This is a genomic window from Actinacidiphila guanduensis, from assembly GCF_900103985.1.
In the GTDB taxonomy this organism is placed as follows: Bacteria; Actinomycetota; Actinomycetes; order Streptomycetales; family Streptomycetaceae; genus Actinacidiphila; species Actinacidiphila guanduensis.
Genome location: NZ_FNIE01000008.1, coordinates 173,015 through 288,357 on the forward strand (window position 1 = coordinate 173,015; position 115,343 = coordinate 288,357).

The 115,343-nt window shown below is 73.6% G+C and carries 92 protein-coding genes and 1 riboswitch (1 of these 93 cut by a window edge); of the genes, 44 read left to right on the plus strand and 48 right to left on the minus strand.

Going from position 1 to position 115,343, the window contains the following annotated elements:
- Window positions 1-406: 406 nt before the first annotated feature.
- Window positions 407-1,396 (minus strand): aldo/keto reductase, encoded by a 990-nt coding sequence (locus BLR33_RS18820; RefSeq protein ID WP_245771503.1) that lies wholly within the window; start codon window positions 1,394-1,396, stop codon window positions 407-409.
- Window positions 1,397-1,797: 401 nt separating this feature from the next.
- Window positions 1,798-2,787, minus strand: coding sequence for a L,D-transpeptidase (locus BLR33_RS18825; protein WP_093785678.1), 990 nt, complete (start codon window positions 2,785-2,787; stop codon window positions 1,798-1,800).
- Window positions 2,788-3,205: 418 nt separating this feature from the next.
- On the opposite strand from BLR33_RS18825, the gene BLR33_RS18830 reads away from it, so the two are divergent.
- Window positions 3,206-4,750, plus strand: coding sequence for a carotenoid oxygenase family protein (locus BLR33_RS18830; protein ID WP_093785679.1), 1,545 nt, complete (start codon window positions 3,206-3,208; stop codon window positions 4,748-4,750).
- A gap of 100 nt (window positions 4,751-4,850) precedes the next feature.
- On the opposite strand, the gene BLR33_RS18835 is transcribed toward BLR33_RS18830, so the two are convergent.
- The 3 genes from BLR33_RS18835 to BLR33_RS18845 form a co-directional block, all read right to left on the minus strand.
- Window positions 4,851-6,179 (minus strand): glycosyl hydrolase family 8, encoded by a 1,329-nt coding sequence (locus BLR33_RS18835; RefSeq protein ID WP_107408898.1) that lies wholly within the window; start codon window positions 6,177-6,179, stop codon window positions 4,851-4,853.
- Between the two features lie 275 nt (window positions 6,180-6,454).
- A complete protein-coding gene (gene pntB / locus BLR33_RS18840) occupies window positions 6,455-7,861 on the minus strand; it encodes a Re/Si-specific NAD(P)(+) transhydrogenase subunit beta (RefSeq protein WP_093785681.1) in 1,407 nt (468 codons plus the stop codon).
- Between the two features lie 7 nt (window positions 7,862-7,868).
- Window positions 7,869-9,422, minus strand: coding sequence for a Re/Si-specific NAD(P)(+) transhydrogenase subunit alpha (locus tag BLR33_RS18845; RefSeq protein ID WP_093785682.1), 1,554 nt, complete (start codon window positions 9,420-9,422; stop codon window positions 7,869-7,871).
- A 288-nt stretch (window positions 9,423-9,710) separates the two neighbouring features.
- On the opposite strand from BLR33_RS18845, the gene BLR33_RS18850 reads away from it, so the two are divergent.
- The 5 genes from BLR33_RS18850 (at window position 9,711) to BLR33_RS18865 (ending at window position 13,675) form a co-directional block, all read left to right on the plus strand.
- Window positions 9,711-10,130, plus strand: a complete 420-nt coding sequence (locus tag BLR33_RS18850; protein ID WP_093785683.1) for a cold-shock protein — start codon at window positions 9,711-9,713, stop codon at window positions 10,128-10,130.
- 149 nt (window positions 10,131-10,279) lie between these two features.
- Window positions 10,280-10,432, plus strand: coding sequence for a putative leader peptide (locus BLR33_RS35255; RefSeq protein WP_176930318.1), 153 nt, complete (start codon window positions 10,280-10,282; stop codon window positions 10,430-10,432).
- 220 nt (window positions 10,433-10,652) lie between these two features.
- Complete coding sequence (locus tag BLR33_RS18855) at window positions 10,653-11,708, plus strand: amino acid ABC transporter permease (RefSeq protein ID WP_176930319.1); 1,056 nt, start codon at window positions 10,653-10,655, stop codon at window positions 11,706-11,708.
- On the plus strand, window positions 11,705-12,484 hold the full coding sequence (locus BLR33_RS18860) for an amino acid ABC transporter ATP-binding protein (protein WP_093785684.1): 780 nt from the start codon (window positions 11,705-11,707) through the stop codon (window positions 12,482-12,484). Before BLR33_RS18855 ends, BLR33_RS18860 begins: the two co-directional genes overlap by 4 nt.
- 201 nt (window positions 12,485-12,685) lie before the next feature.
- A complete protein-coding gene (locus tag BLR33_RS18865; protein WP_093785685.1) occupies window positions 12,686-13,675 on the plus strand; it encodes an ABC transporter substrate-binding protein in 990 nt (329 codons plus the stop codon).
- 46 nt (window positions 13,676-13,721) lie between these two features.
- Here BLR33_RS18865 and BLR33_RS18870 read toward each other — a convergent pair whose 3' ends face one another.
- Window positions 13,722-14,561 carry a M55 family metallopeptidase gene (locus BLR33_RS18870; RefSeq protein ID WP_093785686.1) on the minus strand — a complete coding sequence of 280 codons (840 nt, stop codon included), beginning with the start codon at window positions 14,559-14,561 and terminating at the stop codon, window positions 13,722-13,724.
- Window positions 14,558-15,505, minus strand: a complete 948-nt coding sequence (locus tag BLR33_RS18875) for a N(4)-(beta-N-acetylglucosaminyl)-L-asparaginase (RefSeq protein ID WP_093785687.1) — start codon at window positions 15,503-15,505, stop codon at window positions 14,558-14,560. The genes BLR33_RS18870 and BLR33_RS18875 overlap by 4 nt, the downstream gene beginning before the upstream one ends.
- A gap of 330 nt (window positions 15,506-15,835) precedes the next feature.
- Between BLR33_RS18875 and BLR33_RS18880 the strand changes: the two genes are divergently transcribed.
- Window positions 15,836-17,527, plus strand: coding sequence for a discoidin domain-containing protein (locus BLR33_RS18880; RefSeq protein ID WP_093785688.1), 1,692 nt, complete (start codon window positions 15,836-15,838; stop codon window positions 17,525-17,527).
- A gap of 30 nt (window positions 17,528-17,557) precedes the next feature.
- Here the strand turns inward: BLR33_RS18880 and BLR33_RS18885 are convergent, their stop codons facing one another.
- Window positions 17,558-19,900 carry a GH92 family glycosyl hydrolase gene (locus BLR33_RS18885; RefSeq protein WP_176930320.1) on the minus strand — a complete coding sequence of 781 codons (2,343 nt, stop codon included), beginning with the start codon at window positions 19,898-19,900 and terminating at the stop codon, window positions 17,558-17,560.
- Between the two features lie 147 nt (window positions 19,901-20,047).
- Between BLR33_RS18885 and BLR33_RS18890 the strand changes: the two genes are divergently transcribed.
- Window positions 20,048-22,462 carry a glycosyl hydrolase family 95 catalytic domain-containing protein gene (locus BLR33_RS18890; RefSeq protein ID WP_093785690.1) on the plus strand — a complete coding sequence of 805 codons (2,415 nt, stop codon included), beginning with the start codon at window positions 20,048-20,050 and terminating at the stop codon, window positions 22,460-22,462.
- Window positions 22,463-22,535: 73 nt separating this feature from the next.
- On the opposite strand, the gene BLR33_RS35260 is transcribed toward BLR33_RS18890, so the two are convergent.
- From BLR33_RS35260 to BLR33_RS18915, 6 genes are all read right to left on the minus strand, one after another.
- Window positions 22,536-22,706: a DUF6126 family protein gene (locus BLR33_RS35260; protein WP_176930321.1), complete on the minus strand. Its 171-nt coding sequence runs from the start codon at window positions 22,704-22,706 to the stop codon at window positions 22,536-22,538.
- Window positions 22,703-23,335: a helix-turn-helix domain-containing protein gene (locus BLR33_RS18895; protein WP_093785691.1), complete on the minus strand. Its 633-nt coding sequence runs from the start codon at window positions 23,333-23,335 to the stop codon at window positions 22,703-22,705. The genes BLR33_RS35260 and BLR33_RS18895 overlap by 4 nt, the downstream gene beginning before the upstream one ends.
- Window positions 23,336-23,432: 97 nt before the next feature.
- Window positions 23,433-24,737 carry a cation:proton antiporter gene (locus BLR33_RS18900; protein ID WP_093785692.1) on the minus strand — a complete coding sequence of 435 codons (1,305 nt, stop codon included), beginning with the start codon at window positions 24,735-24,737 and terminating at the stop codon, window positions 23,433-23,435.
- A gap of 126 nt (window positions 24,738-24,863) precedes the next feature.
- The gene (locus BLR33_RS18905) at window positions 24,864-26,324 is read right to left on the minus strand and encodes a cytochrome P450 (RefSeq protein WP_093785693.1); all 1,461 of its coding nucleotides are present in this window, start codon (window positions 26,322-26,324) and stop codon (window positions 24,864-24,866) included.
- Window positions 26,321-27,442 carry an alpha-hydroxy acid oxidase gene (locus BLR33_RS18910; RefSeq protein WP_245771504.1) on the minus strand — a complete coding sequence of 374 codons (1,122 nt, stop codon included), beginning with the start codon at window positions 27,440-27,442 and terminating at the stop codon, window positions 26,321-26,323. Before BLR33_RS18910 ends, BLR33_RS18905 begins: the two co-directional genes overlap by 4 nt.
- A complete protein-coding gene (locus BLR33_RS18915) occupies window positions 27,439-29,124 on the minus strand; it encodes an NAD(P)-binding domain-containing protein (RefSeq protein ID WP_093785694.1) in 1,686 nt (561 codons plus the stop codon). The genes BLR33_RS18910 and BLR33_RS18915 overlap by 4 nt, the downstream gene beginning before the upstream one ends.
- A gap of 232 nt (window positions 29,125-29,356) precedes the next feature.
- Here BLR33_RS18915 and BLR33_RS18920 point away from each other — a divergent pair, with 232 nt between their 5' ends.
- Window positions 29,357-30,943 carry a class I adenylate-forming enzyme family protein gene (locus BLR33_RS18920; protein ID WP_245771506.1) on the plus strand — a complete coding sequence of 529 codons (1,587 nt, stop codon included), beginning with the start codon at window positions 29,357-29,359 and terminating at the stop codon, window positions 30,941-30,943.
- A gap of 106 nt (window positions 30,944-31,049) precedes the next feature.
- On the opposite strand, the gene BLR33_RS18925 is transcribed toward BLR33_RS18920, so the two are convergent.
- Together BLR33_RS18925 and BLR33_RS18930 are read right to left on the minus strand one after the other, a co-directional pair.
- A complete protein-coding gene (locus BLR33_RS18925) occupies window positions 31,050-31,262 on the minus strand; it encodes a ferredoxin (RefSeq protein ID WP_093785696.1) in 213 nt (70 codons plus the stop codon).
- Window positions 31,263-31,294: 32 nt separating this feature from the next.
- Complete coding sequence (locus BLR33_RS18930; RefSeq protein WP_093785697.1) at window positions 31,295-32,503, minus strand: cytochrome P450; 1,209 nt, start codon at window positions 32,501-32,503, stop codon at window positions 31,295-31,297.
- A 665-nt stretch (window positions 32,504-33,168) separates the two neighbouring features.
- Here BLR33_RS18930 and BLR33_RS18935 point away from each other — a divergent pair.
- Window positions 33,169-37,479 carry a carboxypeptidase regulatory-like domain-containing protein gene (locus tag BLR33_RS18935; protein WP_093785698.1) on the plus strand — a complete coding sequence of 1,437 codons (4,311 nt, stop codon included), beginning with the start codon at window positions 33,169-33,171 and terminating at the stop codon, window positions 37,477-37,479.
- Between the two features lie 62 nt (window positions 37,480-37,541).
- On the opposite strand, the gene BLR33_RS18940 is transcribed toward BLR33_RS18935, so the two are convergent.
- A complete protein-coding gene (locus BLR33_RS18940; protein WP_093785699.1) occupies window positions 37,542-38,564 on the minus strand; it encodes a helix-turn-helix transcriptional regulator in 1,023 nt (340 codons plus the stop codon).
- 223 nt (window positions 38,565-38,787) lie between these two features.
- Between BLR33_RS18940 and BLR33_RS18945 the strand changes: the two genes are divergently transcribed.
- The gene (locus BLR33_RS18945; protein WP_093785700.1) at window positions 38,788-41,394 is read left to right on the plus strand and encodes a bifunctional FO biosynthesis protein CofGH; all 2,607 of its coding nucleotides are present in this window, start codon (window positions 38,788-38,790) and stop codon (window positions 41,392-41,394) included.
- 67 nt (window positions 41,395-41,461) lie between these two features.
- On the opposite strand, the gene BLR33_RS18950 is transcribed toward BLR33_RS18945, so the two are convergent.
- From BLR33_RS18950 to BLR33_RS18960, 3 genes are read right to left on the minus strand one after another with little or no spacing between them, the layout of a single operon-like run.
- Complete coding sequence (locus tag BLR33_RS18950; protein ID WP_093785701.1) at window positions 41,462-41,818, minus strand: UBP-type zinc finger domain-containing protein; 357 nt, start codon at window positions 41,816-41,818, stop codon at window positions 41,462-41,464.
- The gene (locus BLR33_RS18955; RefSeq protein ID WP_093785702.1) at window positions 41,815-43,326 is read right to left on the minus strand and encodes an ATP-binding protein; all 1,512 of its coding nucleotides are present in this window, start codon (window positions 43,324-43,326) and stop codon (window positions 41,815-41,817) included. Before BLR33_RS18955 ends, BLR33_RS18950 begins: the two co-directional genes overlap by 4 nt.
- Entirely contained in the window at window positions 43,323-44,999 is a 1,677-nt protein-coding gene (locus BLR33_RS18960) for an FAD-dependent oxidoreductase (RefSeq protein WP_093785703.1), read from the minus strand. Before BLR33_RS18960 ends, BLR33_RS18955 begins: the two co-directional genes overlap by 4 nt.
- Window positions 45,000-45,125: 126 nt before the next feature.
- Here BLR33_RS18960 and BLR33_RS18965 point away from each other — a divergent pair, with 126 nt between their 5' ends.
- Window positions 45,126-45,521, plus strand: coding sequence for a TOBE domain-containing protein (locus tag BLR33_RS18965; protein ID WP_093785704.1), 396 nt, complete (start codon window positions 45,126-45,128; stop codon window positions 45,519-45,521).
- A 185-nt stretch (window positions 45,522-45,706) separates the two neighbouring features.
- Here BLR33_RS18965 and BLR33_RS18970 read toward each other — a convergent pair whose 3' ends face one another.
- From BLR33_RS18970 to BLR33_RS19000, 7 genes are all read right to left on the minus strand, one after another.
- Window positions 45,707-48,757, minus strand: coding sequence for a helix-turn-helix transcriptional regulator (locus BLR33_RS18970; RefSeq protein WP_176930322.1), 3,051 nt, complete (start codon window positions 48,755-48,757; stop codon window positions 45,707-45,709).
- A gap of 383 nt (window positions 48,758-49,140) precedes the next feature.
- Window positions 49,141-50,220, minus strand: coding sequence for a serine hydrolase domain-containing protein (locus tag BLR33_RS18975; protein WP_093785706.1), 1,080 nt, complete (start codon window positions 50,218-50,220; stop codon window positions 49,141-49,143).
- Window positions 50,217-51,140 carry a DUF6895 family protein gene (locus BLR33_RS18980; RefSeq protein WP_093785707.1) on the minus strand — a complete coding sequence of 308 codons (924 nt, stop codon included), beginning with the start codon at window positions 51,138-51,140 and terminating at the stop codon, window positions 50,217-50,219. The genes BLR33_RS18975 and BLR33_RS18980 overlap by 4 nt, the downstream gene beginning before the upstream one ends.
- Window positions 51,137-52,264 (minus strand): DUF6895 family protein, encoded by a 1,128-nt coding sequence (locus tag BLR33_RS18985; protein ID WP_176930323.1) that lies wholly within the window; start codon window positions 52,262-52,264, stop codon window positions 51,137-51,139. Before BLR33_RS18985 ends, BLR33_RS18980 begins: the two co-directional genes overlap by 4 nt.
- Complete coding sequence (locus tag BLR33_RS18990; RefSeq protein WP_245771507.1) at window positions 52,261-52,956, minus strand: hypothetical protein; 696 nt, start codon at window positions 52,954-52,956, stop codon at window positions 52,261-52,263. The genes BLR33_RS18985 and BLR33_RS18990 overlap by 4 nt, the downstream gene beginning before the upstream one ends.
- 18 nt (window positions 52,957-52,974) lie before the next feature.
- On the minus strand, window positions 52,975-53,163 hold the full coding sequence (locus tag BLR33_RS18995; RefSeq protein ID WP_093785708.1) for a hypothetical protein: 189 nt from the start codon (window positions 53,161-53,163) through the stop codon (window positions 52,975-52,977).
- Between the two features lie 224 nt (window positions 53,164-53,387).
- Window positions 53,388-54,227, minus strand: a complete 840-nt coding sequence (locus tag BLR33_RS19000) for an aldo/keto reductase (RefSeq protein WP_093785709.1) — start codon at window positions 54,225-54,227, stop codon at window positions 53,388-53,390.
- Window positions 54,228-54,486: 259 nt separating this feature from the next.
- On the opposite strand from BLR33_RS19000, the gene BLR33_RS19005 reads away from it, so the two are divergent.
- A complete protein-coding gene (locus BLR33_RS19005) occupies window positions 54,487-55,815 on the plus strand; it encodes a cellulose binding domain-containing protein (RefSeq protein ID WP_093785710.1) in 1,329 nt (442 codons plus the stop codon).
- Between the two features lie 120 nt (window positions 55,816-55,935).
- Here BLR33_RS19005 and BLR33_RS19010 read toward each other — a convergent pair whose 3' ends face one another.
- The 4 genes from BLR33_RS19010 to BLR33_RS19025 all read right to left on the minus strand — a co-directional run bounded on the left by BLR33_RS19010 (window position 55,936) and on the right by BLR33_RS19025 (window position 60,574).
- Entirely contained in the window at window positions 55,936-57,105 is a 1,170-nt protein-coding gene (locus BLR33_RS19010) for a cellulose-binding domain-containing protein (RefSeq protein ID WP_093785711.1), read from the minus strand.
- Window positions 57,106-57,333: 228 nt separating this feature from the next.
- Window positions 57,334-58,257: a carbohydrate ABC transporter permease gene (locus tag BLR33_RS19015; RefSeq protein ID WP_407639699.1), complete on the minus strand. Its 924-nt coding sequence runs from the start codon at window positions 58,255-58,257 to the stop codon at window positions 57,334-57,336.
- Window positions 58,254-59,273 (minus strand): carbohydrate ABC transporter permease, encoded by a 1,020-nt coding sequence (locus BLR33_RS19020; RefSeq protein WP_093785712.1) that lies wholly within the window; start codon window positions 59,271-59,273, stop codon window positions 58,254-58,256. Before BLR33_RS19020 ends, BLR33_RS19015 begins: the two co-directional genes overlap by 4 nt.
- Complete coding sequence (locus BLR33_RS19025) at window positions 59,273-60,574, minus strand: ABC transporter substrate-binding protein (RefSeq protein ID WP_245771533.1); 1,302 nt, start codon at window positions 60,572-60,574, stop codon at window positions 59,273-59,275. Before BLR33_RS19025 ends, BLR33_RS19020 begins: the two co-directional genes overlap by 1 nt.
- Window positions 60,575-61,103: 529 nt before the next feature.
- On the opposite strand from BLR33_RS19025, the gene BLR33_RS19030 reads away from it, so the two are divergent.
- Window positions 61,104-62,105 carry a beta-ketoacyl-ACP synthase III gene (locus BLR33_RS19030; RefSeq protein ID WP_093785714.1) on the plus strand — a complete coding sequence of 334 codons (1,002 nt, stop codon included), beginning with the start codon at window positions 61,104-61,106 and terminating at the stop codon, window positions 62,103-62,105.
- Between the two features lie 251 nt (window positions 62,106-62,356).
- Here the strand turns inward: BLR33_RS19030 and BLR33_RS19035 are convergent, their stop codons facing one another.
- Window positions 62,357-63,409, minus strand: coding sequence for a phosphotransferase family protein (locus BLR33_RS19035; protein ID WP_093785715.1), 1,053 nt, complete (start codon window positions 63,407-63,409; stop codon window positions 62,357-62,359).
- A 149-nt stretch (window positions 63,410-63,558) separates the two neighbouring features.
- On the opposite strand from BLR33_RS19035, the gene BLR33_RS19040 reads away from it, so the two are divergent.
- From BLR33_RS19040 to BLR33_RS19050, 3 genes are all read left to right on the plus strand, one after another.
- On the plus strand, window positions 63,559-64,809 hold the full coding sequence (locus tag BLR33_RS19040; RefSeq protein ID WP_093785716.1) for a phosphodiester glycosidase family protein: 1,251 nt from the start codon (window positions 63,559-63,561) through the stop codon (window positions 64,807-64,809).
- A gap of 113 nt (window positions 64,810-64,922) precedes the next feature.
- Window positions 64,923-65,357, plus strand: coding sequence for an RNA-binding S4 domain-containing protein (locus BLR33_RS19045; RefSeq protein WP_093785717.1), 435 nt, complete (start codon window positions 64,923-64,925; stop codon window positions 65,355-65,357).
- Window positions 65,358-65,367: 10 nt separating this feature from the next.
- On the plus strand, window positions 65,368-65,910 hold the full coding sequence (locus tag BLR33_RS19050; RefSeq protein ID WP_093785718.1) for a GNAT family N-acetyltransferase: 543 nt from the start codon (window positions 65,368-65,370) through the stop codon (window positions 65,908-65,910).
- 256 nt (window positions 65,911-66,166) lie between these two features.
- Here BLR33_RS19050 and BLR33_RS19055 read toward each other — a convergent pair whose 3' ends face one another.
- The gene (locus BLR33_RS19055) at window positions 66,167-66,568 is read right to left on the minus strand and encodes a VOC family protein (RefSeq protein ID WP_093785719.1); all 402 of its coding nucleotides are present in this window, start codon (window positions 66,566-66,568) and stop codon (window positions 66,167-66,169) included.
- 119 nt (window positions 66,569-66,687) lie between these two features.
- Between BLR33_RS19055 and BLR33_RS19060 the strand changes: the two genes are divergently transcribed.
- The 5 genes from BLR33_RS19060 (at window position 66,688) to BLR33_RS19080 (ending at window position 71,022) form a co-directional block, all read left to right on the plus strand.
- Window positions 66,688-67,131: a MarR family winged helix-turn-helix transcriptional regulator gene (locus tag BLR33_RS19060; protein ID WP_093785720.1), complete on the plus strand. Its 444-nt coding sequence runs from the start codon at window positions 66,688-66,690 to the stop codon at window positions 67,129-67,131.
- Between the two features lie 37 nt (window positions 67,132-67,168).
- On the plus strand, window positions 67,169-68,356 hold the full coding sequence (locus BLR33_RS19065) for a thiolase family protein (protein WP_093785721.1): 1,188 nt from the start codon (window positions 67,169-67,171) through the stop codon (window positions 68,354-68,356).
- 121 nt (window positions 68,357-68,477) lie between these two features.
- Window positions 68,478-69,383, plus strand: coding sequence for a haloalkane dehalogenase (locus BLR33_RS19070; protein WP_265737042.1), 906 nt, complete (start codon window positions 68,478-68,480; stop codon window positions 69,381-69,383).
- An 86-nt stretch (window positions 69,384-69,469) separates the two neighbouring features.
- Window positions 69,470-70,339 (plus strand): metallophosphoesterase family protein, encoded by an 870-nt coding sequence (locus BLR33_RS19075; protein WP_093785723.1) that lies wholly within the window; start codon window positions 69,470-69,472, stop codon window positions 70,337-70,339.
- On the plus strand, window positions 70,336-71,022 hold the full coding sequence (locus BLR33_RS19080; RefSeq protein WP_093785724.1) for a 4'-phosphopantetheinyl transferase family protein: 687 nt from the start codon (window positions 70,336-70,338) through the stop codon (window positions 71,020-71,022). Before BLR33_RS19075 ends, BLR33_RS19080 begins: the two co-directional genes overlap by 4 nt.
- Before the next feature lie 107 nt (window positions 71,023-71,129).
- Here the strand turns inward: BLR33_RS19080 and BLR33_RS19085 are convergent, their stop codons facing one another.
- From BLR33_RS19085 to BLR33_RS19100, 4 genes are all read right to left on the minus strand, one after another.
- Window positions 71,130-72,179, minus strand: coding sequence for a LacI family DNA-binding transcriptional regulator (locus tag BLR33_RS19085; protein ID WP_093785725.1), 1,050 nt, complete (start codon window positions 72,177-72,179; stop codon window positions 71,130-71,132).
- 255 nt (window positions 72,180-72,434) lie between these two features.
- On the minus strand, window positions 72,435-75,455 hold the full coding sequence (locus tag BLR33_RS37280; RefSeq protein ID WP_093785726.1) for a galactose-binding domain-containing protein: 3,021 nt from the start codon (window positions 75,453-75,455) through the stop codon (window positions 72,435-72,437).
- 395 nt (window positions 75,456-75,850) lie between these two features.
- A complete protein-coding gene (locus BLR33_RS19095; protein ID WP_245771508.1) occupies window positions 75,851-76,384 on the minus strand; it encodes a GNAT family N-acetyltransferase in 534 nt (177 codons plus the stop codon).
- Window positions 76,381-77,640 (minus strand): helix-turn-helix domain-containing protein, encoded by a 1,260-nt coding sequence (locus BLR33_RS19100; protein ID WP_093785727.1) that lies wholly within the window; start codon window positions 77,638-77,640, stop codon window positions 76,381-76,383. Before BLR33_RS19100 ends, BLR33_RS19095 begins: the two co-directional genes overlap by 4 nt.
- Before the next feature lie 227 nt (window positions 77,641-77,867).
- Between BLR33_RS19100 and BLR33_RS36955 the strand changes: the two genes are divergently transcribed.
- On the plus strand, window positions 77,868-78,893 hold the full coding sequence (locus BLR33_RS36955; protein ID WP_093785728.1) for an ATP-binding protein: 1,026 nt from the start codon (window positions 77,868-77,870) through the stop codon (window positions 78,891-78,893).
- Complete coding sequence (locus BLR33_RS19110; RefSeq protein WP_245771509.1) at window positions 78,893-79,573, plus strand: hypothetical protein; 681 nt, start codon at window positions 78,893-78,895, stop codon at window positions 79,571-79,573. The genes BLR33_RS36955 and BLR33_RS19110 overlap by 1 nt, the downstream gene beginning before the upstream one ends.
- A 241-nt stretch (window positions 79,574-79,814) precedes the next feature.
- Here the strand turns inward: BLR33_RS19110 and BLR33_RS19115 are convergent, their stop codons facing one another.
- On the minus strand, window positions 79,815-80,333 hold the full coding sequence (locus tag BLR33_RS19115) for a YceI family protein (RefSeq protein ID WP_093785729.1): 519 nt from the start codon (window positions 80,331-80,333) through the stop codon (window positions 79,815-79,817).
- Between the two features lie 129 nt (window positions 80,334-80,462).
- Here BLR33_RS19115 and BLR33_RS19120 point away from each other — a divergent pair, with 129 nt between their 5' ends.
- The gene (locus tag BLR33_RS19120) at window positions 80,463-80,984 is read left to right on the plus strand and encodes a MarR family winged helix-turn-helix transcriptional regulator (protein ID WP_093785730.1); all 522 of its coding nucleotides are present in this window, start codon (window positions 80,463-80,465) and stop codon (window positions 80,982-80,984) included.
- A gap of 64 nt (window positions 80,985-81,048) precedes the next feature.
- On the opposite strand, the gene BLR33_RS19125 is transcribed toward BLR33_RS19120, so the two are convergent.
- The 4 genes from BLR33_RS19125 to BLR33_RS19140 form a co-directional block, all read right to left on the minus strand.
- Window positions 81,049-81,840 carry a DUF6227 family protein gene (locus BLR33_RS19125; protein ID WP_093785731.1) on the minus strand — a complete coding sequence of 264 codons (792 nt, stop codon included), beginning with the start codon at window positions 81,838-81,840 and terminating at the stop codon, window positions 81,049-81,051.
- Between the two features lie 220 nt (window positions 81,841-82,060).
- On the minus strand, window positions 82,061-82,732 hold the full coding sequence (locus tag BLR33_RS19130; RefSeq protein WP_093785732.1) for a ThuA domain-containing protein: 672 nt from the start codon (window positions 82,730-82,732) through the stop codon (window positions 82,061-82,063).
- Window positions 82,729-84,312 carry an AraC family transcriptional regulator ligand-binding domain-containing protein gene (locus BLR33_RS19135; protein WP_093785733.1) on the minus strand — a complete coding sequence of 528 codons (1,584 nt, stop codon included), beginning with the start codon at window positions 84,310-84,312 and terminating at the stop codon, window positions 82,729-82,731. The genes BLR33_RS19130 and BLR33_RS19135 overlap by 4 nt, the downstream gene beginning before the upstream one ends.
- A 297-nt stretch (window positions 84,313-84,609) precedes the next feature.
- Window positions 84,610-85,263 (minus strand): TetR family transcriptional regulator, encoded by a 654-nt coding sequence (locus BLR33_RS19140; protein WP_093785734.1) that lies wholly within the window; start codon window positions 85,261-85,263, stop codon window positions 84,610-84,612.
- A gap of 103 nt (window positions 85,264-85,366) precedes the next feature.
- On the opposite strand from BLR33_RS19140, the gene BLR33_RS35265 reads away from it, so the two are divergent.
- Both BLR33_RS35265 and BLR33_RS19145 read left to right on the plus strand, forming a co-directional pair.
- The gene (locus BLR33_RS35265; RefSeq protein WP_176930324.1) at window positions 85,367-85,519 is read left to right on the plus strand and encodes a hypothetical protein; all 153 of its coding nucleotides are present in this window, start codon (window positions 85,367-85,369) and stop codon (window positions 85,517-85,519) included.
- Between the two features lie 49 nt (window positions 85,520-85,568).
- On the plus strand, window positions 85,569-85,850 hold the full coding sequence (locus tag BLR33_RS19145; RefSeq protein ID WP_407639700.1) for a DUF4190 domain-containing protein: 282 nt from the start codon (window positions 85,569-85,571) through the stop codon (window positions 85,848-85,850).
- Window positions 85,851-86,019: 169 nt separating this feature from the next.
- Here BLR33_RS19145 and BLR33_RS19150 read toward each other — a convergent pair whose 3' ends face one another.
- The gene (locus tag BLR33_RS19150) at window positions 86,020-87,468 is read right to left on the minus strand and encodes a glycine hydroxymethyltransferase (RefSeq protein WP_093785735.1); all 1,449 of its coding nucleotides are present in this window, start codon (window positions 87,466-87,468) and stop codon (window positions 86,020-86,022) included.
- A 34-nt stretch (window positions 87,469-87,502) separates the two neighbouring features.
- A riboswitch (ZMP/ZTP riboswitch) is annotated at window positions 87,503-87,592 on the minus strand.
- Between the two features lie 153 nt (window positions 87,593-87,745).
- Between BLR33_RS19150 and BLR33_RS19155 the strand changes: the two genes are divergently transcribed.
- The 9 genes from BLR33_RS19155 to BLR33_RS19195 all read left to right on the plus strand — a co-directional run bounded on the left by BLR33_RS19155 (window position 87,746) and on the right by BLR33_RS19195 (window position 99,025).
- Window positions 87,746-88,756, plus strand: a complete 1,011-nt coding sequence (locus tag BLR33_RS19155) for an enoyl-CoA hydratase/isomerase family protein (RefSeq protein ID WP_093785736.1) — start codon at window positions 87,746-87,748, stop codon at window positions 88,754-88,756.
- A 131-nt stretch (window positions 88,757-88,887) separates the two neighbouring features.
- Window positions 88,888-89,628, plus strand: coding sequence for a class I SAM-dependent methyltransferase (locus BLR33_RS19160; RefSeq protein ID WP_093785737.1), 741 nt, complete (start codon window positions 88,888-88,890; stop codon window positions 89,626-89,628).
- A gap of 307 nt (window positions 89,629-89,935) precedes the next feature.
- Entirely contained in the window at window positions 89,936-91,840 is a 1,905-nt protein-coding gene (locus BLR33_RS19165) for a ricin-type beta-trefoil lectin domain protein (protein ID WP_093785738.1), read from the plus strand.
- A 321-nt stretch (window positions 91,841-92,161) separates the two neighbouring features.
- Window positions 92,162-93,139: a lysylphosphatidylglycerol synthase transmembrane domain-containing protein gene (locus BLR33_RS19170; RefSeq protein ID WP_245771510.1), complete on the plus strand. Its 978-nt coding sequence runs from the start codon at window positions 92,162-92,164 to the stop codon at window positions 93,137-93,139.
- 153 nt (window positions 93,140-93,292) lie between these two features.
- Complete coding sequence (locus BLR33_RS19175; protein ID WP_093785739.1) at window positions 93,293-94,564, plus strand: hypothetical protein; 1,272 nt, start codon at window positions 93,293-93,295, stop codon at window positions 94,562-94,564.
- A gap of 592 nt (window positions 94,565-95,156) precedes the next feature.
- A complete protein-coding gene (locus BLR33_RS19180) occupies window positions 95,157-95,963 on the plus strand; it encodes an ABC transporter permease (RefSeq protein WP_143031716.1) in 807 nt (268 codons plus the stop codon).
- Complete coding sequence (locus BLR33_RS19185) at window positions 95,963-96,859, plus strand: ABC transporter ATP-binding protein (RefSeq protein ID WP_093785741.1); 897 nt, start codon at window positions 95,963-95,965, stop codon at window positions 96,857-96,859. The genes BLR33_RS19180 and BLR33_RS19185 overlap by 1 nt, the downstream gene beginning before the upstream one ends.
- Window positions 96,856-97,956: an ABC transporter substrate-binding protein gene (locus BLR33_RS19190; protein ID WP_093785742.1), complete on the plus strand. Its 1,101-nt coding sequence runs from the start codon at window positions 96,856-96,858 to the stop codon at window positions 97,954-97,956. The genes BLR33_RS19185 and BLR33_RS19190 overlap by 4 nt, the downstream gene beginning before the upstream one ends.
- A 166-nt stretch (window positions 97,957-98,122) precedes the next feature.
- Complete coding sequence (locus BLR33_RS19195; RefSeq protein ID WP_093785743.1) at window positions 98,123-99,025, plus strand: ABC transporter substrate-binding protein; 903 nt, start codon at window positions 98,123-98,125, stop codon at window positions 99,023-99,025.
- A gap of 428 nt (window positions 99,026-99,453) precedes the next feature.
- On the opposite strand, the gene BLR33_RS19200 is transcribed toward BLR33_RS19195, so the two are convergent.
- From BLR33_RS19200 to BLR33_RS19210, 3 genes are all read right to left on the minus strand, one after another.
- A complete protein-coding gene (locus BLR33_RS19200) occupies window positions 99,454-101,130 on the minus strand; it encodes a bifunctional 3'-5' exonuclease/DNA polymerase (protein WP_093785744.1) in 1,677 nt (558 codons plus the stop codon).
- Window positions 101,131-101,443: 313 nt separating this feature from the next.
- Complete coding sequence (gene trxA, locus BLR33_RS19205) at window positions 101,444-101,821, minus strand: thioredoxin (RefSeq protein WP_093785745.1); 378 nt, start codon at window positions 101,819-101,821, stop codon at window positions 101,444-101,446.
- 646 nt (window positions 101,822-102,467) lie between these two features.
- A complete protein-coding gene (locus BLR33_RS19210) occupies window positions 102,468-103,874 on the minus strand; it encodes a citrate/2-methylcitrate synthase (protein WP_093785746.1) in 1,407 nt (468 codons plus the stop codon).
- 107 nt (window positions 103,875-103,981) lie between these two features.
- Here BLR33_RS19210 and BLR33_RS19215 point away from each other — a divergent pair, with 107 nt between their 5' ends.
- The 5 genes from BLR33_RS19215 (at window position 103,982) to BLR33_RS19235 (ending at window position 109,630) form a co-directional block, all read left to right on the plus strand.
- Window positions 103,982-105,151 (plus strand): citrate synthase/methylcitrate synthase, encoded by a 1,170-nt coding sequence (locus BLR33_RS19215; RefSeq protein WP_093785747.1) that lies wholly within the window; start codon window positions 103,982-103,984, stop codon window positions 105,149-105,151.
- Window positions 105,152-105,217: 66 nt separating this feature from the next.
- The gene (locus BLR33_RS19220) at window positions 105,218-106,171 is read left to right on the plus strand and encodes a quinone oxidoreductase family protein (protein ID WP_093785748.1); all 954 of its coding nucleotides are present in this window, start codon (window positions 105,218-105,220) and stop codon (window positions 106,169-106,171) included.
- Window positions 106,172-106,397: 226 nt separating this feature from the next.
- Window positions 106,398-107,300: a zinc metalloprotease HtpX gene (gene htpX / locus BLR33_RS19225; protein ID WP_093785749.1), complete on the plus strand. Its 903-nt coding sequence runs from the start codon at window positions 106,398-106,400 to the stop codon at window positions 107,298-107,300.
- Window positions 107,300-107,857 (plus strand): PspA-associated protein PspAB, encoded by a 558-nt coding sequence (gene pspAB, locus BLR33_RS19230; RefSeq protein WP_093785750.1) that lies wholly within the window; start codon window positions 107,300-107,302, stop codon window positions 107,855-107,857. Before htpX ends, pspAB begins: the two co-directional genes overlap by 1 nt.
- A 282-nt stretch (window positions 107,858-108,139) precedes the next feature.
- Window positions 108,140-109,630: a hypothetical protein gene (locus BLR33_RS19235; RefSeq protein ID WP_093785751.1), complete on the plus strand. Its 1,491-nt coding sequence runs from the start codon at window positions 108,140-108,142 to the stop codon at window positions 109,628-109,630.
- A 136-nt stretch (window positions 109,631-109,766) separates the two neighbouring features.
- Here the strand turns inward: BLR33_RS19235 and BLR33_RS19240 are convergent, their stop codons facing one another.
- The gene (locus BLR33_RS19240; RefSeq protein ID WP_093785752.1) at window positions 109,767-110,207 is read right to left on the minus strand and encodes a nitroreductase family deazaflavin-dependent oxidoreductase; all 441 of its coding nucleotides are present in this window, start codon (window positions 110,205-110,207) and stop codon (window positions 109,767-109,769) included.
- Between the two features lie 136 nt (window positions 110,208-110,343).
- Here BLR33_RS19240 and BLR33_RS19245 point away from each other — a divergent pair, with 136 nt between their 5' ends.
- From BLR33_RS19245 to BLR33_RS19255, 3 genes are all read left to right on the plus strand, one after another.
- Window positions 110,344-111,507, plus strand: a complete 1,164-nt coding sequence (locus tag BLR33_RS19245) for a CaiB/BaiF CoA transferase family protein (RefSeq protein WP_245771511.1) — start codon at window positions 110,344-110,346, stop codon at window positions 111,505-111,507.
- 36 nt (window positions 111,508-111,543) lie between these two features.
- Window positions 111,544-112,758 carry an acetyl-CoA C-acetyltransferase gene (locus BLR33_RS19250; RefSeq protein ID WP_093785754.1) on the plus strand — a complete coding sequence of 405 codons (1,215 nt, stop codon included), beginning with the start codon at window positions 111,544-111,546 and terminating at the stop codon, window positions 112,756-112,758.
- Between the two features lie 93 nt (window positions 112,759-112,851).
- Window positions 112,852-115,029 carry a 3-hydroxyacyl-CoA dehydrogenase NAD-binding domain-containing protein gene (locus BLR33_RS19255; protein WP_093785755.1) on the plus strand — a complete coding sequence of 726 codons (2,178 nt, stop codon included), beginning with the start codon at window positions 112,852-112,854 and terminating at the stop codon, window positions 115,027-115,029.
- Between the two features lie 65 nt (window positions 115,030-115,094).
- Here BLR33_RS19255 and BLR33_RS19260 read toward each other — a convergent pair whose 3' ends face one another.
- Window positions 115,095-115,343: the final stretch of a MerR family transcriptional regulator gene (locus tag BLR33_RS19260; RefSeq protein WP_093785756.1), read on the minus strand. Its footprint extends 543 nt past the window's final position; the window shows 249 of its 792 coding nt (coding positions 544-792); the start codon falls outside the window, past its right edge; its stop codon occupies window positions 115,095-115,097.

Below are 115,343 nucleotides of genomic sequence, written 5' to 3' on the forward strand. Positions count from 1 at the left end.
CCCTTCGGGGACGCGTCTGCCCTTGCTTCGCCGTTCCCGGGCGCGGGTCGGTTCTGGGCTGGTCGCGCAGTTCCCCGCGCCCCTTCGGGGACGCGTCTGCCCCTGTCTCGCCGTTCCCGGGCGCGGGTCGGTTCTGGGCTGGTCGCGCAGTTCCCCGCGCCCCTAAGGCAGCTCGTCTGCCTCTGCTTCGCCGTTTCCGGCTGCGGGTTGGTTCTGGGCTGGTCGCGCAGTTCCCCGCGCCCCTGTGGGGCTTGCTCCTGGGCGTGAAGGGCGGGGTTTGCAGGGGCGCGGGGAACTGCCCCCCCAGAGGGGGCACCCCCACAACTCGTCACCGGGTGGCAGGCGGCGACGAGAGGGGACCCCGTGGCGGGGAGCCGCCCTCCCTAGCGGCGGGGAGTTGGGCTTGCTAGTTCCATGGGAGTGACGCGCGGTGGCGCCAGTACGTGGTGGGGGGTTCGGCCAGGGCGGAGAGGGTGGTGAGGTCGGAGGGGGTGAGGCGGACCGTGAGGGCGGTGAGGTTGGAGTCGAGCTGGGCGGCGGTGGCCGCGCCGGAGAGGACCACCGAGGCCCACGGCTGGTGCAGCGCCGCCGCGAGCGCGAGGGCGTCGTGCGTGATGTCGTGTGCGGCGACCAGGGGCGCCAGCGCCTCGGCGACGAGCGGTTCGGGAACGGCGAGCCGCCCGTTCGCCATCGCCTCCTTGACCATCACGCGGCACCCCGCCGCGTACGCCTCCGCCAGCGCGGGCCCCGCGGAGGGCTCCAGCGGGTTCCACGTCGCCTGCACGCAACGGAACAGCGGCTCGCCGTCCACCGTGATGGCGAGCGCCGCCCGGATCGCCTCCCCCTGCTCCGGACCGCTCGTGGAGAGCCCCACCAGGACGCCCTCAGCGGCGAGTTCGGCCAGCGCGTGGTGCAGGGCCGCGTCGGTGAGGGCCGGGCTGTCGGGCGTGACGGAGTGGATCTGGTAGATGGCGAGGCGGTCGCCGAGCAGGGCGCGGGTCTCGGCGAGCTGCCGCTGGTACGTCGCCAGGCTGTGGTCCTTGACCTCGTGCGCCTCGGCCTGCACCCGCCAGTCCGCGGTGTACGTGTAGCCCCACTTGCTGGAGACCACCGCGTCGGGCCGCTCGGCGGCGTCCAGCCACTCGGCGAGGAACTCCTCGGCGCGGCCGTAGGAGCGGGCCGCGTCGAAGTCGCGCACGCCGCTCTCGTAGGCGCGGTCCAGCAGCTCGTGGGTGCGCTCGCGCATCGCCCCTACGCCGCGCCCCGGCGGCAGGTCCCGGTCACGGCCCAGGTTGATGTAGCCGGGGCGGCCGACCGCCGCCAGGCCGAGGCCGATCCGTGGCGCGGCCGGCCGGGCGGGGCCTGCGGGGGCGGGGGACTGCGGGCGGGTGGCCACGGGGGCGGCTCCTACGGTGCTGCGGGATCGGCTCGGGGAACGGCGCCGCCGGACACGGGAACCCGGCCGCGCCCCTCACCGTACGCCGCCCGGCCGCCCCCCTCCCGTACGGCGCCCCGAACCGCCCACCGCCCGCCCCACGTTCGCCGGACCGGAGCACACCGGGCCGGGTACCGGGATGGCGCCGGGATGTGCCATGGAGGGAAACGGGCCGGGTGGCCCGGGTCCGGCGCCCAGTCAGGCGCGGAGCCGGGGCCCGAGCCATGCTGCAGCTGCCCGCGCTGCCCGCGCCCGCGTCACCCCGGGCCCAAGGGAGCGCCGTGGACCCGGCGGACCCGGGCATGCGCGAGGGTGCCGCGGGCACGGGCCCGCGGCGCCCTTCGGCGGAGATCAGCGAGGTGTCACGCGGTTTGGGTGGTGATCTGGCCCTCGCCGCTGGACTTCAGCCATGTCGACCAGTCGAGGTTGTAGTCCGCGTACCCGTTGTCGCCGGCCGCCTTGCCGCGCGGGGAGCCGGTGATCGTGATGGGGTCGCCCTGGCGGACGAAGTCGTAGAACCACTTCGCGTTCGCCATGGACAGGTGGACGCAGCCGTGCGAGCCGTAGCTGTGGCCCGGGTACGGGTCGCCGGTGGAGTAGTGGACGTACGTGCCGGACGTGGTGAGGTGGACGTCCCACGGCAGCGTCAGGTCGTAGTAGTCCGGGCTGGACTTGTTGCAGCTGATGCCGACACTGCAGGAGGTCATCCGGACCTCCTTCGACTTGTCGATCACGGCCATCGTGCCGTCCCAGGACGGCCAGGTCGGGCTGCCCGCGTCGATCGGGAAGGTCTTCACCACCGTGCCGTTGTGGGTGACCTTCATCGTGTGGTCCTTCACCGAGACCTGCGCCTCGTCGTCGGAGCCGATGGTGAAGGTGTGGTGGTAGGAGTGCACGCCGTACCGGCCGTTGCCGTTGGGCACGTTGGTCATGTCGGCGTCCACCGTGACGCGGGTGCCCGGCTTCCAGTACGTCTCGGGGCGGAAGTCCACCCGCGTGTCGGAGAACCAGTGCCAGGCGCCCGTGACGGGCACCGAGGTGGATATCCGCATCGCCTTCTCGATGCCGGCCCGCGCCGAGGGCGCCACCGGGTTGCTGAAGACCACCGATATCGGCATCGCCACGCCCACCGTGGTGCCGGTGGCCGGGGTGATCGTGTCCAGCAGCATCGGCGGGCCGAGGGGCTTGGGCTTCGTCGGCTTCGGGCTCGCCGTGCTCGCGGCCGGCGCCGGCTTCTCCTTCGCGTCCGCCGCCGATGACGACGCTGCCGAACTCCCCCCGCACGCACTCGTCCCGGCGAGCACCGCGCCCGCCACGAGCGCGATCCCCATGCTGGTCCTGACCCGGCCCATGTGCCCGTACTCCACTCGTCCGCAACTCTTCCGCGCCTGCGCGCGCCGCTTCACCGCTGCTGCCCGCGGCCGCTCCCGGTATCCCCACACCGTCCGGCGCCGCCTTGGCCGGCCATTTCGGCCCACACTTAAGTGACTTCCGGACCTTCCCCGCAGTTCCCGGGTGTTGTGTAAAGGACGGACCAAGCTTTGCGGGCACGCCGCGAAGAGGGCCGGTCAGGACGGCGAGAAGAGCGAGGAGGACGAGAAGGACGAGAAGAGGGGTACACCTTTCTCCACCTCTCAGGGTCCCCTTCTCCCCACCCCGGGTACACCCGCCTGCGCCAGTGAGCCCGGGGCCGCGGCGCGGGAGTCTCGGTACGGCGGCCGCGGCCCCGCGGCCGGCCCAGGAGCACGGTGAGGACGGGGAGTTCGGGACATGGTGGACTTCGGCAGGCGCGGGGTGCTGCGCGGCTCGGCCGCGGCGGCGATCGGCGGGCTCGCGGCGGTGGGCGGCGCGGGCACGGCCCGCGCGGCGGCGCCCACCCGGGCGAGCGGCAGGGCGAGCGGCGGAACAAAAGGGGCGCAAAGGCCGCGGGACACCGACCTCTTCCCCTTCCTCCACGGCGCCTTCGCCCCCGCCACCGAGGAGGTGACCGCCTTCGACCTGCCCGTCACCGGCCGCATCCCGCGCGAACTCGACGGCCGCTACCTGCGCAACGGGCCCAACGTGCTGGGCCTGGAGGACCCCCGCGCGCACCACTGGATGCTCGGCCAGGGCATGGTGCACGGGGTGCGGCTGCGCGACGGCCGCGCCGAGTGGTACCGCAACCGCTGGGTGCGCTCCTCGGACACGGCCGCCGCACTCGGCGAGCCCTACCCGTGGCAGGCCCCGCCGAACGACTTCGCCAACAACACCCATGTCATCGGCTACAAGGGCCTGGTGCTCGCCCTCCAGGAGTCCGGCCCGATGCCCTACGCGCTGGGCGAGGAACTGCAGACGCGCGGCCCGTTCGACTTCGGCGGCTCGCTGAGCGACGCCTTCACCGCGCACACCAAGTACGACGAGGCGGCCGACGAGCTGCACGCGGTGACGTACTACCCGACCTGGGACCACGTCAGGCACCTGGTGGTCGACCGCACCGGGCGGGTGGCGCGCACCACCCGCATCCCCGTCGCCGACAGCCCGATGATGCACGACTTCGCCCTGACCGAGCACTATGTGGTGGTCTTCGACATGCCGGTCACCTTCGACGCGGCAGCCGCGCAGGCCGGCGCCCTCGTGCCGTACACCTGGAACGACGCCCACCCGGCCCGGGTCGGAGTGATGCCGCGCTCCGGCGGCCCCGTCCGGTGGTTCGAGGCGGACCCCGGCACGTACTACTCGCACACCCTGAACGCCTACGACAGCGGCGGGAAGGTGGTCGTGGAGTACACCGGCTTCCCCGCGCCCTTCTTCGCCGCCGGCCGCGGCTGCGACGGCCCGTCGGCGCTCGGCACCCCGCACCTGGACCGGATGACGGTCGACCTGGCGCGCGGCACGGCCGAGGTGCGGCGGATCGACGACCGGCCGCAGGAGTTCCCGCGGGTGCGCGAGTCGCTGGTCTCGCGGCGGCACCGCTACGGCTACGCGGCCACCGCCGCCGCGATGTGGGGCGCCTACGAGACGGTCGACGGGGTGCCGCCGGACGCGGCGTTCTCCAACGCGCTGCTCAAGCACGACCTGCGGCGCGGCACCACGCAGGTCCACCGCTTCCCGAAGGGCGCGGCCGCGAGCGAGGCGGTGTTCGTGCCGGCCCGGCACAGCCGCGCGGAGGACGACGGCTATGTGCTCGCCTACGTCCACGATCCCGACCGCGGTGCCGCCGACCTGGTGGTTCTGGCCGCCCAGGACTTCACGGCCGCGCCGGTGGCCCGCGTGCACCTGCCGAAGCCGGTGCCGCTCGGCTTCCACGGCAGCTGGGTGCCCACCGCCGGGGCCTGACATGGGTGCGCCCGCCGCGGGGACCGGTGGGGTCGACCGGGTCCCGCGGCGGGCGCGGTCGGCCGCCGGCGCCCCCTGACGGCGTCGGCGGCCGAGCTTCTCAGTGGTGGTGCGCCTGCGGCGCCCAGTCCTTGAACTGCCCGCTGTCGTAGAGCAGTCCGAGCATGTAGAGCATGCCGTCGTAGTAGCGCGCCTGGCCTGAGGGGATCGGGGTGTTCCACAGGTCGCGGACGAAGTCCTTGCGGCCGTGGGCGTTGGCGGTGATCGCGCTGGTGGAGTTCATCGCCACCAGGCCCTGGGCGTGCGCCGGCTCATAGGTGTTCTGGCCGGCGGTCAGCGGGGTGCCGTCCAGGTGGTAGCGGCTGACGTAGGTGCTCACGCCCTGGCCCTGGAAGAAGTTCTCCAGGGTGTCGGAGTACTTCGTCTGCCACGGCTTGGTGCCGAACCAGGCCGCGTCCACGTTGGCGTTCGCGATGACCCGCCAGGCGTCCTCCTGGAAGTTGTGGTCGTAGGCGTTGTCGTCGACCGTCTCGCCGGCCCGCATGTAGGGCGTGCCGTCGAAGTTGGCGTAGCAGGGCGCGAGGCCGGTCTGCGCGTTCGGCGCCTCCTGCAGCATCTTCTCGCCCGCGGTGTACGCCTGCTCCCACTGCGCCTTGTCGCTCGGGTCGGCGGTGGCGAAGACCTTGTAGAAGGCCGGCAGCGCGTAGGACGGGTCGCTGTAACTCACCGCGCCGGGCGGGGAGAAGGTGGGCAGGTGGCTGGCCGCGTCGAACATGTTGACGCCGCCGTTGTCCGAGGCGTGCCACATCGCGTGCAGGATCTGCTCGGCCTGCTGCCCGTAGTCGTACGTGCCGCTGCCGTCGCCCCAGCGGCCGGAGGCGGAGGCCAGGGCCGCCGCGATCCACTGGTCGCCGTCGGGCGCCACGCCGGTGCTGAGCACCTTGCCGGTGGTGTCGGTGTGCCAGGCGAAGTAGTACTTCTCGCCGCCGCTCTGGATCTGCATCTTCGTCTTGGCGAAGTTCCACAGCGAGTCGAACTCCTGCTTGTGGCCGAGCTGGACGGCGATCATCATCGCGTAGCCCATGCCCTCGGTGCGCACGTCCTGGTTGCCGATGTCCTCGACATAGGCCAGGTCCGGGCTGAGCTGGTAGTAGATCGACTGGCCGTCGGCGTGGGTGGGCGCGGTGCCCGGGTCGCCATGGAAGAGCTGCTGCCAGGTCTCCTGGAGGCGGGCGTCGACCGCCTTCTTGGAGTAGCCGGCGGCGGCGAAGACATCCGGGTAGTGGCCGGTGGCCGCGCCGCCGACGGGGTTGTGACCGAGGCCGGGGTGGCCGGCCGGCGCGCCGGCCGCGAGCGCGGTCGACGGCGCGGCGGCCACCAGGGCGGCTGCCGACAGCAGGGCCACGGCGAGCTTGCGTGCTCTGTTCACACGACACCTCCATGTGTCACGTGCGGGTACGAGGCATGCGGGAGCGGCCCTCCGGCGCCGAAGGGCAGGGTGGAGCGGCTCGTGGGGGAGTGGCAAGGAGCGGGTGCCGGACTGCATTCGGCAGCCACCGCCCGGCCTTGGCCGCGTCACAACGTAGTCGAGCCCCGGCAATTAAGTCAACGGTTGAACTAATTGCCGTCGCAGGTCCCGGGGAGATCCGGGCGGCGCCGCAGGCGGGCGCCGCCCGGGACCCGCACGGGGTCCTCACAGTGGTCTCACAGGGCCTTGAGGATGTCCTCCACCCGCTCCTTGGCGTCGCCGAAGAGCATCTGGCTGTTCTCCCGGAAGAACAGCGGGTTCTGCACGCCCGCGTAGCCGGTGTTCATCGAGCGCTTGAAGACGACGACTTGGCCGGCCTCCCACACCCGCAGCACCGGCATGCCGGCGATCGGGCTGCCGGGGTCCTCGGCAGCGGCCGGGTTGACCGTGTCGTTGGCGCCGATCACCAGCACCACGGAGGTGGCGGCGAGGTCGTCGTTGATCTCGTCCATCTCCAGCACGATGTCGTAGGGCACCTTCGCCTCGGCCAGCAGGACGTTCATATGGCCGGGCAGCCGGCCCGCCACCGGATGGATGCCGAAGCGCACCTCCACCCCGCGCTCGCGCAGCCGCCGGGTGAGGTCGGCCACCGGGTACTGGGCCTGGGCGACCGCCATGCCGTAGCCGGGGGTGATCACCACCGACGAGGCGTCCTTGAGGAGTTCGGCGGTCTCCTCCGCGGTGATCTCGCGGTACTCGCCGTAGTCCCGGTCGTCCGGCCCCGCCGCCTCCATGCCGAAGCCGCCCGCGATCACCGACAGGAAGGAGCGGTTCATCGCCGCGCACATGATGTACGACAGATACGCACCCGAGGAGCCCACCAGGGCGCCGGTGACGATGAGCAGGTTGTTGTCGAGCAGGAAGCCGGAGGCCGCGGCCGCCCAGCCGGAGTAGCTGTTGAGCATCGAGACGACCACCGGCATGTCGCCGCCGCCGATGGAGGCCACCAGGTGCAGGCCGAGGGCGAGCGCGACCACCGTCACCGCGGTGAGCAGCCCCACGTTCGGGGAGGCGACGAAGGCCGCGGTCAGGCCGACGAAGGCGGCCAGCGCCCCGACGTTGAGGTAGTTGCGGCCCGGCAGCATCAGCGGGCTGGACCTGATCCGCGCCGACAGCTTCAGGAACGCCACGATCGAGCCGGTGAAGGTCACCGCGCCGATGAAGATGCCGATGAAGACCTCGGCGTGGTGGATGCCGAGCAGGTCGTGGGCGATCTCGTGCTGGCCCGAGCCCTTGGCCTCCACGTCGAGGTAGCCGCTCCAGCCGACGAGCACGGCGGCGAGGCCGACGAAGCTGTGCAGCAGCGCGATGAGTTCGGGCATGCCGGTCATCTCGACCCGGCGGGCCCGCCACAGGCCGATGCCGGCGCCGACCACCATGGCGACCGCCAGCAGCGCGACCCCGGTGGCGGCGATGCTGCGGGTGGCCAGCGCGATGGTCGCGGCGAGCGCGATCGCCATGCCGGCGATGCCGGAGACCACCCCGTGGCGGGACGTCTCGTGCCGGGACAGACCCGCCAGGCTCAGGATGAAGAGGAGGGCGGCGACGATGTAGGCCGCCTGTGCGGCCGAGGATGCGGTCATGGCGGCGTCAGTCCTTCGAGAACATGCTCAGCATGCGCCGGGTCACGGCGAAGCCGCCGAAGACGTTGATCGACGCCAGCAGGATGGCGACGAAGGAGAGCACGGTCACCGCGGTGTGCGCGTGCCCGATCTGCAGCAGCGCGCCCACCACGATGATCCCCGAGATCGCGTTGGTCACCGACATCAGCGGGGTGTGCAGCGCGTGGTGGACGTGGCCGATCACGTAGTAGCCGATGACGATCGACAGCACGAACACCGTCAGGTTGCCGATCAGCTGGGCCGGGGCGAAGCCGGCCAGCACGAACAGCCCGGCCGCGACCGCCCCGACGGCGGTGTAGAGGCGGCCGGGCCCGGCCGGGCGCTTGCGCTCCGCCGCGGGCGTCGGCGGTGGCGCCGCGGCGGCGGGCGCCGGGGCCGCCGAGACCTGCACCGGCGGTGGCGGCCAGGTGAGTTCGCCGTCGCGGACCACCGTGATCGAGCGCTGCACCACGTCCTCGAAGTCCAGCACCGCCTGCCCGTCCTTCGCCGGGGTGAGCAGCTTCAGCAGGTTGACCAGGTTGGTGCCGTACAGCTGGGAGGACTGCGCGGGCAGCCGGCCGGCCAGGTCGGTGTAGCCGATGAGGGTGACCTGGTTGGCGGTCGTGACGGCCTCGCCGGGCACCGTGCCCGCCACGTTGCCGCCCTGGGCGGCCGCCATGTCCACCACGACGCTGCCCGGCTTCATGCTCGCCACCATCTCCTCGGTGATCAGCCGGGGCGCGGGGCGGCCCGGGATCAGCGCGGTGGTGATGACGATGTCCACCTCGGGCAGCTCGCGCGCGTACAGGGCGGCCGCCAGGGCGTTGTAGTCCTGCGACATCTCCTTGGCGTAGCCGGTGCTGCTCACCTCGGCCTCGGCGGAGTCCACCGCCAGGTACTCCCCGCCCAGCGAGCGCACCTGATCGGCGACTTCGGGCCGCGGGTCGGTGGCGACCACCACCGCGCCCAGGCTGCCCGCCGCGCCGATCGCGGCGAGTCCCGCCACGCCCGCGCCCACCACCAGGACCCGGGCCGGCGGCACCTTGCCGGCCGCGGTGACCTGCCCGGTGAAGAACCGCCCGAACCGGTGGGCGGCCTCGACCACCGCGCGGTAGCCGGCGATGTTCGCCATCGAGCTGAGCACGTCCAGCGACTGGGCCCGCGAGATGCGCGGCACCGCGTCCATCGCCAGCGCCGTCACCCCCCGCGCGGCCAGCGCCTGGAGCAGGTCGGGACTGGTCGCCGGGGCGAGCAGGGCGACCAGCAGCGCGCCCTCGCGCATCAGGCCGATCTCCTCGGCCGAGGGCGGGTTGACGGCCAGGACGATGTCGGCTCCCCACGCGGCCGCCCGCTCGCCGACCGCGGCGCCCGCCTCCGCGTACGCCTCGTCGGAAAAGCTCGCTCCCCGCCCGGCACCGGACTCCACCACGACCTCGTAGCCGAGCTTCCGCAGCTGGGTGACGGTTGCGGGGGTCGCCGCCACCCTGCTCTCACCTGGCCGCGACTCCGATACGACACCCACAAGTTGCGCAGACTGACTCATAGCGGTCCTTTCCGCTAGGACGGGTACGCTTACGCAGCCTGCCATGCATTACCAGACTGGCCTCGTTCAATCACGGTCGTCAGTAGTCTGTATGCGAAAAACAATTCCGCGCGCCCGATTCGGTGGGAATCGCGGCTTCTTCGGCGGTTTCCCGGACCGGCTGCCCGCCGTGCGTCCGGACGTGCATCCGGAGGCGCGCCTTCCGCCTGCGGGGTCCGCCGGGGGCGGTGTTGCTAGGATCGGCTCCAGGTACGGGCAAGGGGCCCGCGGTTGTGGTCGGGGGTCGGTATGGTCGCTGGTCGGGTCGTTCGGTTCGACGGGGCGCGGGGGTACGGGTTCATCGCGCCCGAGACCGGCGGCGAGGATGTCTTCCTGCATGTCAACGACCTGCTGATCCCGGAGTCGTTCGTGCGGTCCGGGGTCGCGGTGGAGTTCGAGGTGGAGGACGGCGAGCGGGGACTCAAGGCGTCCTCGGTCCGTCTCGCGCACGGCGCGGAGGCGCCGCCCCCGATGCGGTCGTCCGTGCCCCGGCCGTCGGGGATCGACCTCGACGACCCGATGTGCGACGTCCTCAGCGAGGAGGAGTACACCCGCGACGTCACCGAGCTGCTGCTGAAGACGGCGCCGTGGCTGACGGGCGATCAGATCGTGCAGATCCGCCAGCAGTTCGTGCGCTTCGGCAAGGGCCACGGCTGGATCGAGGACTGACCCGGACCCGTGACCGGCGCGGCTTCGTCCGCACGTAACACTGCCGTCATTGTCTTGAAGTCCTCCTGCGGTTAGCGTGGTTGCCCGAACGGCCGCGCCGGGACGGCTCCCGGCGCCGCGGCGGCCCGAGACGCCCAGGGGGGGTGGACATGCGCGCACCCGATCGCACCGGCAACCCCGGCAGCCTCGGCAGGAGTGCCCGCCGCCCCGCCGGCACCTTCCACCTGCGGGTCCTGCGCCGCCATGTCGACCTGCTCCGGGTGAGCAGCGCCCTGTGTCCGGACGGAGCGCCGGTCCGCTGACCGCCTGACGCCCGCCCGGAAGACCTTCCCCGCAACCCCGCTCCCGCGACGCCCGACAGCGCCCTGGTCCGCCCTCGCGCGCCCTCGTGCCCTGTCGCCCTCCCGCGGGGGTGCGCGGACCCCTTCCGGCCGTACGGGCCCACGCGCTCGCCCCGGCGCCGTCCCACAGCGACCCCGTAGCAGCCCCTCGCGACGGTCCGACGAGACGGGAAGCCCCGCCATGAAGCCGCAGCCCACCCCAGCGCCGCCCCCGGCGGACGCACCCCCCGCCACCACCCCGAAGAGCCCGCCGCCCGGCGCACCCGTCGTGGCCGGCGGCGACCGCCCCTCCGACGAGGAGCTGCTGGCCGCCCGGCTGGTGCCCCTGCGCCACCCCGGCCAGTGGGCCTCGGCCGCCGTCCTGCTGGTGCTGCTCGCCATGCTGGTCAACACCCTCCTGACCAACAAGCGCTTCGAGTGGGGCACGGTCGGCGACTACTTCCTGCGCTCCTCGGTGCTGCACGGCCTGGCGCTCACCTTGTGGCTCACCGGCGCCGTGATGGCCACCGGCTACCTCCTCGGCATCGGCATCGCCGCCATGCGGCTGTCCGGCAACCGCGTGCTGCGCCTGCTCAGCTTCGGATACGTCTGGCTGATCCGCTCCGTGCCGCCACTGGTCCAGCTGCTCTTCTGGTACGAACTCGCCTCGCTCTACCCGACCCTGACCCTCGGGGTGCCCTTCGGCCCGCACTTCGCCTCCTTCAGGACCGCGCACCTGTTCAGCGGCGTGCTCGCCGCCTACGTCGCGCTCAGCCTGGACGTGGCCGCCTTCTCCGCCGAGATCGTGCGCGGCGGCATCCTCGCCGTGGACCGCGGCCAGACCGAGGCCGCCCAGGCGCTCGGCCTCGGCCGGGGCCGCATCTTTCGCCGGATCGTGCTGCCCCAGGCGATGCCCGCGATCATCCCCGCCTCCGGCAACCTGCTCATCGGCATGCTGAAGGCGACCTCGATCGTCAGCGTCATCGCGGTGCAGGACCTGCTCTACTCCACCGAGCTGATCTACCAGCAGAACTTCCGGGTCGTGCCGCTGCTGATCGTGGCCACCTTGTGGTACATCGCGCTCACCACCCTGCTGTCCATCGGGCAGTTCTTCATCGAGCGGTACTACGCGCGCGGCAGCAGCCGCGGCGCGCCGCCCGGCGGCAGGCAGCACCGCGGTCTGCTCGCCGTGGCCCGGGAGAACCTGCCGCTGCTCGGCCCGGTGTGGTCCGGCCGCCACCAGGCGGGGCTGTCATGACCGCCGGGACCGCTCGGCACCCGCTGGTGCGGGTACGCGGGCTGACCAAGAACTTCGGCACCCACCAGGTGCTCTCCGGCGTCGACCTGGACGTGCACGAGGGCGAGGTCGCGGTGCTGCTCGGGCCCTCCGGCTCGGGCAAGTCCACCCTGCTGCGCTGCGTCAACCACTTGGAGCGGCCCGACGCCGGGTTCGTCGAGGTGGCCGGCGACCTCGTCGGCTACCGCCACGACGGGGGCCGGCTGCACGAGCTGCGGCCGCGGGCGATCACCCGCCAGCGTGCCCGCGTCGGCATGGTCTTCCAGCAGTTCAACCTCTTCCCGCACCTGACCGTGCTGGAGAACCTCACCGAGGCCCCGGTCGCCGTGCGCGGCATCCCCCGCAAGCAGGCCGCCGCACGGGCCCGCGAACTCCTGGAGCGGGTCGGCCTCGGCGGGCGCGAGTCGGCCTACCCCAAGCGGCTCTCCGGCGGCCAGCAGCAGCGGGTCGCCATCGCCCGGGCACTGGCCATGGAGCCCGAACTGCTGCTCTTCGACGAGCCGACCAGCGCCCTGGACCCCGAACTCGTCGGCGAGGTACTGGCCGTGATCAAGGACCTCGCGGTCAGCGGCATGACGATGATCGTGGTCACCCACGAGATCGGCTTCGCCCGCGAGGTCGCCGACACCGTCGTCTTCCTCGACGACGGCCGGATCGTGGAGTCCGGGCCGCCCGGCGAGGTCCTCACCGCGCCCCGGCACGAGCGCGCCCGCGCGTTCCTGTCCGCGGTGCTCTGAACCCCGCCCCCTGTCCCGTCCACTCCCGCCTTCCCCCGCCTTCCCCGCCTTCCCGCGCCTTTCCTGCCCTTCTCCTGCTTTCCCGCACCCTCCTTCCGCCGCCCGCCCGCGGCCCGTTGCCGCCCCCCGCCCCGTCCCGGTGCCCGCAAGGCCGGCCGCCGCCGCCCGGTCCGCACCGCCGCCCCAATGAAAGGTCACGCCATGCCCGTGCCCGCCCGCCCCTCCCGCCGTATCCCCGCCCGGCGGCTGCTCGCGGCCGTCGCCGCCGTCGCCGCGCTCGGCGCCACCGCCGCCTGCGGCAGCGACTCCGGCGGCGGTACCACGGCCCCGGCGAAGCCCGCCGCCTCCTCGGGCGGCTCCGGCAGCACCGCCGTGCCGAGCCAGGACGTCGTCTCCTCGATCGCCGAGGACCCCGCCCTGCACGCCGAACTGCCCGCCGCCGTGCGCTCCTCGGGCAGCCTCACCCTCGGCACACCGCCCGACCCGGGCACCGTCGGGCTGCCGCACGGCGGCACGGTGGACGGCAAGGAGGTCGGCCTCGACGTCGACCTGCGCGCCGCCGTCGCCAAGCTGCTCGGCGTCAAGCTGCAGGTCGAGCACGGCACCTTCGCCTCGATCATCCCCGGCGTGCAGAACGGCAAGTACGACATCGGCTACGGCAACTTCGGCGTCACCAAGGCCCGCGAGCAGGTGGTGGACTTCGCCACCTACCTCAACGACGGGCAGTCCTTCCTCGGCGCCGACACCGTCCCGGTGAACACCGTCAAGACGCTCACCGACCTGTGCGGCTACACCGTGGCCACCTCGCCCGGTTCGACCTTCCAGCAGATCCTCACCGACGGCGCCGGCAAGTGCGCCGCCGCCGGCAAGAAGCCGTACACCGTGCAGTACTTCTCCGACAGCGGGCCGATCTTCCTGGGCCTGGCCAACGGCAAGGTGGACATCTATTTCGGCCCGACGCTGGCGCTGAAGTACGACGCCGTGCACGTCGCCCACACCAAGTACCTGGGCCAGATCAGCAGCACCCCGGTCGGCTTCACCACCGCCAAGGGCTCGCCGCTGGCACCCGTGCTCGCCGACGCGGTCAACAAGCTGATCGCCGACGGGTCCTACGCGCGGATCTTCGCCAAGTGGTCGGTCCCCGGCACCGCCATCACCCACTCACAGGTGAACCCGCCGGCCACCCTCTGAGCCGGCGTCCGGGCCCGGGGGACGGTGCCCCCGGGCCGGGACGGGCCTACTCGGCGATGCCCCGGGTCAGCAGCACCACCGTGACGAAGGTGCGGTAGAGGCGGATCGGGTCCTCGTCGGTGAGCGTCACCGTGCACGGGTCGCCGGGGTGGGCCGCGACCCCGTTGATCCAGGTGGCCATCTCGGCCAGGTCGGGGTTGCGCATCCGCACCGTCAGCGTCGCCGGCAGCTCGATGGCCGGCAGCGGGGCCGGGGCGCTCGAGGTGAGCGCCTTGACCGCCCGCCGGGCCGCCGTGCGGATCTCCTCGCGGGCGTCCTCCGGGTGCAGGCTGTCGGCCGAGAAGCGCGACACCGACTCCTTGACCACCGCGGACATCGCGCCCGGGCAGAAGGGCCGCAGCTCCTCCGCGGTCGTGCGGTCCCCGGTGACCAGCAGCACGGGCACGCCGTGGCCGAGGGCGACCAGCGCGTTGATGCCGCTCTCGCCGGCCACCACGCCATTGAGCCGCACCTCGCTGATCGCCAGCGGGTTGTAGGTGTGCGACAAGGTGGCCGGCGAGCCGGACATCGAGCCGTGGTAGGAGACGAAGAAGACGGCGTCGAAGGAGGAGTCCAGGCCCTGCATCATGTAGAGCGGCTTGTGGCGTCCCGACAGGTAGCGGGCCCGCCCGGCGAGCTGTTCGGGGTGCAGGTTGGCCATGGTGGAGTGCGAGTCGTTGACCAGGAACTCGCGCGCCCCGCCGGTCCTGGCACCCTCGATCGCCGCGTTCACCTCCGCCTGCAGCAGGCCCCGGTAGCGGTCGTACTCCGGCTGGCCGGGACGGCACTGCGACCAGTCGACGACACCGGCCGTACCCTCCATGTCGGAGGAGATGAAGATCTTCACAGCACGCTCCTGGGCCTGAACTCCGGTTCCGTGGACGCCTCGGTCATCAGCGCGTACACGCTGCCCTCCTGGCCCGCGGCGCCGCCGTGCCGCCCGTCCGGGGTCAGCGCCAGCGCGCGCAACTCGGCCCGGAAGTCGTCCGGCAGCGTGGCCGCGTCCGCCAGCGCCGCCCGGCAGGCGTCCGCCGGGTCCTGCCCGGCGGCCAGCAGTTCCACGATGGTGCGCGCGGTGCCGCCGCGCATGCTCAGCTCGCCGCGGCCGGTGCAGGCCGCGCCGCCCGCCCGCAGGTCGCACCAGTTGCCGGCGCCGGGCAGCGCCGAGTCGCCGACCCGGCCGGGGTACTTGTACGGGTAACCGGAGGTGGACACGCCCACACACATCTCGCCGTCCGCGTCGAGGGCGATGATGTTGATCGTGCCCCACGGGCCGTCGTGCGGGGCCAGCCGGCGGATCAGCTCCAGGGCGCTCTGCCGGTAGCGGGCGTCGCCGTCGGTGGCCCGGGTGTTCTCGCCCTCGACCGCCTCCTGGGAGTCGGCGACCTGCTTGCGCCACAGCTCGCGGGACTCCTCGGTGAGCAGGTCGGCGGTGGTGAAGCCGCACTCCTGCGCGAAGAGCGCGGCGCCCTCGCCGACCAGCAGGCTGTGCTGCGGCAGCTTCTCCAGCACCGCGCGGGCCACCGAGATCGGGTTCGGGTAGCCCTTGAGGGCGCCCACCGCGCCGAACTGCCGGCCCGAGCCGATCATCAGCGAGGCGTCGAGCTCGACCACGCCCTGGGCGTTCGGCAGGCCGGCCGTGCCCACGTAGTGGTCCGCGGTGTTGTCCTCGCAGCGCCGCATGGCGGCCTCCACGGCGTCCAGCGCGGAGCCGCCACGGCTCAGCACCTCCATGCCGGTCGGCAGCCCCGCCTCGCTGCGCTCGCTGCCGATGATGATCGCTTCCGCCACGCTTCCTCCTCCTGCCCGTGCCTGCCACACCGCGGTCTGCCGCGCCCCCGCCGACCTGCCCTTTCCCCGTCGTGGTCGTTGTACGGCGCAGTCTTGCACCCGCGGCGGGGGACCGGGCAGCCGGGTCGGCCATCAGAGGGGCCACGCGGCGGTGGCCTCCCCGGTCATGGCCCGGTCATGGTCCGGTCACCGCCGGCGGGGCAGTCAGGGCGACGGGAGCATGAATCTTGCGTGGTTTCTGTCAAATATTTCGCCTGATGCGCGGACTATTGCTGCCATGTGTTCGTCTCATTACCATCAGGGGCTCGACGACCGATCGGAGGAGTCCAGATGGGTGTCACACGTCGGGTTTTCCTGCAGGCGGCGGTGGCCGCCACCGCCGTGGGGGCGACCGCGGCCGCCCAGACCGCGGCGGCGGGGAGCGCGTCGGCCGCCAGCGGCCCCGGTGACGTGGTGGGCAAGGTGACGGTCGGCTACCAGGGCTGGTTCGCGTGCATCGGCGACGGCGCCCCGATCAACACCTGGTGGCACTGGAGCGCCAACGGCGGCCAGCCGCCGTCCCCGTCGAACACCGGCATCGTCGCCTGGCCGGACGTGCGCGACTACACGCACACCTACCAGACCGGCTACGCCGCCCTCGGCAACGGCCAGCCCGCCACCCTGTTCTCCTCCTACGACCAGCAGACGGTGGACACGCACTTCCTGTGGATGCAGCAGAACGGCATCGACACCGCCGCCCTGCAGCGCTTCAACCCCAACGGCTCCGAGGGCCCCACCCGCGACGCCATGGCGCAGAAGGTCCGGCAGTCCGCCGAGTCGCACGGCCGCAAGTTCTACATCATGTACGACGTCTCCGACTGGACGAACATGCAGTCGGAGATCAAGGCCGACTGGACGAACAAGATGAAGGCGCACACCGCGAGTTCGGCCTACGCCGTGCAGAACGGCAAGCCGGTGGTGTGCATCTGGGGCTTCGGCTTCAACGACAACCAGCGCCCCTTCGCCCCGGACGCGTGCCTGGACGTCGTCAACTGGTTCAAGTCCCAGGGCTGCTACGTGATCGGCGGGGTGCCCACCTGGTGGCGGACCGGGGACCGCGACTCGCGTGCGGGCTTCTCGGACGTTTACCACGCCTTCCACATGCTCTCGCCGTGGATGGTCGGCCGGATCGGCAACGTCGCCGACGCCGACAACTTCTACAACGTCGCCACCGTGCCCGACCTCGCCGAGTGCGCCGCCCACGGCATCGACTACCAGCCCTGCGTGCTGCCCGGCGCGGTCACCCTGCGCCAGCGCGCCCACGGCGACTTCATGTGGCGGCAGTTCTACAACATGGTGCGGGCCGGGGTGCAGGGCATCTACATCTCGATGTTCGACGAGTTCAACGAGGGCAACCAGATCGCCAAGACCGCAGAGTCGCAGGCATGGGTGCCCACCAACTCCGGCTTCCTCGCCCTCGACGAGGACGGCACCGCCTGCTCCAGCGACTACTACCTGCGGCTGACCGGCGACGGCGGCCGCATGCTCAAGGGCCAGATCGCCCTGACCGCCACCCGCCCCACCCCGCCGGTGGCCGGCGGCGGCACCACCCCGCCGCCGACCGGCAACCTCGCCCTGCACCGCGCGACCGCGGAGTCCGGCCACACCCAGACCTACGCCTCGGGCAACGCCACCGACGGCGACGCCAACTCCTACTGGGAGTCGGTGAACAACGCCTTCCCGCAGTGGCTCCAGGTCGACCTCGGCTCCGCCCAGCCGGTCAAGCGGGTGGTGCTGTCCCTGCCGCCGTCCAGCGCCTGGGGCGCCAGGACCCAGACCCTGTCGGTGCAGGGCAGCACCGACGGCGGCACCTTCACCCAGCTCGCCGCCTCGGCCGGCCACACCTTCGACCCGGCCTCGGGCAACACCGCGACGATCACGCTGCCTTCGACCGCCACCACCCGCTACGTGCGGCTGACCTTCACCGCCAACACCGGCTGGCCGGCCGGGCAGGTGGCCGAGTTCCAGGTCTTCGCGAGCTGACCGCCCTGCTGCTCCCGGCCCGGCGGGACGTCACCGCCCGGCCGGGGGCGCCCACTTCGGGTCGCTGCCCCACGCCGTGTTCGGCTCCGCGCCCATCACGAAGGTGAGCCGGCCGCCGCGCACGATCTCCTCGTGGGTGATCCACGCCCGGTGCAGCGGCCTGCCGTCCAGCGTCGCGGACTGCACATAGAGGTTCTGCGCCGAGTTGTGCCGGGCCTCGATCGTGAAGCGGGTGCCGCGGCTGGTGGTGAAGGCCACCTCGTCGAAGAGCGGGCTGGCCAGGGCGTAGACGCCGCTGGCCGGCGCCACCGGGTAGAAGCCGGCGGCCGCCAGCACGTACCAGGCCGACATCTGCCCGCAGTCGTCGTTGCCGGCGAGCCCGGCCGGGCCGGTGGCGTAGGCGTTCGCGCACACGTAGCGCGACCATTTCTGGGTGAGCCAGGGGGCGCCGGTGTAGACGAACATGAACGCCATCTGGTGCACGGGCTCGTTGGAGTGGTTGTACCTGTCGTTCCACTTCATCATGTCCGCCGGCGGGGTCTGCGCGAAGATCGCGTCCAGCCGGGTGTTGAACGCCTCGCGGCCGCCCAGGAGCCCGGCCAGGCCCTCGATGTCGTGCGGCACGAACCAGCCCTGCTGCTCGGGGTTGGACTCCACGCAGCCGTCCTGGTCGCCCATCCAGCTGCCGTCGGCGTTGCGGCCGCGGAACCAGCCGACCGCCGGGTCGAAGAGGTTGCGGTAGTTCTGCGCGGTGCGCTCCAGGGCCGTCGCGTCGGCGTGGTGGCCGGTGGCGCGGGCGAAGCGGGACAGGGCGTAGTCGGAGTAGCAGTTCTCCAGGGTGGTCGACAGGCTGGTGTCCACGCAGTAGCCGAGCGTGCTCCAGTGGGCGAAGTCGTTGCGGTTGGTGACCTCGGCGGGGCCGAGCGCCACGTCGCGGCAGTAGCGGTAGGCGGTGTCGGCGTCGAAGCCGCGCACGCCCTTCAGGTACGCCTCGGCGATCGCGTTGACCGCCGGGTCGCCGATCATCGTGTCGGTGTCGGTGCCCAGCAGCTCCCAGCGGGCCAGGCCCTTGACCGCTCCCGAACCGGTCAGCGCCAGCAGGGTGTTGACCTGGTCGGCGACCACCTGCTCGTCGATGATGGTGAGCAGCGGGAACTGGGCGCGGAAGACGTCCCAGCCGCTGAAGACGGTGCGCTGGGTGAAGCCGTCGTGCCGGATCGGGCCGTCGCCGAAGCGGGAGGCGCCGTCGGCGTCGCTGGAGACCCGCGGGTCGATCATCGTGTGGTAGAGCGCGGAGTAGAAGATCTCGCGCTGCTCGTCCGTGCCGCCCTTGGCCGCCACCTTGGCGACCGCGCGCGACCAGGAGCCGCGGGCGGCGGCTCTGGCCCCGTCGAAGTCCCAGTCGGGCAGGGAGGATTCGAGGTTGCCGCGGGCGCCGTCCAGGCCGGTGAAGGAGATCCCGGCCTTGGCGAGCACCTGCTGGCCGGCGTGGACGGGGAACTCCACGAAGAACCCCGCGCTGTCGCTCGCGCCGGACTGCGCGGTGGCCCCGCGGGTGACCTTCTCGCCGTCCCAGGTGCCGAGTTCGCTGATCGGCAGCTGGAAGCGCATGCAGAAGTAGACCGTGTACGTGGGGCCGTTGCCGCAGATCCAGCCGCCGCCGGAGCGGTCGGCGGTCATCGAGCCCGCCACGGTGTGCGCGTCCACCAGGCGCAGCTCCTGGGTGACGGTGTGCGAGCCGTCGAAGCCGATGCGCCGGGAGAGGTCCACCTTCAGCCGGCCGGTGCCCGCCTCGTGGAAGGTGCAGCGCAGCATGCCGGCCCGTTCGGCGGCGGTCAGCTCCACCCGCACGCCGTAGCGGTCGAGTTCGACGCTGTAGTAGCCGGCCTCGGCCTGCTCGGTGGCCTTGTCGAAAGGGCTCTTGGCGGCGTCGCGGCCGGTCACCAGGTCGCCGGTCTGGGGCTGCACCTGGACCTGGCCGAGGTCGCCGTAGCAGCCGATGCCGCTCAGGTGCAGGAAGCTGAAGCCCTCGATGGTGGTCATGTCGGCGCTGTAGCCGCTGCCGTTGTCGCCGCCGGAGACCGTGTCCGGGCTGAGCTGCACCAGTCCGTAGGGCACCACGGCGCCGGGGAAGGTCTTGCCGCAGGCGGTGTCGGGGGAGGTGGTCAGGGCGCCGGTGAACGGGTTGATCCAGTCCACGGCCGCGCGCCCCGCGGTGGCCGCGGCGCCGGAGGCGGCCGGCGGAACCGGCCCCGCCGGGGGGCTGCCGGCGGCCGCCGCGGGGGCCGCGCTGCCGAGCGCGGCGAGCGCCGCGGCGCCGCCGCCGGCGAGGAGAAAACCGCGCCTGCTGAATGGGTCACCGTGCTCCGTCATGGGCATGCTCCTTGAGACATCGGATGTTCGGTGGGACAGTCAGGGCGGTCAGAACCCTTGATTCCATTAATTACGAGTTTTATGGTGCTCCCGCGTTCCTGGCAAGAACCTCGTCCGACACCGTAGTCACCCAGAGGAGCATCCGTCATGACCACCCCTCAGCGCGACCCGTCTGCACCGCCCAGTCGTCGGAGCTTTCTCGCTGCCGCTGGTGCGACCGGAGCCTTGGGGTCGCTTGCCGCGCTCGGCCTGCCGGCCTTCACCGCGAGCGCCGCGGAGCCGGACCGCCCCACGGGTGACCCGCGTCTCCCGCAGGACCGGGCGGTCCGGCTCTGGTACACCGCGCCCGCCTCGGCCGACGCGATGATCCAGCAGGCGCTGCCGGTGGGCAACGGCCGCCTCGGTGCCCTCGTCGGCGGTGACCCCGCCCAGGAGGCGGTCTACGTCACCGACGGCACCATGTGGACCGGCGGGCTCAACGACGTCCTGGACGACGACGGCCAGTTCCCCTACGAGCGGGTCGAGTTCGGCTCCTTCACCCAGCTCGCCCACCTCACCGTCGACCTGCCCGACCACACCCCCGGCACCGTCACCGGCTACCGCCGCACCCTGGACCTCAGCAACGGCCTGGTCACCGCCGAGTACACGCATGCCGGCGGCACCCACCGCCGCGAGGTCTACGCCAGCCACCCCGACGACGCCGTGGTGCTCCACCTCACCCAGAGCGGCGGCAGCCGGCTCAGCGGGCACATCACCCTGGCCGGCACCCACGGCGAGACCACCGCGACCTCGGCCGCCGACACCACCGGCTCGATCTCCGCCGCCTTCGCCAACGGGCTGCGCTACGCCGCCGCCGTCACCGCCACCAGCCGCACCGGCCGGGTCCGCGCCACCGCCACCGGGCTCGACTTCACCGGCTGCGCCGACCTGACGATCGTGCTCGCCGGCGGCACCGACTACGCGCCGGACGCCGCCCGCGGCTACCGCGACCCGGGCCTGGACCCGCTGGCGCTGGCCCGGCACAAGGCCACCGCCGCCGCCCGGCACGACCCCGCGCTCCTGCGCGCCACCCATGTCGCCGACCACCGGCGGCTGTTCGACGCGCAGGACGTCTTCCTCGGCGCCTCCACCCCCGAGCAGCGCGCGGCCGACACCTGGACGAGGCTGCAGGCAAGAGCCGCGCAGGGCGCCGCCCCCGACCCCGAACTGGAGGCCGCCTACCTGCAGTTCGGCCGCTACCTGATGATCTCCGGCTCCCGCGACAGTGTGCCGCTGAACCTGCAGGGGCTGTGGCTGGACGGCAACGACCCGGACTGGATGGGCGATTACCACACCGACATCAACGTCCAGATGAACTACTGGATGGCCGACCGCGCGGGCCTGTCCGGCTGCTTCGACGCCTTCACCGACTACTGCCTGGCCCAGCTGCCCTCCTGGACCGACACCACGCGGCGGCTGTTCAACGACCCGCGCAACCGGTTCCGCAACTCCTCGGGCAAGGTGGCCGGTTGGGCGGTGGCCTTCTCCACCAACATCCACGGCGGCTCCGGCTGGTGGTGGCACCCCGCGGCGAACGCCTGGATCGCCAACACCCTCTTCCAGCACTACGAGTTCACCCAGGACACCGGCACCCTGGCCCGCATCTACCCGCTGCTGAAGGGCGCCTGCGAGTTCTGGCAGGCCCGGCTGGTGTCCATGACGGTCACCGACCCGGCCACCGGGCAGGACCGCGAGGTGCTGGTGGACGACAAGGACTGGTCGCCCGAACAGGGTCCGCAGGACACCCGCGGCAACACCTACTCCCAGGAGCTGGTCTGGGCGCTGTTCGGCAACTTCCACACCGCCAGCACCCTGCTCGGCCGCGACGCCGCCCTGCGCGGCACCCTCGACGCCCTGCGCGACCGGCTCTACCTGCCGCAGATCAGCCCCACCAGCGGCTGGCTGGAGGAGTGGATGTCGCCGGACAACCTCGGCGAGGACCAGCACCGCCACCTCTCGCCGCTGATCGGCTTCTTCCCCGGCGACCGGATCACCCTGGACTCCTCGCCGAAGGAGCTGACCGACGCGGTGCGCGCCCTGCTCGTCGCCCGCGGCATGGACTCCTACGGCTGGGCGAACGCCTGGCGGGCGCTGTGCTGGGCCCGGCTGAAGGACGCCGAGCGCGCCTACCAGCTGGTGACCACCAACCTGCGGCCCTCGACCGCCAACAGCAACGGCTCGGCACTCAACCTCTTCGACATCTACCAGGTGGAGGCCGACCGCAGCATCTTCCAGATCGACGCCAACTTCGGCACGCCCTCGGCGATGGTCGAGATGCTCGTCTACTCCCGGCCCGGCCGGGTCGAGCTGCTGCCCGCCCTGCCGCAGGCGTGGTCGGCGCAGGGCCGGATCACCGGCGTCGGCGTCCGCGGCGGCTTCACGCTCGACCTGGCCTGGCGGGACGGCAAGGTCACCGAGGCCACGCTGCACAGCGTCGGCGGCCGCGGCACCGAGGTCGTGGCCGCCGGCCGGACCCGGACGGTGGACCTGCGCCCGGGCGGCTCGGTGACGCTGCGCTGGTGAGACACGCCGGCGGGCCCGGTGCCGTCGAGGCACCGGGCCCGCCGGGCGGGGGACCGGCGGCGGCCGCGAGCGGTCACCGCTTGCCGATCACCGCGAACATCAGCCACAGGAAGAAGGCCATCAGGTGCGCCACCGCCACGTAGACCAGCACGCGCAGGGTGGCCCCGCGCTCCTTCTGCCGCTCGCTGCCGTTGGTGGTGGGCACCACCACGGGGACAGGACGCGGACGGGTTCCTTCCGTCATGATCGGCCTCCTCGTAGGTCGGCCGGCTGATGCGGGGTGATGCACAGCCCGGCCGTGTCGCTCTGCATGAGGGTGTGGACGAACAGCAGGTCGACGCCCTCGCGGGTGCCGGCTGCCAGCTTGTGCGGCACGAGCGAGTCGAAGTGCGCCGAGTCGCCCGCGGCCAGGGTGTGCACCTGCTCGCCGAGCGTCAGCTCCAGCGCCCCGTGCGTGACGTAGAGCCACTCCTCGCCGGCGTGCACCCGCACCAGGGCCTCCTGCGCCCGGGCCGGCACGTGCACCCGCAGCGCCTGCATGGCCCGCCCGGTGCCGCCGGCCCGCCAGTACGTCCACCCGCCCGCGGGCACCGGCGCCATGTCGGCCGCGCGTACGATGGGATCGGGTTCGGCCGCACTCTCGCCGAGCAGGTCCGAGACGGTGGTGCCGTAGAGCCGGGCGAGCCCGAGCAGTACCGGCAGCGAGGGCTGCCGCAGTCCGGACTCCAGCCGGGACAGGTGCGCGGCGGACAGGCCCATGCGGTGGGCCGCGGCCTCCAGGGTGAGCCCGGCGGACCTGCGGCGCTCGCGCAGGCGGGGGGCGAGCACGAGGTCGTCGCCGGGAGCGGTGGCAGGTGCTGTGGCGTCGTCCATGGCTTCATGGAACAGCAGGAAATGCCTCTGAGGCAAAAAACTTGCCTCAGAGGCAAATCACCGCGCGTCTGTGCACGTCGGGGCACGTCAGGGCGGGTCAGGCGGCTCCCGCGGCCCCTCCCAGCCCCGCCGCGGCGCCCACGGGCTCCGCGTCCGGGACCGGCCCCTCCGCCTCGCGCACCCCGCCGTCCAGCCGGTCCCACAGCCGCAGCAGCGGTGTCGCCATGGTGGTGGTCACCACCGCCACGAGCACCAGCACGGTGAACATCGAGGACGACACGATGCCCTCGGAGAGCCCGACATTGATCGCGATCAGCTGCATCAGCCCGCGCGCATTCATCAGGGTGCCGATCCGCAGCGCCACCGCCGGGCTCTGCCCGCTCCAGCGCGCCGCCGCCCAGCAGGCCCCGAACTTGCCCGCCACCGCGGCCGCCGTGCAGGCCAGCGCGAAGAGCAGCAGCGCGCTCTGGCCGAGCAGCCCGGTGTCGGTGTTCAGCCCGGAGTAGGTGAAGAACAGCGGCAGCAGCAGGGTGCGGCTGAGCGGGGCGGTCGCCTCCACCGCGCGGTCGACCTTCGCCGAGCGCGGGAAGGCCACACCGAGGCTGAAGGCACCGAAGACCGCGTACAGCCCGATCCGGTCGGTGTACCAGGCGGCCAGGCACAGCGCGAGCAGCATCACCAGCAGCAGTTGCTCGTGGTTCAGCCGCTCGATCCCGCGGGTGAGCGGGCCCCGGAAGCGCACCACCAGGGAGAGCACCACCACCATGCCGGCGGCGCCGCAGACGGCGAGCACCGCGGTGCCCGCGGTGCCGCGGGCCATGCTCACCACGCCGGCCAGCAGGATCCAGGCGACCACGTCGTCGATCGCGCCGGCGGCCAGCGAGACGGTGCCGAAGGAGGTATGGGTGAGGTTGTTCTCGGTGATGATCCGGGCCAGCATCGGGAACGCGGTGATCGCCAGGGTGACGCCGACGAAAAGCACGGTCACGTGCAGCGGCACGCCGGGCGGCGAGGTGTGCACGGAGTTGTTCATGGCCCAGGTGACGCCGGCGCCGAGCGCGAGCGGCAGCGCGCTGCCGGCCGCCGAGATCATCGCGGCCGACCGCGCCACCGGCTTGATCCGGTCCATCCGGAACTCGTAGCCGGCCTGGAACATGAACAGCGTGAGGCCCAACTGCCCGGTGACGTACAGCATCGGGCGCATCTCGGCGGGGAAGACGTGGTGCTCGACGGAGGGCAGCAGCAGGCCGAGCACGGAGGGCCCGAGCAGCACGCCGGCGATCATCTCGGCGACGACGGGCGGCTGCCCGAGCGGTTTGAGCAGCAAGGTGACACCCCGGCAGACGACCAGGATGACGACGACGGCAAGCAGGAAAGCGGTTCCCAGTTCGGTGGTGGACATCGATGGGCGGCCCTTCGGCGGGAAGCGGCATGGGGGTTGTGGCGCTCCGGCCGGGGGCGGGCCCGGCGGTGCAGGTACGCGGTGGCGCCCGTGCACGGGTGGTGTCGGCGGTCCGGGATCGTGCGGTCAGTGCGGGTACGGGCAGCCGGACGGGCCAGCGGTGCGCGGGATCGTGGCGGGACCGGCCGCGCCGGCCGCCTGCTGGCCGGGCAGCGGGTTGCCCTGGGTGTCGTGGTGGGCGAAGTAGGTCTCGGCCATCCGCAGCCGGCGGGCGTCGGCCACCATCCAGGTGCCCAGGCCCAGTTGGAGCAGGCTGCGGCCGAGGTCCTCCCAGCGGTCGCGCACCCGCAGGAAGGCGAGCACGGCGGCCCTGCGGTGGGCCGGCAGCCGGTGGCCGCGGCGGACCAGCAGGCAGGGTGCCCGGTGCGGGATCGGCCGGGTGTGGGAGACCGAGGAGTGCAGGGTGAAGCGGGCCAGCACCTCGCGGGTGGCCGCGCGCATCACCACCGGCGAGAGCCGCCAGGCGGGGCACGGCCGGTTGGCCGCGACACCGAACGGGATGTGGTGCGCGTCCTTGGCCGAGATGCGGTCCCAGCGGCCGGGGTCGAAGACGTCCGGGTCCTCGTAACCGGTCGCGTGGTAGGCGGGATAGTCGAAGCACAGCACGGTGCCGGCCGGGTAGCGGACGTCGCCGCCGAGGTCGATGTCGGCACTGGTGATGCGGTGCGCGATGCCGAACAGCGGGTACATCCGCAGTGTCTCGTTGATGACGTTGCCCAGGTCGTGGTCGTCCTCCGGGTGCGCGGCCAGCCGCCGCTGGACGTCGGGGTGCTGGGCGAGCACCAGCAGCAGGTGGGCCATCGCCTCCGACATCTGCACCACCGCGGTGTTGAAGAAGGCGCCCTGCAGGTAGTGCGCCCGGTCGCGCGGGCCGGACAGCTCGGCGGGCAGCTCGTGCGGCAGGTCGCCGGCGGCGAGCCGGCGCAGCAGGTAGCGGGTCAGCCGGGCGCGCCTGCCCATGTGCCGCAGCCGGGTGTTCTTCAGCGAATTGACGACGTCCTCGGCGTTGCCCGTGATCAGCTCGCGCACCCCCGGCGGGCACGGCTCGTGGAAGACCAGGCCGTGGAAGAACTCCGCCCACACCGGCATCATCAGGTCCCGCAGCCGGACCAGTTCGACGTCGCCGGGCACCAGTTCGTCCAGCACCCGGGCGGCGCAGTCGGCGGCCGCCTTCGACAGCTGCGCGCTGCTGCCGGCCAGGATCGAGACGGTGGTACGGGCCACCGCGTCGTAGCGCGGCCCGGGTTCGAGGTGCTCCTGGTGGACCTCGGGGCCGGGGGAGAGCCAGTACCAGAACAGGTCGGACAGGCCCGCGCCCTTGCTGCGGCCGTCGGCTGCCGGATGGGCGTAGAGCTCGGCGAACTGCTCCGGGCCGACGGTCTCGTTGGGCACGATGACGCCCTCGGGGCCGTTGACGGCGGCGAACACCCGCACCCGCAGGCCCACCAGCGCCTTGGGCAGCCAGTAAGGGGTGGAGAGCACGAACGCGGCCGCGGCCGCCTGCCGCACGGTCTTTCCCACTGTCACCAGGACCCCGCCTCCCCGATTCCCGGCAGGCCGGCCGGCCCGCGCCGGACGACCTGGTCGCGGCCGAGGTCGCGCGGGCCGCCCGCGCCGCACAGCGCCAGCACGTGTGCGGTGTCCTCCAGCAGGTGGGCGAGCACCCGGGCCACCCCGTCCTCGCCCTCGGCGGCCAGTCCCCACAGCACCGGCCGGCCGACGCCGACCGCGGTGGCGCCCAGCGCGAGCGCGGTCACGGCGTCGGAGCCGGAGCGCACCCCGCCGTCGAGCAGCACCGGCACGTGCCCGGCGACCGCGTCGGCGACCCGCGGCAGTGCCTCCGCCGCGGCGGGTGCGGCGTCGAGTTGGCGGCCGCCGTGGTTGGAGACGACGATCCCGGCCACGCCCTCCTCGACCGCCCGGCGGGCGTCGGCGGGGTGCAGCACCCCCTTGAGCAGCACCGGCAGGCGGGTGGCGGCCTGCAGCCGGCGCAGGTCGGCCCAGCCCAGGGCGGGCGACATGGCGATGTCGCGGGTGCCGCCGGGCGGGGCGCCGGGCAGGCCGCGCATGTTCTCGGCGGCGTAGCCGGGCGGCAGGTCGTGGAAGCGGTTGCGGTCGTCGCGGGTGCGGCGGCCGAAGACGGGGGAGTCCGCGGTGACCACCAGGGCGGAGCAGCCGGCCTCCTCGGCCCGGCGCACCAGGGCCAGGGTGACCTCGCGCTCCGGCTGCAGGTAGAGCTGGAACCACACGGCCGCCGCGGGGTCCACGGCCCGGGCGGCCGCGGCCATCTCGCCGACGGTGGTGGTGGCTGCCATCGAGGCGGTCAGCACGGTGCCCGCGGCGGCGGCCGCTCGTGCGGTGGCCAACTCGCCGTCGCGGTGGGCGAGCCGGTGGAAGGCGGTGGGCGCGACCACGACGGGCTGCGTGCCCGGCGCCCCCGGCAGGTCCACGGCGGTGCGCGGCGGCCCGGCGGCGCGCAGCACCCGCGGCAGCAACGCGAGCCGGGCGAAGGCCCGTTCGTTCTCGGCCAGCGCCCGCTCGGTGCCGGCGCCGCCCTCGTAGAAGTCCAGGTGCACCGGGTCGAGCCGGGCCGCGGCCTTCTCGCGCAGTTCGGCGAGCAGGCCGCGGGCGGCGCCGCCGGTCACGACGCGCCGGGCGCGGCGGCCTCCGGCACGGCCGGCACCCGGTGCTCGGTGAGGAAGCGGACCAGTGGGGTGCGGTGGAACTCCTCGCTGTCCCACTCGTTCTCCAGGTTCTCGGTGATGTGGTGCTCGGCGAGTTGCTTGCCGTCCTGGAAGAGCCGCACCACCGGGTGCAGGTAGCGGCCGTCGATGCCGCCGGTGGACTGCTGGGAGACCCGGGTCACCGAGACGTCGAAGGGGTTCACCCGGTCGTGGTCGGCGCCGTACTCCAACGTGACCGTCAGGTAGCGGTCCACCTCGCCGAACCGGCCGTCGCCGACGGCCTGGTGGAGGTGGGCGACCGGGACCTCCTCGACGTAGCCGGCGGTGCCGTCCGGGCCGAGGAGCACCGCGTCGCCGAGGAAGCCGAACAGCTGCCACAGCGCCGAGGTGCGGTTGACCCGCGCGATCACCTCGTCGGCGACCGCGCCGGGTTCGGGGGCGAGGTCGCGGCGCGGCCAGGGCACGTCCTCGTAGCGCTGCTCCAGGATGCGGTGCAGGGCGCGCACGCCGTAGCGGAAGCCGTGGATGAACCCGCTGGTGGACTTCTTGAAGTCCAGCACCTGGGTGATGGTCCCCGCGAAGAAGAGGTCGGGAACATTGGGCGACTCCCACGCCTCGGTCTGCGCGGGGAAGCGGTCCTTGATCGTCAGTTCGGGGCGGCACTCCTCGGCGAAGATCGAGGCGTCGAACCGGAAACCGGTGGCAAGAATGACCCGGTCGTAGGGGATCTCCTTGACCACTTCCGCGACCCGGGAGAATTTGACCGCGACCAGGAATCCGCCGTTCTCGCCGGGGCCGTCCGCTTTTCTGATGTACTCGATGTCACCGTCCAGCAGTGCGTTCTGCGATTTCAGCTGGTAGGTGTCGAGAAAGTTGTTGTTCACTGCCCGCAGGTGGCCGACGAAGTGCGTCTGCCAGGCGAGTTTCAGCGATCCGGGACCGGCCACGTGAATGACCGCCGCGGTCTCGATCAGATTGTCCGCGGTCTCGAAAGCGGAGTTCCCGCGGCCCACGATCAGCACCCGCTTGCCGACGAACTCCGCCGGGTCGACGGACACGTCGTAGTAGTGCTCGGCCAGCTCCGCGCCCTTGATCGGCGGGGTGTACGGCCGGGTCACCCCGGTGGCGACGATCAGCCGGCGGGCGCGCAGCACGGTGCCGTCCGTGGTCTCGGCGACGAAGTCCCCGCGTGCGCCCGAGCCGGCCTCGGCGCCCTCGGGAGCGGGACGGCTGATGCGGGTGATGCGGGTGTTGTAGCGGATGCGCAGGCCGTGGGTGGCCGCGAAATCCGCCAGGTAGTCCACGATGGCGTCGGCGGGCGGGAAGTAGCGCGGGGTGACCGAGGTGAACAGGGGCGCGTGCTCCTCGGAGAGCAGCGAGTTCCAGTCGGTGCGCAGCCGCAGTTCGGGGTCGTCCCAGCCGGTGTGCACTTTGTTGATCGATATCAGTGTCCGGTGCCGGGGAAATCTCGTGAAGAACGTACCCGGAGCCTCGCCGGCCTCCACCACGAGATACTTCCTGCCTGCCCGCTCCAGGAAATACCCCGCCTGGAGTCCGGCGGGTCCCGCGCCTACTACCAAGTAGTCGAGCCGTTCTTCTCCGGACACGTGCCCTCCCGCTTCCGATAGGGATGCGGTCACCATAGTTGAGGTTTCAAAGAGTATTCCAGAGGGCATCGTGTGATCCATATCACACAGTTTTCCGAGGTTGGGAGGCGGGCGGTACGGATAACTTCGGCAGCAGTCCGCGCTGCCTTCCGGCGGGCCCGGTCACGGTAGGTGAGCGACGGCCCTCCGGTCATTTCCGCGCGGCCGAATACGATCGCCTGCCGACCGTTCGGAGCGAGGGGGCAAGATGAACAATCCGGCCGAATCGGTGTTTCCGCAGCCCCTGATCGACGCCTTCGCGCGCGACCCGGCGACCCCCGCGTTCGAGTTCCGGTCACAACCGGTGCCGCGCGGCGAGGTGCTGGAGCTGGTGCGGCGCTGCGTGCGGCGGCTGCGCGCGGCCGGACTCGGCCCCGGCAGCGGGGTGGCCATCGGCACCGCCGTCACCCCGCAGGGCTTCGCCGCCCAGATCGCCGCGCACCTGCTCGGCTGCCGCGTCACCGGGCTGCGTCCCGGCCTGACTCCGGGTCAGCTGCTGTACGTCATCAGTCAGGACACCGACGCCGTGCTCGCCGACGAGTCCACCACCACCGAGGCGCTCGCCTCCGCCGCCAAGGCCGCGGGCGCCGCCCTGGTCGACGTCGACCGCGACCTGGTCGAAGGGCCCGACCCCGAGGGCGCGCAGCCGCGCCCGGACGACCTGACCGCCCGCGCCCGCCCCGACGACTACGGCCTGGTCACCCTCACCAGCGGCAGCACCGGCCACCCCAAGCGCTGCGCCCAGACCTACCGGGCGCTGGCCGCCCACTGGTCCTGGCAGCCGGCCGCCCTGTGGAGCGAGCGGGCCCGCGAACTGGCCGACTGCTACCGGCGCTACCTCGTCTTCGGCACCCTCACCAGCGCGGTGATGCTGGAGCACCTGGCGCTGTGCCTGCTGTCCGGCGGCACCGCGGTGATCCCCGAACCGCCCGTCTCCTTCCCGCAGACCTGGGCCCGGCACCGGATCACCGCCTGCCTGTGCACGGTGCCGCGGCTGTACCAGGTGCTGGAGACGCTGCGGGAGGCCGAACAAGGCGGCGAGCCCGTCGACACCTCCAGCATGCGCGCGCTGCTCGTCGCCGGCTCACCGCTGCCCCCGCACCGGCTCGGTGAGGCCACCGACCGGCTCGGCCCGGTCGTCTTCCAGGGCTACGGCCAGACCGAGACCGGCATGCTCACCCTGCTCACCCCGCGCGACATCGCCGAACACCGCGGGCGGGTGCTGGACTCGGTGGGCAGCGTGATGCCGGGCGTGGACCTCAGCCTGCGCGACCCGGCCGGGAAGCCGGTCGCGGCCGGCACGCCCGGCGAGGTGTGGGTGCGCACCGGCGGCGCCATGTCCGGCTACCTGGGCGAGGAGGAGCAGACCCGCGAGGTGCTGCGGGACGGCTGGATACGCACCCGGGACCTGGCCACCCTGCGCGAGGACGGCTACCTGCGGCTGGTCGGCCGGGCCCGCGAGGTGATCTTCGTCAACGCGATCCTGCACTACGTGGGCGCGATCGAGGCGGCGCTCGCCGCCCATCCCGACGTGGACGAGGCGTATGTGGTGGGCGCCCCCGACGAGGCGACCGGCGAGGCCGCGCACGCCTTCGTCGTCCCCGCCCCCGGCCGCACCCCCGACCCGGAGGACCTGCGGGCGGCCGTGCTCGCCGAACTCGGCGAGGGCGCGCCGCCCGCCACCATCACCTTCATCACCGCCGTACCCGTCGCCCCCGGCGGCAAGCCGGACAAGGCGGCGCTGCGCGCCCGGGTCCCGGGCGGTGGCGGCGACGCGGAGCCGCCCGCGCCGGCGGGGGAGCCGGAGCGGGCGTGACGGGCCGCGCGGGCCGTGTCGCCGGGCCCGCGCGCCGAACGGGTCCGCGGGCCGTCCCGTCCCGCGGACCCGACCGACAGGGGAACGGCTCCCGTACGGCGGGCCGTTACTCCGCCCGCTCCTCGTCGCCGGCCAGCTCGATGGCCAGCGCCGGGCAGCCGGCCACCGCGTCGCGCACGTCGGCGAGCACCTCGGCGGGCGGTTCGGGGTCCAGCAGCACCACGATGCCGTCCTCGTCGCGCTGGTCGAAGACCGAGGGCGCGCTCAGGACGCACATGCCCGAGCCGCAGCACCGGTCCTGGTCGACATGCACCCGCATGGCGGGCTCCTTCCGTGGAGAGGTCCGGCCGGTCACCAGGCGACGGGCAGGCGGTGGACGCCGTAGACGAGCATGTCGTGGCGGAAGGGCAGCTCCTCGAACGGCACGGCCAGCCGCAGCCCGGGCAGGCGGCGCAGCAACGCGGGGATCGCGACCCGCAGTTCGAGGCGGGCCAGCGGCTGGCCCAGGCACTGGTGGACGCCGAAGCCGAAGGCCAGGTGGCGGCGCGAGCCGGGGCGGGCCAGGTCGAGTTCGTCCGCGCCGGGGAAGGCGTCCTCGTCGCGGTTGGCCTCGTTCAGCATGCACAGCACGCCCTCGCCGGCCCGGATCAGGGTGCCGCCGACCTCGACGTCCTCGGTGGCCACCCGCGCCACCCCGCCCTGCACGACGCTGAGGTAGCGCAGCAGCTCCTCCACCGCCGCCTCGGTCTCCTGCGGTCCGGCGGCCCGCATCCGGGCCAGCTCGCGCGGGTTCTGCAGCAGCGCGGCCACCGACAGGGCGGTCATGTTGGCCGTCGTCTCGTGGCCGGCGACCAGCAGCAGCCGGCCCATCGAGGCGATCTCGTCGTCGTCCAGCTCGCCCTCCTGCGCGAGCCGGCTGAGGATGCCGTCGTCGGGGTCGGCGCGCTTGGCGCGGGCGAGTTCGGCGAGGAAGTCCAGCAACTCCTTCTGGGCGCCGGTGACTTCCTGCGGGGACGCGTCCGAGCGCAGCATGGTGGAGCTGCACCGCTGGAAGAAGGCGTGCTCGGAGTAGGGCACGCCGAGCAGTACGCAGATCACCACCGAGGGCAGCGGCAGGGCGAACTCGGCCACCAGGTCGGCCTCGTGGCGCCCCTCGGTCATCGCGTCCAGCAACTCGCCGGCCAGCCGCTCCACCTGGGGGCGCAAGGTCTCCACCTTGCGGATCATGAAGTCGGCGGTGAGCATCCGGCGCAGCCGGGCGTGCTCGGGGTCGTCCATGCGGATGAAGGTGGGGTGATCGGTGGTCAGCGCCTTGCGGCCCTCGGTGAGGAAGGGGAATCCCGCCCTGCGGGCGTCGGCGCTGAACCGGCGGTCGCGCAGCACGGTCCTGATGTCCTCGTGCCGGGTGAGCATCCAGCTCTCGGTGCCGTCCCACAGCCGGACCCGGGCCACCGGGTGCTCGTGGCGGGCCTGTCCGTAGGCGGGCGGCGGATCGAACGGACAGCCGCCGCGGGCTGCGGGAACGTCGAGTAGGGGGGTGGGCGATCCGGTTGCGGGCATGGCGGACTCCTCCTCCGGTCAGAAGCGGATACGGGTGAGGTGGTCGAGGCGTGCGGGACCCATGAGGTAGCTGCCCCCAGCACTAGATGCTTGAAGCAACTAACTCAGCTGTCACGGTAGTTCACACTCCGTGCCGCCGAAAGGGCGCCTGCGGCCGGAAGCGGAATCTGGCCCGAACCCGCCGCCCGCTCCCGCGGACCGCCCCCTGCCGCCGCGGGCGCGGCCCCGCACGGACGATGACTTTCCGCCGCGGCCGGTGCCGGTGGGCCCGGGCCGCACCGGACTTCGCACCGCCGCCCGGGGAACTGCCGCCGTCCGCCCGCGCGTTCGGCAGCGCGGCCGGGTGCGCGGTCCAGGTGCCGCGCGGGCGCCGCCCAGTCGCGCCCCCACGCGGCCGCGGCATGATCAGGCGACCGTCGTGCCACGGGCGGGCGCCGGGGGCGTGAACCCGACACGGCGGTAAGCCGCCAGCCGTGCGCGTTGACCCGGGCCGAGCCGCCTGGGGATCTTGAGTCCACCGCGTCCGTTCCCCACCGATGACGGCCGCGGGCCGGCACTCTTGACACCCCTGGAGATGTCCCTTGCCCGTCATACCCCCGCCCGGCCCGAACCCGTATGGGAGCGCTCCCCGGCACAGACCCCGGCTCCGGTCCCGCGCCGCCGCCGTGACCCGGCCCGCGGCCCGCCGGCCCCGGCCCCCCGCCCGCCGCGCCCTGGCCGCGGCCGCCACCGTGCTGCTGGCCTGCCTCGCCCTGCTGCTCCCGCAGAACGCCTGGGCCGCCCCCGCCGGGGTCACCGGTACCGGCGCCGCGACCAAGGCCGGCACCAACTCCGCGGCCGCCGAACCGCTGTGCGGCACGCCCAAGCCGGGCGCCTTCTCCTGCTTCTCCTTCCGCCGCACCGACGTCCGCAGGGCGCTCGGCCTGCAGCGCGACAGCGCGGGCGCCGCCGCGGCGCCCGACGGCCTCTCCCCGGCCGACCTGCGCTCGGCCTACGGACTGCCCGCCGACGGCGGCGCCGGTGCCACGATCGCGATCGTCGACGCCTACGACGACCCGACCGCCGAAGCCGACCTCGCCGTCTACCGCCAGCAGTACGGCCTGCCGGCCTGCACCGCCGCCTCCGGCTGCTTCCGCAAGACCGACGAGCACGGCGGCGCCCAGCTGCCCGCGCCCGACGAGGGCTGGGCCGGCGAGATCTCCCTCGACCTCGACATGGTCTCCGCCGTCGCCCCGCAGGCGCACATCCTGCTGGTGGAGGCGGACGGCACGAGCATGGACGACCTCGGCACCGCCGTGGACACCGCGGTCTCGCTCGGCGCGAAGTACGTCTCCAACTCCTACGGCGCCTACATCGACGACCCGGGCGAACCCGCCGCGGACCAGGCGTACTTCGACCACCCCGGCACCGCCGTGGTGTTCGCCTCCGGCGACGACGGCTACGGGATCAGCTATCCGGCCTCCTCGCCGTACGTGACCTCCGTGGGCGGCACCTCGCTGACCCGCGACAGCAGCACGCGCGGCTGGAACGAGACGGTGTGGAACTCGGTGGTCACCGACTCCACCGGGGCCCCGCACTGGGGCGCCCCCGCCTCCGGCTGCTCCGCGGTGGAGGCCAAGCCCGCCTTCCAGACCGACTCCGGCTGCCCCGGGCGCACCGTCGCCGACGTCAGCGCGGTCGCCGACCCGGCCACCGGTGTCGCGGTCTACAACAGCTTCTCCGACGGCGGCTGGAACGTCTACGGCGGCACCAGCGCCTCGGCCCCGATCATCACCGGCACCTACGCGCTGGCCGGCACCCCGGTCGCGGGCACGTACCCCAACTCCTACCCGTACCAGACGCCTTCGGCGCTCAACGACGTGACCACCGGCGACGACGCCTCCTGCGCGGACGCCTCGCTGTGCGGCTTCGGCAGCACCCCGCAGTGCGACCCGCTCTACCTGTGCGCGGCCCAGCCCGGCTACGACGGGCCGAGCGGCCTCGGCACGCCCGACGGCACCGCGGCCTTCAAGCCCGGCCCGCACGCCGACGTGCACGGCACCGTCACCGACGCCGACACCGGCAAGCCCATCGCCGGGGCCGCCGTCGATGTCGGCGACTACCACGCGACCAGCGCCGCCGACGGCACCTACCGGCTGACCATCCCGGCCGGCGACTACCCGGCCACGGCGGGCGCGTTCGGCTACGCCGACAAGGACCTCGGCACCCTCGACCTGCCCGACGGCACCGACCTCACCGAGGACATCGCGCTGACCGCGGTGCCCTCCGAGCAGGTCTCCGGCACCGTGCGGGACAGCGCCCACTCCTGGGGCGTCTACGCCCGGATCACCCTGGACGGCGTGCCCGGCCAGACCTTCACCGACCCGGCCACCGGCGCCTACCGCGTCACCGTGCCGCTCAACCGCGACTACACCGTGCACGTCACCCCGCTGGTGCCCGGCTACCAGGCGGCCACCCGGCAGGTGTCGGTGGGCGCCAAGCCGCTGACCGGGGTGGACGTGGTGCCGCAGCTGAACACCTCCGGCACCCTGCCGGCCGGCTACGAGATCACCTACCACGGCGGCGAGCAGCAGCACTTCGACTCCGCCGCCGCCCCGGCCGGCTGGACGGTGAAGAACAACACCCCGGCCGGCGGCTGGCAGTTCGACGACCCGCTCAACCGCGGCAACCAGACCGGCGGTTCCGGCCGGTTCGCCATCGTCGACGACTTCGCCGACGGCTGGGCCCCGGTGGACACCGAACTGCTCAGCCCCGCCTACGACTTCAGCGCCGAGAAGACACCCGAGCTGGACTTCGACAGCGCCCTGCCGTCGCTGTACCGGCTGGGCGACGCCACCGCCGACGTGGACGTGAGCACCGACGGCGGCACCACGTGGACCACCGTCTGGCACCACGAGGACGTGGTGCCAGGGCCCGACCACGAGTCCGTGCCGCTGACCGCCTACGCGGGCGACCGCTCGGTGCGGGTCCGCTTCCACTTCACCGGCAGCCTGACCGGCATCTGGGAGCTGGACGACGTCGCCGTCGGCACCCGCACCCTGACCGCCCTGCACGGCGGCCTGCTGGTCGGCCGCGTCACCGACGCCAACACCGGATCGGGCGTGCCGGGGGCCACCGTCGCCTCCGACGCCCAGCCCGCCGACAGCGCCAAGGCCGTCGTCTCGCCCGGCGACCCCGCGGTCGGTGACGGCGTCTACTGGCTGTACTCCTCGGCCACCGGCAAGCAGTCCTTCACCGCCGGGCTGCCCGCCTTCGGCTACCCGGCGGTCTCGGCGAAGGTGAAGGTGACGGCCGACCAGGCGGTCGCCGCCGACTTCGCCCTGCACCCGGCGAAGCTCGCCACCGACCAGTCCTCGGTGGCCGCCTCGGTCGCCTGGGGCGACAGCAGGACGGTCAGCCTCTCGCTGCGGAACACCGGCGGCTCGCCCGTCACGTTCTCCCTCGGCGAGCAGGACCTCGGCCCGGCCGCCACCTCCGCCGGCGCGCCCGCCGTCACCGCGCCCACCGCCATCACCCCGCTGACGGCCGCCCCCGGCACGGCCGGCACGGCCGCCCGCAAGCCGGCGGCCACCCCGCAGGGGCCGACCGCCGACCTCACCCGGCGGGCCGCGCCCGCCACCGCCGCCCAGGGCTGGCAGTCGCTCGCCGACCTGCCCGCGGGCTCCTACGGCGGCGTCGCCGCCGTCCAGGACGGCGTGCTCTACGAAGGGCTCGGCGCCACCGCCGACGGCAACTGGACCACGGACTTCCGGTCATACGACCAGGCCACCGGCACCTGGCACCAGCTCGCCTCCCCGGTCACCAAGCGCTTCGCACCCGCCTACGGCTTCATCCGCGGGAAGCTCTACGTCACCGGCGGCCGCGACGAGGCGGGCAACGGCATCCGCGGCGGCGAGGTCTACGACCCGGCGAGCAACACCTGGTCGCAGATCGCCGACGCCCCCCTGGGCTACGGCGGTTCGTCCTTCGGTGTCGCCGCCGACCGGCTCTACGTCATCGGCGGCTGCACCTTCGCCATCGGCTGCGGCACCACCGACGTCCAGGTCTACGACCCGGCCACCGACACCTGGTCGACCGGCAGCCCGTACCCGGAGCCGATCTCGTACTCCGCGTGCGGCACGGTGGAGTCGGTGCTCACCTGCGCCGGCGGCTCCTACGCGCCGATGGACGGCACCTCGGTGGACACCCCGCACACCTACCGGCTGGACGCCGCCACCGGCACCTGGCACCGCGCCGCCGACGCGCCCACCGACTTCTGGGGCGCGGCCGGCACCAGCGCGGACGGCCGGCTGCTCGTGGCCGGCGGCGCGTCGCTGAGCACCGGCACGGTCAGCGGCCAGACCTACGCCTACGACCCGGGCTCCGACACCTGGAGTCCGCAGGCCGGGCTGCCGCAGCCGACCCTGCTCGCCGACGCCGCCCCGGGCTGGTACCTGCTCGGCGGCGAGGGCGCCGACGGCAGCGTGCTCACCAGCGCCCTCCAACTGCCCGGCTGGGACGCGCCGCACGCGGACGTGCCCTGGCTGTCGGAGAGCGCGAAGACCCTGACCCTCAAGGGCGGGGCGTCCACCACCGTCAAGGTGACCCTGGACGCCTCCGCGATGGGCGCCGCCGACCTCGGCGACCACCGCGCCGCCCTCGTCGTGGACAGCGACACCCCGTACGCGTCGCTGACGGTGCCGCTGACCATGACGGTCACCGCGCCGCCCGGCTGGGGCGAGCTGTCCGGCACGGTCACCGGCGCCACCGCGAACGGCCAGGTGCCGCTGCCGGGCGCGGTGGTGGAGGTCGACTCCAAGAACGGCGGCACGGCCCTGACCACGGGCGCCGACGGCGGGTACCGGCTGTGGCGGCCGGTCTCCGACGGCAAGCTGACGATCGTGGTGGCGGCCGGCGGCTACCGGCCGGCGACCCGCACGGTCAAGCTCGTCAAGGCCGGCACGGTCACCGCGGACTTCGCGCTGACCGCGCTGTAGCCGCGGGGAACGGCCCATCAGGGGCCGCGGGGCCGGGCACCACCCGGTTCCGCGGCCCCGCCTCACACCCGCTCGCCCGGCGCCTGCGACCGGGGCCGGGGTGTCGGCCGCCACCAGCCCCGGTCGGCCGCCAGCACCCCCGCCTGGAACCGGCTGCCCGCACCCAGCCGCACCAGCAGCGCCTGCACCCGCCGCTGCACCGTCCGCAGCCCGATCCCCAACTGCCGGGCGATGGCGTCGTCCGACAGCCCCAGTGCCAGCAGCGACAGGATGCGCCGCTCGTCCTCCGTCGGCCCGTCCTCACCCGCGACCGCCGCCCCCAGGCCGTCCGGGACGTAGGGCTGCGCCTGCTGCCACAGCGTCTCGAAGAGCGCCGACAGCGCGTCGAGCAGCGCCGAAGGGCGCACCAGAATGCACGAGTCGAGCACCTGAGGGGTCGCCACCAGCGGGATCAGCCCGGCCTGGCCGTCTGCCATGATGATCTTCATCGGCGCCCGGGGCAGGATGCGCACCTCCTCGCCGTAGGCCATGTCCCGCTCGATCCGGCCGATCGTGCCCGGCAGCGTCAGGTTGTCCCGCCCGTAGATGAAGCGGCTGCGCACCCCGCGCGAGGCCATGTTCGCACTGGAGTTCACCGACGAGCCGTCGCCGGCCTGCGCGTACGGCGGCGCGTCGATGCCGCGCACCTCCCGCTCGGCGCCCGCGAACAACTGCTGCCCGCACCGCGCCACCGCCTCCGGCCCGGTGATCACCTCGATCAGCGCGGCCGCGTCCTGCCCGATCCGGCCCTTGCGGTGCTTCTCGCCCAGCCACTGGGTCAGCGCCCGCACCCGCCGGATGTCCCGCTCGCGCGCCAGCAGCAGCACCTCGATCGCGTGCTCGGGCGGCAGCACCGTCCACCGCGCGGGCTCCCCGGTCAACCGCGACACCAGCCCGCCGTCCTCCAGACGGGTGAGCGCGCCCTTGAGGATGTCCGCCTCCAGGCCGGTCCGCCCCACCAGTTCGTCCAGGCCCAGCGCCGATCCGTCGAGCAGCGCGAAGTAGGCCGCCTCCTGCCCGTGGTCGAGCCCGAGTACCTCCAGCACCGTCCCAACTCCCCTCTCCGGCCGCCCCGCTCCCGCCCGCCCCGCGACGACAATCCTGCCCCGCCCGCGTCACGGCGGGGCAACCGGTTCCGTTTCGGCCGCCCGCGGCCCGGCCGGCGCCGCCCGGTCCCGCCCGGCCCGGTCCGCCGCCGCGGGGCCCGGTCGTTACGACCCGACCCCTGCCGCCCTCCGAGGTGTTGTTGCGTATGCATATGCTCGAAGGATGACGACGCGAGTCCCCCCGGTACCTGAAGAGCCCGCCCCGCGGCCCACCGCCACGGGGATGCGCCGCGCCCTGCACCGCGCCGAGGAAGGTGTCGCCCTGGACACCGCCGAGGCCGCCGTGCTGCTCCAGGCGCGCGGCGCGGACCTGGCCCGGCTGTCCGCGGTGGCCGGCCGGGTCCGCGACGCGGGCCTGGCGGCGGCCGGCCGGCCCGGCGTCATCACCTACTCCCGCAAGGTCTTCATCCCGCTCACCCGGCTGTGCCGCGACCGCTGCCACTACTGCACCTTCGTCACCGTCCCCGGCCGGCTGCGCCGGGACGGCCACGGCATGTTCCTCTCGCCCGACGAAGTCCTCGACATCGCCCGCCGCGGCGCCGAACTGGGCTGCAAGGAAGCCCTGTTCACCCTCGGCGACCGCCCCGAGGACCGCTGGCCCGAGGCCCGCGAGTGGCTCGACGCCCACGGCTACGACGACACCCTCGCCTACGTGCGCGCCATGTCGGTGCGGGTCCTGGAGGAGACCGGCCTGCTGCCGCACCTCAACCCCGGCGTCCTGAGCTGGACCGACCTGCAGCGCCTCAAGCCCGTCGCCCCCTCCATGGGCATGATGCTGGAGACCACCGCCACCCGGCTGTGGTCCGAGCCCGGCGGCCCCCACCACGGCTCGCCCGACAAGGAGCCCGCGGTGCGCCTGCGGGTGCTGGAGGACGCCGGCCGCTCCAACGTGCCCTTCACCACCGGCATCCTCATCGGCATCGGCGAGACCTACGAGGAGCGCGCCGACGCGCTGTTCGCCATCCGCCGCGCCCAGCGCCGCTACCACGGCATCCAGGAAGTCATCGTGCAGAACTTCCGGGCCAAGCCGGACACCGCGATGCGTGCCATGCCCGACGCCGAACTGGAGGAGCTGGCCGCCGCGATCGCCGTCGCCCGCCTCGTCCTCGGCCCGTCCGCCCGCATCCAGGCCCCGCCCAACCTGGTGGACGGCGAGTACGACCGCTTCGTCGCCGCCGGCATCGACGACTGGGGCGGGGTCTCCCCGCTCACCCCCGACCACGTCAACCCCGAGCGGCCCTGGCCGCAGATCGAGGAACTGGCCGCCCGCACCGCGGAGTCCGGCTTCACCCTGCGCGAACGCCTCACCGTCTACCCGGAGTTCGTCCGCCGCGGCGAGCCCTGGCTGGACCCGCGGCTGCTGCCGCACGTGACCGCGCTGGCCGACCCGGCCACCGGCCTCGCCCGCGAGGACGCCGAGGTGCGCGGCCGCCCCTGGCAGGAGCCCGAGGACTCCCTGCCGGCCGCCGCCGGCCGCACCGACCTGCACCGCACCATCGACACCGAGGGCCGCACCGGCGACCGCCGCGACGACTTCGACGACGTCTACGGCGACTGGGACGCCCTGCGCGAGCAGGCCGCCCCCGGCCTGGTGCCCGACCGGGTGGACGCCGACGTCCGGCAGGCGCTGAGCACCGCCGCCGACGACCCCACCCGCCTCACCGACGCCCAGGCCCTCGCCCTGCTGCACGCCGACGGCCCCGCCCTGGACGCGCTGTGCCGCATCGCCGACGACCTGCGCCGCGACACCGTCGGCGACGACGTGACCTACATCGTCACCCGCAACATCAACTTCACCAACGTCTGCTACACCGGCTGCCGGTTCTGCGCCTTCGCCCAGCGCCGCTCCGACGCCGACGCCTACACCCTGTCCCTGGGCCAGGTCGCCGACCGGGCCGAACAGGCCTGGCAGGTCGGCGCGGTGGAGGTCTGCATGCAGGGCGGCATCCACCCCGACCTGCCCGGCACCGCCTACTTCGACATCGCCCGCGCGGTCAAGGCCCGCGTGCCCGGCATGCACGTCCACGCCTTCTCACCCATGGAGGTCGTCAACGGCGCGACCCGCACCGGCATGTCGATCCGCGACTGGCTCACCGCCGCCAAGGAGGCGGGCCTGGACACCATCCCCGGCACCGCCGCCGAGATCCTCGACGACGAGGTGCGCTGGGTCCTCACCAAGGGCAAACTCCCGGCCGCCACCTGGGTCGAGGTGGTCAGCACCGCCCACGAGCTGGGCATCCGCTCCTCGTCCACGATGATGTACGGGCACGTGGACCAGCCGCATCATTGGCTCGGCCACCTGCGGCTGCTCGCCGAGATCCAGCAGCGCACCGGCGGCTTCACCGAGTTCGTCACGCTGCCCTTCATCCACACCAACGCGCCGGTCTACCTGGCCGGCATCGCCCGCCCGGGCCCCACCCTGCGGGACAACCGGGCGGTGACCGCCATGGCCCGGCTGCTGCTGCACCCGCACATCACCAACATCCAGACCAGCTGGGTGAAGCTGGGCACCGAGGGCGCCGCCGAGATGCTGCGCTCGGGCGCCAACGACCTGGGCGGCACCCTGATGGAGGAGACCATCTCCCGGATGGCCGGCTCCTCCTACGGCTCCTACCGCTCGGTGCGCGACCTGGTCGCCATCGCCGAGGCCGCCGGCCGCCCGGCCCGCCCGCGCACCACGCTCTACGGCGAGGTGCCCCAGGAGCGCGTCGAAGCCGCGCTCGCCTCGGACGGGCACCTGCCGGAGCTGCTGCCGGTGCTGGAGGACTGACCGGCCACGGGCCGCCCGTGCCGCGCCGGGTCAGTTGGACCCGGCGCGGCCGTCGGTCCGGCGGCCGTCAGTTCAGGTGGGCGCGCCAGTCGCCCGGCACCCGCCCGGCCGGGCCGGGCGCCGGCTGATCGGCGGGGTGGCTGAGCGGCGGCGCCAGCTCCGGGCCGTCCTCGACGTACTCGTTGGTGGCGTAGTTCCAGAACCAGCTCTCGCCCGGCTCGTAGGAGCGGATCACCTGGTGGCCGGTGGCCGCCGCGTGCGCGCTCGCGTGCTGGGCGGGCGAGGAGTCACAGCAGCCGACGTGGCCGCAGGTGGCGCAGCGACGCAGGTGGAACCACCAGCCGCCGCCCTCGTCGCACTCCGAGCAGCCGGTGCCGCTGGGCGGCACGGCGGGGTCGATGTGCGGGCTGCCGTGCGTGGTCATGCGGATGCCTCCTCGCTCGCGGTCTGCGGCCTTGTCCCGGCCTGCCCGTCCGCCACGGCTCGCGCGGCGCCCTCGCCCTGCTCCGGCTGGGGCGCGGTCAGCGGCAGGTACACCCGGAAGCGCGTGTCGCCCGGCTCGGACTCCACCTCCAGGTCGCCGTGGTGCTTGTTCACCACGATCCGCCAGGAGATGTCCAGGCCGAGCCCGGTGCCCTGGCCCACCGGCTTGGTGGTGAAGAACGGCTCGAAGATCCGCCGCCGGATCTCCGGCGGCACCCCCGGGCCGGTGTCCTGGAACTCCACCACCAGCCTGCCGTGCTCGCGCCGGGTCCGCACGGTGAGCGTGCCCGAGCCGTCCATCGCGGCCACCGCGTTGTCCACCAGGTTGGTCCACACCTGGTTGAGCTCCCCGGGGAAGCCCGGGACGGGCGGCAGCGCCGGGTCGAACTCCTTGACCACCCTGATCCCGTCGCCGATCTTGCCGGCGAGCATCTGCAAGGTGCTGTCGAGCAGTTCGTGCACGTCGATCACCTGGTAGGGCGCCCGGTCCAGCTGGCTGTACTGCCGGGCGGCGTTCACCAGACCCGAGATGCGGCTGGTGGAGTCCTCGATCTCGTTCATCAGCAGCTCGGTCTCCACGGTGTAGTTCAGCCACCGCACCGCGCTCTCCAGCAGCGAGCCGTCCACCGCGGCCGCCACCTGGTCCAGCCACTCCTCGTCCAGACCGGCCTGCACGAACGCCGGCGCCAGGTCCCAGCCGCCGCCGATGCCGTGCGCCTCCATCCAGTCCGCGACCGCGTCCTCCCGGTCGGAGGCGTCCATCGGGCTGAGCTGCTCGGCCTTGGCCACCTTCTCCGCGGCCCGCTCCTGCACCGCCACCAGCGCGTTGAGGTCCGCCTGCCGGTAGGAGCCGCCGGCCAGGATCTTCAGCTTGTGCCGCATCCCGGCCACCCGCTCGCGCAGCGAGGAGGTCGCCCGCAGCGCCGCGGCCGCCGGGTTGTTCAGCTCGTGGGTGAGCCCGGCCGACAGCGAGCCCAGCGCCAGCAGCCGCTCGCGCTGGCTGATCGCCTGCTGGATCGTCTTGTTGCCGAAGAACAGCCCCTCCAGCAGGTGCACCGCCATCGGGAACCAGTCGCTGACGATCCGCGCGAAGTCGTCGGCGGCCAGCACGAAGAACCGCGAACGCTCGGTGACCCGCATCGAGTTGGGGTACAGCTGCGGCACCCGGTCGCCCAGGTACGCCTGGAAGGCGCCGGAGTAGACCCCGCGCTGCGAGGTGCGGTTGACCTCGACGTTGTCGGTGCCGACCCGCCGGGAGGTCACCACCGTGCCCTCCAGCAGCACGTAGAAGCAGGTGGCGGGCTCGCCCTCGCTGAACACCGGGCCGGGCTCCACCGTCTCCGTCCGGCCGATCCGGCACAGCTCGTCCAGCTGCTCGGGGGCGAGCTTCTCGAACAGGAAGAGGGTGCGCAGCTCCTGCGGGTCGCAGATCTCGGGGTTCGCGGTCACAGCCCCTCCAGGTAGCGGTGCACGAGCATCACGGCCATGGCGCCCTCGCCGACGGCCGACGCCACGCGCTTGGCGGACTCCGAGCGCACGTCGCCGGCGGCGAACACGCCCGGCACGCTGGTCTCCAGGTGGTACGGCAGCCGGTCCGGCTCCCAGCCGAGCGGCGGGCGCCCCGCGTCGTCCAGCAGGTCGGGGCCGGTCACCACGAAGCCGTGCCCGTCGCGCCGCACCACCCCGTCCAGCCAGTCGGTGCGCGGGGCGGCGCCGATGAAGACGAACATCCGCTGGGCTTCGACCAGTTCGGTGCGGCCCGAGGTGTCCTGCAGGGTCAGGCCCTCCAGGTGGTCCTCGCCGTGCACGCCGGCCACCCGGGTCCCGGTGCGCACCGTGATGGTGGGGATGTCGGCGATCTGCTGGATCAGGTAGTGCGACATCGACGCCTCCAGCGAGGCCCCGCGCACCAGCAGCGTCACCGACTTGGCGTGCCGGGACAGGTACACCGCCGCCTGGCCGGCGGAGTTGGCGCCGCCGACGATGAAGACGTCCTGGCCCTCGCAGCCGTCCGCCTCGGTGAGCGCCGAGCCGTAGTAGACGCCGCGACCGGTGAGCTCGTCCAGGCCCGGCAGGTCGAGCTGCCGGTAGGCGACGCCGGTGGTGAGGATGACGCTGTGCGCGGAGACCGCGGTGCCGTCGGCGAACCGCACCGTGCGCGAGGGGCCGCCGACCTCCAGGGCCGTCGCCTCGCACGCCGTGAGCAGTTCGGCGCCGAACCGGGTGGCCTGCCGGCGGGCCCGGTCGGTGAGCTGGGCGCCGGAGACGCCGTCGGGGAAGCCGAGGTAGTTCTCGATCCGGGCGCTCTGGCCGGCCTGCCCGCCGGTCGCGGTGCGCTCCACCAGCACCGTGCGCAGCCCCTCGGAGGCCCCGTAGACGGCCGCGCCCAGACCGGCCGGGCCGCCGCCGATCACCACCAGGTCGTAGAACTCCTCGGCCGGCGTGGTGGACAGGCCCACCTGCGCGGCCAGGTCCTGGTCGGTGGGCTCCAGCAGCACCTCGCCGCCGGGAGCGATCACCAGCGGCAGCCGCAGCCCGTCGCAGCCGGCCGCCGTCAGCAGCCGCTTGCCCTCGGCCTGGTCCGACAGGTACCAGCGGTAGGGCACCTGGTTGCGGGCGAGGAACTCGCGCACCCCCGAGGAGCGCGCCGACCAGCGGTGCCCGACGACCTTGGTCTCCGGCACCGGCTTGTGGTCCGAGCGCAGCCACGCCTCCAGCAGGTCATCCACCACCGGGTAGAGCTTCTCCTCCGGCGGGTCCCACGGCTTGAGCAGGTAGTGGTCGAGGTCCACCACGTTGATCGCGTCGATCGCCGCGCCGGTGTCGGCGTAGGCGGTGAGCAGCACCCGGCGGGCGCCCGGGTGGATGTCCATGGCCCGCTCCAGGAACTCCACGCCGGTCATGTTGGGCATCCGGTAGTCGGCCAGGATCACCGCGACCAGGTCCCCGCGCAGCTTCATCTCGCGCAGCGCCTCCAGCCCGTCCGCGCCGGACTCGGCGCGCACGATGCGGTAGCGCTCGCCGTAGCGGCGCCGCAGGTCGCGGGCGACCGCCCGGGAGACCCCCGGATCGTCGTCGACAGTCAGGAGCGCGGCGCGGCGCGTGCCGTCCGGCTCGGTCATGGGCATCCCCGTCCCCGTCGTCCACATGTTCGGCTGCTTTCGCGGTTTCAGCGTACTGGCCCCGCCGCGCGGCCGCGCCCCGAAGCGTCACCGGGCGGACCGGCGCGGGAGCCGTAGGGTGAGGCCATGCAGTCCTACACGATCGGGCAGGCCGCGCGCCTGCTGGGGGTGAGCCCGGACACCGCCCGCCGGTGGGCGGACGCGGGCCGGGTCGCCACGCACCGTGACGAGGCGGGCCGGCGGCTCATCGAGGGTCGCGACCTCGCCGCCTTCTCCGTGGAACTCGCGCGGAGCGGCGACGGCGAGCAGGACGCCCCGTACACCAGCGTCCGCAACTCCTTCCCGGGCATCGTGACGGCCGTCAAGCTCGGCGACGTGGCCGCGCAGGTCGAGATCCAGGCGGGCCCGCACCGCCTGGTCTCCCTGGTCACCCGCGAGGCCGTGGAGGAGCTGGGCCTGGAGGTGGGCGCCGAGGCAGTGGCGAGGGTGAAGTCGACAAGCGTCCACATCGACCGGGTGTAGCCCCCGCATGAAGGGTTCCCATCGGGGTGCCCGTGAGCAGGAACCAGCGGGAGGTCGAAAAGCCCTGGAGCCGAAGGGCGCGTCGCTGTCGAAAGGGAGAACACGCGGAGGTTTCCGAGGTACGAGGAAACCGAGCATGATCGACCGTCGACAGTGACTCCAGCGCCCGGAGGCGGAGGGGCGTCTCAAAAAAAGGCAGGCAGCTCGGCGCGGCGGGAGACGTGGAGTTTGCGGTAGACGCGGGTCAGGTGCTGTTCGACGGTGCTGACCGTGACGAAGAGGCGGCGGCTGATCTGCCGGTTGGTGTGGCCGCGGGCGGCGAGTTCGGCGACCCGGCGCTCGGCCTCGCTGAGGAGGCCGGTCAGTTCGGCGGGGCGGGCGGCGGGGGCCGCCGGGTCGGCGGCCGGCGGCAGGAACCGTTCGGTCAGACCGGTCGCCTGGGCCAGCCGCAGGAGTTGGCGTTCGCGGGGGGCCGCGGCCGCGGTGTCGCCGAGGGCGCGGTGGGCGGCGACGAGGTCGGCGAGGGCGAGCACCACCTCGCCGAGGTCGCCCGTCCTGCGCAGCAGCGCGACCGACTCCCGCAGGAGCGGCGGCCGCTCCTCCGCCGGGAGGGTCGCGGCCAGCACCCGCAGGGAGATCCCCCGTACCCGCGGCGCCGCTGCCGAGGGCAGCGCCAGTTGCTCCTCCACCAGCGCGCGGGCCTTTTCCGGCTCGCCCAGCAGCAGCCGGGCCCGGGCGCTGGCGCTGCGCCAGGGGACGAGCACGGGGGAGTCGATCGCCCAGGCGGTCACCAGCTCGCCGCAGGTGCGGAAGTCGGCGAGCGCGGCCTGGGCGCTGCCCACGGCGAGCAGGTGGTGGCCGCGCGCGTGCAGGTGGGCCAGCCCCCAGGGGGTGCGGTACATGCTCTCGGGCACGAACTGCTCGAGCACCGCGGCGGCCTGCTCGTGCCGCCCCAGCAGGGTGCGCGCGGACACCAGCACCGACAGCGGGAGGCCCACGTGCACGCCCCAGTCGTGCGGGGTGAGCAGTTCCAGTGAGCGAGCTGCTAGCCGCTCGGCCTCCAGGGGCCGTCCGCTGCGCAGTACCGCGGCCGCCCGCACGGCGGTGAACCGGGCCTGCCAGGCCGCCGCCTGCCGGTCCGCCGCCTGCTCGGCGAGGCCGCGGCACCACAGCTCGGCGCGGTCGGGCCGGTCGGCGAACATCAGCACGTGCAGGGCAGAGGTCAGCGCGGTCACGGTGTCGTCTGCGGGTACGTGCTCGGCGAGCACCCGCTCGGCCCGCGCCACCACCTCCTCGCCGGGCCCCTCGCGCAGCACCGTCGCGAGCGCGGCAGCGGTCTGCAGCACCGCACGGGTCTGCTCGTCCATCCGCCCGCCGGCACCCTCGGGGCCGGCGTCGGCGGTGGTGGCGAGGCTCCGCAGCAGGCCGGTGCGGAAGCGCCCGTCCGGGGACGCGGGGCGCCGAGCGGATTCGGCGTCCCCGGCAGCGCGGTCGGTGCCGCTGCCGTCCGTATCGGCGGTGCCGGTGTCGGTGTCGGCGGTGCCCGGGTCCGGGTCCGTCAGGACGTCCGTCCCGGCCGCCCCGTCCGTACGGTCGCCCGCGCCCGCCCGTACGGACTCCTGCGCGCCGCCGGGTATCGGCCCCGGGGGGTTGCCCGCCGGGGTGAGCCACGGGGCGTGCAGGCGCAGGTCGGCGGCCGCGGCGGAGGCGTCGGCGTCGGTGGCGAGGAGCCAGCGGTAGGTGGTCTGGGCCTCGGTGTTGCGGCCGTGCCACAGCAGGCAGCGCACCAGCTCCGGGGCGTACCGGGGCTCGAGGAGGCCGGCGAAGAGGTCCTGCTGGAGCGGGGCGAGGTGCCAGGCCGCGGCCGAGGGCTGGTCGCGCCACCGCAGGCGGGTGAGGGCCATGGTCAGGCCGGCCCGCCGGGCCGGGTCGGCGCAGTTGCGCAGCGCGGCCTCCAGGCACTCGCGGGCGACGTCGGGGCGGTCGGCGGCGAGCGCGCGGTCGGCGGCCTGCTGCAGCGCCTCCACGGTCCATTCTTCCTCGACTCGCCCGGCGCCCACCAGGTGGCGGGCGACCTCGGCCGCGGGCCGTCCGGCCTCGTGCAGCAGCCGCGCGGCGGCCAGGTGCAGCCGGGTGCGCTGCTCGACCACGAGCGAGTCCAGCACCACCGTGTGGATCACCGGGTGCCGGAACCAGCCGCCGGCCAGGGCGCCCGAGGAGCTGAGGGCGAAGAGCCCGTGCCGCACCTGGGCGGCGTCGAGGCCGGTCATCCGGGTGAGCAAGGGGGCCGGCAGGGTGTGCGGCGCGGCGAGGCTCTCGCAGCCGCGGCCGAGAACGGCCAGCGCGCGGGCGACGCCCACGGTGACCCGGTCCCAGCGGAACAGGCAGGCGAACACCGCCTGCCGGAAGGACTCCCCGGCCACCGGCTCGTCGGCGAACGCCTCCGCGTCGGGGACCTGCCGGAGGGCGCCGCCGCCGGTGCCCGCGCTGCCCGTACCATCCGGGCGGCCGGCCAGGAACGGGCTGACCGTACCGCCCGAACTCCCCGTCCCGGTCGCGCTGTCGGCCAGCAGCCCGCCGAGCAGCAGGGGGTTGCCGCCGGATATGGCGTGGTAGGCCGCGGCCGCGGATTCGGACGCCTTGCCCGACAGCGCCGCCCGTACCTCGGCGTAGGAGAGCGGCGGCACCGTCAGCCGGTGGCAGTCCGGCCGGTCCAGCAACTCCGCGGGGAACGCCGGGGGTTCGCCGCCCGGCTGCGAGCGCTCGACGAGCACGGCTGTCAACCGGGTGGCGGGCGGGGTGCGCAGGAGGGCGAGCAGCACCTCCAGGGAGGCGGGGTCCACGTGCCTGAGGTCGTCCACGCAGAGCAGCAATGGGGCGTCCGCCGCGGCCTCGGTCATCAAGTCGCCCAGTGCTCGGGCGAGTTCGGCGGGACCGGCCGGTTCGGGCTCGGCCAGGAGGGCTGCGGCGTGCCGGCGGGCGGTCGCCGGGAGGGCCGGGGAGAGGACGAGCCGGGACAGCAGGTCGAAGGGGACGGCGGGCCGGTCGGGTGAGCCGGCGGCAGCCAGCACCACGGTCCCCTGCCCCGCCGCCTGCTCGGCGAACGCCTCCAGCAGGAGCGTCTTGCCGCTCGCGGCGGCGCCGTCGAGCAGGACGATCTGCGGCCGTCCGCGTCTGCTGCTGTCGTGGAGTTCTCTCAGACGCGCCGTCTCACCACGGCGCTCAAAAAACGCCATACACCATCGCCCCCGTGCGAAAGCATTCACCGTTGGGGTGAAACTTATCACCCCGTGGGGAAAGTCCGCCGATAGTCGCTGCCGTCCGCAGGTGTATCCGGCGCGGGTGGAAGGCCGTTGGGGTGCGCGGGAGGGGCATCCATGCGCCCCGCATGCGAATGAATTGTGTGCGCGCATAATTGCGCGGCGGCGGCTCCCGATCGGTGCCGGGAGGACGAATAGGAGTACCGCTGCATTGCTGCTCCGGGTGGTCCGGGCATAACGCGGGCACGGCGCAATTCCCGCGCCATTCGGGTACTCCCGCGCGCGCGGAAGGCCGCACCGCGGCCGTCCGGTGAAAGGCGCGGGAAAAGCGTGGCGGACGGGACGGGTGCGGCGGCGCCTCAGGCCGCGGCGGACCCGCTCTCCGCGGTCACGCGCTGCTCCGCTGTGAGCGCGGACAGCAGCTCGTAGCCGGACTTCACCACCGCGCTCATCCGGTCGTGGCGGGTGGCGAAGGCGGCCACAGCCGTACGGGTCGCCGGGTGCAGGCCGAGGAAGCACTGCTGGCCGAAGGTCGCCCCGGCGTGGAAGAGCAGCGGGCCGCCGGGCGCCGGGTGCTGGTACCAGGTGAGGGTGTGGGTCTCCCGGCGCCGCCGCGGCCCGCGCCGCAGCTGCGGCTGCTGCACGTCCCGCAGCGCGCCCGCCAGGCCGCCGCCGCTCCCGGGCGACAGGTGGGCCTCGGCGTAGGCGAGCACGTCGGCGGGGGTGGCGACCACTCCGCCGGCCGGGGCGAAGGCGGCCATGTCGGTGGGCGGCAGCGGAGTGCGCCCGTCGCCGCGGTACCCGGTGGCGCGCTCCGTGGCGGCGGTGCCCACCGCGGTGGCGGTCAGCCCCAGCGGGCCGAGCACGCGCCGGTCCAGCAACTCGGCGTAGGGGGCGCCGGCCGCCTCCTCCAGCGCCGGGCCGAGCAGCGCCAGGCCGAAGTTGGAGTAGTGCCAGCGGGTGCCGGGCGGGTGCCGCAGCCGGGCGCCGGCGAAGGAGGCGAGCAGCCGGTCCCGGCCGTAGCCGGCGTACCCGTTGGCGTACGGCCGCAGCAGCGCGCCCGCCAGCAGGTCCCGCGGCACGCGCGGCAGCCCGGAGGTGTGGGTGGCCAGGTGGCGCAGGGTGACGCGGCGGGTGTCGCCGGGCGGCAGCCGCACCGGCAGGTGGGCGGCGAGCGGGTCGTCGAGGCCGAGCACGCCGCTGCGGGCGAGGTCGGCGAGCAGCAGCACCGTGAACGTCTTGGAGAGCGAGCCGAGTTCGTAGGCCAGCAGCTCGCGCGGCACCGCGGGCACCGGCCCCGCGCCGCCCGCCGCGTACGCCCGGCGGCCGTCGCGGCTGGCGGCCACCACCACGTCCGGCGCCCGCACCTGCCCGAGCGCGCGGTCCAGGCGCGCGGCCAGGCCGTCGCTGCCGTAGGCGGCCGGGGCCGGGGCGCTCACGCGGCCACGTCCGCCGACAGCGCCCGCGAGGTGGCCATCGCCGAGGCGAACGCGGCCACCAGCGTGGGGTGGTGGACCTGGTCGAAGACGGTCTCCGGGCTGCCCTCGGGCATCGGCCCCTGCACCGGCATCGCCCCGAGTTCGGACTGCGCCGCCGCGTACAGCTCCCACATCCCGGCGTCCAGCGTCGGCCGCGGCAGGCACGCGTCGACCACCAGCAGCTCGCCGAGCAGGTCCCAGTGCTGCAGTTCGGCCCAGTCCGCCATCCAGGCGGGCAGCCACAGGGCGAGGTAGTCGGCGATCTCGGGCGGCAGCCGGTCGGGCGCGGCGCCCCAGTCGGTGAGGTGGAAGACGGTGTGGGTGATGTCGTAGGCGATGTGCAGTTGCACCGTCCAGGGCTCCGGCATGCGGCCGAGCCAGGTCGCCGCGAGCGCCTCGGCCATGTCGCCGCTGGGCACCAGGCCCAGCTTGCGCTCGGCGTTGAGCACGCCCAGCCGGCGGCTCGGCATCATCTCCAGGGCGCGCCAGCTGCGGGTGCTGCGGGCCAGGTCGATCGCGTTCTCCAGGCCGGGGTGGCGGTGGCCCAGCTCGTGCAGGCTCGCGTAGACCTCCAGCGGCACCGGCGACAGCGGCTCCTGGCGCTGGAGTTCGGCCAGCAGGTTGCCGCCGTCGAGCAGCTCGCGCCAGGCGTGGTCCAGTAGCCGCACCGAGCAGTCGTGCTGCCGGGAGCCGGCCACGCCCTCGCGGGCGAGCACCCGCATGTTGATCGCCAACTCGCCCACGGGCTTCAGTCGTTCGACGATGCCGCGGCCGGTGGCCAGGTCCTCGTCGGTGAGCCGGAACATCTCGCGCCGGGCGTCCAGCCAGGACAGCGCGAGGTCGCCGACACGGTGCAGGAGCGCGGGAGGAGCGGCGGTCACGGGGTCGCCTCGCTTTCGGGCAGCGGGAGTCGGGGGTCGGCGGGCCCGCGGAGCGTGTTGCCCGGGCCCTCGGCGGCCGCACCGCCCGGGTCCGGCGAGCCCGCCGGGCGGCCGCCATGAGCGGTGGTCCGCGGCGCCGCCCGATCGGACTGCGCCGGGGACTGGGGCTGCGGCGGGCGGGACCGGGCGAGCGTCGCGGCGAAGGCGGCCACCAGCGTGGAGTGGTAGCAGGCCGTGAACCGCTCCCCGTCCGGCGCGTCACCCGGCGGCGGGTCGCCCCGCTCGGGCAGGGCGCCGTCGGCGCCGCGGGCCGCGGCCAGCCGGCGCCAGGCCGCGGGGTCGTACGGGGCGCCGGGCAGCAGGGCGGTGACGGCCAGGAACTCGCCGACCAGGTCCCACAGTCGCTCCTCGGTCCATGTCTCGGTCCACGCGGGCAGCCACAGCCGCAGGTAGTCGGCGAGCGGGGCGGGCAGCCGGCCGGGGGAGCGGCCCCAGTCGGCGGTGTGGAAGACGTCGTGGGTGAGGCCGTAGGCGGCCTTGAGGTCCAGCGCCCAGGGCTCGGGGCGCAGGCCCAGGCCGGTGAGCGCCAGCACCCGGTCGAAGCCGGTGTGCTCCGGCAGCCCGATCCGCCGCTCGGCGTTGAGCACGCCCAGCGTGCGGGTGTGGTCCTCGCGGGCCACCCGCCAGCGCACCAGCGAGGTGGTCGCCGCGATCAGCTCCTCGGCGGCCGGGTTGCGCAGCCCCGCCCGCGCGAACACCCCGTACAGCTCCACCGGATAGGTGGCCACCGGCTCACCGCGGACCAGTTCGGCGAACAGCTCGCCGCCCCGCGTCTCCTTCCAGGCGAAGGCGAACAGCTCGGCGGCCGCGGCCCGCACCTGCGGCAGCGGGTGCAGGGTCTGCATCACGTGCGCCAGCTCGGCCAGCTCGCCCAGCGGTTTGAGCGTGGTGTTCGGGTCGGCGTCGGTGGCCGCGTCCGGGGGCAGCCGGAAGCAGGGGCGGATCGCCTCCAGCCAGCGCAGCGCCCCGGCGACGATGTCGTCCAGCAGTTCGGCGTCCGGGTGCGCGGCCCCGGGCGGCGGGCTCGGGGGAGCCGCGCCCTGCGCGGCGGGGCCGGCCGTCACCGGGGGCCGCGGAGGTGGAAGCGGCGGGCGGCCGCGGCATGCAGTGCCACCCGGGGGTCGCCCCCGCTCATCCGGCGCACGTACACCAGGCCCGCGTCCAGCCCGAGGCTCTGGGGCACATCGGGCACCCGGGCCAGCCAGCGGCCCGCGCCCGCGGCCTGCAGCCAGTCGCGGCGGCGGACGGCCCGGACGAAGCCCCTGGCCAGGTCCTCGGTGCGGGCGGCCAGGCCCGCGGCCAGCGCGGGCGCGAGGCCCGGCAGCGCCAAGGCGGCCAGCTGCGAGGCGCGGTGGGTCAGCCGCGGCCAGGGGTCGGTCTGCAGCCAGGCCGCGCCGGCCTGCGGCGTGTCCGGCCAGTCCCCGCCGGCGGGCAGGAAGGCGCGGGACGCCTCGACCAGACCGCGGTAGGACCACACCGACACCTCGGAGGCGTCGGCGCCCGGCGGATAGGCGGCGAGCGCCTTGCGGACGACCTGCTCGTCGGGGCCGCCGCCCGGTGGGGCGCCCAGCGCGTAGGGCGCCAGCACATCGGCCCCCAGCACCCGTACGGCGGCCAGGGCCACCGCGTCGTCCTGCGCCAGAAGTGCCGACAGCGCGTAGGAGCCGCCCTCGCCGTCGAGGGCGAGGGCGACTCCGTTCGCGACGTCGGCCACCACAGTGCTCAGGGAGGAGTTCTCCTGCGCCTGCTCGGCCAACACGTTCCCCTTAGGACGTCAGCGGGCGTCCGTCTTCGGGGCGCGGGGGGTCGGGGGCGAGATCAGCAGAAGCGCCGCGAGGAGCAGGCCGCCGCCGCACTCGCGGGTGTCGCGGTAGATGCCTTCGGGTTCGGCCGAGTCCAGCAGGCCTTCGACCTCGGCGGCAAGGGCTGCCGTCTCGACCGGGGCTGTCAGCTCCGAAGCCATGGGACCATCTCCATTCTCTGGGGTGGATGGATTTTCAGCATGGCATCGGGTGCAATCACCCGCAATCCGGACATACCGCCGTCGTGGGGTGTTCCTCCGACAGTACGACCGGGCGGCGGACACGACACCGCCACCCGGCTGCAGGATTGCGGGGACGCCGCGGTGCCGACGGGGCTCCGCGGCGGGACGCCGGGCCGGCGCGAAGCCCCGCGGCCGGAGGCGGCTCAGAACTCCTCGTGCGTCTGCGGGTCCCCGCCGATCCGGCCCCGGCCCAGGCCGCCCAGGGCGGCCATCTCCTGCTCGGTCAGCTCGAAGCCGAAGATGTCGAGGTTCGCCCGCTGCCGTCCCGGGTCGCCCGACTTGGGCACCGGCACCGCGCCGAGCTGGACGTGCCAGCGCAGCACGGCCTGCGCCGGGGTGACGCCGTGCGCCTCGGCCACCGCCGCCACCTCCTTGCTGCCGAGCAGGTCGCTGCCGCGCCCGAGCGGACTCCAACTCTCCACCGCCACGCCCTTGGCGGCCATCTGCGCCCGCAACTCCTCCTGCGGGAACAGCGGATGGAGCTCGACCTGGTTCACCGACGGCAGCACACCGGTCTCCCGCTCCAGCCGGTCGATGTGCTCCGCGGTGAAGTTGGAGACGCCGATCGAGCGCACCAGCCCGTCCTCGCGCAGCTTCACCATCGCCTTCCAGGAGTCGGCGTAGGCGTCCACCCGGGGCAGCGGCCAGTGGATCAGGTAGAGGTCGACGTACTCCAGGCCGAGCCGCTTGCGGGACTCCTCGAAGGAACGCAGCGTCTGCTCGTAGCCGTGGTCGCGGCCGGGCAGCTTGGTGGTGACGACGATCTCCTCGCGCGGGACGCCGCTGTTCAGCACGCCGCGGCCGGTGCCCGTCTCGTTGCGGTAGTTCACCGCCGAGTCGACCAGCCGGTAGCCGAGCCCGATCGCCTCGGCCACCGCCCGCTCGGCCTCGGCGTCGTCCATCGGGTAGGTGCCCAGGCCGACGGCGGGCAGCCGGGTGCCGTCGTTGAGCGGGAGGAGGGGTGCGGTGGCGGGGGAGGGCATGCGGGGGTGCTCCGTTCCTGCGGTGGTCCGGTCCTGACCACCCATTATCGGCGCGGGCCCGCACCGGCCCGGGAAGGGCCGCGCCTATGCGGGGAGCGTCGGCGTCGCGCTTGCCGGTGGCCGGGCCTGCCGCAATGCCGTCCACCCGGCGCGGAACGGGAGGTGACGGGCCGTTGACGGGGCGAGGGGCCGGGCCGACTATGGGAGCGCTCCCATGCGTGGGCCGCACGGGAGTCCCCCCACATCCTGGAGCAGCCCCATGAGATTCAGCCCACCCCCGAAACGCCGCAGGAGCCCGGCCGCCTGGCTCGCCGCGCTGTCCGGTGCCGCCCTGCTCGTCGCCGCCGCGGTGCTGCCCGCGCCCGCCGCGACCCCGCGGGCCGACGTGGTCGGCAACGCCACCCACTTCGACGGCCTCGGCCAGCCCTACGGCGGCTGCGGCCTGCCGCAGGCCCAGCTCGACACACAGGACTTCGTGGCGCTCAACGTCTTCGACACCCCCGGCGACTACAGCGCCCACCCCCGCCCGGTGCCGCCCGCGCAGAGCGGGATCATCGGCGCCTGGGACAACGGGCTCAACTGCGGCCGCTACATGCGGGTGACCATCGGCGACTACTGCACGGGCACCAACGACGGGGCGCCCGGCCAGCCCTTCTGCCGCGGTGGCGGCTGGACCGCCGACCAGTACGACGGCGCCACGCTCACCATGGTGGTGGCCGACAGCTGCGCCGACGCCAACGCCTGGTGCCGCGACGACCCGAACCACCTGGACCTGGTCACCTCCTCGCTCGCGCGCTTCACCAAGGACGGTGCCCCGGTCACGGGCCTGGCCGACCACTGGAACAACCGCCAGGTGTCCTGGAGTTACGTGCCCGCGCCCGGCTACAGCGGCGACATCCGGATCGGCTTCCTGCAGGGCGCCCAGCGCTACTGGGCCGCCGTCGCCGTCTCGCACCTGCCCGACGGCATCCACGGGGTGCAGTACCTGTCCGGCGGCACCTGGCACGACGCCCAGATGAACAGCGACATGGGCGAGTCGTACATCCTGCAGCCCACGACCGACGGCGGCACCGACTTCAGCATCCGCGTCAAGGACGCCGCCGACGCCTACGTGTTCGGCGGCCGCATCTACGACTTCTCACTGCCCGCGACCTGTTCGAGCACCTGCTCGGCCCCGTACACGGCCGTGGAGTACACCACCGAGGGCGGCAGCACGACCCCGCCGACCACTCCGCCGACCACTCCGCCGACAACGCCCCCCACGACCCCGCCCACGAGTCCCGCCTCGGGCGGCTGCACCGCGACCGCCACGGTCACCAACTCCTGGCCGGGCGGCCTGCAGGCACAGGTCACGGTCGCCAACACCGGCAGCGCGAGCACGAGTTCGTGGTCCGTCGGCCTGGACCTGCCGGCCGGCACTGCCGTGGGCTCCGCCTGGAACGCCGAGGCGACCACCTCCGGCACGACCGCCACCTTCCGCAACGCCTCCTGGAACGGCACCCTCGCCCCTGCCGCCACCACCACCTTCGGCCTGACCCTCACCGGCTCCGCCACGAGCCTGGGCACGCCGACCTGCAGGGCGAGTTGACGGAGCGTCATACCGCAATGGGAGCCGGCCGGGCTCCCGCGGCCGGTGGCCGTACCGCTCGCGTTGCCGCGGTACGGCCACCGGCCCTGTGGGGGCGGCGGGCCGGGTCCGGCGGGGCGGTCAGCAGCCGATCGGCGAGGAGCCGGCCGCCACATCGTCGAACCACAGCGTGTCATCGCCCGTGCTGTAGTTCTCCCAGCCCAGCCGGAGCGAGGTCGGGCGGGGCGGCAGGGTGGAGGACAGCCACTGCTGGTCGATGTCCGGGGTGGGCACGGCGTCCGCGTGCAGCCCCGGGACCTGCTGGTCGTCCAGCCAGGTGTCCAGGCCCGGCGCCGTGGTGTCGATCGCGAACCGCAGGCAGTGCCAGCCGCCCGTGGGCAGCGGCCTGCTCTGCGCCACCCCGGCCGGGCTCTGGGCCGGCAGGGTCGCGTCGTCGCTCTCGCGGTTCCACTGCAGCGCGCCGTTCTGCCCGCCGATCCGCAGCGCCCGGCCGCCCTGGGAGGCGTCCGGCATCGAGACGAAGGCCACGTGGCCCGAGGGCAGGGCCGTGGTGTGCCGGACCCACAGCCGGATGTAGAGGGTCGGCCCCACCCCGGACAGGTCGGTGCCGCTCGCCAGGAAGGCGTGGTTGCAGTAGCCGGCGTGGCCGTCCACCCGGATGGAGTGCGTGCCGCTGTGGGCGACCGAGGTGTCCACGGACACGGTGCCGGTGCCCGAGCAGTCCGGTGCGGCCACGCCCCAGCCTCCCGAGGGCGTCGTGCCGCTCTGGTCCTCGAAGTCCGAGCAGATCACGGCCCCGGCGCAACTCGCGGGCGGGGAGGTGGGGGGAGTTGTCGGGGGAGTGGTGGGCGGTGTTGTGGGGGGACTGGTGGTGCCGGTGCAGGCCGTGCCGTTCAGGGTGAAGGCGGTGGGCGAGGGGTCGGCCGCCCGCCAGGTGCCCTGCACCCCGAAGTCGGCCGAACCGCCGGTCGGCAGCGCGGAGTTGTAGCTCTCACCGGTCGCGGTGACCTCCGTACCGCTCTGTCGGACCTCGGCGTTCCAGGCCGAGACGACCTTCTGGTCGCCACCGTAACTCCACTGCACGGTCCAGCCGTCGAGGGCGTCGCCGAGGTTGGTCACGTGCACCGACGCGGTGAAGCCGCCGGACCATTGGTCGGCCGTGTACTCGACCCGGCAGCCCGCGGTCGCGCCGCTGGCCGGCAGCACGCCGAGCGCGGGCACGAGCAGGGCGGCCGCGGCCAGGACCCACAGCCATGGGCGGTGCGCGAACCGCCTGAACAAGGTGCGCACGAGTGCTCCTCCGTTCGTGGGGGGAAGTGTGGGAGCGCTCCCACATATAGGAGCGGCCCCGCGCACTGTCAACGCCCCCCGCCCGGGCCCCCGTTCGGCCCCCTGATCGTGAGGGCCCAGCCCCAAGTGGGGCCCCTCATGAAAACGGCCGGGCGCCCGCCCCTGTCATCAGGAGCCGGGCGCCCGGCCGCACCGGACCCACGGGAGCGCCGAACTGCCGCCCGCCGCTCAGCCCTTGCTGGAGCCGAGGGCGAGGCCGGCGATGAACTGGCGCTGCAGCACCAGGTACACCACCAGGGTCGGGATCGCCGCGATCATCGCCGCGGCCGCGATCATGTTCTGGTTGCTGACGAACTGGCCCTGCAGGTTCGCCAGCGCGGAGGTCACCGGCCGCTTGTCACCCGACGACATCAGGGTGATGGCCCAGAAGAAGTCGTTGTAGATCCAGGTGGTCAGCAGCGTGGCCAGCGCGGCGAGCGCCGGCCGGCACAGCGGCACTGTCAGCCGCCAGAACCGGGTCCACAGGCTCGCGCCGTCCACCAGCGCGGCCTCGTACATCTCGCCCGGGATGGAGCGCATGTAGTTGCTCAGGACGAAGACGCAGAAGCCCAGCTGGAAGGCGACGTTGATGACGACCAGGCCGAAGATCGAGTTGTACATCAGCCCGCTGCCGGCCAGGAAGTGCGGCAGGTGGATCTTGAGGTAGATCCGGTACAGCGGGGTGATGATCACCTGCTGGGGCAGCAGGTTGCCCGCGGTGAAGACGATCAGCAGCGCCACGTTGAACTTGACGTTCACCCGGGTGAGCACGAACGCCACGCCCGAGGCCAGCGCCAGCACGATCACCACCGCCGGGATGGTGATGAGCGCGGAGTTCCAGAAGAAGTGGAGCATGTCGGACTGCGTCCACGCCTGCCGGAAGTTGTCGAACGTCAGGTGGTGCGGCATCGAGACGTACCCGTACTTGCGGGTGTCCGAGTAGGGCCGCACGGCCACGTACAGCGCGAAGAGGATCGGCAGGACCCACAGCACCGAGGCGACGATCAGGAAGACCTGGGAGGCGATCTGGCCGATGGCCCTGGGCTTGGCGCCGGGGCCGCCGGTACGCGGCGACCCGACGGAGGCCGGGGCGGCCAGGGTCTGGGAGCTCAACTTGATTCCTCCCGGCGGAAGGTCTGGTAGAGGAAGATCGAGATGGGCACCAGGGAGATCACCAGGAGCACCACGCCGAGGGCGGAGCCGAAGCCGACCCGCTGGGTCTCGCCGACGATGTTGGAGGTCACCAGCACCGACAGCAACTCCAGTCCGTTGATGCCCTTGTTGGTGATGTAGACCAGGTCGAAGGCGCGCAGCGACTCGATGACGGTGACCACCATGATGACGATGTTGATCGGCCGCATCACCGGGAAGATCACGCGCCAGAAGGTCTGCCAGGCGTTGGCGCCGTCCATCAGCGCCGCCTCCCGCAGCGTCGGGTCGACGGCCTTGAGGCCCGCCAGGTAGAGCACCATCACATAGCCGGCCTGCCGCCAGGTGGCCTCGACGAGTACCGCCCACAAGTTGAGATGGGGATTGCCGAGCCAGTCGATGGCGTTGCTGTTGCCGTTGCGGCCGATCACCGTGTTGATCAGGCCGTAGTTCTGGGAGTAGACGAACTCCCAGATGATGCCGATCAGCGCCAGCGAGAGCATCACCGGCAGGAAGATCAGGCTCTGGTAGATGCGGGTGCCGCGCAGCCCCCGGTCGAGCAGCACCGCGAAGAGCATGCCGAGCGGGGTGGCGATCACCACGAAGACCGCGAGCCAGATGACGTTGTGGCGCACCGCGGGCCAGAACGAGGGGTCGATCGTGGTGGCCTGGTGGTAGTTCTGCAGCCCGTACCAGCAGCCGTTGTTGAGGATCGACGGCATGTTGGGCTTGCAGGTCTTCTCGTGCAGGCTGCCCACGCCGTTCCACTTGGTGAACGACAGCAGCACCGTGCCGATCGCGGGGAACCACACGAAGGCCAGGTCGAGGAGCAGGGGTATGCCGAGCAGCAGCGCGACCACGATGCGGTCGCGGGTGGTCATGGTGCGCAACCGCCGGCGGCGGCGCCGGACCGAGGGCTTGCTGCCCTCGGACTTCTCCGACACCGCCGCCGCGACACGCTCCGGGGAGGATGCGGTCATCAGGAGTAGATCGCCTTCGCCTGGGACTCGGCGCTCTTCTGCAGCGAGGCGATGCTGCTCGTGCTCGGGTCGTCGATGAACTTCTGGCAGATCTTGATCATCGCGTCGGCCATCGCCGGGTCGGAGTCGCGGTCCATGAACTGCGCGACCGCCTTGCACTTGGAGATCTCCTGGACCGACTTCTTCTGGATGTCGTTGTACGTCGGCACCTGCAGGCCGTTGACCAGGCCGACGTCCCACTGGTCGGTCTTGAGGTACGCGGTCTCGGCGGGGCCGGAGCCGATGTACTCCAGGATCGCCTTGGCGGCGTCCACGTTCTTCGCCTTCGCCGAGAGCATGAAGCCGTCGGTGGGGGCGTCCATGTAGTCCTGCCCCCACTGCGGGTTGACCGCGGGGAAGGGGAAGAAGTCCAGGTCGGCCAGGTCCGCCTTGTCCGTGACGTACTGGGCGGCGACCTGGTTGGTGCCCTGGAACATCATGCCGGCCTGCTTCTGCTCCAGCGCCTTGGCCGCGTCCTGCCAGATCCGGCCGTTGGCACCGTTCTGCATCAGCGGCAGGATCTCGGCCCAGTGCTGGAAGACGGTGTGGACGCCCTGGTCGGTCCACGGGATCTCGTGCTTCATCAACTTGATGTGGTAGTCGTACCCGTTGATGCGCATGTTGAGGATGTCGAAGGTGCCCAGGGCCGGCCAGCCGTCCTTGTCGGCGAAGGCTATCGGGATCAGGCCGTCGCCCTTCATCTTCTTCGCCAGCGCGACGTACTCGTCCCAGGTGGTGGGGACGGTGTAGTGGCGCTTGGCGAACTCGCTCTTGTTGTAGAAGACCACCCACGGGTAGTTGTAGATCGGCACCAGGTACTGGTGGCCGTCCAGGCCGGTGGAGAGCTTCTTGGCGGCGGGGCTGAAGTTGGAGCCGATCTTCTCCCACACGTCGTCGAGCTTCTGCGCCAGGCCCTGCGCGGCGAAGTACTGCATGCGGTAGCCGGCGAACCAGGTGAACAGGTCGTCAGGAGTGCCCTGCAGGTAGCTGGTGATGTTCTCCTGGAAGGTGTTGTGGTCGACCGTGTTGATCTTGACGTTCACCTTCGTGGCCGCGGTGGCGCCGGAGGTCAGGGCGGCGAACGCGGTCTTGGCGGCCGGGTCGGAGTAGTTGGACCCGAACGTCACCGTGGACCCCGCGACGGACTTCGTGCTGCCGGACCCGCCGCTCTTCTTGTCGTCGGAGCCGCCGCCCCCGCAGGCGGTCAACAGGCCGCCGGAGACGGCCGCCAGGCCGGCGGCGCCGGCAACCCCCTTCAGCAGGTTCCGGCGCGACGCGGACAGGGGGCCGGACACGGTGCTGTCCGACGTGCTGCCCGTCGACTCGACGTCCGACATGGTGCCTCCATGTGTGTGTGGGCGTATCTAAGGGACGGCAGGCGAAACGTTGGCGGCGGACATTTCCAGCGGCTCTAGCGCCGATCCGTTTCCAACAGAAGTCACCAAGATAAAACGCCATCGCAACTGCAGGGTAGTTCTACGCCACATGCCCATGGTCGTCAACGATCTCATCCCGATGCGTTGCCGGACCGTGATGCGCACACCGTGTTGGAACCTGTTCGCTTCCGTCAACTCGCCGCCGCCCGGCCGCCGCACGGACCGTCCGGCCGCGCGGCGGGACGGCCCGCGCGGGGGCGGGCACGAGGGGGAGGGTGTGGGACAGGACCCAACGGCCCGGTCCTGAAGGAGGGCGCGAGAGGTGCGCGAGGCGCGCGAGAATTGTGCGGGCGCCCTGCAGCGGGTGCCGCGGCAGGGGCCCGCCCCCCGCCGGCCGATGGCCTGAAAGGCTCCCATGAAAGCTGAGATCGCCGTCCCCGCAGGGGCGCCGCACTCCCGCATCCTCGGAGTGGGCGCGTACCGTCCGCGGCGGATCGTGGACAACGCAGAAGTGTGCCGCCACATCGACTCCTCGGACGAGTGGATCCGCACGAGAACAGGCATCGTGACGCGCCGTTGGGCGGAACCGGACGAGACGCTGGGCGTGATGGCCGAGCAGGCCGCGGCCAAGGCCGTCGCGGCGGCCGGCATCACCCCGCAGGACATCACCTGCGTGATCGCGGCGACGTTCACGCACCTGATGCAGACCCCGGCGGTCGCCACCGAGATCGCCGACCGGCTCGGCGCCACCAACGCGGCGGGCTTCGACATCTCCGCCGGCTGCGCCGGGTTCGTGCACGGCGTGGCGCTCGCCTCCGACACCGTGCGCGCCCGCGGCGGCCACGTCCTGGTGGTCGGCGTCGAGCGGATGACCGACATACTCGACCTGACCGACCGCTCCACGGCGTTCATCTTCGGCGACGGCGCCGGCGCCGTGGTCGTCGGCCCCTCCGAGACCCCCGGCATCGGCCCGGTGGTCTGGGGCGCGGACGGCTCGCAGGCCGACGCGATCCGGCAGAGCGTGCCCTGGGACGCGCTGCGCGACAACCCCGGCCAGCCGTTCCCGGCGCTGCGCCAGGACGGCCAGCGGGTCTTCCGCTGGGCCGTCTACGAGATGGCGAAGGTGGCCCGCCAGGCGCTGGACGCGGCCGGCATCGGCCCGGGTGACCTCGACGCCTTCATCCCGCACCAGGCGAACGAACGCATCATCGACAGCATGACCCGCTCCATGGAACTGCCCGACCGGGTCGCCGTCGCCAAGGACATCGTCACCAGCGGCAACACCTCCGGCGCCTCCATCCCGTTGGCGATGGAGGCCGTGCTCTCCTCGGGGGCGGCCGCCTCCGGGGACACCGCGCTGCTGCTCGGCTACGGCGCGGGGCTGTCCTACGCGGCACTGGTGGCGACCCTGCCCTGACGGCGGGCGGGCGGCTGCGGGCGGCTGTCCGGAAGCAGGCGGCCGGGAGTTCCCGGGACGGAGCGGGGGCCGTCCCGCCGGCCGGCGGCGCGCATCGCGCGGTCAAGAGGGCCGGACCGGACATCCGCGGAACGGCGGTGGTCCTCGGCCCACCGCCGTTCCTGCGTACCCGCCGCGGCGGGGATGCCGCAGCCTACGGCCGTGTCAGGGCGGCCGCGAGCCGCACGGGAATCCTCTCAGAGCATGGGGGGTCACCGAAAGGATTCGGCCACATCAGGTTCCCCATCTCTTCCTCCGCCCACTCCATCGGCCGATTCCGGCGCCGCCGCGAGCGCCAGCTGCGCCGACAGCCCAGCGCCGGCGAACTCCCGCACCCAGGCGAGGTGTTCGCCCGCCGTGCCGCGCGGCACCACCTCGACCAGCATGATCAGGTAAAGGTAGGCCCGGTAGAGGGCAAGTCTGCGCCCGGCGTGCCCGCCGCCCGGGATGCGCCCGCCCGCGGCGGTGTAGCCGGCCCGGAAGGCCGCGTCGTCCTCCGCGTCGGTCCCGAAGAGCGACAGCGAGGCGAAGTCGGCCAGCGGGTCGCCCCAGAACATCCGCTCGCCGTCGATCAGGCCGCTGATCCCGCGCTCGCCCGCCGGGCCGTCCAGCAGCACGTTGCCCGGCCACAGGTCGAAGTGGACCAGCGCGGGGACGGTCACTTCCGCCAGCGAGGCGCCCGCGGCCGCGATCGTACGGCGGATGTCGGGCACCGGGACGGGCAGCCACGCGCCGTAGCGCTCCGCGTCCTCCAGCGCCGCGGCGGCCATTGCCGTGAAGGCCGGCGCCCAGCGGTCGGTCAGCGGGGCCACGCTGCCCGCCGGGTAGCCGAACCCTGGCCCGCGCACGGCGTGCAGCCGCGCCACCATGCCGCCCAGTTCCCCACGCAACCGGTCCCGCTCGGCCGGGGCCATCTCACCGGCGACCGACTGCCAGGGCGCGCCCGGGCAGTGCGTCATCACCAGGAAGGCGCCCGCCTCGGCCGTCTCCTTTGGCTCGGCGTGCAGCACCCGCGGGGCCGGTACGCCCGCCGCAGCGGCCCCGGCGCAGAACTGCGCCTCGCCGGTGAGGAGTTCGGCCTCGTAGCGCAACCGCGGCAGGTGCGGCGGCGGGGGCACCTTGAAGACCAGGCGGCTGCCGTCGGCGAGGTCGGCCAGGTACAGCGTGTTGTAGGTGCCGCCGGCCAGCGGCGTGCTCGCCACGATCACGTCCGCGGGTATCCCCGCCCGCGCCATCAGCCCCGCGACCCGCTTGTCGGCTCCCATGCCCTCCCCTTCCCGCTGGTGCCCGACAGCCACCTTAGGGCGTGCGGCGGGCGGGTGTTTCCGACCGGAACGGCGGTACAGCCGGCGGACCACCGGTCAATACGTATGAATATCAGACGTAATGAGGGCGGGGGGACGGAAGGAGCGGCATGACGATCGCCGAGCGGCAGCCGGACGGCGGCACCGCGGAACCGCCGGGCGGCGGCCGCAGGCGCAGGCGGCTGCTCCCCTGGAAGCACCGGCGCGACCTGACGCCCGCCCAGCGGCGCCGCCGCCGGATCGCGGTGCGCGGCACCCTCGCCGTGCTCCTGGTGCTCACCGGGGTCGTCGGCTGGTCGGTCGGGCGCGCCCTGACCTACCCCGGCACCGACAGCACCCAGGCCCGGCTCGCCGAGTGGGCCCGCGACCACGAACTCGGCTTCGTCGTCGACCGGCTGGAGGACGTCCAGTACCGGATGCACCCGCCCAAGGTCGGCGGCAGCCTGTCCGCCGACGCGCTGGCCCGGATGAAGGCCACCGCCGGCGCGACCCAGGCCGCGCCGCCCGCCCGGCCCGGCGCCCCCGCCCAGCCGCTGGTGCCGCTGCGCGCCCCCATGAAGCCGCCGGTCGGCCCGGCCCTGCCCGGCGAAGGCGTCTACCGAACGCTGGCCGCCGCCCGCGGCGAGCCGATCGTCCAGGGCACCTATGTGCGCCCCGACGCCGAGCACACCTCCTACGAGGCCGCCGTCGCCTGGATCAGCGGCAAGTACGCCCGCTTCCAGCTGCACCCCGGCTTCAAGGAGCCCGGTGGCACCTTCGACGTGCCGCCGACCATCCCGCAGGGGCAGCGCACCGGCCTGGTCGCCACCTGGAACGGCGGCTTCCGCATCACCGACGGCGGCTCGCGCGGCGGCTTCTACCTCGACGGGAAGACCGACGGCGAGCTGCGCGACGGCGCCGCCTCCGAGGTCTTCTACAAGGACGGCTCCATCCGGATCGGCGAGTGGGGCCGCGACGTGCGGATGACCCCGCAGGTCGTCGGGGTGCGCCAGTGCCTTGAGCTGATGGTCGACGGCGGCAAGGTCGTCCCCGACATCGACGACGGCGACAAGTGGGGGGTGAGCGACCAGAGCCGGATGTACGTGCCGCGCTCCGGCGTCGGCGTCACCGCGCAGGGCGACATCATCATGGTCGTCGGCCAGGCCCTGTCGGCCGAGACCCTGGCCGACCTGATGCAGCGGGCCGGGGCCGTGCGCGCCATGCCGCTCGACATGAACCGCGCCTGGCCGTCCTTCATGTCCTACGACGGCAGCCGCGACCCCGCCGACCCCAAGCCGACGAACATCCTCGACTTCGAGGACCCGCCGGACCGCTACTACACGCAGGCCACGCGGGACTTCGTGGCCGTCTACGCCCGCTGACGCACCTCCGCCCCGGCACGCCCCGGCCGCTCCCCGGCACTGCCCGGCCCTTTCCGGTACGGCCGGGGCGAACGGCCGGAAAACCGGTGGACGGGCGCCGTAGGCTCGACGGCATGGGGCAGCAGAACCTGCAGAAGAACCACGAGAGCAACGAGACCGCAGGCAGCGTCCGGGTGGACAGCTGGATCTGGTCGGTGCGGCTGACCAGGAGCCGCTCGATGGCCGCCACGGCCTGCAAGGCGGGGCACGTCAAGGTCAACGGCGAGCGCGTCAAGCCCGCCCAGACGGTGAAGGTCGGCGACGAGGTGCGGCTCTTCCACGCCGGGCGTGAGCGCGTGGTCGTCGTCTCCCGGCTGCTGGCCAAGCGGGTCGGCGCGCCGGTGGCCGCGGAGGCGTACGTGGACAACAGCCCGCCGCCGCCCCCGCGCGCGGACGCCCTGGCGATCGGCGTGCGCGACCGCGGCGCCGGCCGCCCCACCAAGCGCGACCGCCGCGAGCTCGAACGGCTGCACGGCCGGCGCGGCAGCCAGGGACACGCCCAGGGGTGAGGGGAGGACCATGCCGGAGCTGACACCCCCTTCGGTGCTGCTGCACCGCTCGTTCCTCGACGCCATGGCCGAGTTCGCCGCCGAGGGGCGCGGCGGGGCGAGCGACGACTCCATGGTCGGCGCGGAGATACGCGGCTTCGGTGCCGGCTGGCACGACCCCGCCGTCTTCGCCCGCTACCTGGCCACCCTGGAGGCGGCGGCACGCCCCGAGACCCCGCGCCCGGACGGCCGGGTGGCCTGCACCACCTACTGGTACGCCGACGGCCCCACCTACCTCGGCCGCCTCGCCATCCGCCACACCCTCAACGGGCCGCTGCTGGAATGGGGCGGCCACATCGGTTACGACGTGCGCCCCTCCGCCCGCCGGCGCGGCCACGCCACCGCGATGCTCCGCGAGGCCCTGCCGCTGGCCCGCGCCCTCGGCATCGACCCCGCGCTGCTCACCTGCGACGTGGAGAACACGCCCTCCCGCAAGGTGATCGAGGCGTGCGGCGGCGTCTACGAGGACACGCGGGTCGGCAAGCGGCGGTACTGGGTGCCGACGAGCGGGTGAGGACCGCTCCCGCTCCGCGGGGGTGGCCGGGGGTGATCGCGGGCGGTCGGGAGCGATCGGGTCCCTCGGGGGTGGTGCGGGGCGGGGCGATTCGGGATGGCCCGGGCTTCGGTGTGCGGGACGCGGCGGTTCGGGATGGCTCGGGCGGTTCGGTGCGCGGGGGCGGGCGGTTCGGTGTGCCGGACGGGTGGGTGCGTGGGTGCGGGTGGATGCCGGGAAGGCCTTTCCGGCGCCCGGGCCCGTGCGTTCATGCAGGTCAGTACGACTGGAACTCCAGCAGGTTGCCCTCCGGGTCGCGCACGTGCGCGGTACGCAGGCCCGGGCCCCACTCGGGGCGGTCCGCCGGGGGAGCGGCGGAGACGGCGCCGTGCGCGAGGGCGAGATCGTGCGCGGCGGCCACGTCCGGCACCCGGCCGACCAGCATCGCCTGGTCCTGGCCCGCTGCCCGGGGAAGACCGCCGGTGCCCACCGCGGCGGCCATCGCGGCCCGGTCGAAGAGCGACAGCAGCCCCTGGTCGCCCAGATCCCAGGCGGCGTAGGGGCCCTTGGCGCCGCCGCGGGTGCGGGTCGCGCCGAGCAGCGCGGGCAACAGCCCGTCGTAGAAGCGGAAGGCGGCGCCGAAGTCGGCGACGAGCAGTCGGGGATGAAGCGCGTCCATACGGCTCGGCTCCTTTCATAGGGTGCAACCATTCATGGGTGCGCACCCATGATGGGCCCACACTCTATACCCGAATGGTGGGTACCAACCCACGATGGGTTGACCCCTAGCATGGGGGGATGGACTTCACCCCGCCGCCGACGCTCACCTCGCTGACCACCTACCTGCTCTCGAAGACCGGCAAGGCCGCACGCGCCGCCACGGCCGCCCGGCTCGCCGACGAGGGCCTGCGGATGTCGCACATGGCGGTGCTCGCGGCCCTCGGCGACTTCGGCGCGCACGCCCAGCGCGACCTCGGCGGCCGGTTGGAGATCGACCCGAGCGACCTGGTGAAGGTGCTGGACGACCTCGCCGCCCCCGGCTGGGTGGAGCGCGTGCGGGACACCGGGGACCGGCGGCGGGTGCTGGTGAGCCTCACCGAGGAGGGCGCGGCCGCGCTGAAACGGCTCGCGCTGGGCGCCGCCGTCGTCCAGGACGGCATCCTCGCCCCCCTCGACGCCGCCGAGCAGGCGCAGCTCCACGCGCTGCTGGCGAAGCTGTACGACGGCCTGGACCCCACGTAAACTCGCAGTGCTAGTTTTCCCGTAGAGGAGCCGCCCGATGCGCCCTGTCCACTTCGCCGCAGCCCGCCGCACCCCCATCGGACGGCTCCGCGGAGCCCTGTCCACCGTCCGGCCCGACGACCTCGCCGCCACCGTGATCCGCGGCCTGCTCGCCGACGCCCCCGCGCTCGACCCCGCCCGGGTGGACGACGTCTACTGGGGCGCGGCCAACCAGGCCGGTGAGGACAACCGCAACGTGGCGCGGATGGCCGTCCTGCTCGCCGGGCTGCCGGACACCGTGCCCGGCGCCACCGTCAACCGGCTGTGCGCCTCCGGCATGGAGGCCGTCACCACCGCCGCCCGCGCCATCGCCGCGGGCGAGGCCGACGTCGTGCTGGCCGGCGGCTCGGAGTCGATGAGCCGCGCCCCCTTCGTGCTGGCCCGCCCCGACGAGGCGCTGCCGCGCGGCCTGGAGACCTACGACACCCGCCTGGGCTGGCGGTTCACCAACCCGCGGATGCGCGACCTGCACGGCGTGCTTTCGATGGGCGAGACCGCCGAGGAGGTCGCCGAGCGGCACGCCGTGACCCGCGAGGACCAGGACGCCTTCGCGCTGCGCAGTCACCGCAACGCCGCCGACGCCCGCAAGAACGGCCTCTTCGACGACGAGATCCTGCCCGTGGAGCGGCCCGACGGCGACACCGTCACCCGCGACGAGGGCATCCGCGAGGACACCACCGCCGACAAGCTCGCCGCCCTGCGGCCGGTCTTCCGGGCCGGCGGCACCGTGACCGCGGGCAACTCCTCGCCGATGAACGACGGGGCCGCGGGGCTGCTGCTGGTCAGCGAGGAGGCGCTGGAGGAGTTCGGCCTGGAGTCCCTCGGGCGCTACGTGGCCGGCGCCAGCGCGGGCGTCCACCCCGACGTCATGGGCCTGGGCCCCGTGCCCGCCACCCGCCGGGCGCTGGCCCGCCTCGGCCGGGACATCGACTCGGTGCAGACCGCGGAGTTCAACGAGGCGTTCGCCGCGCAGGCGCTGGCCGCCGTCCGCCTGCTCGGCATCGACCCCGAACTCGTCAACCCCACCGGCGGCGCCATCGCCCTGGGCCACCCGCTCGGCTGCTCCGGCGCCCGCATCCTCACCACCTTGCTGCACCGCATGCGCCGCACCGGCGCCACCCGCGGCCTGGCCACCATGTGCGTCGGCGTCGGCCAGGGCTCGGCGGTGCTCGTGGACCGCGACTGAGCCCACGGCGGGGGAGCGCCCCCGAAGCGGCCCAAGCGGCCCGAAGCACCCTCGGGCGCCCGCGGAAGCGCATTGCGTTAGTCGCACTAACAGTCTAGATTCGTTAGTGCGACAAACGTTCATGTGCTCATCGAGCGCCTCCCGAAAGGCGGGCCCCCGCATGCCCACCATCGATGTCCTCGACTCCGCGATCCATTACCTCGACACCGGCACCGGCACGCCGATCGTGTTCCTGCACGGCAACCCGGCCTCCTCCCACCTGTGGCGCAACGTGCTGCCCGCCGTCGGGCCCGGGCGGCTGCTGGCGCCGGACCTGATCGGCATGGGCCGCTCCGGCAAGCCCGCCATCGACTACTCCTTCGCCGACCACGCCGCCTACCTGGACGCCTGGTTCGACGCGCTCGGACTGCGGGACGTGGTGCTCGTCGGCCACGACTGGGGCGGCGCCCTCGCCTTCGACCACGCGGCCCGGCACCCCGAACGGGTGCGCGGCATCGCCTTCCTCGAAGCCGTCGTACGGCCCATGGCCTCGGCCGACCTCTCACCGCAGGCCCGCGAGCGTTTCGAGCGGGTGCGCACCCCGGGTGCAGGCGAGCGCATGGTGCTGGAGGAGAACGCCTTCCTGCGCAGCGCGTTCACCGGCGGTGTCCGCACCCCCGTCGCGCCCGCCGACCTCGCCGCCTACCTGGCCCCCTACCCCACACCGCAGAGCCGTCGGCCGCTGCTCGCCTGGGCCCGGCAGATGCCGATCGACGGCGAGCCGGCCGAACTGGTCGCCCGTATCGAGCACTTCGACGCCTGGCTCGCCCGGAGCACCGACGTGCCCAAGCTGCTGCTGACCTTCCACGGTGCCCCCAGCCTGCTCATCGGTGACGAGGCGGCCGCCTGGTGCGCACGGAACATCGCGGCGCTGGAGACCGCCGACTGCGGCGAGGCCGGCCACCATGCCCCCGAGGACCGGCCCGCGGAGATCGCTGCCGCCCTGTCGTCCTGGCTGGACCGCACCGGCCTGCGCGCAGCGGCCTGAAAGACCGGACGAATCCGGGTGATTCACCCGCTGTGCGCAGAAGTAGGGGTTGGCGGGACCCGGGTGGGGTCTGGGAGGATCAGAGCGTGCAGACACCCACGGCCACCGCTCCGCAACTCCTTGCCATCAGCGACCTGCACGTCGGGTACGAGGCGAACCGGGCGCTGGTGGAGGAGATGCGGCCGGGCAGCGACGAGGACTGGCTGATCGTCGCCGGGGACGTCGGCGAGATCTTCGACGACATCCTGTGGGCGCTGCGCACCCTCAAGCAGCACTTCTCCACCGTGCTGTGGCTGCCGGGCAACCACGAGCTGTGGACCCACCCCCGCGACCCGGTCACCCTGCGCGGCGAGGCCCGCTACCGCCGGCTGGTCGAGGAGATCCGCGCGCTCGGCGTGGTCACCCCCGAGGACCCGTACCCGATCTGGGAGAGCCCCGAGGGGCCCGTCGCGGTCTGCCCGCTCTTCCTGCTCTACGACTACACCTGGCGCGACGGCACCCCCGGGGCCACCACCAAGGAGGAGGCGCTGGCACAGTCGAGCGACCTCGGGGTGATCTGCTCCGACGAGGTGCTGCTCCACCCCGACCCGCTGCCCGGCCGTGACGACTGGTGCCGGGCCCGCGTCGCCGAGACCGCGAGCCGGCTGGAGGCGCTGGACACCGGCCTGCCCACCGTGCTCGCCAACCACTGGCCGCTGCACCGCGACCCCACCGCCGTCCTGCGGCACCCCTCCTTCGCCCTGTGGTGCGGCACCGAGCTGACCGAGGACTGGCACACCCGCTTCCACGCCACCGAGGTCGTCTACGGCCACCTGCACATCCCGCGGGTCATCTGGCGCGACAGCGTCCGCTTCACCGAGGTCTCGCTCGGCTACCCCCGCGAGTGGGGCGCCCGTCCCTCGGGTGCGCCCGGGCTGCGCCGCATCCTGCCCGGCCGGCAGGGGGTCCGCCGGTGATCGAGCATCTGCTGCCGCCGGCCGTGCGCACCCGCGCCGCCTACGGGGACGAACTCGACCACGCGCCTCTCTACCCGGAGGAGGAGCCCGCCGTCGCCCGCGCGGTGCCCAAACGCCGCGCCGAGCACGCCGCCGGGCGCGCCTGCGCCCGCGAGGCCCTGGCCGCCCTCGGCGAGAAGCCCGTGGCCATACCGCGTGACAACGCCGACCGCGGGGCGCCGGTGTGGCCCAAGGGCGTCATCGGCAGCATCACCCATTGTGACGGCTACCGGGCCGCGGCTGTGGCCCGCAGCGCGCAGATCCTGGCCCTCGGCATCGACGCCGAGCCCGACGGGCCGCTGCCCGAAGGCGTGCTGGGCGCCATCCACTCCACCGACCGCGAGCGCGCCGCCCTGGCCGAACTCACCGCCGCCGAGCCCGCGATCCACTGGGACCGGCTGCTGTTCAGCGCCAAGGAGAGCGTCTACAAGGCGTGGCACCCCCACCACCACCGCATGCTCGGCTTCGAGGAGTGCGAACTCCTCTTCGACGGGCCCGCCTCCGCGAACGGCGGCAGCTACACCGCGCGGGTGCTCCTCCCCGGACCCCTGCTCAGCGGCGGCGCCGGTCCCGAGGTGTTCACCGGCCGCTGGATCGCCCGCGGCGGCCTGGTCGCCACCGCCATCGCCGTCCCCGCCGAATGACGCGGTGACCGCCCGGCCCGCCGGACAGCAGCGGTGGCCGCAGACGCCCTCCCCGCGACTTCCTCCCGACTGCCCTTGCGCGCCGCCCCGTTCGGCCGCGGCCCCGTTCACGCGGACTGGCGCCGCACCAGCGTCGTCCGGAAGATCACCGAACGCGTCGGCTGATCCGGGTCGTTGAGCGACAGCAGCAGCAACTCGGCCATCTCCGCGGCCATGTCCTCGATCGGCTGGCGCACCGTCGTCAGCAGCGGGCGCGCCGCCAGCGCGGCACTGCTGTCGTCGAAGCCGACCACCGCCACGTCCTCCGGCACCCTGCGGCCCGCCTCCCGCAGCACATGCAGGGCGCCCTGCGCCATCAGGTCGTTCGCCGCGAACACCGCGTCGCATCCCGGCTCGGCGGCCAGCAGCTCCCGCATCGCCTTCTCGCCGCCCACCTGGGTGAAGTCGCCCGCCACGCACGGCACATCGCGCTGCCCGTGCCCGGCCATCGCCTCCCGGAAGCCGCGCAGCCGATCGCGGCCGGCCGGCGAGTCCTGCGGCCCGGCGATCGTGGCGACCCGGGTGCGGCCCAGGGCCACCAGATGGTCGGCGGCCTGGCGGGCCCCGGCCTGCTGGGAGATGTCCACGAAGCTCACCGGGACCTCGGCGGCCGCCGGCCGGCCGAAGAGCACCGCCGGCACCTGCGCCCGGCCCAGCAGCTCGGGCAGCGGGTCGTCCGGCGTGATCGAGACCACCGCCACACCGTCGATGTGCTCCTGGCGCAGGCTGCCCGCCAGCTCCTCGCGGGCCCGCTGCGAGTCGGCGAGCATCAGTACCGGGTGCACCCCGCGCGGCCGCAGCACCGTGAGCAGCCCGCCCAGTATCCGGCCGAAGAACGGGTCGCCGAACACCCGCCCCAGGAACGGGTCGTCCTCCGGGCGGTCCGGCACCGAGAAGACCAGGGCGACCGCGTCGGTGCGGCGGGTCACCAGGGTGCGGGCGGCCCGGTTGGGCACGTAGCCCGTCACCGCCACGGCCTCCTGCACGACCTTCTGGATCTCCGGGTCCACGTTGCGCGTGCCGTTGACCACCCGGGAGACCGTCGCCCGCGACACCCCGGCCTGGCGCGCGACGTCCTCCAGCGTCGGCATGCGCGGGCGGCGGGGGATCTGGCTCATACCTGTCTTTATACCATGCAGGAGAGCGCTCTCCGGGCGTCTCGCACCTGCCTCGCCGATCCCCGCCGGCCCCCCTTTCCAGCCGCCTTTCCCATGTCCCCCCGGCGCCCGCCCGGCCTGGCGAAGGCGCAGCCGGGGCGCGGTGCGGCGGCCCCCCACAGGCCACCGCGCCCCGCCCCGGCCCCCTCACCCGCACCGGGGCGGGCACCCTCCACCCGATCGCGGGATGGGGGGCGCCCGCCCGGTCGCCCGCCGTCAGCCGTAGACGCCGAACTCGTAGAGCGAGTAGCCGTACGCCGTCCCCCGCTGGGTCATGTTCACGCGTACGTAGCGGCCCGAGCCGGAGACGTCCAGCGTCTCCACCCCGCCCGCGCCCGAACTCGTGGCGTACACCGTCGTCCACGAGGAGCCGTCGGTGGAGACCTGCACCTGGTACGCCTTGCCGTAGGCGGCCTCCCACCCGAGCTGGACGTGCCGGATCGCGGTCACCTGGCCGAGGTCCACCTGGAGCCACTGCGGGTCGCTCCACTCGCTGGCCCACCGCGTGTCCCACTTGCCGTCGGTGGCGTTGCCCGCCGGGAAGGGGGCGCCGTCGCCGGTGGCCTGGTAGGTGGAGGCGGTGGTGGGCCGGCCCTGCGCGAGGTCCGGGCCGCCGACGGTGGGCGCCACCACGCGGAAGGACCGGGTCTCGATGCCGACGTTGCCGTGCCCGTCGTAGGCGTAGACGTAGACCTTCCACACTCCGAGCGTGGCGGGCGCGGTGACGGTGAAGGCGCCGTCGCCGGTCTGCGTGAAGGCGACCTGGTGCAGCCCGGTGCCGCCGTCCACGTACTTCGAGGAGTACATCAGCTGGTAGCGCACGAAGTCGCCGTCGGGGTCGGTGGCCGGCGCGGTGACGGTGAACTGCCCGCCGGCCGGCACTGTGCTGGTGTTGCTCAGCGTCATCGAGCCGATCACCGGCGGGGTGTCCGCCTGCGGCGAGCCGCCATAGTCCTTGGCGACCGCGTAGTACGACAGCCGCTTCCAGCCCTCGGGCAGCACGTTGAACCACACGCCGCCGAAGTCGTTCTCCTGGCCGTAGTTGAAGAGGGTGGCGCCCAGCGCGACGCCGGTGTGCCCGGAGACGCAGTTCCACGCCGACAGGTAGCCGTCGCGCTTCTGGGTGTCGGTCGGCTCGGTGGGCACGCCGTTCGCGTCGTTCGGCACCTCCCACTCGCCCGCCTCGCCGGACTCGGTGACGATGTAGGGCTTGGTGTAGCCGCCGTTGACCCAGTCCTGCTTCACGCTGCACACCGCGCCGTAGGAGTTGACCGCGTACAGGTCCAGGTCGGGGGTGTACTGCTTGTAGTACGGCCAGGCGCCCGTCCACGCGTCCGTCGAGGTCACCGGGTGGTTGGGGTCGATGGCGTGGATCGCCTGCACCACCTGCTCGACGTACTTCGCGTAGGCGATCCGCTCCTGCTCGACCTGGTCGCCGCTGAAGTGGTCCTGCGTGGTGAGGATGACCTCGTTGCCGACGTCCCACATCAGCACGCCGGGGTTGTCCTTGTACGCGGTCACCCACTGCTTGATCGCGTTGAGGGTGTCGTTCTTGTACGCGGTGTCGTTGACGTAGTCCGCGCCCTGGTTCAGCCAGAAGCCGTTGATGACCTTGAGCCCGTAGGCGGCCGCGGAGTCCAGCAGCGGCTTGCTCGTGGCGTCGGTGCCCCAGGTGCGCAGGGTGTTGACGCCCATGGCCTTCAGGTCGCGCATATGGGCGTCGGCCGTCGAGGTCGCCGGGCCCCAGGTCATGCCCTTGACCTGCCAGGGCTTGCCGTCCACCGTGAGCTGCCAGTTGCCCTGGCTCCCGGTCACGTGCACGCTGCTGCCGCCGGAGGGCACCGGCGGGTCGGTCAGCGGCGGCGGCGCGCTGCCGGTGGTCTGCGAGACGGTGACGCTGTCGATGCTCAGCACGCCGCCGGAGGAGGTGTCGTCGGCCGGCGAGGTGCAGCCGCACACCGCGTTGGGGTACGAACCGCCGATCCGCAGGCTGAAGTCGACGTAGACGCCGTGGTCGAAGGCCGCCTGCCAGGTGGCGGTGCCGACCTGCGACTCGTTGACCTGCCAGATCTGGTGGCCGTCGAGGTAGAAGCGGATCTGCTCGTCGGAGGTGGTGCGGTCGATGACCTCGGAGTAGGTGTGGTAGCCGCTCTGGCAGCCGGTGCAGGAGGCCAGGCCGCTGGTCAGGCCGTCGTACTCGGCGCAGTTGCCGCCCGGGGCGGTGCCGCAGTGCAGGGTCGCGGACAGCTGGCCGCGGCCGTTCACGTCCTCCATGATGTCGCTCTCGCCCACCGCGGGCCACGCCGAGGGGTTGCCGCGGTAGCCGGCGCCCATCGCGCGGAAGGACGGCCAGTAGCCCAGCGCCTTCGCCGGGTCGGGCTGCTTGAGCACCGCCGAGATCTGCAGCCGGCCGCCGGCCGGGGCGGCGAAGTCGCTGCGCTTGGTCTCCACCCGGCCCGAGGTCCAACTGCCGCCGGACTTCAGGGCGGTGAGGTCCAGGTGCCCGCTGCCGTCGAGCGAGACGTTGGCCGGCGAGTTCGTCGCGGTCTCCACCTCGCCGGTGCCCCACTGGGCGGCGCCGCCCGGATAGGCGGTGCCGGTGTCGATGGTCCAGTCGGCCGGGGCGGGCGGGCTGCCGGCCGAGCCGTCGAAGCCGTCGCTCCACAGCGTGGTCCAGTCGCCGGGCGGGGGAGTGCCGCCTCCGCCGGTGCCGCCGCCCGTCGTGCCGCCGGAGCCGCCCGCGGTGCCGTAGACCTGGAACTCCCAGAGGGAGTAGCCGTATCCGTTCTGGCGCATGGTGCCGTACATCCGCACGTAGCGGCCCGAGCCGCTGACCGCCAGGGTCTGGGTGCCGCCGGAGCCGGTGGTGGTGGAGTAGACGCTGGTCCAGTGCGAGGCGTCGTCGGAGACCTGGATCTGGTACGCGGTCGCGTAGTTCTCCCAAGCGAGCACCACCTTGTCGAGGGTGGCGCTCGCCCCGAGGTCGACCTGGAGCCACTGCGGGTCGCTCCACGAACTTGCCCAGCGGGTCGCGGTGTTGCCGTCCACGGCGTTCGCGGCCGCGTAGCCGTCGCCCTCGGTGCTGGAGGAGGTGGCGGGCCTGCCCTGGGAGAGCAGGGCGTCGGCCGCGTGCGCCTGCGGGGCGGGTACGGCCAGGGCGTACAGGGCCAGCCCGGCGGCGAGCAGGGCGAGCAGGAGGGTGCGCAGGGGGTGGGTGGGGGAGGGTGACGCTCGCATCAGGGTGCTCCGGAGGGTGGGGGGCGCGCGAGAGCGGCCCCGCTTCGGAGAGCGCTCTCCCAACGGGGTGATGGTTGCGGCTTGCTTTCGCTTGTGTCAAGGGATGTGCGGCTGCCGCGCTTGTGCGGGTGCGGTAGCGCGCCGGTGGGGTTCGCCGCCGCTGCCGCCTGCAGCCCGCCATTACCTGGGCGCGCAGTTCCCCGCGCCCCTCTTGGGCTTGCCCTTTGTGTGCAGAGCGAGCGACGTACCGCCTGGGGCGCGGGAAACTGCGCGAGCAGCCGTCTGCCGGGCGGCACTCGGGCCGTCGGAAACTCCTGCGGCGGGTTGCCGCTCTTGGGGGCGCCAGGGACCGGGGCGGGCGGTGAGGTGGGGGCCTTCGCGGTGTTCGGTTTGCGTCAGGGGAGCGGGAGTTCGGCGAGCATGACGGCGAACACCGGTGAGTCCGCGAAGGGTTGGTCGCGGCCGATCTGGTGGTAGCCCCAGGACTCGTAGAGGGCCTGGACTTTCGGATGGGTGGCGTCCACGAGGAGTACGGCGAGATCTTCGCCGCGAGGGTCCATGAGGGCGCGGTGCAGCCGGCTGGACGCGCCGGTCTTGCGCCAGCGCTCGCGCACCAGGAACTGCGAGAAGTGGAAGGTGCGCTCCTTCTCCGGGGCGGCAACGAGGTGGCGGCGCCACCACTCCCGCCCTTCGACGGCGGGGGCGCCGTAGGCGAAGCCCACCGGTTCGTCGCCGTCGTAGGCGATCACGCAGGAGAAGTCCGGACGGCCGCCCCAGTGGTCCACGAACCAGGGAAATTTCCGGTAGAACTCATCCCTGATCATCGCGGCGGCGTAGACCTCTGCGTGCATGTCGATGAGGGTCTGCCTGATGAGGGGCAGGTCGTCGTGGCCGAAGTGGCGCAGTTCCAGGGCCTCGGCGGTGGTCACGCTTGACTCCAGTGGTTTCGGTAGAGGTCGGTCCACTCCCGTGCGGCGGGGGTGTTCGGCGCGGTGGTGATCAAGTCGCGGTGGAAGTCGCCGAGCAAGGAGCGCATGCGGCCCGGGAGGGGTTCGTCGTCCATGACGGCGAAGACGTGCACAGCGGTGGAGCATGCCTGCTCGACGTCGCCCTGGTGGAGCTGGGCCAAGGCCAATCGAGCGGTGGCAAGGCCGCGATTGCGCCGGAAGCCCTCGGGGATTGCCGCCAGCGCGCGGTGGGAAGCAGCTTCGGCGCTGGCCGGGAGCGCGATGGAGTCATGGGCGATGGCAGTCAGGGCGAGAAGTTCGCCGTGGCCGTAGAACGCCATCCATGAAGGCCGGGGCTCATCCTCCGGGGCCTTTGCCAGGGCGGCTTCGGCGTAGCCCAATGACCGCAGGGCGCCTTGCCGGTTCCCTGCGCGAGCATGGCTGATTGCCGTACGTGCGTGTGCGAGTGAGGCGAATAGCGGGTCCTGACGTGTAACGGCCGTGGCCTGGGCTGCCAGCGCCGCGTCCACGGCCGCGGGAGGCTCGTTGAGGTGACCCGCGAGCATGGCCTGGAGATTCCACACCCTGAATTGGGCAATGGGGTCCTTTGCCATCCCCGCCAGATACAGCGCTTCCCTCAGGTGAACGCCGGTGCGCTCCAAAGCCCGGGCATCCATGGTGCTCTGGGCCGCCATGGCTGTGTAGTTGGCCGCGACGCTGAACAGACGCCGGCGAATGCGCTGGGAAGCGCCGTGCTGTTGGAGTTCCAGCGCCTTCGCCGCTCCTCTGAGCGCGGCCCTCTCCAGATCCTCATGACCGCCCTTCGTGTTGTCCAGGGCCGTCAGCCTGTCCAGCCCGTTGCGCAGCCGAATGACGTCGGTGGTGCCCACGGTGAAGGGGCGACTGCCACCCAGCGGGACGGAAGCGGCTGCCGTGCCGGCGGCGGCAAGGAAGTTTCTGCGGAGCACGGGGTCCTCCGTCCGGGTCGGATCTCGTCGGCTGGGCGGTCGGACGAAGCCCAACTCCTCGGCGGTGCAGCCGAACAACCGCTCCAGGGCCTCGCGTTGACGGGTGTGGGGCCAGCGGGTCTTCCCGGTCAGCCACTGCCGCACGGTGCGGTCGGTCACGGTGCCCTCGCGACCGAGCGACCGGAGGTGGTCGTTGACGACGTCGGCTAACTCGCCCTGGGTCAGGCCGGCCTTGCCCAGCGCCTCCGCCAAGTGCCTGTTCGCTTCCACACGTTCACGGTAGCGAGGTCACGAGATCTCAGCACTTGGGCGGCTTGCGAAATTACCGGTTGCTCTCAAAGAGAGCCGCGGCAGGGTTACCTCACGCTCCGTCAGCAAGCGGCGTTGACTGAGTGACAGGCCGGCGCCGGAAGGGATGGCAGGACGAGTGCTCGAACGGGCACCTTCGTCCCTTCTGAAGCGGGCCGGGCCGTATTGCCCATTCGATGAGGGTCTTGATGACCGTGACCGTTGCATCCCGACCGACCGGGCACCCCGGGTACTGCGAAACGCTGCCGTCTCTGCCGGAGAGCGCCGGTGCCGCGCGGCGTCTCGTGGGGGCTGCGTGTGCGGCGTGGGGGCTGGCAGGGCCGGCGGAGGACGGCGGGCTGGTCGTCAGCGAGTTGGTGGCCAACGCCGTCCGCCACGCCCCGGGCCCGGGCGTCCGCGTTGCCGTCGAGCGCCTTGCTCCGCGTCGGGTGCGGGTTGCCGTCTCGGACTTCTCGCAGGTGCGGCCGGTGCTGCGCGCGCCGGGTGGCGGTGCGGAGGGCGGGCGCGGGCTGCTCCTGGTCGCCGCGTTGGCGTCCGACTGGGGCGCGGACGTGCGGTCCTGGGGCAAGACGGTCTGGGCCGAGCTGCAAGATCCGCCGGAGCCGGAAGAACACGCACGAGTGGAGGAGATGGAGGACGTGGAGGACGTGGAGGACATGGTGCAGGACGAACAGGACGGCGCCGCTTTGTCGGGTTCGGGTGCCGAGGTCGACGAGGGGCGGACGTGGACGATCACCACCTCCGACGGGCAGGTGGTGCGCGGGTTCTTACCGGCGTGGGCGGCCAACGACCCCAGTGCCGCAGGGGTGGTGCCGGGGCGGTTGCCGGCGGTGCTGGAGGAGATGCACCTGTACGGGGAGCTGTTCGAGGGCGAGGTGCTGCCCTCGAACCGGCCGTCCGACCTCCAGCCGTGCGTGGTGTTCGGGGTGTCCTTGCACTGCAACCCGTTCTCGGACACGCAGACCGGTGTGCCGGTGATCGCCATCAGCGTCACCGAGGACGAGATGATCAGCGGTCTGGGTGTCGCCGATGTCGGCCGCGTGGCCCGCGCCCTGGAGAGGATCGCCGACCGCCTCAAACACGTCGCGATCCCGGCGCTGGTCGAGGCCCGTACCCAATGGGCCGCCGCCCACCATGCCCGAACGGCACACCAGGGACCACCACCGCTCCCGGATACGCGCTTGATGCCGGCAGCGGTCAACGGGGAGGCGTGATGGGCAAGTCCACCGGACCCTCGCCCACCCGGACGCCGCCCGGAGCGCGCCCCTCATCCGCCGCGGTGCCGTTCATCACGAAGTGGAGCGGTGAGCACCAGTCGGTGGACGTGGTGTTCCGGCGCGGAGCGCGCGCGCTGGGGATCGGCTACCCGGACGAGCGCTCGTACGACCGCGACGAGCACGGAGTGCTCTGGGTCCGCGACCCCTCCCAACCAGGCCGCGGACGCCCGCAGTTCGGCGCCGTCCACGCACTGCGGCAGCGAATGTGCATGAGCGGCCTGCGCTGCCAGGTCTGCGGCGGCCCCGCCGACCGCACCGCAGACGGAGTCCTCTGGCTCATCGACGCCGAGCCCCACGAGCTGGACCCCGAACGGGAGTTGACCGCCCACCCGCCCGTATGCCGCCCCTGCGCCCACTGGTCCGTCCGCGCCTGCCCGCACCTGCGCAAGGGCACCACTCCGCTGCGCGTCCGCAGCTGGGCCCCCTACGGCGTCAAAGGCATCCTCCACCGCCCCATCCGCCACGGCCACGAACACCGCTGCGAACACGGCTACGAAGCCGTCGACGCCATGGTCTTCCCCTACAACGACCCGCGCCTGCCCTGGGTCCAAGCAGGCCAACTCGTCGTGGCTCTCAGTGACTTCACCGTGGTCTCCCTCGACGCCGGCCTTGGCTGACACCGTCCGCACGTGCCGTCGCGGGCGCGGCTCCCCGCCGTTGCCGATGGCCGCGCCGCGTTGTTGCCCGCGCGGTCGCCGCGCCCCAAGGTTGTACGGCCTCGCTCTGCGGGTGACGGTGAGGTCGTTTCGGGGGCGCTGGGGGTACCTCCCAGGCGAAGCTCTGGGGGAGGAACTGCGCGAGAACCGCTCGCCGGGCGTCGGCACCGCAGGGAACCGCAGCGGCGCGGCCCGTTCCCGCTCAGCTCCGGTGGAAGGCGGCCGTCACCGAGAGGACCGTGGGGGCCGGCATCATGTTGAGCTGGTTCCACGTGATGCCGAAGTCCGCGCGGGACACGGTGACTTCCGCCTCCAGGACGGCCTCCTCGGGCGAGGTGAGGGAGACCTGCGCGGGGAAGGACAGCGGGCGCGTCACGCCCCGGACGGTCAGCTCGCCGTCGATCTCGACCACGCCGGAGCCCTCGGCGGGGGCGCTGATCCCGGCGGCGGTGAAGACGATCGAGGGGTGCTCCTCGGCGTGGAAGAAGTCGGCCGAGCGCAGGTGGGTGTCGCGCTTGCCGTTCTTGGTGTCCACCGAGGCCGCGTCGATGGTGAGAGTGCCGCGGGCGGTGCCGTCCGCGGCCACCTCGCCCCCGCCCTCGACCGTGCCGAAGACGCCCTTCACGGTGGCCAGCCCCCAGAAGGTCTTGCTGCGGAAGCGCACGGAGGAGCGGGCCGGGTCCAGAACCCAGGTACCTGCGGTGGCGGTCACGTTCGGCATGGCGGTGGTCCTTCTGCTGGTGGGGGCCCGTGGGACGGGAGGAATGGGCCGTCCGGGTCATTGAGTGCTCAACACAGTACCCGATATTAGATAGCCAGCGAGATAATAGCCTGCGGCTATCCTGGGAGCATGGCAGTGGAACCGGTGTCCCCAGGAGTGGAGCGCCCGGCGAAGCCGGACGAGGCACCGGGTTGCCCGCAGGCGGCCGAGCTGGCCCTGCTCCAGCAGTGGCACGGCCTGCACTCCGGCGTACGCCGCCTCACCGACGACCTGCTCGCCGACGTCGAGGAACGGCAGGGGCTCGCACCCTCCTCCTTCCAGGCCCTGATGTTCCTGGTCACCGCCCCGGGCCAGGCGGCCCCGATGAACCAGCTGTCGGCCGCCCTGGGCTTCTCCACCGCCGGTACGACCAAGGTCGTGGACCGGCTGGCGGAGGCCGGACTCGTGGAGCGCCGCCCCTCCGACGCCGACCGCCGGGTCGTCTACACCGCGCTGACCGAGGCAGGCGCGAAATCCGTGCGGGAAGCCTCCGGCGTCCTGGTGCGCGCCCTGCGCTCCCGCGTGCTCGAACCGCTCGGCGAGGACCGCTTCCGCGCGATAGCCGAGGCCATCGCCACCCTCGATCCCGGGGCTGCGGACGGCCCCTGCTGACCGGGTGCTGACCGCGGCCCCCGCTGGCGGCCCCCGCCACGGGAACGGCCGACGCGAGTGCGGGTCAGCCGGCCTCGATGCGGCGGACCGCGGTGTCCAGAGCGGCGTCACGCGACAGGTACACCTCGCAGACGGGGTCGCCGCTCGGCGTGCGGGTGTGGTCGATCTCCCACAGGCTCACCTCCGTGCCGTCCGGGAGCAGGAACGCGTGCTCGTAGAGCGACCAGGACACCAGCCGGCCGCGGACCACCGCGCTGCGGCGGGTGACGATACCGATGGTGTGGGCCACCGAACTCCGTAACCGCAGGTGCACCTCGGGGCCCGGCGCGTTGTCGTTGGCCGCCCGGCGCAGCAGCCGGCGGGCGTGCTCGGGTGAGCCCTTCTCGGTGTAGGCGCGGCGGCAGCCGTCCTGCTCGGGCAGCAGCATGGCGGCGGCCTCCGCGGTGCCGAAGCCCGCCGGCTCCTCCAGCGGGGCCGGGGCGGGCGCGAACGGCCCGAACGCGGCATCGGCCTCCCACTCGGCCACCGCGAGGTCGCCCCGGTCGGTGAACACCCACCGCCGCAGCACCCCGTCGGCGTCGGTGTCGTGCTCCAGCTCCCACAGCACCCGGACCCCGCCGTCCGGGAGCAGGAAGCTGTGCCGGTAGGTGCGGCGCTCCATCGGCCGCGGCGGGCTCTTGGTGTGGCGGCAGGACTGCAGGCCGCAGTAGTGCATCAGCGCCGCGTGCACCCCGGCGAGGTGCATCGCGGCCTGCTCTCCGTTCTCCGCGCGGTCCAGCAGCCGCGCCAGCTGATCCGCGGGCTGCCCGCCCGTCCTGGTGATGTCCCGCTCCCCGTGCCCTGAACCAGCGTCCATGAACGGCCCTCCCGACTCCCCGGTGCCGTCGAATGTGCTGTGGACGACTCAGCGTAGTAGGGCCGTCGCGGTTCGCGCCCCCCACCGCCCCGAAATGGCGGCGCGCGCTCCGGTTCGCGCGCCCCCGTGCGCAACCGGAGGCACCCACCGGGACGGCTGCGCACCCGAGTTCCCTGCGGTACGGGGCCGCGCGGGGCCCGGTGCGGGGCCCGCGTTGGGCTCAGTCCTCCAGGCGCGCGCACCAGCGCAGGGCGCCGCGCAGGTGGCGGCGGAAGTCCGGGTCGGCGTAGGCGGCCGGGGCGTGGCCGAGCGCGGTGTAGAACACCCGGCCCAGGCCCGGCTCGTGGCACCACACCACCGGGTGCGGCGACCCCGTCCGGCCGCCCTCGTACGTACTCTCGTCCACCGAGGCCAGCAGCCGCAGGCCCCGGCCCTCGGGCCCGGAGCGGAAGTCGTACCACTCGTCGGTCCACCGCCAGCGGGCCGGCAGGTGGGCGGTGGCCGGGTGGTCGCGGTCGTGCACGTCCACCTCGGCGGTCTGGATCTCCGGGTGCCCCTCGAAGCGCGCGCCGAGCAACTTCCCGTAGTACGGCCAGCCGTACTCCGCGCAGGTGGCCGCGTGGACGCCGAGGAAACCCCCGCCGCCGGTGACGAAGTCGCGCAGCGCGGCCCGGGACCGGTCGTGCAGCACCTCACCGGTGGGGGAGAGGAAGACCACGGCCGCGCAGCCGTTGAGCGCGTCGGGCCGCAGGTCGTCGGGGTCCTCGGTGTGCAGGGCGAACAGGGCCGACTCCTCGGCCAGTTCGGCGAGCGCGGCGGCTCCCGCGGCGATGGACTCGTGCCGGTAGCCCGCGGTCGCGCTGAAGACGAGCACTCCGGCCGGCCCGCTCACCGCTCGCCCTCCGGTGCCGAGGAGCCGTGCCCCGGCGGCTCCTGAAATTCCGTCAGGCGGCCCGCCGCCCCGGGGAAGGGGGTGCCGCAGCGGGCGCAGACCGGCGCCGGCGTCTCGCGGAAGGCGCCGCACTCCTCGCAGACCCGGTCCAGCCAGCAGGCCGGCTCCCCGCCCTCGCTGAACTCCTGGTGCCCACGGCGGCTTTCGCCGGCGGGCGCCGTGCGCGGGTCCGCGGAACGGCCGGTGCCGCCGGGGCCCGGCTGTAGGGGTTGGCCGAACTGCTCATGGCCGCCGAGGCTTTCAGCAGGTCGCGGGGTGCGGCCGGAGGCCGCCTGCTCGGCGGGTCCGGTGCGGCGGCGGGCGGCCGGGCCCGCGTCGGTGCCGAACTCCTCGTGCCCGCCGCGCTCTTCGTTCGCCCGCTTGGTGCGCGCGGGGCGCACCGGCTGTCCGGGGTCGCAGGTCGTCATGGGTGTGCCTGCCTCCTGTCCGGCGCCGGAGGTGCGGCGCCCCTCGTCGGTCCCGCGGGCGGTGTCCCACCGGCTCATCGCCCGGCGCAGCGACCGCGACTCGGCGAAGCCGAGCCGGGCCGCGCGCTCGGCGGAGCCCGCGCCCTGCTCGCGCAGCCCGCCGAACCGCTCGCGGCGGACCTCGTCCAGCTCGGCCCGCCAGGTCGTGCCGGCCTCGCCGAGCCTGCGCTGAAGCGTACGCGGGCTGATCGCAAGGCACCGGGCCGCGTCCGCCAGTGAGGGCCGCCCGCACGGCAGTTGGGCGGCGATCACCGCGCGCAGCCCCGGCACGGGACCGTCCTGCGCCAGGGCGGGGGCCGGGGTGGCGGCAGCCGCCCGCAGCATGATGGCCGCCAGGGCCGGGTCCGCCGTCGCCAGCGGCCGCTCCAGGTCGTCCCGGCGCAGGGTGATGGTGTCGGCCGGCGCGCCGAAGCCGATCCGGGCGCCGCCGAAGGCTTCGGCGTAGCCACTCGTACGCAAGGGTGCCCGGTGGGTGAAGTCCGCCCGCAGCGGGGTGAGTTCGCCGGCCGTGGCGCAGCGCAGCACCGAGGTGAGCACGGCGAGGGAGAACTCGGCCACCACGCCGCGCAGTTCGCCGTCGCCCCGGTGCACGCCGTAGCCGATCCGCACCTCGTCGCCGTCCTCGGCGACGGTGAGCAGGGAATTGCTGCTCACCAGGTGGATGTGCGCGGCGGCGCGGGCCAGGCCCTCGCCCACGGTGGGCGCGGTGCCGATCAGGTAGTCGAACACGTCGAGCATCCCGGGCCGGTAGCCACGGGCGGCCAGCAGTCCCGCGTCCCGCCGCCCGGTGCGGGCGAGGACGGCTCCCCACAGCCGGTAGGTGGCGGCCGACGGGGTCCTGACGGTCTCCGGGGCGCTCAGCGCGTGCGGCAGCCCCGCCGCCCGGACCAGCCCGTGGGCCTCCGCCGGCCCGGTGCTCGCCCCCAGCGCGATCAGCCGGGGCACCACGACCGACTCGGTCAGCGCGGGCACCGGGCCGGGCCGGCCGCCGGCATCGCGGCCGTCGTCCGGTGGGGGCGGTGGGGCGGGCGCGGGGGTGGGGGCGGCAAGCATGGAACCGGTACTCCGGCGGTCGGCGTCATGGCGGGCCCTCCGCGGGCGGCCGCAAGGGGGCGTTGACGCAGCTTACGCGCCAACTGGCGCGTTCTGTCCGCGAGGTGGCGCGTTCTGTCCTCGCTTCTACCGGTGTGTCCGATACATGATCGAGCCCGCGGCGCCCTCCGGGGTGCCGCATGCCCGACGGGGGAGGGACGGGCCGGCGGGGGAGAGCCGGTGCGGGTGTCCGGTGGCATCCGTACCGGCTCCAAACGGCCCGCTCATCCCCCGGAGGGGCGCCGCGCCCGCCCCCGCTCACGCGTCCGCGTCGAAGAAGTGGCGCCTGCCGACGGCGATGACGCGCATCCGCAGCCGCGCCGCCGCGAGGATGCGCTCGTGGCCCGCCCGGTCGTCGGGCGGGACCTCCAGCAGGGCCGCGGCTGTGGCCACCATGTGGTCGACGTAGAGCTGCGCGAGCACGTGCAGGTCGGCCGCGGACCACCTGGCGGAGTCGGGCTGGGTGGCCAGCCCCGCGGCCACCTCGTCGGCGAACCGGTCGAGTTCGGCCGCGATGGCCGCCCGTACCGGGCCCACCCCGCCGTGCCGCTCGCGGGCGATGAAGCGGATGTGCGGGCGGTGGTCGGCCACGTAGTCGGCGGTCAGGGCGACGCTCGCCTCTATCAGCGCGTCGTTCTGCGCGCTGCCCGCGGCGCCGGCGCCCTGGGCGAGCACCGCGCGGATCGTGGCGTGCAGGCTGCCCAGGGCCTCGCCGACCAGAGCGACACCGAGACCGGCCATGTCGGGGAAGTGCCGGTAGAAGGCCGCGGGCGACACGCCCACCTCGCGGGTGAGTTCGCGCAGGCCCAGGCTGCTGAGGTTCTGGTGCTCCAGCAGCCGGAGGCCCGCGTCCAGCAGGGCCTGCCGGGTCTGCTGCTTCTGCACCTGGCGGACGCCGGAACTGTGACTCATGTCATTCAGTAAACAACTGTTCTCCGACTTTCGCCACCGTACACTGGAGATGTCAGTGAACAACTGTCAGCCGAAACTCCAACTCATTGGAGGTGCAGCGGAGATGAGCCTGGTCCTCCTCCTGCTGGGCATGGGGATCCTGATGGGCACAGCTGCCCACACCTCGCTCACCGTCTTCACCCTGGCCGCCATCGGCATCGCCGCCTGGCTGCTCGCCTTTGCCGTACGCGAGCGCCTGGGCCGCCGCCGCGGCTGAGCCACCCCCAACCGCCGTACGTGCACGTACGTCCCCGAAGGGAAACATCGTGAACTCCGCAGTCCACCCGGTCACCAGCGGCCGCCCGGCCGAACGCAGCCGGGACGCGGACGGGATGGCCGTCGCCTCCTTCCTGCTCGGCCTGCCGGGCCTGCTCGTCCTGAACTTCGTGCTCGGCCCGGTCGCCATCGTGCTCGCCCTGGTCGCCCTCGGCCGCGGCACCCGGCGGCGCGGCCGCGCCCTGCTGGGCCTCGCGCTCGGCATCGCCGACCTCGTCCTCATGGTCGCGCTGACGATCGCCGACCACGGGGTCATCTGGTCCTTCTCGTAAGCGACGCCGCTGCGGCATCGCAGGGACCGCGGGGTCCCAACAGGGACCCCGCGGAAAAGCCGCAGGCCCTCGCGGCACCTCGCGAGATGCCGCAGGGCCGAGCAGGCCCTCGCCACAACGCCGAAGGGCGCCGGGAACACCCCGGCGCCCTTCGCGCTGTCCGCGGGACCTACTGCAGGTCGAGCGTGGGGTAGAGCGGGAAGCCGGCGAGGAGGTCGGCGGCCCGGCGGGACACCTGGTCGGCGATCGAGGCGTCCAGGACGTAGTTCGCCTTGGAGGTGCCGCCCTTGGCCGCGGCGGCCGGGCTGGTGCCGTCGAGCACCGTGTCGATCAGCCCCGCGATCTCGTCCATCTCCGCCGGCCCGAGCCCGCGCGTGGTCAGCGCCGGGGTGCCGATCCGGATGCCGGTGGTGTACCAGGCGCCGTTCGGGTCCTGCGGTACCGCGTTGCGATTGGTGACGATGCCGGCGTCCAGTAGCGCCGCCTCCGCCTGCCGGCCGGTCAGGCCGTAGGAGGAGACGTCGATCAGCACCAGGTGGTTGTCGGTGCCGCCGGTCACCAGCTTGGCGCCGCGCGTCAGCAGGCCCTCGGCGAGCGCCTTCGCGTTGTCCACCACGGCCTGCGCGTAGGTGCCGAACTCCGGGCGCGCGGCCTCGGCCAGCGCCACCGCCTTCGCCGCCATCACGTGCGGCAGCGGGCCGCCGAGGACCATCGGGCAGCCGCGGTCCACGTGCTCGGCGAGCGAGTCGTCGCACAGCACCATGCCGCCGCGCGGGCCCCGCAGCGACTTGTGGGTGGTCGTGGTGACGATCTGCGCGTGCGGCACCGGGTCGAAGTCGCCGGTGAGCACCTTGCCCGCGACCAGGCCCGCGAAGTGCGCCATGTCGACCATCAGGGTCGCGCCCACCTCGTCGGCGATCTCCCGCATCAGCCGGAAGTTCACCAGCCGCGGGTAGGCGGAGTAGCCCGCCACGATGATCAGCGGCCGGAACTCGCGCGCGGCGGCGCGCACCGCGTCGTAGTCGAGCAGGCCGGTCACCGGGTCGGTGCCGTAGCTGCGCTGGTCGAACATCTTGCCGGAGATGTTCGGGCGGAAGCCGTGGGTGAGGTGGCCGCCGGCGTCCAGGGACATCCCGAGCATCCGCTGGTTGCCGAAGTCGGCGCGCAGCTGCGCCCAGTCCTGCTCGGACAGCTCGTTGACCTGGCGTACCCCGGCCTTCTCCAGTGCCGGGCTCTCCACCCGCTGGGACAGGACGGCCCAGAAGGCCACGAGGTTGGCGTCGATCCCCGAGTGGGGCTGCACATAGGCGTGGGCGGCGCCGAAGACACTGCGGGCGTGCTCGGCGGCGAGCGACTCCACGGTGTCCACATTGCGGCAGCCGGCGTAGAAGCGGCGGCCCACGGTGCCCTCGGCGTACTTGTCACTGAGCCAGTTGCCCATGGCCAGCAGGGTGGCGGGCGAGGCGTAGTTCTCGCTCGCGATGAGCTTGAGCATCTCGCGCTGGTCGGCGACCTCGGCGGCGATGGCGTCCGCGACGCGCGGCTCCACCTCGCGGATCACGTCCAGGGCACTGCGGAAGGCGGTCGAAACGGTACTGGTGGACGGCTGCTCGGCCATGGGTCCTCCGGAGACGGCGATCTACGACGGTACGGCGAACGGCCCAGGCGCACGGCACAGCACTTCCCACGGGCCGCTTCCCGATGGTTCGGTCCATCCCAGCGCGCCAGTCACGGCCCGCTCCGACCCTACCAATCCGCCGGGGCCGCCGCCGTGCACCGCGGGTGGAGACGGTCTGCGCCCGGGGTGATCGGGCTGACCCCTCGGCGGTGACGGGGCTCACCCCCGAGGGCGGTGGCACGGGTGTTTGGATGGGGGCGACCGACAAAGGAGCCCCATGGCGCACCCCCCGGCGGCCGAGCCCGTCGTCCGCACCCGGCCCGGCCGCACCGCACTGCTGGAGCTGAACCGCCCGGCCGCCCTGAACGCCCTGGACGCCGAGATGGTCCGGCAGCTGACCGAGGCACTGGCCGCCTGGCGGGACGACCCCGCGGTCCGCTCCGTCCTGGTGTCCAGCACCTCGCCGAAGGCCTTCTGCGCCGGCGGCGACATCCGCGCGGTCCGCGAGGCGGGCATGAGGGGCGACGACGAGCAGGTGCGCGGCTACTTCGCCGCCGAGTACGCCCTGAACGCGATGATCGCCCGCTATCCCAAGCCGTACACCGCGCTGGTGGACGGCTACGCGATGGGTGGCGGGCTCGGCATCTCGGTGCACGGCTCCGCCATGGTGGTCACCGAGCGCGCCCTGCTCGCCATGCCGGAGACCGCCATCGGCTTCTTCCCCGACATCGGTGCCACGTACTTCCTGCCGCGGCTGCCCGGCTCCGTCGGCCGCTACCTGGGCCTGACCGGCGCCCGGATCAACGGCGCCGCGGCGGTGGAGTGCGGCCTGGCCACCCACTACGTGCCGGCCGCCGAACTGCCCGCGCTGCAGGCCGAGCTGGCCGGCGGCGCGGACCCCGCCCCGGCGCTGGCCCGCCGCGCCGTCCCGCCGCCTCCTTCCGAACTCACCGGCCGGCTGCCCGCGATCGCCCGCTGCTTCTCCGCCCCCGGCCTCGCCGAGGTGCGGGCCCGCCTGACCGCCGAAGAGCGCGGGCAGGGCGAGGACGCGGCCTGGGCGCGCGACACCCTGGACCAGCTGGACCGGGCCAGCCCCATGAGCCTCGCGGTCACCGCCGAGCTGCTCGCCGCCGGCGAGGGCGCGAGCCTGGAGGACTGCCTCGCACGGGAGTTGGCGTACGCCTGCAAGGTCGCCAGGGAGCCGGACTTCCACGAGGGCGTACGGGCGCTGCTCGTCGACAAGGACCGCAAACCCGCCTGGTCGAGCGATCCGCGAATCACTATCTGAGACGCGGGTGTCACCATACGGACCGCCGGGCGTAGCGTGAGCCGGGACGGGCCGCGGGCGCCCCAGGGACGGCCGCGGGCCGAGGACGCCTGACCGCCCGATGCCCGACCGCCCTGATGGAGGGACCCGCCATGCCCCGCGAATGGGACGCCGCCGCCTACGACTCGCTGCCCCTGCCGCACCTCCGCTGGGGCCGCCGCACTCTCGCCCGGCTGCCACTGAAGGGGGACGAGCGGGTGCTGGACGCGGGCTGCGGTACCGGCCGCGACACCGAAGGGCTGCTGGACCGGCTGCCGGCCGGGCGGGTGGTCGCGCTGGACGGTTCGGTCCGGATGCTGGACCAGCTGCGGCAGCGGCTGGCCGGGCGGCTCGACCGGGTGGAGGTCGTGCACGCGGACCTGACGCGGCCGCTGCCCTTCGAGGGCGAGGTGGACGCCGTCTTCAGCGTCGCCGCCTTCCACTGGATCGAGGACCACGCCGCGCTCTTCGCCGCCCTGGCCGCACGGATGCGCCCGGGCGCCCGGCTGGTCAGCGACTGCGGCGGCCGCGGCAACATCGCCGCGGTGAACGCGGCCGTCGCCGAGGTCACCGGAACCCCCTCCGGCACCTGGGAGTTCGCCGGGGTCGAGGACACCCGGGCCCGGCTCGCGGCGGCCGGCTTCACCGACATCGAGGTACGGCTGCGCCCCGACCCGGCGGCCTTCGCCCCCGGCGAGCAGCTGGAGTCCTTCCTCGCCACGGTGATCCTCGGCCCGCAGCTGGACGCGATGGCCGACGCCGAGCGCGAGCCCTTCGTGAAGGCGGTCGCGGCCCGCCTCGCCGAGCCGGTGGTGGACTACGTCCGGCTGGAGATCTCCGCGGTACGGGCCTGACCCCCGGGAGCGGAGCGAAGACGCCAGCGGCTGCTTTCTGCGGTCCAGACCAATACCCCGCAGGTCATCGGCACCCTGCGGGGCAACTCCCTTGTGTTACATGATGTTTCACGCATTCGAACCAGGTGCCGCACCTTGACGCCCTCCTGGCCCGCGAGTTAAATCACGTCGCGATATAAGCCGTGAAACAAGTGGTGGAACAAGCGTGTGGGCCCCCTCGCCACGCGGTTGCCCGGCCTGTTTCACGGCATGCGCAGCACCATCCCTGTCAGGCCCATGCCATCATTGCCGAGAAGGGCAACGAATCATGAGCGCAGCAACGCGCCCCCGCGCGGGCAGAACCCGGGTACGGCGGACCCTGGTCGGAGCGCTGACCGCCGCTGCCGCGGCCGTCACCCCCGTCCTCCTCATGCCGGCCACCGCCCACGCGGCCGGCGAGAGCGTCCAGGTCTACCTCACCACCACCAACGACTCCGGCGGCCGCAACGTCACCCAGGGGCTCGCCCAGCAGGCACCGGTCACCTTCGGGTCCGGCACCGGCGGCTCCGGCCAGCAGATCACCGTCGACGAGAACACCCGCTACCAGCAGTTCACCGGCGCGGGCGCCTCCTTCACCGACACCGCCGCCTGGCTGATGAACTCCAGCGGCGCCCTGTCCTCCGCCACCCGCACCCAGGTCATGCAGAAGCTCTTCGACCCGGTCAACGGGATCGGCATCGACTTCCTGCGCAACCCGATGGGCGCCTCGGACCTCGCCCGCTACAGCTACACCTACGACGACATGCCGGCCGGCCAGACCGACCCGAGCCTCGCGCACTTCTCCATCGCGCACGACCAGACCGACATCCTCCCGCTCACCAAGCAGGCCAAGCAGCTCAACCCGAGCCTGAAGGTGATGGGCACCCCCTGGACCCCGCCGCCGTGGATGAAGGACAACGGCTCCTACATCCAGGGCTGGCTCCAGTCGCAGTACTACGCCGCCTACGCCCAGTACTTCGTGAAGTACATCCAGGCGTACCAGGCGGCCGGCGTGCCGATCGACTACGTCTCGGAGCAGAACGAGCCCACCGTCGGCGGCGACTACCCCGGCGCCCAGTGGAACGGCTCGGGCCTGGCCTACTTCGCCAAGAACGACCTGCTGCCGGCCCTGCACAGCGCTGGCCTGTCCACCAAGGTCCTCGCGCTGGACTGGAACCCGGACTCCTACGACAGCTACGCCGCCCCCACGCTGGACGACGCGAGCATCCGCAACGACCCCAACTTCGGCGGCATCGCCTGGCACGGCTACGAGGGCAGTGTCACCGAGCAGACCACGATCCACAACGAGTACCCGAACGTGCCGTCCTTCGACACCGAGCACTCCGGCGGCACCTGGATCGGCAACCAGCAGAAGGAGGACATGGAGAACCTGATCGACTACACCCGCAACTGGGGCCAGAGCTGGGTGAAGTGGAGCCTGGCGGTCGATCAGAACATGGGCCCGCACAACGGCGGCTGCGGCACCTGCACCGGCCTGATCACCGTCCACAACGGGGACAGCCGCAGCGGGCAGGTGGACTACACGGTCGAGTACTACACCATGGGCCACCTGACGAAGTTCGTGAAGCCCGGCGCCTACCGGATCGCGTCCAACGACAACTCCACGATCCGCAACGTCGCCTGGCGGAACCCCGACGGCTCCAAGGCGCTGATCGCCTACAACGAGTCCTCCTCGCCCCAGCAGGTCCGGGTCAACTGGGGCAACGAGAACTTCGCCTACACCCTGCCCGGCGGCGCCTCGGCCACCTTCACCTGGTCCGGCACCCAGGGCAGCGGCGGCACCGCGCCCGGCCACACCGGCACCATCACCGGCTACGGCGGCAAGTGCGTGGACGTCGCCGGCGGCAGCTCCGCCAACGGCACCGCCGTCCAGCTCTACGACTGCAACGGCACCGCGGCCCAGCAGTGGACCGCCTCGGGCAGCACGCTGCAGGCGCTGGGCAAGTGCCTGGACGTCACCGGCGCCGGCACCGCCAACGGCACCCAGGTGCAGCTCTACGACTGCAACGGCACGGCCGCGCAGTCCTGGAACCGCAGCGGCAACGAACTGGTCAACGCCGGTTCCGGCAGATGCCTGGACGCCACCGGGCCCAGCTCGGCCAACGGCACCCGGCTGCAGATCTGGGACTGCACCGGAGCGGCCAACCAGCAGTGGACGGCGCCCGCCGCCTGATCCGCTGCCCCACGAACGGCCGGATGGCGGACCTCTCACCGCCCTCCGGTCGAGCAGGAGGAAGTGAACACCAGGGAGAACGGCCGCCGCCACGTGCATCCCGCACGTGGCGGCGGCCGGCCCTTTGCGGTGCTCTTTGGGGCAGGCCCCGCGCCTGCCCGTCGGCTGATGTTCCCCCATCCGTTGACCCAAGTGGCCCTGCGAGGGTGGGAGACGCGCACCCCGACGCCCTACTGTCGATACGACGGGCAGCGCCTTCCGCCCTGCTGGCGGGCGGGCCCCAGCCCGGTCGGGCCGTCCCCACCCGCCGAGGAGTCCTCCGTGTCGATCGTCCGCAACGAGGGTGCCCTGTGGCAGCGCGCGTCGGTGCGCTCGACGGTGATGGTGGTGCCGGTGGTCGCCGTCGCCGTCGTGCTGGCCAGCAAGTGGACGGTGATCGACTCCGGTGCGGGGCGGCTGGGTTCGGCCGACGGCGAGTGGATCACGGTCGCGTGCCTGGCCGCGGTGATGACCTGGGTCTGCTCGGCGACCGCCCAGCAGGGGGCCGTCGTGCCCGCGCTGCCCCCCGGCCGGCTGCTCGCCGTGCAGTTCGCGGCCTCGGCGGCCAACCACGTCCTGCCCGCCGGCGTCGGCGGCAACGCGGTGAACCTGCGCTTCCTGGTCCGCCGCGGCCTGACCCCGACCGGCGCGCTCGCCGCCCTCGCGGTCCGCGCCGCCGCCGCGGTCGTCGGCCGCATGACGCTGCTGCTGGCCGCGCTGCTGCTCTACCCCGACGCCCTGCACGTGCGGCGGGCCGTGGCCCAGGGCGGCACGGTGCCGGACCACCCGGTGCTGCTCGCCGTGGGCGCGGCGGCCGCCGCCGTCGGGCTCTTCCTGCTGCTGCGCTACGCCCGCCGGCTCGGCGCCCGGGTGCGCGGTTTCGTCGTCTCCGTGGCGCAGGACGTCCGCGAGGTGCACCGCAGGCGGGCCCGGGCGACGGCGCTGTGGGGTGGCGCGCTCGCCTTCCCCGCGATGCACGCGGCCGTGGTCGTCACCGTGGCCCGGGCCGTGCACATGCCGGTGCCGGCGAGCGGGGTGGCGGTGGCGTACCTGTGCGCGAGCACCGCGGCCGGCTGGCTGCCCACCCCGGCCGGACTCGGCTCCCTGGACGCGGCCTTGGTGCTGGCGCTGGTCACGGCGGGGGCAGGCGGGGTGGACGCGACCTCGACGGTGCTGGGCTACCGGCTGCTGACGACGTGGCTGCCGCTGGTGCCCGGAGTCCTGGTGCTGGCGCTCCTGGTGAGGCGCGGCGAACTCTGAGGCAGGGACCTTCGCCCTGCGGCGCCCACGCGCCGTCGCCCTGCCGGCTGCGCGGCTGTTCGGGCCGGCTCCAGCGGTCCGCCGCCGCGAGTCCTGCCGTCGGCCCCGGCGCCTGCCTTGACAGCCGACCGGCGCGGGACCTTCAATCACCACGTGGTGACGCTCGACGCGCCGGCGGCAGCGCTGCCGCGATGCCCCGTTCCGGGCCATGAGGACAGCAAGGTCGTCCTCGGCGGGCGCTACGGAAAGCCCGGCAGGCAGCGGCAGTTGTACGTGTGCAACAGGGCCAGGCCCGGCTCCGCGGCCCCCTCCCACCGCTTCACCGCGCCGCTCGCCCCCGCCGGCAGCTCCGTCCCGCGCGAGAGCGAGCCGCCCGGCACGCAGGAGCCGGGGCCCGACGCCGACGAGCTGCGCACCGCCCGCAAGTACCAGTTCACCGCCTACGACATCGCCTCCGGCCTGGTCGCCGTCAGCCGCGGCACCAGCTACGCCCAGGCGGGCGAGGCCGTACGGCAGCAGGCGGCCCGGCGCTGGGGCCCGAACGCCGAGCGCCCCCCGCGCCGCCACGGCACCCTCGTCTCGGACTGGGTCGAGGTCTACGCCGAGGCGCTCTGGCAGGCGCAGGCGCCCCACCGCGCCGACTGGCCCGGGACCGTCCTGGTCGGCGTCCTGCCGCTGACGACCGCTCAGCAGGGCCGCTCCGCACTGGTCTTCTCCGTCTTCGTCGCCATGGCCTACGGCGCCGACGGCCGGCCCGTGGTCTTCGCCATCGGCTCGGCGGCCGGTACCGGCGCCCGGCACTGGGCCGCCTTCCTGCGCGAGACCGCCCGCGGCCGGCAGGGCCGCCCGGCCCTGATCGTCGGCGACGGCTCGGCGGGCCTGGCCCGCGCGGTCGCCGAGGTCTGGCCGCAGGACGCGCCCGAGGTGTGGACCGGCGAGGCGGAACTGCGCGCCGAGGCCCGCCGCATCTGCCGCAGCCGGGGCCTGGACCGGCGCGGCCTGCGGCTGTGGGAACTGCTCCAGCGGGCCTGGCGCAGCCGCGAGGACTGGGACTGTTTCACCGCGGAGGCCGCCCGCTACCGGCTGCCCGAACTGGACGCCTGGCTCGCCTGGACAGCGCCCATGACGGTGCGTCAACTCGCCGCCCGGCAGCCCGGTGTGCACCGCTCGCGGCGCGCGGTCACCGCGGCACTCGCCGAGTTGGACACCCGCCTGGGCAAGCGCAGGGCCGCGTTCGGCAACCAGGCGCGGACCGACCGCCTGCTGCGGCTGATGGCGCTGGACATCGTCGGCCCGGCCCGGGTGCACGCGTGGACCGACCTGATCTGCGTCTGGCTGGAGCGCACGGGGGGCCGTCCGGCCAGCTCCCAGCGGAGCATCGCCGACCGCGGCGGGCGCTCGTCGCTGCGGGCGGGAGCGCGCTGAACTGCCGCTGAGGGCACGGTCGTTCGCTCTTGTACGCGGGTTTGTACGCGGGTTCACGCGGGGGCCGGTGGCCGTCCGCGCCGCGCCCTCGAACCGCCGCCGAGCGGCCCGGGCTCCGCCGCTGCGACACCCCTGTCCGCACGCCCGCCCCCGGCCCTTTCCCCCCTCGCCCCCCGCTCTTCCCCGTACACCTTCCGCCCGTGCTTCCGGCGCCGCCCGCACGTGACCTGCGGGCCCGTCTCCGTACTCCCGTGTATGTCAATGAAATGCGATGCATTGACAGTCCCGCGCGGGCTTGCGCATACTCGTGGCCATGACCTGCGCCGGAGACTTCCTGTCGCGGCGGCGGTACCTCGACTTCAGTCACTGCAACGGGGCCGTCTGTCGCTGAACGCGCACCGCCGCCCGCGGAGAACCGCGGGGCGGCACCCTTCCCGGCGCCCTCGCGCCGGTCGAACGCCCCACCCCGCCCCACGCCCGCGCTGCCGCACCCTTCGCCGTGGCGTGCGCCGGCCCCAGGAGCCCTCCGCGCAGCACCCCGCCGCGCCGGCGCGCGCTCCTCCCCGAACTCCCCCGAGCACTGGAGGAATCCGTGCCCGCTTCTGCCCTGACCAGAAGCATGCCCACCGGCCGCCGTCTGCGCAGACTCGCGGTGCCGCCCCTGTCCATCGCCGCCGGACTCGCGCTGTGGCAGGCGGCGATCAGCGTCTTCCACCCCAACAAGCTGGCCGTGGTGGGGCCTTGGGAGATCGCCCGGGACGCCCGGCGGCTGTTCGCGAACGGCACCCTGGGCGCCGACATCCGGCTCAGCCTGGTCCAGCTCCTGTGCGGGCTGGCCATCGCGGTGGTCGCCGGCACCGCGGCCGGCGTGCTGCTGGGCGCCAGCCGGTGGGTCGCCGGAGCGGTCGGCCCCTGGGTGACCGTGCTCTACACCATCCCCGTCATCGCGGTCGCGCCCCTGGTCATCGTCGCCCTCGGCTTCGGCGACGCCGCCAAGATCACCATCGTGGTGGCCGCCGCCTTCTTCCCGATCGCGATCAGCACCCAGGCGGGCGCGGCCGCCGTCACCGAAGGCGGGCTGCGCGACGTCACCCGCGCCTTCCGCGCCAACTCCCTCGAAACACTGTGGTACCTGACGCTGCCCGGCACTGCCCCGCACATCCTCACCGGGGTGCGCCTGGCCATCGGCCGCGCCCTGATCGCGCTGGTGGCCGCCGACCTGTTCGGCTCCACCTCCGGGCTCGGGTACCTCATCATCTCCGGCCAGCAGAACCTGGAGACCAGCGACGTCTACGTCGGCGTGGTCACCCTCAGCGTGATCGGCCTGGTGCTGACCGGCCTGGTCGGCTACGCCGAGCGCCGCATCACCGCGGCCCGCACCGCCCGGGCAGGTGCCTGATGGGCTCCGCGACGACCCCCGCCCGCGCGGCGACCGTCCACGACGCGCCCGACCCCGGCCGTCCCGTCATCGAGATCGCCGCCGCCCGCACCCACTACGCCACGCCCGCAGGTCCGCTGCCCGTCCTGGACGGCGTCGACCTGGCCGTACGGCCCGGCGAGGTCGTCGCCGTCGTCGGCCCCAGCGGCTGCGGCAAGACGACACTGCTGCGGGTGCTCCAGGGCCTGGCCCCGCTCGACTCCGGCGAGGTCGCGGTGCACGGCGCGGCCCCCGGCGGCGCCGCCGAGACCGGCTACGTCTTCCAGCAGCCCTCGCTGTTCCCCTGGTGGAACGTGCGCCGCAACATCGAGTTCGGGCTGAAGCTGCGCGCCCGCGGCCGCCGGACGAGCGCCGCCGAGCGCCGCGCGCAGGCGGACCGGCTACTGGAGATCGTCGGCCTCACCGGCTTCCACGACTTCCGCCCCGCCGCCCTGTCCGGCGGCATGCAGCAACGGGTCAACCTGGCCAGGGCACTTGCCATCGATCCCGCCGTCCTGCTGCTCGACGAGCCGTTCAGCGCGGTCGACACCCTCACCCGCGAGCGGCTGCAACGCGTGCTCTCCCGCACCCTGCACGCGCTCGGCACCGCCGCCGTGATCGTCACCCACGACATCCGCGAGGCGGTCTTCCTCGGCGATCGCGTCGCGGTGATGAGCGAGCGGCCCGGGCGCATCGTGGCCACGTTCACCGTCGACCACCCCCGGCCGCGCACCGAGGACTTCCAGCACGGCGAGCAACTCGCCGCCATCGCCGCGCGCGTCTACCGGCACCTGAAGGACGGCGACGAGCGCGCCCACGCCGAGCAGGCCGCGCCCGCCGCCGACGCACCCCACCCGGAGAAGAGAAGAGCCCGATGAGACACCGACGCAACCCGCCGCCCCGAACCGTACGCCGCGGCCTGCGCGCCCTTGCCGCCGCCGTGACGGCGATCCTCGCGGTGGTGCTCGCCGGGTGCGGCTCCTCCTCGGGCTCCTCCGCCGGCTCCACCGCGAAGGGTGCCACCACCCGCCTGACGGTGCCCGCCGGTTCGGTCTCGGCCTCGCAGGGCGCCTTCCAGTACACCGTCAAGCAGGGCTTCTTCGCGAAGAACGGACTGTCGGTCACCACGCCGCTGTCCGCCGAGGGCCAGCTCAAGGCGGCCTTCGTCGCGGGCTCGGTGCACTTCGACCAGCTCGCCGGCGGCGACGTCCTCGACCTGTACGCCAAGCACGTGGACATCAAGACGGTCGGCTGCGTGGCCACGAACACCGGCTACTACCTCTACGCCCGCAAGGGCACCACCTCGGTCGCCGCCCTGAAGGGCAAGAAGGTCGGCGTGCCCTCCCTCGGCGGCGCGCCCCAGGTCGCCATGGAGGCGTACCTGGTGAGCAAGGGCCTGCCCGCGGACTCCGTCACCTTCGTGCCGCTCGGCTCGATCCCCAATGTGCTGACCGCCCTGACCAGCGGCAAGATCGACAGCGGGCTGCTGTCCACGCCGTTCGACTTCCGCGCCGACAAGGCCGGCCTGCCCGACCTCGGCTACGCCACCGGCCCGCCCACCCCGTACGTCGTCGACGCCGCCTGGGCGAAGAAGAACCCCGCCACCGTCACCGCGATCCTCAAGAGCCTGGCCGAGGGCACCTGGTCCTACCAGACGCACAAGGACGACGCGATCAGCACCCTGGGCGGCTTCCTCGGCCTCGACCCCGCCAAGCCGGCCGACAAGGCGACGCTCAGCAAGAGCTACGACGCCTACCTACCGCCGATCCAGGCGCCGCCCGGCCGCTGCTCCGCCGCCTACTTCGCGCCCTACACCCGCTACCAGCCGGCCGGGCAGCAGCAGGCGCTGAAGAACCTGGCGCCGCTCATCGACAACTCCTACGTGGACGCCCTCGCCGAGCAGGGCTTCTACCAGGGGCTGCAGAAGACGTACGGGCTGCTGCCGAAGACCTCGGTCGCCGCGGTCCTGCGCTGAGACCGCGCGGTATCCGGCGCCCGGGCCCGTATCCGTGCCCGGAACCGCCGCCCGCGCCGGGGCCCGTACCCCGTCCGCGTATCCGAGTCCCCCACCGGCCGGCCGTCCGACCGGCCGCACACACCACCCCGCCACCGCACCCACCCAACCTGGAAGGGCCGCCACCATGGCACTGAAGAAACTCGTCAGCGAGACCTCCAGCCCGGTCTTCTCGCTCCCCTACTTCGTCGCCCGCGACGAGGGCTACTTCGCCGAGGAGGGACTTGAGGTCGACCTCGTCCGCAAGGGTCAGCGGGAAGCGGTCATCAAGCCGGTCGAGGACCACCACCTGATCTCGGCGTTCACCACCAAGTCCTCCTTCGAGGAGGGCGAGGCGTCGCTCTACCGCGCCTGCGAGTGGGGCCAGATCCGCCGCTCCTACGACAGCTCCCGCGGTGGCCAGGTGGTCAGCAAGCGCGCCGCCGTCGGCAGCCAGGCGATCTTCGTCCGGCCCGACGACCCGGCCAACCACCCGCAGGACCTGGCCAACCGCCCGGTCGCGGTCAACTTCCACCACGGCTCGCACTACATCGGCATCCAGACGCTGGAGGGCTTCCTGCGCAAGGAGGAGATCAACGTCGTGCACGTCGGCGGGCCGCGCGAGCGGTTCGAGGCGCTGCGCGACGGCAAGGTCGAGGCGGCGGCCGTCATGGAGCCTTGGATCACCGTGGCCGAGAAGCTCGGCTACAAGCTGATCGCCGAGGCGTTCTACGTCGGCGCCGAGATCGCCGACCCGAACCTCGACCCGGACACCTTCACCGCGATCCAGCGCGCGGTGATCAAGGCCGTGCACAAGATCAACCAGGACCCGCGGCCCTACCTGCACTACCTCATCGCCGACGTCCCCGAGGACATCGTCCACCTCGACCCCGCCGACTTCCGCCGCGACCGGCTGCGCTACGCCGAGCCGGCCCCCTACCCGGCGGAGGAGTTCCAGCGGACGTACGACTGGATGGTGGCCTGGGACCTCATCCCGGAGGACGCGGACTTCACCCAGATCGTCGACAACAGGCTCCAGTTGGCGATCTGACCCCTCGTACCCCTCCATCGCTCCTCTCCTCTCCGTTCCTTCCCCGTCCGTGGTTCCCAGCCCTCCCTTCCCTCCGGTCCCGTCCCCCCGTCCCCGCCTGGGGCCCGGCTGCTTCCCGGCAGCCGAGCCCCGGGCCAGGGTCCGCCGCCCGGGCCGGCGGCCGGGGTCCGGGCCTACCACCCCCGTCCGGGGCTCGGCCTGCCCCTCGGGTCGGAGCCCGGGCCTGCCGGAAGGGTCCTGGGCCCGGTCCCGCCACTCGGGTCCGGAGGCCGGGGCTCGGTCCCGCTACCTGGATCGGGGGCCGGTCCTGCCCTCCGGTCCCGAGGCCGGGACCGACACCAGGGTGCGTAATCCGCGCTCGCCCCGGACCGGCAGATCCCGCCGACTCCGGCGGCCTTGGTACGGCGCTGCACTCTGCGCGGCCGGCGCTACTTCGCCTCCACGTAGGACCTGACCGCGTGCGTCTCCAGCGGGAAAGGCACCGGGGTCGAGCCGAAGACCAGGCGGCGGGCCTCGTCGCCGGCCGCGCCGACGGCCTCCTCGACAGCGGCGGCCAGCGGCTCGGGCGTGTGCACGATCACCTCGTCGTGCTGGAAGAACACCAGCCGCGGCTGCGGGCCTATCGCGGTCAGCCGGCGGCGCAGCGCCGCCAGCATGGCCAGCGCCCAGTCGGAAGCGCTCGCCTGGATCACGAAGTTGCGGGTGAAGCGGCCCCACGAGCGGGCGGCACGGCGGTCGGGGGAGGCGCCGTCAGCGGGGTCGGCCGTGTCGTCCAGGAGGCGGTCGAGCGAGGGCGCCGGGGAGGTGCGGCCCAACTGCGACCGGACCACCCCGCCCGCCTCCCCCGTGCGGGCCGCGGCCTCCACCAGGGCCAGCGCCGCCGGGAAGCGGCGCCGCATCACCGCGAGCAACTGGCCCGCCTCACCGCTGGTCTGACCGTACATCGCGGCGAGCAGGGCGATCTTCGCCCGCGGCCGGTCGCCGCCGAAGGCGTCGCGGGCCAGGCCCGCGTACAGGTCGCCGGCCGAGGCGGCCCTGGCCAGCCCGGCGTCCCCCGACATCGCCGCGAGCACCCGCGGCTCCAACTGCCCGGCGTCGGCGACCACCAGCCGATGCCCGGGATCGGCCACCACCGCGCCCCGCAGCAGTCGCGGGATCTGCAGCGCGCCGCCGCCCCGCGTCGCCCAGCGCCCCGAGACGACACCGCCCACCACGTACTCCGGCCGAAACCGCCCCTCGCGCACCCACGCCTCCCGCCACGCCCAGCCGTGCGCCGCGTGGATACGGGACAGCTCCTTGTAGCGCAGCAGCAGCGCGGCTGCCGGGTGGTCCACCTCCCGCAGCTCGTGCGAGCGGGTGGTGCGCAACTGGATGCCCAGGCGGGCGAAGGCGGGCAGCACCTGGGCGGGGGAGTCGGGGTTGACCGGGCGGCCGAGTGCGGCCTGGACCTGCGCGGCGAGCTCCGAGAGCAGCGCGGGGCGGGCGCCGCCGGCCGGGCGGGGACCGAGCAGACCGGTCAGCAACTCGTCGTGCACCTCGGCGCTCCACGGCAGGCCGTCGCGTCCCATCTCCACGGCGGCGAGCGCCCCGGCGGACTCGGCGGCGGCCAGCAGCCGCATCCGGTCGGGGTGCTCGCGGACCGCGATTCGCCGCCGCTGCTCGGCGTGGACGGCGAGCAGCACCTCCAACGGGTCCGCGCCGGGCGGAAGCTGGTGCCGGTCGGCGGCGAAGAGCACCGGCTGGTCCTCGACGCCGGGCTCGGGCGCGTCCGCCGGCTCGGGCAGCCCGTTCAGCCGGGCCCAGGCCGCGCCGAGCGAGCGCGGCCGCCCGAACCGCCCCTCCGCGGCCAGCAGCAGCGATTCCACCAGCTTCACGTCGTAGCAGCGCGCGAGCCGCACCCCCGAGCGTTCCAGCAGCCGCGGGTAGATCTCGTCCGCGGCCGCCCAGACCCAGCGCGGCGCGTCCTGCTGCTCCAGCCGGGCCACCTCCGCCGCCAGGTCGGGCACAGCGACGGCCGGCGCGGCGGGCCGCCCGTCGGGCCCGACCGCGCACAGCCGACCCCCGGTACCCACCGGGTCGGCGACGACGGCGATTTCGTTCTCCACACCCCGACCATAGGCCCGACCGCGGACATCGCGATCGAGTTATCCACAGGGCAGAGCCGGCCAAGCCAGGCCAGGCCGGTCAGCCCGCGGCAGACCGGGCCGGGCAGCCCCCGGCGGGGAGGCCGAGGCCGGCCGGGCGGCGGCCGGTGATCGGACCGGCCCGCGGGGGGAAACCGCCCGCGCGGGCGGGAGCGTGCATGCGGGCGCTGCCGCGGCCGGGAGAATTCGCGCGCGGAAAGGAAAACGGGGCGCCACCGCTGTGACGCGGGGGCGCCCCGTGGGGACGGGGGGAGGAGCCGGAGCGGGCCGGTCTTCAGCCGGCGGAGCCGGACGACTGGGCGTCGGCGACGGCCTTGTGCACCTGTTCCATGTCCAGCGCGCGGGCCTGGGCGATCACGTCCTCCAGCGCGGGCTCCGGCAGGGCACCCGGCTGCGCGAAGACGGCCACCTTGTCCCGCACGATCATCAGCGTCGGGATCGACTGGATCTGGAACGCGGCCGCGAGCTCGGGCTGCGCCTCCGTGTCGACCTTCGCGAAGACGAGATCGCCGTGCTTCTCGGACGCCTTGTTGTAGACCGGCGCGAACATCCGGCACGGCCCGCACCAGTCGGCCCAGAAGTCGATGAGGACGAAGTCGTTGGAGGACACGACCTCGTCGAAGTTCTCCTTGGTCAGCTCGAGAGTGCTCATACCACGCTCAACGGGCGGCACGCACCGGAAATTCCGCCCGGCCACGCGCGCTGTCCCGCCTCCCGGACCGGCGGGACACGCCCGGCTCCGGGGGTGTCACTCGTTCGTGTGCCGAGCCGTTCGGTCCAGTGGCGCGGCCGGTCCCGCCCTCGTTGACCGCATATGGCAGCAACGAAATGGATTCGCCAGGACGTCACGTTCAGTGGCAGCTCAGCCTCCTCGGGACGCGATTCCCGTGGCGTAACGGTTCTGCAGAGCCCGGACGCCCCCTTGTTCACCGAACTGGTCGCGCAGTGGCAGTCGGCGGGACGGATGGTGCCGGGCCAGACCGACAGCGAGTGGGTGGAGCTGGTGGGCCGGGTGCCGCGGCTGACGAGCGTGTGACAGCGGCTTGAGGCCGGTCCCGGGGTGCAGATCCGCACCGCGGGAACCGGACCTGTGACAAGGCCCGGCATCGCGGGTGCCGGGCCGGACCGCCGCTGCCGAAGCGGGGTGCCGTTCGTCCTACGGTCGTACCTACCAGGTGCCACGGGCCCGTCGTCCCGCCCCGCTGCGATGCCGTACGGCCACCGGCCGGGCCACGCGGGAGGTCGGCCCACCGGTACGCCTGCGAAACCCCACCGTGGCGTACCCGAAGCCGTCCCGCTCAGACGCCGGGCAGCGGCCGCCCGGGGCGCGGACCGTCGTAAGCGCCCACCGGCCGCATCCGCAGCGGCCGCTCCCCGTACTCCTCCATCGCGTGCGCGATCCACCCCGCCGTGCGGGCCACCGAGAAGACGGTCTCGCCCGCCTCGGCGGGCATGGCGTGGGAGACGGAAAGTACGGCCAGCGCAAGATCGACGTTGGCGTGCAGGTCGTCGTGGCGGGCGGCGGCCGTCGCGACGACCTCGCGGGCCGCAGCGAGCGCGCCGGCGGCCGCGGACACGTCGTCCAGCAGGTCGAACAGGGCGGCCGCGCGAGGGTCCTCGCCACGGTAGAGGCGGTGGCCGAGCCCCGGGATGCGCTGCCCCGCCCGCAGGTACTCCGCGACGACCGGCCCCGCGCCCCGCTCCTCCACCGCGGCGAGCATCCGGTGCGCCAGGGCGCTGGCCTGGCCGTGCAATGGTCCGTCGAGCGCGCCGAGCCCCGCCGAGACCACCGCGTAAGGGTGCGCCCGTGCCGAGGCGGCCACCCTTGCGGCGAGCGTCGAGGCGGCGAGGTCGTGGTCGGCGAGCAGACCGAGCGCGGCGTCCAGGACGCGCAGCGCCGCCTCCTCGGCGGGCGCCGCGGTGAGCCGCGGCCACAGACGGTGGGCGAGAGCAGCGGGCCTGGTGTCGCCTGCGCGACCCGCGTCCATTGCGCCGGGGCTGTGCGCCCGCCTCTCGGCGTCCAGGTGCCCGTCTCCGCCCGCGCCCATGGCGGCGGGTTGCTCTGGGGCATCCCTGGGCGCTGTCGCGTGCTCGCCGCCTTGGGCGCTGGCCAGGGGAAGCGCGTCGACGAGGGTGGGCACCAGGCCGCGGGCGGTGGCCCGTACCGCCTCGGGGGACAGGTCGAACCGCAACGGGTCGGCGCTGGCCGCCGCGATGACAGCCACCCGGAGCCGGTCCATCGGGCCGCTCCCCTCGGGGAGCGAGGCGGCCGCCGCACGGGCGGCGGCGAGCGGCGCCGGGGGAGCGGTGAAGCGCGCCCCGCGGCGCAGCTCACCCGTCCACAGCCACTCGGCGACCTCCTCGTACCCGTACGCCCGGGCGAGGGCCACCGCGTCCACACCGCGGAAGAAGTACCGGTCGCCCTCGATCAGCGTGATGCCGGTGCGCACCCTGCCCCAGCCACCCTCGCGCGTGCCGTCCGCCACGTTCTGCGGTTCCGCGGAGGCGGGGCGCCCGCGGCGGGCCAGGGCGGCCACCTCGCCGGGGTCGAAGGTGCTGCCCCGCCCACCGGCCGCCCGGCGGCTGCCGAGCAGGCCGCGGCTGACATACGCGTACAGCGTCTCGGGCTTCACGCCGAGCCGCCGCGCGGCCTCCTTGGTGCCGATGCGGCCCTCGTCGCCGTCCCCGCCCGCCTGCTCCGTCATGGGTTCACCGTATCCGCTGCCGCCGATCCATCAACGTTGATTTCAATCAATATTGACACACTCGAATCAATCATGAACAGTCGAATCAACATCCAAGGAGGAAGACCATGCCGACCACCGAGCCCACCGCCCCCATCGAGGTACCGCGCGGCCTGAAGGGCGTGATCGTCACCGAGACGACCCTCGGCGACGTACGGGGGAGCGAAGGCTTCTACCACTACCGGGAGTTCTCGGCTGTCGACCTGGCCGAGACCCGGACCTTCGAGGACGTCTGGCACCTGATGTTCCACGGCACCCTCCCCGACGCCGGGCAGCTCGACGCCTTCAGGGAGCGCACCGCCGCCCTGCGGAAGCTGCCCGCGGAGGTGGCCGCGGCCCTGCCGTCGATCGCGCGGGCCACCGCCTTGTCCGGCCCGCTCGCCGGCCTGCGTACCGCCCTCTCGCTCGCGGGGGCCGCCGCCGGCTTCCGCCCGCTCTACGACATCGACCCCGAGCGGCGCCGGGCCGACGCCCTTGCCGCGTGCGCCATGGTGCCCACCCTGCTGACCGCGCTGCACCGGCTCGGCCAGGGGCTGGAACCCGTGGAGCCGCGTGACGACCTGCCCTATGCGGCGAACTACCTCTACATGCTGACCGGGCAGGAGCCCGACCCGGACAAGGCGAGCGCCGTCGAGAGCTACCTGATCTCCACCGTGGACCACGGCTTCAATGCCTCGACCTTCACCGCCCGGGTGATCGCTTCCACGGGTGCGGACCTCGCGGCCTGCCTGGTCGGTGCCGTCGGCGCCCTGTCCGGCCCACTGCACGGCGGCGCTCCCAGCCGCGCCCTGGACACCCTGGACGCCATCGGCACGCCCGACCGCATCGACGCCTGGCTGCGCGAGCACATCCTGGCCGGCGAACGGATCATGGGCTTCGGCCACCCCGTCTACCGCACCGAGGACCCCCGCTCCCGCATGCTCAAGGGCATCGCCCGCAGCTTCGGCGGCGACCTGGTGGACTTCGCGACCGCCGTCGAGGAGCGGGCCGAGGCCCTGCTCGCCGAACTCAAACCGGGCCGCGAGCTGCACGTCAACGTGGAGTTCTACGCCGGCGTGGTGATGGAGCTGTGCGGGCTGCCGCGGGAGATGTTCACGCCCACCTTCGCCGCCGCCAGGGTCGTCGGCTGGAGCGCCAACATCCTGGAACAGGCCGAGGACAGCAAGATCATCCGGCCGCAGGCCCGCTATGTGGGCCCCGAGCCCAAGGCCGCGCGTCACATACCGACCAGTCGGTAATAACGGTAGTCTCTGCGCCAGGGCCTCGCCGCAGGGCGGGGCCACCGGCCCGGAGGAGTGGGGAACGTGCGCGCTGTCCAGATCACCGAGTTCGGCGGACCCGAGGTCCTGCGCCTGACCGACCTGCCCGACCCGGTGCCGGGCCCCGGTGAACTCCTGGTCGAGGTGGACTCCGCCGGCGTCAACTACGCCGACACCCACACCGTGGAGAACAGCTACCTCAGCCGCGCCACCCTCCCCCTGGTGCCCGGCGCGGAGGTCGCCGGCCGCACCCCGCAGGGCCGCCGGGTGGTCGCCCTCAGTGGATCGGGCGGCTACGCGGAGAAGGCCGTCGTGCCCGAAGCCCTGACCCACGACCTGCCCGACTCCATCACCGACGGCCAGGCGCTCGCCCTGATCGTCCAGGGCCTGACCGGGTGGCACCTGCTGCGTACCGTCGGCCGGCTTGCCCCCGGCGAGAGCGTCGTGGTGCACGCGGCCGCCGGCGGCACCGGCTCCCTGGCCGTCCAGCTCGCCAAGGAGTACGGCGCGGGGCGGGTGATCGCCACCGCGTCCACCAAGGAGAAGCGCGACCTCGCCCTGGAACTCGGCGCCGACGTCGCCGTCGACTCCGACCCCGAGGGCCTCACCGAGCGCCTGATCGAGGCGAACGGCGGCCACCGGACCGACCTCGTGCTGGAGATGACCGGCGGGCCCGTCTTCGACGCCTCCCTCGCCGCCCTGGCTCCCTTCGGCCGCCTGGTCACCTACGGCATGGCCTCGCGCACACCCGCCACCCCTGTGGCGCCCGCCCGCCTCATGGCCCGCTCCCACGCCGTCATCGGCTTCTGGCTCGTCCACTGCGTGCGCCGCCCCGGCATGTTCCACGAGCCGCTGGACGACCTGCTCGCCATGACCTCCGCCGGCCGGCTGCGCCCCCTGCTCGGCGCCGTCCACCCCCTGGCCGACGCCGCCCGCGCCCACGAGGACCTGCGGGCCCGCCGCACCACGGGCAAGCTGGTCCTCGACGTCAGGGCCTGACCGGACCACACTGGACCTGCCGCCCGCCCCGGCGGCTGCGGCCGACATCACACCACCGGCGGAGCCGCGCGGAACCCCGCGGCACCTCCGGAACGTTGCATCGTTGGGCAAGCAGCCGGACGGACGGCACCACCGGCCGGCGGCGGCTTTCCCACCGCTCCAGCCACAACGCAGTACGCCGGGCCGTGGACTGGCGACCCGCGCCCCGTACGACTCGGGAGGGGCCATGCAACACAACCGCTTCGCACCCGACCGGGGACTGACGACCCGCATGGTCGTCACCATGTTCCTGATCGGACTGCTCTACGTCGTCTTCGTGGGCGCGCTCCTCGCCCTGCTGCGCGGCTCCTGGCCGCTCATCCTCATCATCGCCGGAGCGCTCTTCGTCGCGCAGTTCTGGTTCAGCGACAAGATCGCCGCCTTCAGCATGGGCGCCCGCGAGGTCACCCCGGAGCAGGCCCCCGAGCTGCACGGCGTGGTGGACCGCATCTGCGCCCTGGGCGACCTGCCCAAACCCCGCGTCGCCATCGCCGACTCCGACGTGCCCAACGCGTTCGCCACCGGGCGCAACAAGAAGAACACCATGGTGTGCGCCACCACCGGCCTGCTGCGCCGCCTGGAGCCCGACGAGCTGGAGGGCGTCATCGCCCACGAGCTGTCGCACGTGGCCCACAAGGACGTCGCCGTCATGACGATCGCCTCGTTCCTGGGCGTCCTGGCCGGCGTCATCACCCGCATCGGCCTGTGGGGCGGCTTCCGCCGCGACAACCGCGACCCCAACGCGGCGATCATCGCCCTGGTCGTCCCCCTGGTCAGCGCCCTGATCTACGTGATCAGCTTCCTGCTCACCCGGATGCTGTCCCGGTACAGGGAGCTGTCGGCCGACCGCGCCGCCGCCTACCTCACCGGCCGCCCCTCCTCGCTCGCCTCCGCGCTCACCAAGGTCAGCGGCCAGATCGCCGCCATCCCCACCGAGGACCTGCGCCGCTCCCAGCCGTTCAACGCCTTCTTCTTCGCCCCCGCCCTGAGCGCCGGCGCCGCCGCCTCCAAGCTGCTGTCCACCCACCCCACCCTGGAGCGCCGGCTGGAGCAGCTGGGCCGGATCACCCGCGAACTGGACCGCCGCTGATGGGCCTGCTCGACGTGCTGCTCGGTCGCTCCAAGCCGGTCCGGCCCGACCTCGACCAGCTCTTCGGCCTCACCTCGGCCGCCATCACCCTGGAGGCGGCCGGCGAGCTGCGCCCCACCGGCCTCGGCTCGGTGTGCTTCGCCGCCGTCGAGGGCGGCGCCTTCGCCGAGATCCAGCAGGACCTGCACGCCCTGCTTCCCCTGGAGGCGAGTCAGGACTCCTACGGCTACTCCTGGCTGCTCTCCCGCCACCGGCCGGAAGAGGTCACCGACCTCGTCACGGATCTCCACGCCGTCAACTCCGCGCTGGAGGAGCACGGCTTCGGCCCGCAGCTCCTGTGCTCCCTCGTCGGCTTCAAGGACCCCGCGGGCCGCACCCTCGCCCTCGTCTACCTCTACAAGCGCGGCACCTTCTACCCCTTCTGCCCGCTGCCCGGGGAGAAGCGCGACAGCGCACTGGAACTCCAGGTCAAGGCCCTCGTCGCCGACGACCTGCGGCTGGAGCAGGACCTGTCGCGCTGGTTCCCCGTCTGGGGCGCGCCCGGGCTCACCGACTGAGCCCCGGCGCCGCGGCGCACCCGGCCTGCCTCGGCCTCCCTCGAGCTCCGCATATCCCGAACACCCTTTTCCCGAGCGCCCGTTCGGGACCGGTCCGGGCTCGCCTGCCCGCTCTGGTCCCGTATCGTTACCGGAGTCCGGGACGGCCGAGTTCCGGCCGGGCCGCCGTGCGGGCTGCTGCCCGCCGGGCTCCATGGGCCGGACAGCAGGAGACCGGAAGCGCGGCCGCGCCATGAGGGACGCCGTGCGCCGGCCGGGCGAACGCAATGGGGACCGGGGCGAATGGACGACACCAACGTGGCACGCGACAGGCCGGCCCCTGCCGCCACCCACCCGCTGGCCCACGTGCGCCGCGCGCACGGCTGGAGCTACCAGGACCTCGCCCGCGTGATCGCCGAGCACGCCCGCGCCCTGGGCGTGCCCATGGCCGCGCGCCGGGAGAAGGTCTGGCGCTGGGAGCACTGGGGCGTCATCCCCGAGGCCGACAGCCAGCGCGCCCTGGCCCGCGCCCTGGGCATCTCGCCACGCGAAATCGAACGGCACCCCTGGCCGCGCTGGCTGCCCGCCCACGGCACCGTCCCCGACGGCCTGCCCTGGACGCCCGAGGGCAGCCGCACAGCCCTGGGCACCCTGCTCGACGAGGCACCCGTCCCCGGCGACTTCCCCGCCGCCGAGGGCAGTGCGCTGAAGGACATCGTTGCCGACTGGGACGCCGCCATGGCCGCGTCCGCCGACCCGGCCCCCGGGGGCCACGTTCCTGCGGGCGTACCGGTGCCCGCGCAGCGGCCCGAAGTCGCCCCGCGCGCCCGCGGCCCGCGCCCGTCGTCATCCGCGCCTGCCGCCCATTACGCCGCCCAGGCGCCTGGTGCGCGCCCCCTGGCCTCCAGGGTGCCCGAGCAGGCCGGCGCCCCGGGTGCCGTGGACCGGCCGCTGCTGGAGTGGCTGGAGGCCGGGGTGCTCGGTCTGCGGCAGCTGGACGACCGCTTCGGCGGCGCCGCCGTACGCCACCGCGTCGACGCCGACCTGCGGGTCGTGGCCGCGATGCTGGACCGCCGGCTCCAGCCGCCGGCCGTCGAGCGCCGCCTGCTGCGCACCGCGGCAGACCTCGCCCAGCTCGCCGGCCGGGCCGCGGCCGAGACCGGCTGCCACGCGAGCGCCCAGCGCTGCTTCCTGACCGGCCTGCGCCTCGCCCACGCCTGCGGCGACCGGGCGCTGGCCGTCGCCCTGTGGGGCAGCCTGTCGCTCCAGGCGGTCGTCTCCGGTCGCGCCGAGGACGGCGCCATCGCGGCCGAGGCGGCGGTGCGGGCGGCCGGCGGCACCCCGGCGCGGGTGCGGGCCCTGGCCGCCTCCCGGCTCGCCCGCGCCCACGCGGCACTGGGCGCCGAGGGCGCCTTCCGCCGGGCCGCCGCCGAGGCGGAGCGGCAACTGGCCGCGGCCGGCAGCGAGCCGGGGCCGGCCTGGCTGTACCGGATGGACCGCGCGGAGCTGACCGCGCAGACGGGCCTGGCCCTGCTCGACCTCGGCCTGCCCCACGAGGCCCGCACGCGGCTCGACACCGCCCTGGCCGCCATCGACCCGGCCCGGGTGCGGGACCGGGCGCTGTACTCCGCGCGGACCGCCCACGCGCACGCGCTCACCGGCGACCAGGACGGCGCCCGCACCCTCGCGCGCGAGGCGGCCCGCCTCTCGCGCCACTGCTCCAGCTCGAACCTGCGGCAGGCCCTCGCCCCCCTGGCGCCCTTCCTCACCAGCGACCGTCCGGTGGAGCGGTAGCGCGTCGGGCACCCAGGGCACGCGGCTGCCCGGGCGCAATGGGCGCGTGCCAGGGGGCCGCACCGTCTGCCGCACATGCCCCATGCGCAAGGGGCGCCCGCCACAGCGGCGCGCCCCTTACCGGTACGTCAGGCGGTCAGACGCGGCGGAGCCGCACCACCGGGATGTCGCGCTCGGTCTTCTCCTGGTACTCGGCGTACGGCGGGTAGACCTCCACCATGGTCGGCCACACCCGGGCCTTCTCCTGCGGCGGAAGCACCTCGGCACGCGCTTCGAACCGCTCGGTGCCGACCCGCAGGTGGACCTGCGGGTTGTCCCGGATGTTCAGGAACCACAACGGGTGGTCGTCGGCGCCGCCCTTGGAGGCCACCACCAGGTAGTCCTCGCCGTCCCGGCCGTAGATCAGGACCGTGCGGTGCCACTGCCCGCTGCGCCGCCCGAGGTAGTCGAGCAGCAGGCAGGGCGAGCCCTTCAGGTCGGTGCCCTCGGTGCCGCCGGATTCCTCGTACCGCTTGGCCTGCTCGGCCACCCATCCGGTCGGGCTGATCCTGACGTCGGCCGGGTCGTACGCACTCATGCCGGATCCCTCCAGGAAGTTCGGACTGCAATGCCTCCACCCTAGGTTCCCCGGCGTCCGGACCGGCGCCCGGCCCGCTGAGCGAGCGCTCAGTCAGCCCTTGCCAAGACTGGAACACGTTCTTAGCATCGCGGATGTGACATCAGGGCTGTCAAACCCGGTACCCGGCACGGCGGTTCCCGCGACCGGCCCGCTGGCGGGCGTGCGCGTCCTGGAACTGGCGGGTATCGGCCCCGGCCCGTTCGCGGCCATGCTCCTGGCCGACCTCGGCGCCGATGTCGTACGCGTCGACCGGCCCGGCGGCCCCGGCCTCGGCATCGACCCGGCGGCCGACGTCACCAACCGCAACAAGCGCTCCGTCCTGCTCGACCTCAAGTCGCCCGGCGGCCCCGCCGCCCTCCTGGACCTCGCCGAGCGCGCCGACATCCTGATCGAGGGCTACCGCCCCGGCGTCGCCGAGCGCCTGGGCATCGGGCCGGAGGACTGCCTGGCCCGCAACCCCCGCCTGGTGTACGGAAGGATGACCGGCTGGGGCCAGGACGGCCCCCTCGCGCACACCGCGGGCCACGACATCGGCTACGTCGCCGTCACCGGCGCCCTCGACCTGGCCGGCCCCGCCGGCACCCCGCCGAGCCCCCCGGCCAACCTCCTGGGCGACTACGCGGGCGGCAGCCTCTACCTCGTCGCCGGCGTCCTGGCCGCCCTCCACCACGCCCGCGAGCACGGCAGCGGCCAGGTCGTCGACGCCGCCGTCGTGGACGGCACCGCCCACCTGACCGCCATGGTGCACGGCATGCGCGCCGCGGGCGCCTGGCCCGGCCCCCGGGGCACCAACCTCCTCGACGGCGGCGCGCCCTTCTACGGCGTCTACCCGACCGCCGACGGCGGCCACATGGCCGTCGGTGCCCTGGAGCAGCGCTTCTACGACCAGTTCGCCACTCTTCTGGGCCTGCCGGAGCAGACCGCCGCCCTGCGCGCCGACCCCGCCCGCTGGCCCGAACTGCGCGCCGCGGTCGCCGCGCGCTTCCGTACCCGCACCCGCGAGGAGTGGACGGCCGTCTTCGACGGCACCGACGCCTGCACCGCTCCCGTCCTGACACTCGCCGAGGCGCCCTCCCACCCGCACCTGGCCGCCCGTGCCACGCTTGCCGTACACGGCGGGATCGTCCAGCCCGCCCCCGCACCGCGCTTCTCCGCCACCCCCGCCACCGTGCGCCGCCCGCCGGCCCGGCCCGGCGCCGACACCGCGGAGGTGGCCCGCGACTGGGACGCCCCCGCCCTGACCCGCACCACCGGCTGACGGCCCACCCGCCGACCCCGACCGAAAGGCACGACGTTGAGCACCGACGCCTACGTCTACGACGCCGTACGCACCCCCCGCGGGCGCGGCAAGGCCAGCGGCGCCCTGCACGGCACCAAGCCGATCGACCTCGTGGTCGGCCTCATCCACGAACTGCGCCGCCGCTTCCCCGGCCTGGACCCCGCGGCGATCGACGACATCGTGCTCGGCGTGGTCAGCCCCATCGGCGACCAGGGCTCCGACATCGCCCGCATCGCCGCCCTTGCGGCGGGCCTGCCCGACACCGTGGCCGGCGTCCAGGAGAACCGCTTCTGCGCCTCGGGCCTGGAGGCGGTCAACCTGGCCGCCATGAAGGTCCGCTCCGGCTGGGAGGACCTGGTGCTGGCCGGCGGGGTGGAGTCCATGTCGCGGGTGGCCATGGGCTCCGACGGCGGCGCCTGGGCGATGGACCCCATGACCTCCTACGAGACCGGCTTCGTCCCCCAGGGCGTCGGGGCCGACCTGATCGCCACCATGGGCGGCTGGACCCGCCACGACGTCGACACCTACGCCGCCATGTCCCAGGAACGCGCCGCGGAGGCGTGGAAGGAGGGCCGCTTCGACCGCTCGGTGGTCCCCGTCGTGGACCGCAACGGCCTGACTGTCCTGGACCGCGACGAGCACATGCGGCCCGGCACCACCCCCGAGTCGCTGGCCGCCCTGAAGCCCTCGTTCGCCGCCATCGGCGAGGCCGGCGGCTTCGACGCCGTCGCCCTGCAGAAGTACCACTGGGTCGAGCGGATCGACCACGTGCACCACGCCGGCAACTCCTCGGGCATCGTGGACGGCGCCGCCCTGGTCGCGGTCGGCAGCCGCGAGGTCGGCGAGCGCTACGGCCTGACCCCGCGGGCCCGCATCGTCTCCGCCGCGGTCTCCGGCTCCGAGCCGACCATCATGCTCACCGGCCCCGCCCCCGCCTCCCGCAAGGCCCTGGCGAAGGCAGGCCTGACCATCGACGACATCGACCTGATCGAGATGAACGAGGCGTTCGCCGCGGTCGTGCTGCGCTTCGCCGCCGACATGGGCGTCAGCCTCGACAAGGTCAACGTCAACGGCGGCGCCATCGCCATGGGCCACCCCCTGGGCGCCACCGGGGCGATGCTCCTGGGCACCCTCATCGACGAGTTGGAGCGACGCGGGCAGCGCTACGGCCTGGCCACCTTGTGCGTCGGAGGCGGCATGGGCGTCGCCACTGTCGTCGAGCGCGTCTGACCGCCGCGCGCTCGCCCGAGCGCCGGCCGCAGACGCCACGGCCCACCGGCCGCCCACCCCGAGCCCGCACCGGACCAACGGAGCCTTCCCGCCATGAGCCAGTCCACCACCATCCGCTGGGAGCAGGACCCCGACGGCGTCGTCACCCTCGTCCTCGACGACCCGGGGCAGTCCGCGAACACCATGAACGCCGCCTTCGCCGACTCCCTGGACGCCACCGTCGACCGCCTGGAGGCCGAACGCGACGGCATCCGCGGCGTGATCGTCACCTCCGCGAAGAAGACCTTCTTCGCCGGGGGCGACCTGCGCGACCTCGTGCGGGCCACCCCGCAGGACGCCGAACGCGTCTTCGCCGGGTCCATGCGCGTCAAGCGCGGCCTGCGCCGCCTGGAGACCCTCGGCCGGCCCGTCGTCGCCGCCATCAACGGCGCGGCCCTCGGCGGCGGCTACGAGATCGCGCTCGCCTGCCACCACCGCGTCGCCCTCGACACCCCGGAGACGAAGATCGGCTGCCCCGAGGTGACCCTCGGCCTGCTGCCGGGCGGCGGGGGAGTGGTGCGCACCGTGCGGCTGCTCGGCATCGCCGACGCCCTGCTCAAGGTGCTCCTCCAAGGCCGCCAGTACGCTCCGCAGCGCGCCCTGGAGGCGGGCCTGATCGACGCGGTGGCCGCCGACCGGGGCGAACTGCTGGCACGCGCCCGCGCCTTCATCGACGCCAACCCCGAGGCGCGCCAGCCGTGGGACGCCCCCGGCTACAAGATCCCCGGCGGCACCCCCAAGAGCCCCGCCTTCGCCGCCAACCTGCCGGCCTTCCCCGCCAACCTCCGCAAGCAGCTCGCCGGCGCCCCCTTCCCGGCCCCCCGCGACATCCTCGCCGCAGCCGTCGAGAGCTCCCAGGTCGACATCGACACCGCCTTCGCCATCGAGGCCCGCTACTTCACGGAAGTCGCCTGCGGCCCGGTGGCCAAGAACATGATCCAGGCGTTCTTCTTCGACATGCAGGCCGTCAACTCCGGCGCGGGCCGCCCCAAGGACGTGCCCGCGCGCCAGGTGGCCAAGGTCGCCGTCCTGGGCGCCGGCATGATGGGCGCGGGCATCGCCTACTCCTGCGCCCGGGCCGGCATCCAGGTCGTGCTGAAGGACGTCACCCAGGAGGCGGCCGAGCGCGGCAAGGCGTACTCCGCGGGCCTGCTCGACAAGGCGCTCGCCAAGGGCCGCACCACCGCCGCCAAGCGCGAGGCGCTGCTCGCCCGGATCACGCCCACCGCCGCCCCGGCCGACCTCGCCGGCTGCGACGCCGTCATCGAGGCGGTCTTCGAGGACGCCACCCTGAAGCACAAGGTGTTCCAGGAGATCGAGTCCGTCGTCGCCCCCGACGCGCTGCTGTGCACCAACACCTCCACCCTGCCGATCACCGCGCTCGCCGAAGGCGTCCAGCGGCAGGACGACTTCGTCGGCCTGCACTTCTTCTCGCCCGTCGACAAGATGCCGCTGGTGGAGATCATCCGCGGCCGGCGCACCGGCGACGAGGCGCTGGCCCGCGCCTTCGACCTGGTGCGGCAGATCCGCAAGACGCCGATCGTCGTCAACGACTCCCGCGGCTTCTTCACCTCCCGGGTCATCGGCCACTTCATCACCGAGGGCATCGCCATGGTGGGCGAGGGCATCCCGGCCGCGTCCGTCGAACAGGCCGCCGCCCAGGCGGGGTACCCGGCCAAGGTGCTCTCCCTGGTGGATGAGCTGACCCTGACCCTGCCGCGCAGGATCCGCGCCGAGGCCCGGGCCGCCGTGGAGGCCGCCGGCGGCACCTGGCAGGAGCACCCGGCCGACCGGGTCATCGACCGCATGGTCGACGGGTTCGGCCGCCCCGGCCGCAGCGGCGGCGCCGGTTTCTACGACTACGAGGACGGCCGCAGGACCCGGCTGTGGCCCGGCCTGAAGGAGCACTTCGAGCAGCCGGGCGTCCAGGGCGAGCAGATCCCCTTCCGCGACATGCAGGAGCGGATGCTCTTCGTCGAGGCCCTGGACTCCGTGCGCCTGCTGGAGGAGGGCGTCCTGACCTCCGTCGCCGACGCCAACGTCGGCTCCCTGCTGGGCATCGGCTTCCCCGCCTGGACCGGGGGAGTGCTGCAGTACATCAACGGCTACGAGGGCGGCCCGGCCGGCTTCGTCGCCCGCGCCCGGGAGCTGGCCGCCGCCTACGGCGAACGCTTCGAGCCGCCGGCGCTGCTGGTGGCCAAGGCGGAGCGGGGCGAGCGCTTCACGGACTGAGGCGGGCCGCCAGCAGAGCCGCACGGCGCCCTCCCACGGCCCGTCAGGAGCGCGGCGGGCGGGGCTCAGTCCCGCCCGCCGCGCTCCTCGTCCCGGGGCCGCTCAGGCCCGCCCTGCGGCTCCGGCTCGGCAGGCCAGGCCCGTATCTCCTCCGTCAGCGTCCGCTGGAAGACCGTCACCAGGGCCTGCACCACCAGCGGCTGCATCTGGCCCGACAGCGCCCGCACCTGCGACAGCGACTGCCGCTCGCCGGCGGCGTCGGGCTCGGAGACCTCCGCGCGGAAGATCCGGCCGATCTCCCTGGCCGCGGCCCG

Coding starts and splice junctions, on each gene's coding strand:
- BLR33_RS18855 (WP_176930319.1), top strand. CDS start 10,653: ATGAAGCCGCAGCCCACCCCAGCGCCGCCCCCGGCGGACGCACCCCCC.
- BLR33_RS19115 (WP_093785729.1), bottom strand. CDS start 80,333: ATGCCGAACGTGACCGCCACCGCAGGTACCTGGGTTCTGGACCCGGCC.
- BLR33_RS18995 (WP_093785708.1), bottom strand. CDS start 53,163: ATGGCTTCGGAGCTGACAGCCCCGGTCGAGACGGCAGCCCTTGCCGCC.
- BLR33_RS18865 (WP_093785685.1), top strand. CDS start 12,686: ATGCCCGTGCCCGCCCGCCCCTCCCGCCGTATCCCCGCCCGGCGGCTG.
- BLR33_RS19030 (WP_093785714.1), top strand. CDS start 61,104: ATGAAAGCTGAGATCGCCGTCCCCGCAGGGGCGCCGCACTCCCGCATC.
- BLR33_RS18925 (WP_093785696.1), bottom strand. CDS start 31,262: ATGCGGGTGCATGTCGACCAGGACCGGTGCTGCGGCTCGGGCATGTGC.
- BLR33_RS19055 (WP_093785719.1), bottom strand. CDS start 66,568: ATGGACGCGCTTCATCCCCGACTGCTCGTCGCCGACTTCGGCGCCGCC.
- BLR33_RS19210 (WP_093785746.1), bottom strand. CDS start 103,874: ATGACGGAGCAGGCGGGCGGGGACGGCGACGAGGGCCGCATCGGCACC.
- BLR33_RS18850 (WP_093785683.1), top strand. CDS start 9,711: ATGGTCGCTGGTCGGGTCGTTCGGTTCGACGGGGCGCGGGGGTACGGG.
- BLR33_RS36955 (WP_093785728.1), top strand. CDS start 77,868: ATGACCGTGACCGTTGCATCCCGACCGACCGGGCACCCCGGGTACTGC.
- BLR33_RS37280 (WP_093785726.1), bottom strand. CDS start 75,455: ATGCGAGCGTCACCCTCCCCCACCCACCCCCTGCGCACCCTCCTGCTC.
- BLR33_RS18860 (WP_093785684.1), top strand. CDS start 11,705: ATGACCGCCGGGACCGCTCGGCACCCGCTGGTGCGGGTACGCGGGCTG.
- BLR33_RS19235 (WP_093785751.1), top strand. CDS start 108,140: ATGGACGACACCAACGTGGCACGCGACAGGCCGGCCCCTGCCGCCACC.
- htpX (WP_093785749.1), top strand. CDS start 106,398: ATGCAACACAACCGCTTCGCACCCGACCGGGGACTGACGACCCGCATG.
- BLR33_RS18890 (WP_093785690.1), top strand. CDS start 20,048: ATGACCACCCCTCAGCGCGACCCGTCTGCACCGCCCAGTCGTCGGAGC.
- BLR33_RS19195 (WP_093785743.1), top strand. CDS start 98,123: ATGGCACTGAAGAAACTCGTCAGCGAGACCTCCAGCCCGGTCTTCTCG.
- BLR33_RS19065 (WP_093785721.1), top strand. CDS start 67,169: ATGCGCCCTGTCCACTTCGCCGCAGCCCGCCGCACCCCCATCGGACGG.
- BLR33_RS18900 (WP_093785692.1), bottom strand. CDS start 24,737: ATGTCCACCACCGAACTGGGAACCGCTTTCCTGCTTGCCGTCGTCGTC.
- BLR33_RS19085 (WP_093785725.1), bottom strand. CDS start 72,179: ATGAGCCAGATCCCCCGCCGCCCGCGCATGCCGACGCTGGAGGACGTC.
- BLR33_RS19050 (WP_093785718.1), top strand. CDS start 65,368: ATGCCGGAGCTGACACCCCCTTCGGTGCTGCTGCACCGCTCGTTCCTC.
- BLR33_RS19215 (WP_093785747.1), top strand. CDS start 103,982: ATGCCGACCACCGAGCCCACCGCCCCCATCGAGGTACCGCGCGGCCTG.
- BLR33_RS18970 (WP_176930322.1), bottom strand. CDS start 48,757: ATGGCGTTTTTTGAGCGCCGTGGTGAGACGGCGCGTCTGAGAGAACTC.
- pntB (WP_093785681.1), bottom strand. CDS start 7,861: ATGACCGCATCCTCGGCCGCACAGGCGGCCTACATCGTCGCCGCCCTC.
- pspAB (WP_093785750.1), top strand. CDS start 107,300: ATGGGCCTGCTCGACGTGCTGCTCGGTCGCTCCAAGCCGGTCCGGCCC.
- BLR33_RS19255 (WP_093785755.1), top strand. CDS start 112,852: ATGAGCCAGTCCACCACCATCCGCTGGGAGCAGGACCCCGACGGCGTC.
- BLR33_RS35265 (WP_176930324.1), top strand. CDS start 85,367: ATGAGCCTGGTCCTCCTCCTGCTGGGCATGGGGATCCTGATGGGCACA.
- BLR33_RS19070 (WP_265737042.1), top strand. CDS start 68,478: ATGTGCTCATCGAGCGCCTCCCGAAAGGCGGGCCCCCGCATGCCCACC.
- BLR33_RS18965 (WP_093785704.1), top strand. CDS start 45,126: ATGCAGTCCTACACGATCGGGCAGGCCGCGCGCCTGCTGGGGGTGAGC.
- BLR33_RS18845 (WP_093785682.1), bottom strand. CDS start 9,422: ATGAGTCAGTCTGCGCAACTTGTGGGTGTCGTATCGGAGTCGCGGCCA.
- BLR33_RS18880 (WP_093785688.1), top strand. CDS start 15,836: ATGGGTGTCACACGTCGGGTTTTCCTGCAGGCGGCGGTGGCCGCCACC.
- BLR33_RS35255 (WP_176930318.1), top strand. CDS start 10,280: ATGCGCGCACCCGATCGCACCGGCAACCCCGGCAGCCTCGGCAGGAGT.
- BLR33_RS18960 (WP_093785703.1), bottom strand. CDS start 44,999: ATGACCGAGCCGGACGGCACGCGCCGCGCCGCGCTCCTGACTGTCGAC.
- BLR33_RS18885 (WP_176930320.1), bottom strand. CDS start 19,900: ATGACGGAGCACGGTGACCCATTCAGCAGGCGCGGTTTTCTCCTCGCC.
- BLR33_RS19155 (WP_093785736.1), top strand. CDS start 87,746: ATGGCGCACCCCCCGGCGGCCGAGCCCGTCGTCCGCACCCGGCCCGGC.
- BLR33_RS19000 (WP_093785709.1), bottom strand. CDS start 54,227: ATGCCCTCCCCCGCCACCGCACCCCTCCTCCCGCTCAACGACGGCACC.
- BLR33_RS19005 (WP_093785710.1), top strand. CDS start 54,487: ATGAGATTCAGCCCACCCCCGAAACGCCGCAGGAGCCCGGCCGCCTGG.
- BLR33_RS19185 (WP_093785741.1), top strand. CDS start 95,963: ATGGGCTCCGCGACGACCCCCGCCCGCGCGGCGACCGTCCACGACGCG.
- BLR33_RS19160 (WP_093785737.1), top strand. CDS start 88,888: ATGCCCCGCGAATGGGACGCCGCCGCCTACGACTCGCTGCCCCTGCCG.
- BLR33_RS19165 (WP_093785738.1), top strand. CDS start 89,936: ATGAGCGCAGCAACGCGCCCCCGCGCGGGCAGAACCCGGGTACGGCGG.
- BLR33_RS19060 (WP_093785720.1), top strand. CDS start 66,688: ATGGACTTCACCCCGCCGCCGACGCTCACCTCGCTGACCACCTACCTG.
- BLR33_RS19035 (WP_093785715.1), bottom strand. CDS start 63,409: ATGGGAGCCGACAAGCGGGTCGCGGGGCTGATGGCGCGGGCGGGGATA.
- BLR33_RS19135 (WP_093785733.1), bottom strand. CDS start 84,312: ATGCTTGCCGCCCCCACCCCCGCGCCCGCCCCACCGCCCCCACCGGAC.
- BLR33_RS18945 (WP_093785700.1), top strand. CDS start 38,788: ATGACGACGCGAGTCCCCCCGGTACCTGAAGAGCCCGCCCCGCGGCCC.
- BLR33_RS19240 (WP_093785752.1), bottom strand. CDS start 110,207: ATGAGTGCGTACGACCCGGCCGACGTCAGGATCAGCCCGACCGGATGG.
- BLR33_RS35260 (WP_176930321.1), bottom strand. CDS start 22,706: ATGACGGAAGGAACCCGTCCGCGTCCTGTCCCCGTGGTGGTGCCCACC.
- BLR33_RS18895 (WP_093785691.1), bottom strand. CDS start 23,335: ATGGACGACGCCACAGCACCTGCCACCGCTCCCGGCGACGACCTCGTG.
- BLR33_RS19020 (WP_093785712.1), bottom strand. CDS start 59,273: ATGACCGCATCCTCCCCGGAGCGTGTCGCGGCGGCGGTGTCGGAGAAG.
- BLR33_RS19190 (WP_093785742.1), top strand. CDS start 96,856: ATGAGACACCGACGCAACCCGCCGCCCCGAACCGTACGCCGCGGCCTG.
- BLR33_RS18825 (WP_093785678.1), bottom strand. CDS start 2,787: ATGGGCCGGGTCAGGACCAGCATGGGGATCGCGCTCGTGGCGGGCGCG.
- BLR33_RS19040 (WP_093785716.1), top strand. CDS start 63,559: ATGACGATCGCCGAGCGGCAGCCGGACGGCGGCACCGCGGAACCGCCG.
- BLR33_RS19110 (WP_245771509.1), top strand. CDS start 78,893: ATGGGCAAGTCCACCGGACCCTCGCCCACCCGGACGCCGCCCGGAGCG.
- BLR33_RS19045 (WP_093785717.1), top strand. CDS start 64,923: ATGGGGCAGCAGAACCTGCAGAAGAACCACGAGAGCAACGAGACCGCA.
- BLR33_RS18930 (WP_093785697.1), bottom strand. CDS start 32,503: ATGCCCGCAACCGGATCGCCCACCCCCCTACTCGACGTTCCCGCAGCC.
- BLR33_RS18915 (WP_093785694.1), bottom strand. CDS start 29,124: ATGGTGACCGCATCCCTATCGGAAGCGGGAGGGCACGTGTCCGGAGAA.
- BLR33_RS18830 (WP_093785679.1), top strand. CDS start 3,206: ATGGTGGACTTCGGCAGGCGCGGGGTGCTGCGCGGCTCGGCCGCGGCG.
- BLR33_RS18950 (WP_093785701.1), bottom strand. CDS start 41,818: ATGACCACGCACGGCAGCCCGCACATCGACCCCGCCGTGCCGCCCAGC.
- trxA (WP_093785745.1), bottom strand. CDS start 101,821: ATGAGCACTCTCGAGCTGACCAAGGAGAACTTCGACGAGGTCGTGTCC.
- BLR33_RS19120 (WP_093785730.1), top strand. CDS start 80,463: ATGGCAGTGGAACCGGTGTCCCCAGGAGTGGAGCGCCCGGCGAAGCCG.
- BLR33_RS19125 (WP_093785731.1), bottom strand. CDS start 81,840: ATGGACGCTGGTTCAGGGCACGGGGAGCGGGACATCACCAGGACGGGC.
- BLR33_RS19150 (WP_093785735.1), bottom strand. CDS start 87,468: ATGGCCGAGCAGCCGTCCACCAGTACCGTTTCGACCGCCTTCCGCAGT.
- BLR33_RS19140 (WP_093785734.1), bottom strand. CDS start 85,263: ATGAGTCACAGTTCCGGCGTCCGCCAGGTGCAGAAGCAGCAGACCCGG.